Here is a 112,097-nt window from a genome sequence, read left to right as displayed (position 1 = left end):
TGACCCCCTTCAGCGAGGATGAGACGATCAAATCCATTCGCGGCAAAGGGTACCACCTGGTTCTAAAATGATCGGTTTTTGGTCCCGCCTACGCGATCGGCTGATGCCTAAGTCGATCATTGCACGCATGTCTCTGGTGTTGATCATCGGTGTCTTAGTGGCACAGGCGGTCAGTTCTTATGTCTGGACACGCCAGATTCAACAGGCAGAACGCGAACGTCTCGTTGAGATCTCGGAAGTGATGGGCGCGCGCATAGGTCAGACGATTCAGTTCTTCTCTAAACTACCGCGTGAATATCGTCACATCGTGCTCGATCAGCTGCGCGATATGGGCGGTACGCGCTACTTTGTCTCGATTAACAGTCAAAAAATTCATCTAGAGACCTTGCCCAACACTGAGCTACAGCAGCTTGTTGGCGAGCGTGTTAAACAGAATGCAGCCCGCCAGTTAGCCTATAAATCCGAAGACTTTGCGGTTGAGTTCGTTGCGTTTTCGAATCTTCGCATTCTCTCTGATGACAACCTGATGGTGCAGCTGCCACCCAAATGGCAGCGGTTTGCCCTGTTAGATCCCGGTGATGACAGCCCCGTCGTCGTTGTGCAGCTTAAATTAAACCCGGACGAGTGGGTCTATCTGGCCACGGTATTCCCTGGTGGGGATTTCATGGGCAGTACTCTGTTTGAGTCTGAGCGGTTGGTCTCTTTATTAGCAGTGACACTGACCGTGGTTGTTTTGGTGACCCTGCTGGTGGCCGGTATTGTTCGACCCTTGCGAAGGTTAGCTCGTGAGGCGGATGCCCTAGGGCGCGGTAAAACGCCCTCCCTGATTCCGGCCGAGGGTACCCGGGAGATGCAGACAACCATTCGTGCCTTTAACCAGATGGCGCAACGGCTTGAGAAGTTTATCTCCGATCGCGAGAAGCTGTTTGCCGCAATCTCCCATGACCTGAAAACCCCGCTGACACGCGCCCGTTTGCGGGTTGAGATGATTGATGACGATAAACTGCGCGATAACCTGATTGGTGACATCGAGAACGTCGATCTGCTGGTCAAAGCGTCCTTGCAGATGATTAAAGATGGCGCCATTCACGAGAACAGCGAACAGATCGATCTGAAACAGGTGATTGAGTCAGCCCTTGCCAGTGCAGAGATCGAAGGGCTGCCCAGCTCTGCGACACTGCCCGATGAGTTTGTCTTAGAGGGTCGCCGTCTCTCGCTTGAACGCCTGTTTACTAACCTGATCGATAACGCGTTGCACTACGGGCGTGGAGTCGAGATCTTTGGCCATAAAGAGCCGGAAGACAATGAGTTGGTGGTGCAGGTGTGTGACCGAGGCCCGGGTCTCAGTGATGAGTTAAAGCAGCGAGTCTTTGAGCCCTTCTATCGCATCGATAAAGCGCCCTCATCGATTCATGTCGGTCTGGGTATGGGCATTGTTAAGTCGATTGCGCAGCTGCACGGTGCCAGTATTGAGCTGCTTGATCGTGAAGGGGGCGGTTTGATCGTTGAGCTTCGTTTTCCATTGTCACACTTTGTAACAGAACGAAACTCTGCGTAAGACTCAAGTTGTTATATTGATTGAAGAACTGAAGATCTTGATCGCCAGTTCCCAAGGTATTCTTACCTATAAACAACAATAAAGAGGTTTACTCAATGATCAAACGTACTTTAGCTGCATGCGTAGCTGCAGCAACACTATCAACTGCAGCACAAGCTGCTGACGTAGAAGTTCTTCACTACTGGACAAGTGGCGGTGAAGCGAAATCGGTTGCATACCTAAAAGAGAAACTGACTGAAGCGGGTGTGGGCTGGAAAGATTTCGCAGTTGCTGGTGGTGGCGGTGAGAACGCAATGACCGTTCTTAAGTCACGTGCAGTATCGGGTAACCCACCGACTGCAGCACAGATCAAAGGCCCATCGATCCAAGAGTGGGGTGAGCTAGGTTTCCTATCAGACATCGATAGCGTCGCTAAAGCGAACAACTGGGATGCACTTCTACCTGGTGTGGTTTCTGATGTAATGAAACACGACGGCAAATACGTTGCCGCTCCAGTTAACGTACACCGTGTAAACTGGTTGTGGGCTAACCCAGAGATCTTCCAAAAAGCGGGCGCTACCATCCCAACAACTTGGGACGATTTCCTAGTTCAAGCTAAAAAGATCCAAGACGCTGGCTACATTGCCCTAGCGCACGGTGGCCAAGCTTGGCAGGACGCGACTGTATTTGAAGCTGTTGTGCTTGGTGTGGGCGGTCCTGAGTACTACCAGAAAGCATTCGTTGAGCTAGATGCAGACGCTCTTAACAGCGCAACGACTGAAGAGGTGTTCCGCGTATTCGGTGAGATCCGTGGTCTAATCGATGAAAACTCTCCAGGTCGTGACTGGAACGTTGCGACATCAATGGTCATCAACGGTGAAGCTGCAATGCAGATTATGGGTGACTGGGCGAAAGGTGAATTCACTGTTGCTGGTAAGACACCAGGCGTTGATTACGCATGTGTTGCAGCACCAGGCACGTCAGGTTCATTCACGTTCAACGTCGACTCTTTTGCCTTCTTCGCGCAGTCTGATGCTGACGCACAGAAAGCTCAACAAGAGATGGCTAAGCAGATCCTAGGTCAGGACTTCCAGAAAGTCTTCAACCTTAACAAAGGTTCTATCCCAGCACGTCTAGGCATGGCTCGTGACGAGTTCGATAGCTGTGCACACGCGTCAATGGATGCCTTTGTATCTTCTGCACAAACTGGCGGTCTAGTACCAAGCTTCGCGCACGGTATGGCTGTCCCTGAAGCAGTTTCTGGCGCTATCTACGATACCGCTACTAACTTCTTCAACTCAGATCAGTCGGCTGCTGAGGGTAAAGCTCAGCTAATCGCTTCTATCCAAGCAGCGATGTAATCCGACCAAGAGCCCTCAACCCTGAGGGCTCTTATTTACTTTTTTAGGAGATTCACGATGAGTGTGTCAAAGGCTAAAAAGCCAATGACGCTAGAGTCCTTATTGCCAAAAATCGTGCTAGCCCCCACCACTGCGGTGATGTTGGTCTGTATGTATGGCTTTATGATTTGGACCGGAGCGCTATCTTTTACCAAGAGTCGAATGTTGCCTCAGTGGGACTTTGTCGGCTTTGATCAATACGCCAAGCTGTTTGCCAACCCTCGTTGGGATGTGGCTCTGAATAACCTGGTAGTGTTTGGCGTTCTGTTTATCGCGGTCTCGTTACTGCTAGGTCTGTTCCTAGCGATCCTACTGGATCAAAAAATTCGTTTAGAGGGTACGCTGCGTACCATCTATCTCTACCCCATGGCGGTCTCGTTTGTGGTCACGGGTACGGCCTGGAAGTGGATCCTCAACCCAGGTCTAGGTCTTGAGAAACTGGTCCGTGATTTAGGCTTCGAGAACTTCGAGTTCCGCTGGCTGGTTGAGCAGGACATGGCGATCTACACCATCGTGATTGCAGCGGTATGGCAGTCGAGTGGTTTTGTTATGGCGATGTTCCTTGCGGGCCTTCGTGGTGTTGACGACAGCTTGATTAAAGCAGCTGAGATTGACGGCGCGAGCAAGATGAAAGCCTATTGGTATGTGATTCTGCCTATTCTGCGTCCGGTCTTCTTCAGTGCGATTGTCATTCTCTCTCACATTGCGATTAAGAGCTTTGACCTGGTGCAAGCGTTGACTGGCGGTGGTCCGGGTTACGCGTCTGACCTACCGGCTAACTTTATGTACACCTACGCCTTTAACCGAGCGCAGATGGGTGTGGGTGCCTCCAGTGCGATGATTATGTTGATGGGTGTGTTGGCGATTATTGTGCCGTACCTCTACTCAGAACTACGAGGTGGAAAAAATGGTCGCTAATCGTTCATTTAACTTAGGTCGTCTATTTATTTATGGCTGTCTGCTTGCGTTTGCGCTGTTCTACCTAGCGCCACTCTATGTGATGCTGACAACCTCGTTTAAAGACATCGAAGAGATTCGTAGCGGTAACCTACTGGCACTGCCACAGGATCCAACCCTTTACGCTTGGATCAAAGCGTGGAGCAGTGCGTGTACCGGTTCCGAGTGTCAGGGTCTAGCACCCTTCTTTATGAACAGTGTGAAGATCGTTGTTCCGGCCGTCATTCTGTCGACCGTGATCGGTGCGCTGAACGGCTACGTGCTCTCTAAATGGCGTTTCCGCGGCAGCGACCTAATGTTTGGTATGTTGCTGTTTGGCTGCTTCATTCCGTTTCAGGTGATTTTGCTACCGATGGCGCGTCTACTGGCTGAATTGGGCTTGGCCAACACAGTAACCGGTCTGGTTCTGGTGCATGTGATCTACGGGGTTGCGTTTACGACGCTCTTCTTCCGTAACTTCTATGTCTCTGTACCGACGGAGTTGGTGAAAGCGGCGCAACTGGATGGCGCAAGCTTCTTCCAGATTTTCCGCCACATCTTCTTGCCGGTATCTCTACCTATCTTCACGGTAACGATCATTTGGCAGTTTACCCAGATCTGGAACGACTTCCTATTTGGCGTGGTCTACTCAGGTCCGGGTACGCAGCCGATCACAGTGGCACTGAACAACCTAGTTAATACATCGATGGGCGGTAAAGAGTACAACGTCGATATGGCGGCTGCCGTGATTGCAGCGCTTCCCACTCTACTGGTCTACATCTTTGCAGGTAAATATTTTGTACGCGGCCTGACAGCTGGCGCGGTAAAAGGATAACTATTATGGGCTCTCTATTAATCGATAACGTCACTAAATCCTTTGGTGAAACAGACATCCTAAAAGGGATCAACATCGACATTCAGGATGGTGAATTCCTCATCCTGGTGGGTCCATCAGGCTGTGGTAAGTCGACGCTGATGAATATCATTGCGGGTCTTGAAGATGCGACCAGTGGTACGCTTGAGTTGGCGGGTAAGGATGTGACTTTGGCCTCGCCAAAAGATCGCGACATTGCGATGGTTTTCCAAAGCTACGCGCTCTACCCAACAATGAACGTTGCGCGCAACATCTCCTTTGGCCTTGAGATGCGTAAAGTCCCTAAAGAGGAGCGTGATCGCATCGTCAACGAGGTGGCTAAGCTGCTTCAGATCGATCACCTACTGGATCGTAAGCCGAGCCAGCTTTCGGGTGGTCAGCGTCAACGTGTTGCCATGGGCCGTGCCCTAGCGCGTTCGCCGCGGGTTTTCCTATTCGACGAGCCTCTATCGAACTTGGATGCTAAGTTGCGTGTAGAGATGCGTACTGAAATCAAGAAGCTGCACAAGCGTCTTGGCACGACCATTGTTTACGTGACGCACGATCAGATCGAAGCGATGACTCTGGCTGATCGTATTGCCGTTATGAAAGATGGCATCGTGCAGCAGTTGGGTACTCCGGACGAGATCTACAACAACCCAGCCAATATGTTTGTCGCAGGATTCATGGGCTCGCCGCCGATGAACTTTATTGAGGTCGACATCAAAGAGGGGCAAGCGGTTGTTGAATCTGCGGGTGAAACTCATCACCTAAAACTACCATGTGCCGAGGCCATTGCTGCAAAAGGCCTTGATCGTGTGGTGTTGGGTATTCGTCCAGAGATGATTACCGAGCCTAAGCCGGCACCTGAAGATCAGGATTGGTTGCACAGCATGAAGCTGGACTTTGATGTTGTGGAGCCTATGGGGGCTGACACCATGGCAATTGGTCAATGGAACGGCATTGATGTTCACTCACGCCTTTCTCCTAAAGCGGGCATGACGGCAGGCGCTGGTACAGAGGTGCAGGTTAATACGGCGAAAGCGGTCGCGTTTGATATCCAAACCGGTGAGCGTATCTGCTAAACCTTGCCCTATATCTGTTGGAGCTTTCTCGAAGAGGAGGCGATGAGCGTTAAAGTATCGCGACCTTTGCAAGATCGCTCCAACGGTTCGTACAGTCTCTCGTTAACGCTTTTTGTTGGAGCCTTATCGTAGATGAGGCGATGAACGGTAAAGCATCGCGACCTTTGCAAGATCGCTCCAACGGTTCGTGCAGTCTCTCGTTAATGCTTTTTGTTGGAGCCTTATCGTAGATGAGGCGATGAACGGTAAAGCATCGCGACCTTTGCAAGATCGCTCCAACGGGGTAGTTAATTCGCCTCTATCTCTTTAAGCGCAGTCTCTAATTGGTCGAGATTCAAAGGCTTCGGCATCACTCGATCGGCCCCTTTCGCCAGCAGGTTGTCTGCCTCATTACCCACCGTGGCACCGGTAACCCCAATAATCGGAAGCGTTGCACCCCAGGATCTCAGCGTTTCGGTCAGTTCATAGCCATCCATTATCGGCATCATGATGTCAGTAATGATTAGGTCAAAGCTCTGCTTAGAGTAGGCGTCTAGGGCTAATTGACCGTTCTCTACATCAACCACCTCGGCACCCTCGCGTGTCAGTATGGTTTTGCCCAGCATTCTTAATGTGGCGGTATCTTCGACCAGTAGTATCTTTTTGCCTTTGATTGCATGCTCTTTTGCTGCTGCTGCTGCTGCTGCTGCTGCTGCTGCTGCTGCTTCTTCGTGTTTGGCCTGTTTGAGTGTGAAACTCAGGGTAAAGATGGCACCCCCTTCAGGGTTAGGGCTGAAGACCAAATCTCCATTAGATAAACTGCGTGCAAGTTCGCGACTGATATGCAGACCGAGACCGGTTCCGGACGCTTTAGTGTCGCCTCGTTCAAAGGCTTCGAACAGACGCTCAACGTCTTTGTCGGGAATGCCTTTGCCATTATCAATAATCTGCAATTGATAGTTGGTTTGATCTTCGGCCGAGGTATAACTCAGATCCAGAATGACCTGGGTACCTTGACTGTGCACGATGGCGTTTTTAGTCATATTAATAATGATCTGGCGAATCTGTTTTTTATAGCCAACATGCAGATCATCACTCATGCCGCGAACTTGAATATCTATCCCAAACCGATCGGCAGTGTAAAAGAGCGTGTGGCTTGCCTCTTTAATTAATCGATAGACTGACAGTTGAGTTTCGACGCGACTCTCCATAATTAATGATGTGTCGGTGCCAACTCGCATATCATCCAGTACTTCGAGCAGATGCTGTGATGTGGCATGCGCCTCTTTAACTTGTTGGTTTTGCTGCTCTTTAAGTTGCAATTCATTCAGTTGCATATTGAGTGCAGCCGCTGGGGTTCTGAGTTCATGCCCAATAATGGCGAACATCTTATCTTGCTGTTTAAGCGTTTTAGATAGGGATGCTGACGCTTTAGTCGCTTGTTCAGAGGTCTCTTCAATCTGGTGAATGGCTCGTAACATAAATCGGAACATCAGTATTAAAAGTAACTGAGCAATTACAAATAAGAGAGAAGAGGAGATGGCGTATTGATGAGTTTTGTTTTGTTCTACTGCCAACAGACCCGCATAGGTTGCTTCTGTGTCATCGTATAGAGTCTGTATCTGATCAATAATCTCAGTCGCTTTTAAAAAGAGATCGAGATCGTAGTCTTTGGTTGGATCCCTCAACTCCATGAAACGGTATCGATCTAATCGCTCAAAATGCTCAACGATATGCTGTTCGATGATTTCAAAATCGAGTAATAATTCTGACGGGGAGCTACTTGCATTGGCCTGTTCGAAGGCTTCTAAGGTGTTTCGGGTGTTGATAAGGATCTCCGTAACTCGACCTTCTGCAATGTAAAGATTATTGCGTGAGACCAGGCCAGAATTGGATAATCCCGTTATGCCGCGAACGACACCCAATTTTTCAATCAGATCGGGTAGGTGTATAAAGATAGTTCGCCCTGATGTGTAAGAGAGGATATTTTCCTCCAACTGAACGCCTGAGTCTCGGTAGATTTGAAAAAGCTGTGTTAACAGTTGCTCAGAATAGGCTGTTTTCTTTAAAAAGACCTCGAAATACTGGCCTTCGACTGAGAGGATTTGCTCTATCTCATAAGCCGGGTAATCCAGCGACTCTAATGCTTCGACTAGTTGCAATTCAGCGCTCTCACAGAGCTGAGTCAGCTCTTTCGATGGGTCGGTTTTAATTCGCTTAAGTGTACATACCCCTCGAAAATCACCCAGTTTGGTAATTGCTTCGCGATAGAGCTTCTGCTGTTGCGTCGCTTGATCATACGCTTGATGACGAGTCTTGTCAGAGTAGAACCCGTATAAAGTGACCACAACCGCAAACAAGAATAGACCTTGCGTAGCGAGCATAATTAATTTCAGCCAAAGGGGTATCTGTTTTAAACGTTCGAGCATAAAAATCCAGCTTTAAATTTGTTTTTGTTACTGGCCTGTAAATAGAAAAGCGCATTCGCAACAAGTTAGAGTCAGCATAGACCACTTTGTAGTAAAATCCAGTTAAGTCGTAACTTTTTTATCTGTCACTAATGACAGCGTGTTTTTAGGGGACAGAAATGGCGCAAAATTCCACCGTTTTTAAAATCTTTCTGCAAATTGCTGATATGGATCGTAACTACTACGCGGATCATTCGCTGACGTTGGCAAGACACCCTTCAGAGACCGACGAGCGCATGATGATGCGTTTGCTAGCGTTTGTTATGAACGCGCAAGAGCGTCTAGAGTTTACTCGCGGTCTCTGCGAAGAGGACGAACCTGATCTATGGTTAAAGAGTTACGCTGATGAGATCGAACTCTGGTTAGAGGTGGGCTTGCCGAGTGAAAAGCGTTTAAAGAGAGCCTGCAACCGTTCACAAGAGACTGTTTTGATTACCTATGGATCTGATCAGGCTTTCGATCCTTGGTGGCAGAGTGTGAAAAAATTGGTCGCCAGTCAAAAGGATTTGACGATCTATCGCATCAGTGTGGATCAAAGAGAAGCGTTAACAGCGCTTGCTCAGCGCGGTGCACAAATCAGTGCTTCGATTACTGATGGGCAGATCTGGCTCAGTTCCGAGGCCGGTTCGGCGACCATTGATCCGCAACAGATCTACCCAGCTGTTTAACAGAATTTAGGGTGTTTATTGCAGCTGCTGTACCAGATCGTTACAGGTCTGCAGCTCCTGCACAAAGGGTGAGTACTCAGTTGAGTTAACCACCGCTTTAATCGGTTTGTCGTCATCGAAGGTGATGATTAGCTCGCACTTCCCTTGGTTTGGACTCTTATTGGGCATCATGTCAGAGTGGTACGTCCAGACCCAAGTGTGTGGTCCCTCTTGTGCGATCGAACGAGGTTGTCCGAGCTGTTTCTCGATCGCGGCCTTGTCCTTCTCAATTAGACGGTCGCTGATCTCTTCGGTGCTATTAAAGCGAAGATCGGGTGCCGTGGCGCAAGCGGTGATACTCAGTGATGCTAGAACAAGTGCAGTTTTTCTATACATGATGATCTCCTTAAGCAGATATTTTAATCGCTCTTAGCGGTTTGCGGCAGAACGAAGGGTATGGGTTCTTTCGGTGTGCGATTCACTCGAACGGGCCATTGATAAGCTCGTGAAAGCGTCTCATCGGTTAAAACGGTATTCGGTGTATCTTGAATCAGCAGGCGCCCCTTCTCAAATAGAGCAATGCTGTCTGAGAACATCGCAGCCAAGTTCAAATCGTGCATGACACAGATGACGCCACCACCGGCATTGGCATACTCTCTGGCAATCTGCATGACTTCGATTTGGTGACCGATATCCAAAGAGGAGACTGGCTCATCGAGCAGCAGCCAGTTGGCTTTACCATCGATCACAGGCTGCCAGACTTGTACCAGAATACGTGCCAGTTGAACGCGCTGTTTCTCACCGCCAGAGAGCTCTTGATAAAAACGTGATTCAAAGCCTTCTAAACCGACACGCTGGAGAGCCTGAAATGGACGTTCTGATCGGCGATCTAGGTCCGCCATCTGTACCACTTCCAACACAGTAAAGGGGAAAGCCAACTGGGTCGCTTGCGGTAGAATCGCGCGGCGTTTGGCGAGTGTTTGGTGTGAAAGATCAGCTAGGTTTTCGCCATCAAAATGAATCTCGCCTCGGTAATCAATTTCACCTGAGAGTGCCCTTAATAGGGTGGTTTTCCCCGATCCATTCGGTCCTGCAATCGAGACCAACTGCCCCGGTTCGGCGCGAAAATCGACCTTCGACAGTACCTCGGTTTGGTGGAATCCTACGCTGAGATCCTTGGTGATAATCATGATTAGAGATCCAGCAGATTACGATTACGCAGCAGCAGGTAGAGGAAGAATGGCCCACCCAATATCGCCATGACAATGCCGATGGGTAGCTCCGCCGGTGCAATCAGTGTACGACTGAGAATGTCGGCTAACATAAGAGCAATAGCGCCTAACAGTGCCGCGGCAGGCAGTAGATAGCGATGGTTTGGTCCTATGACCAGGCGCAGCAGGTGGGGCACGATGATGCCGACAAATCCGATCGCACCTGAAACGGCTACGGCGACCCCAACGGATAATCCAACCAGTAGGATAGCGGCTCGTTTAAGACGCTGCACCGAAACGCCTAAATGCATGGCAGCGGCTTCACCCAGCGCTAAACGGTTTAAGCCAGAAGCGAGTAACGGAGCTAACAGTAGCGAGATTAGCATCAACGGCCCAGCGACTTTCAGTGAGCTCCAACTAGCACCGGCAATGGAGCCAAGATTCCAGAAGGTTAGGTTACGCAACTGACTGTCGTTGGAGTAGTAGATCAACAATCCCGACAGTGCCGCAGCAAAGGCGCTGAGTGCTAAGCCAGCTAACAGCATCACGGCGACCGAGGTTCTGCCTTGACGCGTCGCGATCTTGTAGAGAATCAGCATACAGCCCCAGCCACCTAAGAAGGCCGCGATTGGGACCAGAAATCCACCGATACTATTTAAGAGTGAGATGGGTAACAGCCCACCTATGACAATGGCTGTCACGGCACCCAAACCTGCACCGGAGCTGACACCAATAAGACCTGGATCAGCCAAAGGGTTGCGGAACAGCCCCTGCATAATGGCACCCGAGACAGCTAAGCTAGCGCCGACCAATAGGCCCATGACTGTTCTGGGGGCGCGAATATCAAACAGGATGACCTGCTCTTGAATGCCGATGGCTTCGCCCTGCATTAACGCCCAAAGTGAGCTGGCGAGAGAAGTGTTTGATGAGCCAATGGTCAGGCTGAATAGGGCAACCAGGCACAGAGCCAACATCAATAGAGAGATGGTGAACTTTGCCTGTAAAGAGCGATCGCCCGTAGCCTGCATTAGCTCTTCTTAAGGCCGTAGATGTGAAGAGTTCGACCGGTCATCTCATAGCCGTGCTCTTTCGCGATCTCTTCGATGCGAGCGTTGATGATGGGGTCGTTAAACTCTTTAACTTCACCGGTTTTAACACAGACGATGTGATCGTGGTTGTCATCCGACGCCAGCTCAAAGACTGAGTGGCCGTTCTCAAAACGGTGACGCATAACAAGACCGGCCGCTTCAAACTGAGTCAGAACACGGTAGATCGTGGCTAAACCTATCTCTTCGCCCTGAAGCATGAGGTGCTTGTAGATGTCTTCAGCACTCCAATGGTCATTCTCATTGGCATCTTCGAGTAGCTGGTAAATCTTGATGCGCGGAAGAGTCGCTTTGAGTCCCGCTTTTTTAAGTTCTTGGTTGCTTGAAGACATAGTTGTTCTCGTCAATGTTTACTGTTCAGACGCTAAGAGACATCTTAGCGGGCCTCGTTTTTAGGTTCAATTTTACCTAGGTCATCCGTGACTAAAAATCGGTGTTGTTTCAATGCTAGATAGACCGTATCACCCACGCTGGGGGCTTGAACTGCATGACAGGTCACCGCAAGTGACTGGCCATCCTCCAAGAGCACACTCAATAGAGATTGCCCACCACGAAAACGCTTGGATTCTACCTGTGCGCTAACCTCGCTCTGTTCAACAATCTCGACATCATCCGGTCGTATAAATAGCTCTTTATTGTAGGGTGCCTCACTCACCTCGGTGGTTGAGCGGCTCTGGCCAAACAGAGAGTTCACATGCTGGGTATCGACGTACTCTGCTTTTATGAACTCACCTTCGCCGATGAATTCAGCTACAAACCGGCTTTTCGGCTCGTAATAGATCGCTTCAGGCAGGCTGATCTGTTCCAGCTTGCCTTGATTCATAACCGCAACGCGATCTGCAAAAGCAAAGGCCTCTGCCTGATCGTGTGACACCATCAGCGTGGTAATTTGCTCTTGCTTTAGTAGCTCGGCAATTTCCGGAATGAGCTCATCTCGCAGTGCGGCGTCCAAGCCAGAAAAGGGCTCATCGAGTAGCAGTAGATCGGGTTTGGGTGCCAGTGCTCTCGCTAAGGCGACACGTTGCTGTTGTCCACCTGATAGCTCATGTGGGTAACGACCGCCCATGCCTTGTAGGCCGATCATTGTAAGTAACTGCTCACTTCGGGCTTTAGCCTGTTGGCTTGACCACTCAAACAGTCCGAACTCAATGTTTTCCCTGACGCTAAGATGGGGAAACAGAGCGATGTCCTGAAACACCATACCGATGTTGCGCTGTTCCGGCGGGAGTTGAGACTTTCCATCATCCAGACGTTTTGTGCCCAGCATGATGCTGCCGCTAGAGAGCGCGTGAAATCCTGCAATGCAACGCAGTAGCGAAGATTTGCCACAGCCACTGGGCCCCAACAGGCAGATGAGTTCGCCCTGTTGAATGTTCAGTGTGACCCCATTCACAACCGACAGATCAGCATACCCGGCATAAGCATTCTCAATACTTAGGTGTGTAGATGTCGGTATGTTTGACTCAATACTCATAGAGTTCCTTAGTGCTTGTGGCGGCTTATGGCACGATTCAACAACAAAACTGGGACTAGCCCAACGGCAACGATCATTAATGAGGGTGGTGCCGCCTCGATAAGCTGTTCATCCGAAGCCAGCTCAAAGGCGCGAACGGCCAGGGTGTTAAAGTCGAACGGGCGCAGCATTAACGTAGCCGGCAGCTCTTTGAGGACGTCAACAAAGACCACCAGTAGTGCAGTTAGAAGACTGCTCTTCATTAAGGGCGCATGGATTTGTCGCAACACTTGAAAGGGGGATCGTCCCATCCCTTTGGCCGCTTCATCCAGGCTAGGGCTAATTTGCCCCAAGCCAGACTGCACACTGCCAAGCGCGACGGCTAAAAAGCGCACGGTGTAGGCGATCAACAGGGCAAACAGAGTGCCACTGAAGATCAACCCGCTCATACCTAAGCCGAAGCGTTCGGAGAGAGCAAGCAGACTCTGATCCACAAACACTAAAGGTGCTAAGACCCCAATGGCAATAATGGTACCCGGCAGTGCGTAGCCCAGTGCGGCGAACTGTGTGGCCTGTTTCACCAATGAGCCACTGTTAAAGCGTTGGGTGTACGCCAGCAGCGTGGCCAGAACAAGGGCGATTAGCGCTGCAAGACCTGCCAAATAGAAAGAGTTCCAAGAGAGGCTGAGGAAGTCACTCCAGGGCATTTGCGCATCAAACACCGACCAAGAGAGCAGTTGACCGGCCGGCAACAAGAAGCCAAAGAAAAACGGAATGAAACAAGCCAGAGCCGCCAGCCAAGCGCGTCCACCCTTAAGCTGAATTCGGCTAGCCATCGCTCGAGATCCTGCTCGGACGTTGTAGCTCAGTTTGCGTCGTGAATAGCGCTCGACAAAGATCAATGTCGCCACGAACACTAGCAACAGACTGGCTAACTGTGCCGCACCATTGGCATCACCAAAGCCATAGAAGGTTCTAAAGATACCTGTTGAGAAGGTCGGAATGCCAAAGTATTGCACCGTACCGTAATCGGCCAATGTCTCCATTAGGGCTAGGCTGACACCGGCAATGATGGCGGGTCTTGCCATAGGAATGGCGACTTTTAGAAAGGCCCTGAAGGGTGAGTAACCAAGATTGCGAGAGGCTTCAAAGCTAACGGCTGACTGCTCAAGGAAGGTCGCGCGAGCCATCAGGTAGACGTAGGGATAGAGCACCAGCACCAACATAGCAATGGCACCGCTATGCGATCGAATCTCCCAGAACCAGTAGTCACCATAGCCCCAACCGGTCAGTTCGCGCAGCAGGGTTTGTACTGGGCCGGCAAAGTCGAGCATACCGGTATAGGTATAGGCGATGACATAGGCGGGCATGGCTAAAGGCAGTAGCATTCCCCAATCGAGCCAACGACGACCGGGGAAGTCACACATCGCTGCCAACCAGGCAGCCGGTGCTCCCATAATGACGGTGCCGATACCGACACCGGCCATCAGGATTAATGAGTTGAGAACGTAGTCGGCGAGGACGGTATCAAGAAGGTGAGAGAAAGCCTCAGATCCAGCAAATAGGGACTGACTAACAACGGTTAGAATGGGAAGGGCAACCAGACCGGCGATCGATAAGGCTACCCAATTTGCACGGATACTATTGATAGTTAACTCTCATCTGTTTTACTTCCAGCCAGCACGATCCATAAGGCGAAGCGCTTCTTGGTTCAGTTCGCCAAGCTTAGACAGTGCAACGTCATCGCTCTTAGCTGTGCCAAAGGCTTTTAGTACATTGGATGGCTCAACGCCGGCTACGACAGGGTACTCATTGTTGACTTCAGCGTACCACTCTTGTGCTTCCTGGCTCACCATGTACTCAAGTAGGGCAACTGTTTCGTCACGATTCTTAGATGACGCCGTCAATGCAGCACCACTGATGTTGAAATGGGTACCGCGATCGTTCTGATTGGGCCAGAACACCGCTAGCTGATCAGCAACCGCTTTGTCACTCGCTTTATCAGAGCGAACCAAACGCGCTAAGTAGTAGGTGTTGGCAATAGCGATGTCACAGACACCCGCGGCTGCCGCTTTTAGTTGGTCAGTATCACCGCCAGCCGGTGGGCGAGCAAAATTAGCCACTAGACCTTCAACCCAAGCTTCTGTTGCTTCGACACCGTTAGCAGCAATCGCAGAGGCAATCAGTGACTGGTTGTAGACATTGCTTGAGGAGCGAATACAGATACGACCTTTCCACTGCTCATCGGTTAGTGCTTCGTAGGTACTGAGTTGTTCTGGATTAACTCGATCTTTGGCATAGATGATTGGGCGAGCACGACTGGTCATACCAAACCAGTGGTTGTCACTGTCGCGCAGGTTGGCAGGAATCGCCTCGTTCAATGCAGTGGATTCAACCGGCTGAGTTAGACCCATCTCTTTCGCGCGGTGAAGACGTGCAACGTCTGCAGTGATAAGAAGATCCGCAGGGGAGGCGCCACCTTCCATCTTCAAACGGCTTAACAGTGCATCATCTTTACCGGTGAGCAGGCGTACTTCGATACCTGTCTTCTCGGTAAACTGATTCAGTAATGGTTGAATCAGGGCCTCTTTACGTGATGAATAGAGGTTAATGTCAGCGACAGCAGTGGTAGTAAAGCAGAGTGCTGCTACAGCGCTAATACGACGAATCCACATGTTTGTTTCTCCTTGAAGGTACGAATTATAAACCGGCCTTACTCATCCTTTAAATAAGAGCCTTAGAACATTTAAGAATCATTACTACTTATTTATTGAAGTAATGATGCGATTCTACATGAGAATCATTTGCATTCGCAATAAGTTTTTATTATTGTCTGCTCGCTCTTATTCACTAATAGACGGAACTAATTTATGAAAACCCTCTACAAACCTCTCGCTTTTTCAATGTTATCTACCTGCATAGCGTCATCGTCATTCGCAGGGACTCAAGCTAAGAACTTCCTTAATACCTATGCAGATCTTGCCGGTAGTTCTTACCAAGCAGCACTCAGTGATGCTAAATCCCTTCAGTCTGCTTTGCAGGAGTTTGCGGCCGCACCCAATGCAATGACACTGGAGTATGCGAAACAAGCTTGGTTGCAGTCTCGTGAAACCTACGGTGTGACAGAGATCTTCCGTCTATCAGAAGGCCCAATCGATGCTGAAGAGGGTTGGGTGGCTGACACTTACGGTGCACTTGAAGGTCAGCTAAACGCTTGGCCTCTAGATGAGAACATGATCGACTACACTACCGCAGCAGATGGTTCGGTGACGTCTGGCAACATTGTTGATACTGCAGGTGTTTTTAACCCAGGCGGTGAAGATGCTGAAGCAGTCGATGTATCTTCAATTACAGCTGATGCCATCTCTGCACTGAATGAAAACGGTGGTGACGCGAACGTTGCAACCGGTTACCACGCGATCGAATTCCTTCTATGGGGACAGGATCAGGACTACAGCAACTTCACAGCTGACGCTGTAACCCCGGGTGCACTGGCTGCAGGTGCACGTCCACTGACTGACTTTACAACAGATGCTAATGCCACTCGTCGTTTAGAGTACCTCAATGCTGCGGCTGATCTTCTGGTATCGGATCTAGAAACAGTCAACAGTGCTTGGGTTAAGTGTGAAATGAAGCATGGCTGTAAGAGTGATACTAAAGGTGCTTACCGTAACGCGCTCCTTGGTCAACACCACGATTCGGCTAAAAACCTAGCCGCTGAAGAGGCTGCACGTACGATTATTGCGGGTATGGGTGTATTCATCAAATCTGAACTGGCGAACGAGCGTATTGCAGTTGCTGTGCTTACACCAAGTGAAGAAGATGAGCACTCATGTTTCTCTGATAACACGCACCGTGATATTGCGCTCAACTACCAAGGCTTTGTCAACGTTCTGAAAGGCGAGCTTAACGGTGAGAAATTGGGTGCAAGTCTTTACGACAGTGCTTCAGCTGAAACACAGGCTAAGCTGGATAGTCTAATTGCCGCGATTGATACACGCGTCAATACAATGAACGAGCTCGCTGAGTCTAAAATGCACTTCGATTACCAGATCGTTGATGCCACTCAAGCGAACGAAATTCGCCGTATGAAAAATGATATGCGTAAGCTAGGTGACGCGATGGTCGCAGTTGCTGCAGACCTCTCTATTAGTCTGACAGAGGATGACGTGACTGACGCTGAAGAGACTCAAATCTAATTCTATGTTGATAGCGTTTCTTCGCGCAGTTTGCACACTGGCCCAAGCAGCTCTTTTGAGTCTGCTCTGGGCCGGTTCTGTTTTAGCGCAAACCCAAGTCTATACTGCTGACCGAAGTAAGCATGCGCTTACTCAGGTTCGTGACGATCTCCCTGAACAGCTAGAAGAGCTAGCACTGCTTGGGCGAAGCTTCTTTAAGATCCCTTGGGTTGAGGCCCCGGCAGCCACCACTGCACGTGATGGGTTAGGCCCACTATTTAACGCCAATACCTGTCTCTCTTGTCATGAGCATAATGGGGCAGGTGGCGGTTTTATCGACTCTGAATCGGGACTGTTGAAAGTACCCCGATCTACGATTGTGCGTCTGAACCGCTTTAACGAAGGAGAGTGGCAAGCAGATCCTATTTACGGTGCTCAACTTGCCATCAATGGTGTCAGAGAGGTCCCTTATGAAGCGAGTTATCAGGTTGAGCTTCTTCGGGTTGAGGGCAGCCAGCAACTGAAAAAACCTAAATTAACACTCCAAGAGTTAAATTACGGTCCTCTTTCATCTAATACGCAATGGCATCTCCTTCGCGCACCCGCCTTGGCCGGTATGGCACTGATAGAGAGTATTCCAGCTGATCAAATCCGTGAACGTGCCGACCCCGATGATGTCGATCAAGATGGTCTATCGGGACGAGCCGTAGACGTTTGGTCACGTGCTAATCAACGCTATGAGTTGGGTCGGTATAACTGGAAAAACACTCAAAGCAGTCTGATCGATCAAATTGCTAATGCTGCCCATGGTGATATGGGACTGCGCAGTTCACTCTATCCAGAGGTCAATTGCACGTCTGTTCAAATCGAATGTTTGAACGCCTATAAAAGCGATGTTTTAGATTTGCCGGACCTGCGTTTGCAGGCTATGGCACTTTATTTAACCCATCTTAAAGCGCCTAAAGTGAATAGGCTCAATTCAGAGCAAGAGGCCGGTATGAGGCTCTTTTCTGCGATAGGGTGCCAGCAGTGTCATACGAATGAATACACCACCTCAGCCGGTGAGCCAGCCCCGATCTACTCCGATCTGCTGTTGCATGATATGGGGGAGGGGCTTGCGGGTTCCGGGCCAGATGCAGATGAGTGGCGAACAGCACCTTTGCTGGGGCTTGGGCTAAGGAAACATTTAAAATATCCTGCCTATCTTCATGATGGTCGGGCCTCAACGTTGACTGAAGCGATTTTTTGGCATGGCGGTGAGGCTATACTGTCGAAACGTAAGTTCACTGATCTCTCTGTCGAACATCAACGACAACTTATTCAATTTCTGGAGATGCTCTAGTGTTTAGATCAATCTTTACAGCAATGTCTTTCTGTTTAGCTCTTTTCTCTTTCACTTCGGTTCAAGCTGAACAGGAGTCGTTGAAATTTGACTCGAACTTATTGCCTTATTTAAAAGCTGAGTTGCTGGTTAAGGATAGTCGAGCTGCTGTAACTGAGTTGCAGAACCTTAAAATATTGATTGCTAAACAGCAGAGCAGTGCATCGCCAGATTGGACAGAATTGCAGCAATCCTTTAATCGTATTGCGCTCGATTGGAAAGCCGTTGAAGCGATGTATGTTGCGGGTGATTTGGATGAAAACTTAGTTGATCACCCTCGATTTATCGACTTTTATCATCAGGGTAACGAGTCCATTAAAGATCAGGTTGAGATCGCTTTAACCTCTGAACAACCTCTAAAGCAGGCGCTGTTTAAAAACTCGAATAGAGGGATAAATGGCCTTGAGATCATGCTCTACCCTGATACGCCTGTGACCGGTGCGGCTGCTACCCGACGTTTACAAGCGGCTGAAATTGCTCGCGCCAATATCGAAGGTTGGATGTATGAAATTGCCGATTTTTATGAATCTGATACGAGTTTTGTAAAGGGTGGTAAAGCGAGCTTAAGTCTTCTCGTTAATCGCTTAATTGATAGCAGTTACAAACTGGCCAATTGGCGTGTGGGTGAGGCGGCAGGTTTGACTCCCAAAACCAAAGGGACTTTAAACCCTTCCAGCCTAGAGTTCCCCTATGCACAGCTGAGCCACGCTTCGGTCGAACGAATTTTGCGTACGCACGAGTTGGTGATTAAAAATGACCGCGGGTTAGATCTAGTATCGGTGGGCAAAATTGCAGGTGTTGGTAGTGATATGGAGTTTTTGGTAACGCGCATCCAAACTGCCCAAAAAGCACTTGATGCTGTGCCAGCCCCTTTGGTTGATCAGGTCGAGACACCCGAATATAAAGCGCTGTTTAACGAATTGGCAATGTTACAAAACGCCTACTACTTCATGCTGATCAATAGCCTCAACCTAGAAGCTCGCATATTAGATGCTGATGGGGACTGATCTTTTGCACTGGCTCGGTTTCGATTATCTGGCAACACCTGGTAATCGAATCTATTGGCCGTTTTTGATCTCTGCGCTGTTGATTGGCATTGCTTACCAACGCTGGCGTAAACTGCCCAGTTTTTTAAGCTCGACTATCTGGTGGCACCAAAGTGCACGGCAGGACTACTTACTATTTATGCTGCTCAGTCTCAGTAAGTTGACGCTGTTGGCTGCTGTATTGCCAGAGATACAACAGTTTATTTGGTGGGGTTTGCAGTTGTGGCAGACGCTATTCGGCTTTCGTGGGCTTCAGCCAGCCGCTTGGTGGGTGAATGTATTGTTTACTCTGACACTGTTTATCTTCAGTGATCTGAGTCGCTATTGGCTACATCGTTGGATGCATACTTCGCGTTGGTTGTGGCCTATCCATCGGTTACATCACAGTGCGGAGGTGTTAACGCCTTTCACCTTCTATCGGATCCACCCCCTTGAGAGTCTGCTGTTTGGTTTACGATATGCTTTGGTAACGGGTTTAGTGACCAGTCTGTTTATCTACTGGTTTGGATTTGGCCTTCAGGCTCACCAGTGGCTAGGGTCTCTAGTCATCGTGGCGATTATGAATATCGCAGGCAGTAATCTACGCCACTCTCAGTTACCACTGAGTTACTGGCCTTGGTTGCAAAAAATTTTGATCAGCCCGGCTCAGCATCAGTGGCACCACAATCGCACTGGAACAGATCAAAATTACGGCAGTATTTTGGCAATTTGGGATTGGTGGTTTGGATCGCTGCGGATCACACGTTATGACGATCCATTTGATTTTGGGGTTGGCAAAAAAGGTATGCGTACCAGTCTATTCAGATTGCTGTTGCTAAGGAGTTAAGTGCGTGATGTTTTCTAGTCGAATATTTACTGTTTGCCTGAGCTTAGTGGTGCTTATTGGCACTCCTTTACAGGCCCAGACCTTGAGCATGGAAGCGCTTGGTCGAATTCTGTTTGTGGACACGAACCTGTCACAAAACCGGACTCAGTCCTGTGCATCCTGCCACTCCCCCTCTACAGGGTTTGCTGATCCACGTGATAATGGCGTTGCTGCTATGTCCTCAATGGGCGACGACCAGGTATCCCTCGGTGATCGACAAGCACCCACTGCCAGTTATGCAATGCTTACGCCTGAGTTTCATTTTTCAGAAGAGCAGGGAGAGTTTGTTGGTGGGCAGTTTTGGGATGGTCGTGCGAAAGATCTGGCTGCACAAGCCGGTGGACCACCGTTGAATCCCATTGAGATGGGAATGCCATCCAAGCAAGCGGTTGTTGATCGTCTACAAGAGAATCCCTTTTATGTAGAAGGATTTAAACAGCTGTTTGGTGACTCTATTTGGCAGGATACTGATGCCAGTTACCGAGCTATGACGCTTGCTATTGCTGAATACGAAAGCAGTAACGAGTTTGCCCCTTTCGACTCCAAATATGATCGTTATTTGCGTGGCGAATACGAAATGAGCTTTGATGAAGAGCTCGGTATGGCGCTGTTCTTCTCGAATAACAATACGAACTGTAACAGTTGCCATATGCTGAAGCGCCCCGAGCAGAAGGGTGAGACATTCAGTAACTACCAGTTTCACAACATAGGTGTGCCAGCTAACCAACAACTAAGAGCGGTTAATGGGCTCGGAGATAACGAAGTTGACGAGGGATTGCTCGCCAATCCTGCGGTTACGGAAGCCATTCATCGGGGTAAATTCAAAGTCCCCACCCTAAGAAATGTGGCCGTTACAGCACCCTATATGCACAACGGTGTGTTTGCGGAGTTAAGAACGGTACTGGCATTTTATGATCAGTTTAATAACCCAGAGCGCAAGTTGAATCCTGAAACGGATCAGCCTTGGCGCACCCCGGAAGTGCCAGAGACGGTGAGCCATGAACTGTTAAAGATGAAAATATTAACTGATCGAAAAATTAACGCACTAGAGGCGTTTCTTAAAACGCTGACGGATAAGAAATTTGAATCGTTAGTCGAGTAATTATCTGACGCAACCCAGCAATGATTTTCTTAGATGAGTCCTGCTCTCTTGCGTCAAACAGCGGATGTCTGTAGCCACTAGGTTTTTATCGTTTAATAGCCTTGTTAACACTTCGATGGGTATCTCTATTTGAAGTTTACACTCATCTTCTAATACTCGTTTACGATACACTGCCCTAACTCCTTTAATGCAGTTGATAATCATTCTCATTATAATGCCTGTTTGTATCATTGCAACGGATAAATCAGCCAATGATTGAAACGCATAATTATTGATGTAGGCTGTTAGCTTTCTCGCATCCAAAGAGTCATGACAATGAGCGTTGTTCAGTTTCACGAATACCCCACCCAAGATGGTTATAAGCTGTTAGAGATCTCCCTTAATGCTGAGAAATCACTCAATGCTTTGACGTTGGAGATGATTCAGCTGATCGAGCCTCGTCTAAATCAGGCGGCAAAGGATGACAGAATCAAAGCGGTGTTGTTAACTAGTGTCGGCGAAAAGGCCTTTTGTGCCGGCGGGGATGTGGTTAGCCTCTACCGCTCGATTACCTCAGGCGATAACCCCAGCTTCCCGACAGAATACTTCACACACGAGTACCGTCTGGACTACCGCATTCACACCTTTCCTAAACCGATTATCTGTTGGGGCAGTGGCATAGTGATGGGCGGTGGTATGGGGCTGATGAACGGCTGTAGCCACCGCATCGTGACAGAGACGTCACACATGGCGATGCCAGAGGTGACGATTGGGCTCTTCCCCGATGTGGGTGGTTCATTCTTTTTGAACAGGATGCCGGGTCGCACAGGACTCTTCTTGGGTTTAACGGGTAACCCTATCTTTGCGGCGGATGCGTTGTTCTTAGGGTTAGCGGATCGCTTTATTGAATCGACGCGATACACTGAGATGGTGACTGGCCTGCAATCAGCCGATTGGAACAGTGATAGTATTCAGACAGTCAACCAGACACTTCGTCAGTTAGAGCAGCAGTCGCAAGCGGCGTTTCGACAAGAGTCACCGATTCAAGATCATTATGACTTCATTCAATCGGTGACTGATCAGGATGACTTAACTCAGTTGATGCACGCAATGGCCAACATTGAGAGTGACGATCCATGGATTCAACGATCACATAAGGCGATCACTCACGGGTCGCCTCTTTCGGTTCATTTAATTGCTGAGCAGTTGAAACGTACTCGTCATCTCTCCCTAAAAGAGGTGTTTATGTCTGAGCTAGTGTTGGCCGTGCAGTGTTGCCAGCATCCGGAATTTCCCGAGGGTGTTCGCGCTCTTTTAGTGGATAAAGATCGTAAACCGAATTGGATGTTTAAGTCGGTTGATACTGTGGAGTCAGCCGTTGTTGAAGCGTTCTTTGAATCGCCATGGCCGGTGAATCCGCTGGCTGATCTTTAAGACTCACAGACGATAGGGTATCAATGCAGGATAAGATGCTGGTTATCCTGCATTGAACTCGGCCATTATTGGTTGGCTTTGCGCTGAGCTTCGCGTTTGGCTTTTTTCTCTTGGCGACGCTGCTCGAAATCGTGCACTGCGTCTTTACCCAAGTGATGTTCGCCACGCGCTTTTGCCAATTCGAGCTGGTGCTGGCGCTCTTGAAAGCGTTTACGCTGTTTATCGGTCACTTTGTCGTAGCAGTGGTGACAGCTTAACCCCTCTTGGAAGTGCTCACTCTGACGATCTTCAGCGGATAGCGGCATACGACAGGCGTGGCAGAGCTGGTAGTCACCGGGCTCTAAACCGTGTCCAACCGATACACGGTTGTCGAAGACGAAACATTCACCATCCCACATCGAGTTATCGGCAGGTACTTCTTCAAGGTATTTAAGAATGCCGCCCTCTAGGTGGTAGACCTCATCAAAGCCCTGTTCACGGAGAAACGCGGTCGACTTCTCACAACGGATACCACCCGTACAGAACATGGCGACTTTTTTATGCTTACTTGGATCTAGCTGCTCTTTAACGTAGCTAGGGAAGTCACGGAAGGTGTCGGTATGAGGGTTGATCGCCCCTTTAAATGTACCGATATCCACTTCGTAGTCATTACGTGTGTCGACCAACAGAACTTCTGGATCGGAAATCAGGTCATTCCACTCGTTAGGTTTGACATAGGTGCCGACGGTTTTCAGTGGATCGATGCCTTCAACACCCATGGTAACGATTTCACGTTTCAGTTTTACCTTGGTGCGGTAGAACGGTTGCTCATCAAAGAACGACTCTTTGGAGCTGACTTGATCCAGCGGTGGGTGCTCTTTAAACCATGCGTAGAGCGCATCGATCGCTTCACGGCTACCAGAGACCGTGCCGTTGATACCCTCTTTAGCCAGGATTAATGTGCCGCGAATATCTTGCTCGTTCAGGAACTCTAACAGAGGCTGACGCAGTGCTTCACACTCCTCAAAGCGAACAAATTGGTAGAGTGCGGATACAACGATATTGGCCATAATCTCCCCGGCGTAATCTGGATGGTTGAAAACCGCGCAATTTTACCAGATAAGGCATTGAGGTTTATAGAGTAGAGTTTTCAAGCTTGAAAAACGTTAGAATAACGAGGGTCAGATAAACAACTTTTTTGGGGCTTAGGTAGTGGCAGATAGAGAGATGATCGGTTTTATTGGGCTTGGCGTTATGGGTAAAAACTTGGTGCTCAACCTCGTTGATAATGGTTACCAAATCGCAGCCTTTGACCTGGATGCCAATAAAGTAGATGACGCGATCGCTCAAGCGGCTGCTGAAGTTCCGGATCGTCCTCAACCGATTCAAGCCTGTTCATCGCTCGGTGAACTGTTAGCGGCTTTGCCTTCACCAAGAACCATTTTTGTCTCTGTGCCAGCAGGTGATCCTGTCGATGCAGTCTGCCGTCAGCTGATTGAGGCAGGCGTTGAAGGCGATGATATCGTTGTGGATACCGGAAACTCACTCTGGACCGACACTCGTGATCGTGAAGTGAACTATAAAGAGCACTTTACCTTCTTCTCTACTGCGGTATCGGGTGGTGAAGTCGGTGCACGCTTCGGCCCTTCTTTGATGCCATCTGGCGATCAAAAAGCTTGGTCACGTTTACGCCCTATTATGGAGGCGATCGCAGCGAAAGTGGATGCAACCACAGGACTCCCCATTGAGCGTCGTGAGCCCGGTAATCCAGTCACTGAGGGTGAGCCTTGTGCGACGTACATTGGCGATTCAGGTGCAGGCCACTACGTAAAAATGGTTCATAACGGCATCGAGTATGCCGACATGCAGTTGATCTGTGAGGTCTACCACTTCATGCGGTACGCCATGCAGATGGCTCCCTCCGAGATCGCTTGTGTATTCCGAGAATGGAGTCGTGGCCCACTGCACTCCTACTTGATCGAAATCAGTGCAGAAGTTCTGGATCAAGAGGATCAGTTTACCGGCCTGCCGTTGGTCGATGTCATTCTTGATAAAGCGGGTCAAAAGGGTACCGGTTTATGGACCGCGGTTAGTGCCCTTCAGCTAGGTACACCTGCGCCAACGCTGACCAATGCAGTCTTTGCTCGCTCACTATCCACCCTTAAATTGATTCGCGTTGAAGCGTCTAAAGTTCTGTCTGGCCCAACAGATGTTACTTTAGATACTCCCAAAGAGCAGTTAATTGAACAGCTGCATGATGCACTCTACTGTGCAAAAATTTGTGCCTACGCGCAGGGTTATCATCTGATGCAGATGGCAGCAAAAGAACAGGGTTGGGCGCTCGATTTATCCGCCATCTCAAGAATTTGGCGTGCCGGGTGTATTATTCGTGCAGCGTTTCTTCAGCCGATCTCAGCAGCGTTTCAGCGTAATCAGGATCTGCCAAGCCTGCTAATGGATCCGTTTTTCTCTGAAAAGTTGGCTAAACATCAACATAATTGGCGCGCGATTGTGGCGCAATCAGCTCTAGCGGGTATCCCTGCTGGGGCGATTAGTTCCGCCCTAGGTTACTACGACTCATTCCGAACCGAGGTGCTGCCTGCCAACCTACTGCAAGGTCAGCGAGACTATTTTGGTGCGCATACATTCGAGCGAACAGATCGTGATGATGGCAAATACCACGTGCGTTGGAGTGAGCCGGGTAGGCCGATGGAGAAGGTGTAAATACCTACTCCCCAGGTTGAGGGCCTTCGTAGCCCTCGACAACCACTAGATCAGCAATGCCTGCATGTTCACGTAGCGCTTTAGCATTTTGGTAGCCAGAGGAGTGGTAGCAATTCAACGCCTGTTGGTAACTCGGGAACTCAATGATCACATGGCGTGATCGTACGCTCCCCTCAACCTGTTGGTTATCGCCTGCACGGACTAAAAATTTAGCCCCATACTGTTTAAATGGCTCAGTATTAGCGGCCTGATAGAGTTTGTAACCCTCTGGGTCTGAGATATCGACATGAGCCATCCAGTAACCTTTAGCCATCGTGTTTTACCCTTTTGATTCTAATGGCACCTAGCCTAACCTCAGAACAGTCACTGCTCAAGATACTGCTTTTACACTGGTTTAATATCGTTCTTAAAACGTCTAGTGTTGATAAGGGTTAGGATTAGGATAACCGTTGCAACGCCTAGCATTGGCCATTCAGCATTCAACAGATGAGTGGCCATGGCACCTATCATCACGCAGTTGAGCCCTACTGATGTGATGAATCGAAGCCGCTTAACCCAAATAACTAAGCCTCCGATCACTTCGACGACACCGGTGAAATACATAAACCAGAGCGGGTAACCCCAGCGATCAAAAGCTTCTAATTCAAACTCCAGACCCAGCAGCTTAGCACTGCCTGATGCAACGAAGATGAGGGTGATTAACGGGGTGATTATCTTATCCATCTGTTTCCCTTTAGGTGGGTGAGTATGGATTAAGTGTAGTTGAGGATTTTGGGTGTGGGGCGGGAGTGATTCTGGGTGGTCTTTTAAAAAGATCGAATTGTGGCGGGATTGATTCAGACCATCCTGGCCTTCACCCCTTTGGGGCAACACTTTGTGTTGTCCAAAACTACATCCTTGTAGTTTTGTCGAACCCGCTCCGCGGGTTCTCAAGCCGCGCCGAATACAAATAAAAAGGCCACTCCCTTCGGGGTGGCCTTTTTATTTGTATATGGTGGAGGAAGGGTAACCCTGCACCAAACCGCGTTATATCAGAGCTTTATAAGTTTAGTAAATCGCTGATTATTATGAATAAATAAATTGAAAGTATGTTTGTTTATACAGTTGTTTGAGTGTTGCTGAGGGCTCTGTTTGGTGATCTGAATTCGAATTCAAAAACAGGATTCGAACCTGCGTCCGTTTGCCATTAATCTCCTTGCTATTCCCACTGCGTTGAGCGTCTATAGACGGGGGCAAAATGCTAAACAGGAGTAGCTAGTGAATATAGATATCGATGACGATTTGATGGATGGGCTTGTCCTCGCAGCACTCAAACGAGACTACGTCATCAATTTAGAGGAGCCTTATTTTGAGCAACCGGTCGAACAAACACCAGGCTGGGTCATCGATGATCGAATCGCCTTGATAGAAGCTCTGTACCTGTTACTCAGGTATCGAATGAGTCTCAGAGATTTCACTGATTTTATGACGGAAACGCGGAATGCTTACTACAAGTGGGCGGATACCGTGAAGACTCCTCGCCAGAAAAGTTTAAACGCCGTGTATGAGCCAGATCGTCAGGCTCAAGAGTCAGGGGATGAGAATCCCGAATAGATTCGCTGTGATGCTCAAATCGTCCTGCTCTTTTCAGATAGCAGGCAAGCCTATCCAGCGAAGACTCGCTTTGTAATTGAGGTGGACCTGCGCAAGCAATGAAGCCTACCCGCTGGACGCGGCGGTTGATAATGAGGATAAGCACTAGGACGTCCTGGTGGAGCGCCTCTCCTATATGACTGGTAATTAATTGTGACACTAATCGCGCCAAAAAATGTCACAATTATTTTGAATCGCGCCACTCATTAATCTCGCGCTCAAGATTCTTAATGGCAGCAATTAATTCAGCAAAGCTGAGGGGGTCGCGGTACATCATCCCGGACGACACCATAGTTTTATAATCTGTAGCGAGCTGATCAAGAGAGGCTTGGTCGGGAACCAGTTTTAATGACCCTGTTAGGCAGGCGTCGTAGTCAGAATAGCCAGAGTTATAGAAGACTTTTTTCAGCTTAACTACGTCCTCAAGTAACTCTTTGTTGGCGATCGCTCCCTGGCTGGAGGGATGTTTGGATAGCATCACTAAATCGTACCAGTGTCTAGAGAGACGCTCTGCGTTTTGTTTGAAATCACTTCGGTTGCACTCAACGTGAATCAGCGTCGCTTTCTCCCAAAAGGTTCGCGCAGGCGATAGAACCACCACTTTTCCTGTGGGGTAGCTCACTCCTTTTGTGATTGAGGCGATGTAAGGCGTTACTGAGTGAGTCTCATTTGGATCAATGACATTTCTGCCGCCAAGCTCAATCAATACATTGGCTTTTAAATACTCGTCAGATTGCTCTGTGACGGACGGATAACTCAGCCAGATTTTTTCGCCGCTGTCGTCGATAGTTATGGAGTGCGCCTCTTTAGTTGGAAGCTCATTAAGCTTGGACTGTATATGCGGAACGACAACATTGATGGCGTATGACTTTACATAACTCTTCAGACGATCACTGTATTTGGAAATTTGTGTCTTACTGACGCCATCAGTAAAGGGGTCGAATTTCTCTGGATACTTGCCGTAATCTGTATCGTTGAACTGTTGAAAGTCCAACGTGATGTCCACATCCTCAGAGAATCTGTCGATAATTTCGTAAACCTTTGAGAGTGATGTACCTCCTTTAAAGGCCATAGGATGGGCGCCAGGTATTGAGAACATAGTTTCCAATACCCAGCAGACCCAGACATCCTTCTCAAGAACGTTCTCTTTTCGCCCCAGTTGAATTGCAGCCGATTGAAGAATCTCTTTTTGGTCTTTGGGCGAGAGCGATAGATACGATTCAGGCATACAACTTACCATCGCAGTAGTCATGGAGTGCTTCAGTCATCCATGCAGGTTTAGATGCAGCGATTAACTGATCAAACTCATGCTCGTTCAGTCCCTCGCGGATTAACTGAATTGTACGAGCGCTCATTTGCTCCTTGCCAAGGTACCACAGAGCTGAAAGTGCCAAACCGGCTTTCTTGCCTGCAAGCTGAAGCTTGCGATGACTTGATGTATGCATCAGCTTAACTTTTAGGTTCCCGATTTGAATTTCCCGAGAAGGACCGCTGGTGTAATACACGGGGCGGGTAGGCACCTGTGTTGAGATTTTAAATCGTCTAGCCGCCTCTGCACCATGTACTTGTATCGTTTCGCCATGCCCCTTTGCGATCACTTCAACAACGCGAGAAACATCTGGCATTACCTTTCCAACAAACCGACTTTCCTTCGGACGAACGAATACACCACGAGCGACACGCTCGATGACGCCTTCCTCAACTAATCTCGAAATGGCTTTATCAACCGCTGAGCGTGAGCCAAATGACAAAAAACTGCCGGTCGAAAAGGGTTCGCCCTTCTTCAGCTTCGAGATTCTGCTTTTGATGTGTTCTGAGACGGACATAATAATTACCAGCTAAGTTATGTCAGAAAAACTATCAGTTTTTCGGACTTTTTACAAGTTGTTTGGTTTTGTCTCTACCCTAAAATACTTCCAGTGGGTACGCTTAAAAACCATTAATACACCCAATTACACCCATTTCTCCGCAGGCACCTTCAGCTTGCTTTCCATGCCCTTCAGAGCGTTCATGGGTCTTGCCAAAACAACCAAGAAGGAGAAAGACATGGCCATTCAACACATCAACCAACGGGCCCTGGCTGAGCGGTGGCAGATGAGCGAAACGACTTTGGAGCGCTGGCGATCGCAGGGAATTGGACCTGTTTTCCTGAAGCTGCATGGACGGATAGTGTATCGGGAGCAAGACCTCGAGGCTTATGAGAAGCAGTGCCTCCACACGAGCACCTCTCAGAGAGTATCCATTGGTTCCGGTCGCAGCCACCCAAATCAAACTTCATCGTATACATGATGCAATTATTCCACTGATGATGTCAGGTACAGGAAATACGAACTCCATTAAGCACAAGGAGGTGCGACAGTGGGATCGTAGCGCGACTAGGAAATCGAATTCGTGTAGACGAACTCGTATGCGGCTGAGGGTAATCAATACCGCGCTGTTGATAATAGCCATACACAAAACTACTATCAGAATTTTGATTCTAGCCATAAGAGAGGCTTTATATGCGTGCTGCTGTCATAAACCTACGTGCTTTACCTGAGCAGCGCGATCTTATAGATCAGGCTGCTTGCGTGCTGGGCAAAAGTCGGTCTGACTTTATGTTAGAAGCTGCGTGTGAGCGTGCCCAGTCTGTTTTGCTTGATCGGGTCCACTTCTCGCTGGACGCTGAAAAATTCCAACAATTTACTGACTTACTCGATGCTCCTCCTAAACCGAAGGAAGGTTTGCGACGCCTGTTAGCTATTGATCCGGTCTGGAGCAAAACATAGGCGCTCGGCGCCTCTTTCACCAAAGCACGGCTGTGCATATTAGAACTTAAATAGGGGGTACGTATGAGGACAGAAAGAGAAATGGCCTCGCTGTTGAACCCTGAAGACGCCGCTAACATCCTCAACGTATCGATACCTTATGTAATCAGATTGTTAGAGGAGGGAGAGATTGCTCACCATATGGTGAATAACCAATGCTGTATTCGCCTCGATGATCTTATGGCCTATAAGAGGCAGCAGGATTTGCGAAGCTCACAGGCTTTGGATGACCTGGCTCAACAGGCACAAGAGCTAGGTATTGCTTGAGCCTGCGACGTAAATCTCGGAGCCAAGCACCGTAAATTTCGGAATCACTCTGCGTAAATCTCGGAATGGTTGGCGAATTCTCAGCCGGTGAAGTCCTCTCAAGAATCGTCATCCAGAATCTTGTTCAAATCATCCAGCGCCTCAGGTGCGAAGACGACCTTTCGCTTCTTCTGTAGCTTGACCACTTTGGGATCGAAGTTTTCCATAATCTCTTTATGGTTTTCCGTCAGCCAGTTGATCGCTTGATCAATCTCCCGTTTCAGCTCTGGCTCAAAGGTTTTAGGAGCAGTCCTAAACGGAGCGCAGTCTGATAGAAAATGTCGCCAACGAATGCTTTTGAGTACGTCGACATTACTGAAGATGAAGTGCTTGTGCGGATCTTTATCCCAATCGTTGTCCTGAATGTAAACTGCCGCTGGGTAGTGGCTAAAAATCTCTCCAAGTTCGGCCGAGCGCGTTCTCTGATACGCCCACCAGCGGCTTTTAAGCTCATCAAGCTGGCCTTCAAGCCCGCCAGCGTCAATCTGTATATCCCATAAAAAACCACCGTCGACTTCTTTGTCGTTATCCGGGCCTTCAACATAGTTGTGTGGGATTAGTGCAGAGATATGATCATTCCCAGCAGACTCGATTTCGTGCATGACATACTGGGCTAATGAGATAAGAGTTCCGTAGTGGAACTTATCATCCATCAACAGCCTGATCCAGGTGGGGTAGCTCCAGCCGTGATAGGCAGTCCCCGCGTAGTCTGGGGAATCCTTTTGCTTTACCTCCTCCTGATACAGATGGTTTTTATAGTCATATTCGTAGAGCGTTTCGAAATCTAGCAGGCTGAAATCTTTGGCCATCGGCTCATTTAAATAGATGTAGTCCTCACCGATACCGTGGGCGAGAAGTGACGCCCAGTTCATTTGATAGAGTTGATCCGGCGGAATTGCATTCCAGGCTTCATCGACCTGGTCGAGCGTACATTGGATGCCAAGCACACTATCGAGTAAGACTTTGCTGACTCGGTCTCGAGCATCATGATCGAGCGTGGCGCGAAAGCGCTCCTGTTGCTCCGTCGACCAGGAGAAGTATTCGGCATCTGCAGCGATCAATGCTCGCTTAGCGGCGACTAAAATTTTCGCCGTATCAATTTGTTCCTGTTTTCGATTCATGCTCTCGATCCTGCTTTATCTGGTTTCCCCTATGTGGCCATTAATCTCGGCGCAGGTAAACAGTTAATCGCAGGCTGTTAATCCAGTTCGATTTTCCTTTAAACCCATTCCCGAAAAGCGGTTGCTATCGCGTCTTATTCGAGCGTCTATTACTACCCATAGAACTACTTTTGCTTAAAGATTTTGGGCGATTCCTCGTAAGAACCATCAAGAGCAGTCAATCGTGCGTTATCTCCTGGTGGACTCTGAGAGTGACGGCAATATACTGGCTGTATGAACAGTGTTTATATTTTTGTGAGGTAGCAAATGACAAAGACCGGCGGAAACTCAGCAACCACGTACCTTTCACAGAAAGAGTTGGCGGCGAGATGGGGAATAAGTGAGCGCACACTTCAGGATTGGCGCTATAAAGGCATCGGGCCAGAGTATATCCGGGCAGGGTATAAATTGGTCCGGTATTCGGAGGATGCAGTTCTTCGATTTGAGCAGAAAGCGGGTTAATGCGGGGTGTTGCATGTTAATGATGGTGTCACTGAAGAGGCGCAGTATGTTCAGACATGCTGTACCTCTGGCTTGGAAGGGCTTCGCTTTAGCTGTTATCAGCCCGAAGCTCCAGCAGGCTGCTTGGCATTTTTGACAGTTGATATCAGGGGTTATCAGTCAGAGCCCGTCATGCTCCGTAGAATACCGGGTGGAGGTGTAACCCTGCACCAAACCACGTTATATCAGGGCTTTATAAGTTTAGTAAATCGCTGATTATTCTGGATAAATAAATTATAAATATGTATGCATATACAACTGTTTGGGTGTTGCTGAGGGCTCTGTTTGGTGATCTGAATTCGAACTCGAAAACAGGATTCGAACCCGCGTCCGTTTGGCATTAATCTCCTTGCTATTCCCACAGCGTTGAGCGTCTATAGATGGGGTCAAAATGCTAAACAGGTGTAGCTAGTGAATATAGATATCGATGACGATTTGATGGATGGGCTTGTCCTCGCAGCACTCAAAAGAGACTACGCCATTAATTTAGAGGAGCCCTATTTTGAGCAACCGGTCGAGCAAACACCTGGCTGGGTCATCGATGATCGAATCGCCTTGATTGAAGCTCTGTATCTTCTGCTCCGGTATCGCATGAGTCTCAGAGATTTTACTGATTTTATGACGGAAACGCGGATTGCTTACTACCGGTGGACAGATACCGTGAAGACTCCTCGTCAGAAAAGTTTGAATACGTTGGATGAGCCAGATCGTCAGGCGCAAGAGTCAGGGGATGAGAATCCCAAATAGATTCGCTGTGATGCTCAAATCGTCCTGCTCTTTTCAGATAGCAGGCAAGCCTATCCAGCGAAGATCCGCTTTGTAATTGAGGTGAATTTGCGCAAGCAATGAAGCCTCCCCGCTGGACGCGGCGGTTGATAATGAGGATAAGCACTAGGACGTCCTGGTGGAGCGCCTTCTAATCTATTTCTGAATAGCAATCAAATTGAATTTTGCATGAAATTTTACTAAAATAATTTTCATTGAAGCTACGTTGTAACGTTTTGAAACTGGAGCTAATCGTATGTCTCGCCTAGATCAGCTTAAAAAGCATCTTCGCCCTGGTCGTGTATACCGCCGCGAGGATTTAGCACAATGGTCAAAAAGTGTTGATCGACATGCGCGTGAGTTGTTGGAGCAGGGCGTTCTAACCAAGCTACGTAATGGGCTCTATTACTATCCGGAAACCTCCGTGTTCGGGCAGGTGCCGCCTGATGATGCTGAACTAGTGAAGTCTTTTCTCAGAGAAGATGATTTCCTTTTAACATCCTTTAACGCCTATAACTCATTAGGGGTCGGTACAACTCAGCTCTACAATCAAAGCATCGTGTATAACCACAAACGTCATGGTGTATTCACGTTAGGCGGAAGAACCTTTGAGTTTCGTCGCAAACCACGGTTTCCAAAAAAGCTGACTCAGGAGTTTTTGGTCGTTGATCTGCTAAACAATCTTCAAGAGTTGGCTGAAGATGAGGATTCGGTTCGTGCTCGCGCTTTAGCTAAGTTGCAACAACTCAGCGCTGCCGCTGTGCGCAGGGCTGCGCGACAATTCGGAAAGGTGTCTACTCAGAAGCTAGTTGAGCAGGCTTTGTCTCATGCAGCCTGAAGTTTATCTGCACGAGCATCCACAATTTCAAAGTTTGATCCGAATATTGGCGGTTGAGAAGAATTTACCGCCAGCACTTGTCGAGAAAGACTATTGGATTATGCATTGTCTTTATGGTCTCGAGAAGTTAGGGCTGACCTTTGAGCTTAAAGGGGGCACATCACTATCCAAAGGTTACAATTTATTGGATAGATTCTCGGAAGACATCGATATTCATATCGATCCTGTGTGCGCGCCGTTTAAGGTTGCCTCCAACCCGAATCAAGTGAAGAAAGACGTCCATATTCAGTCGCGAAAAGCATTTTATGATTGGCTGGCAACGGAGCTGATTATTGATGGCATTACAGAGATTGCTCGCGATACAGAGTTCGACGATGATAAATATCGCAGCGGAGGCATCCGGCTTCTTTATCAGAGCTATTTCGAACAGATTCCAGATATGAAAGAAGGGATCTTATTGGAGGTAGGCTTTGATGATACGGCACCAAATCATCGGTTGCCGATTACCTCATGGGCATTTGAAAGAGCGCAAGAATCTGATGTGCAGATAACAGATAATCGAGCAGTATCAGTGCCTTGTTATCATCCAGGCTACACCTTTGTTGAAAAGCTACAGACGGTGTCTACCAAGTTCCGGGCTGAACAGGCTGAAGGTTCAATGCCAAAGAACTTTATGCGCCATTACTATGATCTTAGCCAGTTGCTTGCGCACCCTGATGTACAGAGCTTTATCGGGACTGACGGTTATCAGGAGAGGAAAGAAAAGCGCTTCAGAGCTGGGGATAATCTGGTAATTTCTGAAAATGAGGCATTTCTTTTACACGATCCAGCAACACGCGAAAGATACCGAAAAGCATACAACGCGACCAGTCGTCTGTATTTCGGCGTTCAGCCAAGTTTTGATGAGATTCTCAACAAGATACAGGCAGTTATCGATCGGCTATGAGCGTGCTTTTGCTCTGCGGGAAGACGCAAATATAGGGTTTAAAAAAGAAAAAGCCCAATCAAGGGCTTCTCGGGTACTCTTTGTAATTTCAGCCCGGCTGAAACCGAGTTTCCTCGGCGGTAGATGAACACCGCTTTTCGCAGCCCCGTACATATTCAACTGCTTGCTAATATGGCGAACATAAGGAAGTAAGTCAAACCATAGTGGTAAGCATTTCAAAATTCGGTAAGCCGGGTGAGGCAATCGCTCAACGCTCTGTAAAATTAAGCAGCGCTCCCAGCTCGAGATGACCATAGGGTATATCCGCTAACCGGTCAACAATTCAAAACCATTAATACACCCAATTACACCCATTTCTCCGCAGGTACCTTCAGCTTGCTTTCCATGCCCTTCAGAGCGTTCATGTGTCTTGCCAAAACAACCAAGAAGGAGAAAGACATGGCCATTCAACACATCAACCAACGGGCCCTAGCTGAGCGGTGGCAGGTGAGTGAAACGACTTTGGAGCGCTGGCGATCCCAGGGGGTTGGACCTGTTTTTCTCAAGCTGCATGGGCGGATAGTGTATCGGGAGCAGGATCTCGAGGCATACGAGGAGCAATGCCTCCGTCAAAGCACGGCTCAAAAAACCATCGCTAGGGCAACTCAACAATCTTCAAATCAAGCATCCTCATTCGCTTGACTCAACTCCCCCACTGAAGCCGTGATGTACAGGAAGTACGAATGCCGCGAAGCACAGGGACGTGCGAGAGCGGCCCATGTGCAACCAGCTTGGAGCGTTTATGGAAACCGCATCACCGCCACCTAAAGATCCCAACGCAGACCGACTGACGGCGAGTCAGGCGGCGGCGCGAATGGGGATCTCAACCCGACAACTGCAAGCACTTAGACTCAGAGGTATCGGGCCACCGATCGTCCAGAAAGGGTTAAATCTCCATTACACCCACGAAGATATCATGCACATCGAAGAGCACGAGGGGAAGGAGGTTCTGCGACAGGTTATGCAACTGCCATCGCCGCTGACAGCGCTGAAGCTACTCTGTGAACACTACCACTTAAAGCAATCGCCGATTATGCAGGAGGTACAGTTGGCGGGGACTCGCCAGAGTGAGGCTGTTGAATTACAGAAACACGAAGCGCAGTTATCACCAGAGGTCAGGTCTGCAGAGCCGAAAAGCAAGAAGGAGTCCTCACCTAGTTCAAATCCAGACAATGCTCAAAAGCCATCACCTAACTCAACCAGTCTCCAATCCTGGTATCTAATCCAAACCAAGTACCGCCAAGAAACCACCGCGCTTACTAATCTGGAACGGCAGGGTTACACCTGCTACCTCCCCAAAATCACCAAATCAGCGAAAGGCGTTGGGCGACCACCCAAGGGTGAAGTGATGTTTCCTCGGTATTTGTTTATCCAGCTTAGCGCGGGTGAGAACGGACAAAACTGGATGCCGATTCGCTCCACTCGGGGCGTAGATAAGCTAATCCAGTTCGGCCACACCTATCCACGCGTCGATGACTGTCTGATTCGCTCGCTGAAAGAACGCGAAAAAGACACACCGCTGCAGCCGCTGCTCAAACAGGGTGATGCGGTGCAAATCTTGGATGGTCCTTTTAAAGACCTAGATGCCATCTTCTTCACGGAGGACTCGGAGCATCGGGTCCTCATTCTGATTAATTTTTTGCTTCGGCAACTGCCTGTGAAGGTCGATCGCGACAAGGTACGAAAACGTGCCTAGGCCGCCCCTTATTAACTTGCTAGTCGCCCGGCTTCGAAGCAAACATGGCTAAAACATTGAAAGTGCTTATTTATCATGACTATAGATAAGGAAACAGAAAACCAAGCCCCTACCTTCAGAGCTGCCCAGTACGTTCGAATGTCGACTGAGCATCAGCAATACTCCACCCACAACCAGGCTGACAAAATCAAAGAGTACGCCGAGCGGCGCAATATCGAGATTGTTCGCACCTACGCCGACGAGGGGAAAAGTGGTTTATCCATCGGTGGGCGCGCCTCACTACAACAGCTGATTAACGACGTCGAAAACGACAACACCGATTTTAATCTGATCTTGGTTTACGACGTCAGCCGTTGGGGTCGCTTTCAAGATGCCGACGAATCTGCCTATTACGAATACATCTGCAAACGCAAAGGCATTGCCGTGGCCTACGTGGCGGAGCAGTTCGAGAATGACGGCTCTCCCGTGTCCACCATCGTGAAGGGCGTTAAACGCGCCATGGCGGGCGAGTATAGCCGCGAGCTCTCTGCCAAGGTGTTTGCTGGCCAATGTCGGCTAATCGAACTGGGCTTTCGCCAAGGTGGTCCTGCTGGATATGGATTACGGCGAGTGCTGGTGGATCAGTCGGGTGAGACCAAAGGTGTGCTCAAAGCCGGTGAACATAAAAGCCTGCAAACCGACCGGGTTGTGCTGATGCCAGGACCGGACGAGGAGGTTCAAACGGTCAATACTCTGTACCGTTGGCTAGTTGAAGATGATCTATCGATTGCGGATATCGCAAAACGACTCAATGGTCTGAGGATCCTAACCGATAAAGACCGAGAATGGACCTCGGCCACCGTAAAGCAGGTTCTCACAAACGAAAAATATATCGGCAATAACGTTTACAACCGCCGCTCCTTCAAGCTGAAGCGCAAGCATGTGAATAACCCGCCGGATATGTGGATCCGCAAAGAGGGGGCGTTTGACGGTATTGTCCCGCTCGATCTCTTTATGAAAGCGCAAGAGGTGCTAGCCGAGCGCAGTCGCAAATTTAGCGATGACGAGCTGCTCGAGCACCTAAAAGCCCTATACGCCGAAGTGGGTTACCTCAACAGCATGGTTATCAACCAGGCAGCCCACCTTCCCAACAGTTCAACCTATGCCTCGCGTTTTGGCGGTTTATCGCGTGCCTACGAGCTGGTTGGGTATCACTCCAATAGAAGTTCAGAGCACATCGAGACAAACCGGCGATTACGTCAGCTTCATCCAGAGATCGTTCAGCGCACAGAGTTAACCATCGCCGAGTTGGGTGGCGAGCTGGTGCGTGACCCTGATACCGACTTACTGCACTTGAATGATGAGCTAATCATCAGCTTGGTGCTGGCGCGCTGCCAAACTACCAATGCAGGTATGCATCGCTGGCGCATCAGATTCGATAGTGCCGAGCATAACCCGGACCTTACCGTAGCAGTCCGTCTAGACCCCAATAATACCAACGAACTCGATTATTACTTGCTCCCGCGCTTAGATCTGCCGGGCCATGAGATTCGGATGAGTCACAGAAACATCAACGATTTTGAATGCTTCCGTTTTGATGACCTCAGTTTCTTCTACGGGATGTCTGAGCGACAGAGGCTGCAACGCATGCAGAGATAAAGCCAACTACTGAAAAAGTACAAAGTAATAGGAGAATCACATGAAGACGCACATGACCAACCAAACCAGCAGGGTGACCCAAGAAGCACCCAAGGAGGCACTATGATGACCGGCACACCGGATTCGGTAACGATGGTGCCCATCGATCGAATCGAAATTCTCAACTCCCGCGATCGCAACATGAAAGTGTTTGAAGAGATCGTCGAAAATATCCGCACTATAGGCCTTAAAAAGCCAATCACAGTAACAGAACGCCACACTGACAACGAAGATGAACCCAGCTATCTTCTGGTCTGCGGAGAGGGGCGGTTGAATGCCTTTCGCCTACTGGGTGAAACCCACATACCGGCACTAGTGATTGATGTGAATGATGAAGACGCCTTCATCATGAGCTTGGCAGAGAACATAGCTCGCCGCGGCTATCGACCGCTGGAAATACTGGCCGATATCGAAGTATTGCGTGATCGCGGATACAGCGCCGATACCATTATCGAAAAAACAGGCCTCTCGGCAAAATACGTGAAAGACATCATTTTTCTGCTAGAGAAAGGCGAAGAGCGGCTGATCGAGGGAGTACAGCGAGGCTCGATACCGCTCACAACGGCGCTGGAGATCGCGCGAGCCAACGAAAACTCAGAAGCTGAAGAGTCCAATCTAGGTGATCTATTACGAGAGGCCTATGAGAACGGGCAGCTCAAAGGTCGACAGATCATCGAGGCAAAACGGCTAATCGAAAAGCGAATGGAACATGGTCCGGGCTCACCGAACGCGGATCAAATGCGACCTCCCAAGTCGAGCTACAGCCTGGTACGCACCTATCAACGCGAAGTAGAGCGTCAACGCAAAATGGTGCTCAAGGCTGAACATGCGCATCAACGGCTGTTACTGGTGGTACAAGGGCTGAAGAAGCTCTTTGCCGACGAGCACTTCGTGAATCTGCTGCGTGCTGAAGGGCTAGACACCTTGCCCAAATACCTGGCTGATCGGATTGAAACCTACACCCCACCGTCCGGTGCAAGCGATCCGGCCGCCTCCCCCGAATCAGCGCCTGACCTCAACCAAGGAGTGATCTCATGAGTACTCAAGCACAACACCAATCCAATACGCACAGCGGTAAGCAGAACCTTTCAGAGATGTACCCTGGTATTTATCAAAGAGGATCAGACGAGCATCACAACTTGCCCACCGCACCACTAAACACTTTGCTGGGGTTTGAGATGGAGACCTACCAAATCCCGCTCGATAGTCTACTGCCTAGTAAGAAACTGCCTGATGGGCTGATGAGTACCCGCAAGTACAAACAGGTTGTTTCATCCATCAACGAGATAGGGCTTATCGAACCCCTCTCGGTGATTCGGCCTGACAAGCAGAAGAGTGAATACCTCCTGCTAGACGGGCACCTGCGAGTGCTGGCGCTGAAGGAGCTTGGGCTGAGTGAAGCGCCCTGTTTGTTTGCACGGGATGACGAAACCTACACCTACAACCACCGCATCAATCGCCTCTCAACTGTTCAGGAGCATTACATGTTGCGACGGGCGATTGATCGAGGCGTCAGTAAAGAGCGCCTTGCTCGCGCCTTCAACGTGAATCTAAGCTCAATCAACCGGCGAGTGAATCTACTGCAAGGGATTTGCCCTGACGCCGTCAACCTGTTGCAAGATCACCAATTTACGCCGGATGTCACACGAATTCTAAGGAGTATGAAGGCCGCACGACAGGTTGAAGCGGTAGAGCTAATGCTCGCCAGTCAATCCATCACTGTGGCTCACGCTGAAGCTCTGCTCAAGGCAACACCGCCTGAGCAAAGGGCTGACGTCAAAGAGCAGGTGAAAGAGAAGAAAGCTGCGCCCATAGAGCAGTTGGTGAAATTGGAAAAAGAGATGAGCCAGGTGCAAGACCAATACAAGGAGGCAGAGTCAAACTATGGATCGGACCTCTTGAACCTGATGGTGGCCAAAGGCTATCTAACAAAGCTCCTACACAACCCAGCCGTCAAATCCTACGTCAATAAGAATGAGCCAGAGATCCTGAGTCATTTTGAGCTAGTCGTGAATACGACCAGTATGGAAGAGGCTATGAGTGAACAGGACAGCAAGGAGCATTGACGGCGGGATACAGCAGATGCTTCAAAGAGAATAACGCGCAAAGCGTGGAAGATAGGGCAGGATAAAGAAATAACTCCACTAGAGTCGACAAAGTGGGTGAGCTTTAAAGATTTATCAGGTATTATGTTCAGAACATGAACATGAACATGAACATGAACATGAACATGAACATGAACATGAATACATATTCTACGGTTGTCAGAACCGTGCGGTAGCATGCCTGAACGAAAAATGCCTCCTACAAAAAACTCACAAGCGAACGCCTCTCAAGAAGAGCTCAAGCTACGCGTAATGCGCGTCATTGAAGAGAATCCGACGGCAACTCAGCGCGAGATCGCCCAAGAGCTCAACGTCAGTCTGGGTGGTGTGAATTATTGCCTGAAGGCTCTTGTTGATAGGGGGCTGGTAAAGCTAAGCAACTTCGCCAAGTCAGAGCGCAAGATGGGTTACGCCTACATCCTCACGCCCGAGGGCGTATCTGAAAAAGCCAAAATTACAGTTCGATTTCTAAAGCGAAAGATGGCGGAGTATGAGTTGCTTCAGCAAGAGATAGAGCAGCTTAAATTTGAAGTCGGCGAAATAAATAACGCTACGGATTGACGTAAGGAAATATGATGAAAATAGCGGTCGCCGGTACTGGATACGTTGGCTTGTCAAATGCTGTACTGCTTGCGCAGTATAATGAGGTGGTTGCCGTTGATATTGTTCAAGAAAAGGTCGACCTCATAAATGCAAAGAGATCACCGATTGAAGATCCGGAAATCCAGGACTTTTTGCAAAATAGAGATCTAAATCTTGTCGCTACAACAGACAAAGTTAAGGCGTACACCGGAGCCAGCTTTGTAATTATTTCAACACCAACTGATTACGACCCTCAAACAAACTACTTCAATACGGGCAGTGTTGAGGCCGTGATTCAGGATGTGACTTCGATTAATCCTGATGCCGTAATGGTTATCAAGTCGACGATCCCAGTTGGGTTTACCAGAGAAGCCCGTCAGCGCTTCAAAACTGATAATTTGATTTTTTCACCGGAATTTCTGCGTGAGGGTCGCGCACTTTACGACAATTTGCACCCTTCTCGGATTGTAGTTGGTGAGTGCAGTGAGCGTGCAGAGGTGTTTGCAAACCTCCTTGCTCAGGGCGCAATAAAAGACAATATTGATACTCTGTTTACTGATGCGACTGAGGCGGAAGCGATAAAGCTGTTTGCTAATACCTATTTAGCGATGCGAGTGGCGTATTTCAATGAACTCGATACTTATGCGGCCACACATGGTTTAGATACGCGCCAGATCATAGAAGGCGTATCACTAGATCCACGTATCGGTTCTCACTACAACAACCCAAGCTTTGGCTACGGTGGTTACTGTCTTCCTAAAGATACTAAACAGCTTCTGGCTAATTACGCTGATGTGCCAAGCAATTTGATACGAGCAATCGTGGATTCAAATACTACGCGTAAAGACTTCATCGCAGATTCAATCATAGCGAAGCAACCGAAGGTGGTTGGCATCTATCGCTTGGTAATGAAGTCCGGATCTGACAACTTCAGGGCATCGGCAATTCAAGGAGTGATGAAGCGTATCAAAGCCAAGGGGATAGAGGTCATTATCTTTGAGCCTTCACTAGATGACGAGTCATTCTTCAACTCTGAGGTCGAAAAAGATCTCGAGCTATTCAAGTCCAAGGCTGATGTTATTGTGGCGAATCGACAGTCAGAAAATTTGTTAGATGTTGCTGATAAAGTGTTTACCCGCGATCTATTTGGGAATGACTAACTGATGAAAGTACTAGTAACAGGCGCTGCAGGCTTTATCGGTTTCCATGTAAGCCAGTATCTATGTAATCGCGGTGATGAAGTTGTCGGTATCGATAATTTAAATGATTACTACGAAGTCTCTCTGAAAGAGGCACGCTTAGAGCAGTTGGAACAGCTCAGCAATGGACCAAGTTGTTCACCAAGCAGCGCAGGGGGGTCTGCGTTACTCCAGAGCATCCGGTGTAACTTACTCAAAGCCGAGGGGTCGACACGTGCTTGATGCGGCGTTCGTGTGCCAAAAAGGTACGAATTGACCTTGAACATCGACGATAAACGGGAAATTTAGGGCTTTTTGCACGTCAAATAATGCTTTCTACTAAAGATTGGCTGTTATTGGCGAGTTACTGAAGTTGTAAAAGAGCTTTGAAGTATGAAAGATTACCAGTTTCATAAAATTAAATTTATTAAAAAGTAGTTTAACTATGAAAAAACGTAGAATACTTATTACCGGATCTGCTGGTTTTATTGGTTATCATTTGGCGAATGTATTGTTGGCGGATGGGTATCGCGTACAGGGTTTTGATGGGATGACAGACTATTATGATGTTGCTCTAAAGCGGCGGCGTCATGCTATGTTGCTTGAAAGCCCAAATTTTTCTGCCAAGGAAGGTTTACTCGAAGATCAACGTGAGTTTGATAATCTCTGTGACGAATTTCGGCCTGAGATCATAGTGCATTTAGCTGCACAGGCCGGTGTCCGATACAGCCTCGAAAATCCAAGGGCTTATATCGACTCAAACATTGTTGGCACTTTTAATGTTATGGAAGCGGCTCGACGTCTTGAAGTTGACCATTTGCTTATGGCGTCAACGTCATCTGTATACGGTGCGAATGTCGACATGCCTTTCAAGGAAACCACAAAAGCAGACAGTCAATTGACGATCTACGCAGCAACTAAGAAAGCTAACGAAAGTATGGCTCATTCATATGCGCATCTTTGGAATATTCCGACTACGATGTTTCGCTTCTTCACGGTCTATGGTCCTTGGGGACGACCAGATTTGGCGCTTTTTAAGTTTGTGTCGGCTATTTTGGAAGACCGCCCAATTGATATTTATAATCATGGCGACATGTATCGTGATTTTACTTATGTTGGAGATCTAGTGCGTGGAATCCGGCTGCTGATTGATACAGTGCCGAAGCCTCCCGAGAACCGATTGGTTTTAGAAGGAGATAGCATTTCGCCGGTTGCGCCATACCGTATTGTGAATATAGGGAACAGCAATAAGATAAAATTGTTAGATTTTGTGGAGGCAATTGAAGAGGCGTTGGGTAAAAAGGCGATCTATAACTACATGCCTATGCAGATGGGCGACGTGCCAGCGACTTGGGCTGATGCATCCTTGTTGCAGAGTTTGACTGGATATAGGCCTGAAACGGATATTCGTCAAGGTATTGCTAGCTTTGTGGAGTGGTACCGAGATTACTATAATATACAAGGAATAAAATGACTAAATTATCGTTCGAAAATATAAAGTTAGCTGTTATTGGTCTTGGGTATGTAGGTCTCCCTCTTGCCGTTGAATTTGGTAAAAGGCTGAACGTTATTGGTTTCGATATCAGTAGCAAACGAATCGAAGGATTAAAAGGGGGGATTGATACAACTCTCGAGGTTGAACCAGAAGAGTTAAGAGCTGCCGATAAAATAGTGTTTTCTAATTCGCTGGATGATCTCGCTGACTGCGATGTTTATATAGTTACTGTACCAACTCCGATAGATGTTCATAAAAGGCCAGATTTGTCTCCGCTGATCGCAGCCTCTGAAAGCATCGGCAAAGTATTAAACCCCGGGAATATAGTTATTTACGAGTCTACGGTCTACCCAGGGGCTACTGAGGAGGAATGTGTGCCAGTACTGGAGAGGGTTTCTGGTCTGCGTTTTAATCACGACTTTTTTGTTGGGTATAGCCCAGAGCGAATCAACCCAGGAGACAAAATGCACAGGTTGACGACAATCAAAAAGGTTACGTCTGGTTCAAATGTTGAAGTAGCCGATTTTGTCGATGCTCTCTATGGCTCCATTATCGAAGCAGGTACACACAAAGCCTCTTCGATCAAAGTTGCGGAGGCAGCAAAGGTGATTGAGAACACTCAGCGAGATTTGAATATAGCTTTGATAAACGAGTTGGCATTAATTTTTAACCGGATGGAAATTGATACAGAGGATGTTCTAAAAGCAGCAGGTACGAAATGGAATTTTCTGCCCTTTCGCCCTGGCCTTGTGGGAGGGCACTGCATAGGTGTAGATCCCTATTACTTGACTCATAAGGCTGAGTCGATAGGCTATCATCCTGAAGTTATTTTGGCCGGGCGGCGCTTGAATGATGGCATGGGTGCTTACGTCGGAAGTCAGCTTGTGAAGGCCATGTTGCAAAGGAGAATACATGTGCAGGGAGCTCGAGTCCTCCTAATGGGGCTTGCTTTCAAAGAAAATTGTCCTGATTTGCGAAATACTCGCGTAATCGATGTAATTAATGAATTGGAAGATTTTGGAATTAAGGTAGATGTATACGACCCGTGGGTTGATAGTGCTGAAGCAGAACGCGAGTATGGGATCAATCTAGTTAGCGTACTTCATTCTAATCGCTATGATGGAATAGTATTAGCTGTTGCTCATACAGAGTTTGTAGAAATGGGCAGTGAAGCACTCCGTAGACTGGGGCGGAAAAATCATGTCCTTTATGATCTAAAATATCTATTTTCACCGGATCAAAGTGACTTACGACTTTAAAAGGGGGAAAGGAATGAAACGATTCGCTTTGATTGGTGCTGCTGGGTATATTGCCCCCCGGCATATGACCGCTATACGGGATACGGGGAATGAGCTAGTAGCTGCATTAGATCCGAATGACTCAGTCGGTGTTATGGATAGCTTTTTCCCAAATGCAGATTTTTTTACTGAATACGAACGCTTCGATCGACATATAGATAAGAAGCGCCGCCTAGGCACAGGGGTTGATTATGTAGCAATTGTCTCTCCAAATTATCTCCACGATAGTCATATGCGCTTTGCTTTACGATCCGGTGCCGATGCCATCTGTGAAAAGCCGCTGGTTCTCAACCCCTGGAATATTGATGGTTTGCAGGAAATTGAAAAAGATACCGGTAACAAGATCAACACAATTCTGCAGCTGCGTCTGCACCCAGCGATCGTTGAACTGCGTGACAAGGTGAAAAACGGCCCCAAAAACCGTAAGTACGAAGTTGATCTGACCTACATCACTTCGCGTGGTCATTGGTATCTGCAGTCCTGGAAGGGTGATCCCAAAAAATCCGGCGGTATCGCTACCAACATAGGTGTGCACTTCTACGACATGCTGCACTTCATCTTTGGTGACCTTCAGCAGAACGTCGTTCATTATAGCAGTGACACCAAGGCCGCCGGCTATCTAGAATATGCACAGGCACGGGTACGTTGGTTCCTGTCAATTGACATCAACGACGTTCCGGCAAATGTCCGCGCTACCGGTCAGCGCACCTACCGCTCCATAACCTGCGAAGGTGAGGAAATTGAATTCTCCGGTGGTTTCACCGATCTGCACACCCGCAGCTATGAAGAGATCCTCAAGGGCAACGGCTTTGGTTTGGACGATAACCGCGTCGCTATTGAGACCGTGTCAACGATCCGTGATACTAAACCACTGGGCTTGAGTGGTGATTATCACCCCTTCCTGAAACAGGTAATCGCATGAGTGTGATGATCCACTCCAGCGCAATCGTCGACGATGGCGCCCAGATTGGTGAAAGCTCCCGTGTCTGGCACTTCGTCCACGTCTGCGCGGGCGCTAAAATCGGCAAGGGCGTATCCCTTGGTCAAAACGTCTTTGTCGGCAACAAAGTCACTATTGGCGATCATTGCAAGATCCAGAATAACGTATCCGTCTATGACAATGTGCATCTGGAAGACGGCGTATTCTGCGGCCCGAGCATGGTGTTTACCAATGTGTATAACCCCCGTTCACTGATCGAACGCAAAAGCGAATACCGGGATACCTTGGTCAAAAAAGGTGCCACTTTGGGGGCAAACTGCACTATCGTTTGTGGTGTTACTATCGGTCAATACGCCTTTATTGGCGCGGGTGCTGTTATCAACAAGGATGTACCTGCCTACGCGCTGATGGTCGGTGTTCCCGCCAAGCAGATCGGTTGGATGAGTGAGTTTGGCGAACAGCTGGACCTGCCGCTCTGTGGAGAGGAAACGGCCATATGCCAACATACTGGCACAATCTACACGCTCAATGGCACAAAGCTGACTAAGCATTAATCCGTACAACTTTTGTGGGAGCGCACTCTGTGCGCGATTGATTGACTATGCAATTCATCGACCTGGCTGCACAACAAGCCCGTATCAAAGATAAAATTGACGCCGGTATCCAAAAGGTTCTCGCCCACGGCCAATACATCCTTGGTCCTGAAGTGACCGAACTGGAAGAAAAACTGGTCGCCTTTACCGGTGCAAAATACTGTATCACCTGCGCCAACGGCACCGATGCACTGCAGATCGCACAAATGGCACTGAATATAGGCCCTGGAGATGAAGTGATTACCCCAGGGTTCACCTACATTGCCACTGCAGAAACTGTTGCTCTATTGGGTGCCAAACCGGTGTATGTGGATATTGATCCCAGAACCTACAACCTAGATCCCAGTAAGCTGGAAGCGGCCATTACACCGCGGACTAAGGCTATAATCCCCGTTAGTCTGTACGGTCAGTGTGCCGACTTTGATGCCATTAACGCCATTGCCGCCAGATACGGAATACCGGTTATTGAAGATGCCGCACAAAGCTTTGGTGCTAGCTACAAAGGCACAAAGTCCTGCAACCTGACCACCATCGCCTGTACTAGCTTCTTCCCAAGCAAACCGCTGGGTTGCTACGGTGACGGTGGAGCCGTCTTCACAAACGACGATGAACTAGCCAAGATAATCCGGCAGATTGCCCGCCATGGCCAGGACAAGCGTTACCACCATGTCCGTGTCGGTGTGAATAGCCGACTTGATACTCTGCAAGCGGTCATTCTGCTTGCAAAGCTGGAAATCTTTACTGAAGAGATTGATCTGCGTAACCAGGTCGCCACCAATTACACCAGGTTGCTGAAGGAGGCCGGTATCCATAGCACGCCGTATGTTGAAGCGCACAACATTTCTGCTTGGGCGCAATACACAATCCGCGTGCCAAACCGAGAACAGCTACAGCAAAAGTTGAAAGATGCAGAAATTCCTACTGCCGTGCATTATCCCATACCGTTAAATAAACAGCCGGCTGTGGGCGATGAAACTATAAGCCTGCCTTTCGGGGACAAAATAGCCACGAGAGTTATTAGTTTACCAATGCATCCCTACGTAACAGTTATAGAGCAGCAACGAGTCGTAGGCGAAATCTTGTCATCTCAAAAATTGGTGAAAGTTATAAATGAATAATGCTTAGATGCAAGTCGCATTTTAAGATGAAAATCAAAACCTTTTGATCGAGTGACGATAGATTGTCAGTTTTAGGTAATAAGTTTGCTAAAAATGTAGGTGTACTGGTAGGGGGGGCATCCGCCTCTCAGCTGCTTCTTATATTAGCATCTCCCGTACTTACAAGGCTCTACACACCAGAAGATTTTGGTGTGTTATCCGTATACATGGCTATTATCTCCATATTTGTTGTTATTGCAGGTCTGCGATATGAATTAGCAATAGCACTACCGGAGAATGAAGAACAAGCGATAAACTTAGTGGTGCTGGCTCAGATTATGGTAGTGGTTGTATCAGTTGCAACTGCGATATCATTAGCTATTTACGGCCAGCGACTCGTGGGATTTTTAAAAGTCCCGGAAATTCATAGTTACATTTGGCTAATTCCTATAGGTATTCTTTTTATTGGTACTTATCAGGTTTTTAATTATTGGGCGATAAGAAAAAAAGAATTTAGGAGAATCACAAAAACGAGAATAATGCAGTCAATTATAACTGTGATTGTCCAGTTTTCGGCATTTAAACTATCAGGGTTTGGGCTCGTAATTGGCCAAGCTTGTGGGCAGTCTGTAGGGGTCTGGAGTCTTTCCAAAGAATTCATTAAAAATAGAGTCTATCTCAGAGCAACGAAAGATGGAATATTGAAATGTGCAAGTAGGTATCGTGACTTTCCTCTATTTTCTACATGGGGCGGATTAGCTAACGTTGCGGGTGCCCAGCTGCCACCGATATTGTTTGCTGCGTACTATACTCCTGGGATTGTAGGTTTGTATGCTTTAGCCTACAGGGTAATGGGCGCGCCAATGACTTTTGTTGGTCAAGCCATTGGAAGCGTTTTTCTTTCCGATGCTCCAGACCGATACCGAAAAAATACATTGGTCCCCTTTTTATTGGGTGTTCACAAGAGGCTCGTATATCTAATACTCGTTCCAGTTTTAATTTTGGTTGGCCTTGGGCCTGATATATTTTCATTAGTTTTTGGTGAAGCTTGGAGGGTCGCCGGGGAAGCAGCGCGATGGCTTTCCCTATGGATGATGATGGCCTTTACTACTTCACCTTTCAGTTCGATCTATGAAGTTGCCGAGTGTCAGCGCCTAGGAATGTTTATGCAATTTCAACTGTTGATTGCAAGGTGCATTGGGGTGGTGATTGGTGCTACTTTTGGTGACTTCATGTTTGCAATCGTATGTTTTTCAATAAGCAATGTTATTTCATATGCAATATATTTATGCGTCCTGTTTAGAGTGATTGGTGGTGATCCTTTGAAAATAGCGGCAAATTATATTTTTCCATTTCTTGCCATATCGTTGTTGTTCTGGGTGGTTTATTTTGAGAGCTTTAATTAAAAAACTATATTTCATTTTTTTGAAGATTGTTGCGCCCGTTGTCTTTGAAACAGCTGGAACCTCGGCCCCAGTTACCTTTCGCGGCTTGTTTGTCCAAAAAGTTCTCAGGATAAATGGATCGGCATATTGGCCTGTACATTACACGAGCAAAATTAATGGGGTAAGCAGGATAAAGATTGGAGTCGGTACTGCTCCTGGGTTGTCCCCAGGATGCTACATTCAAGGAATTGGACATATTCTCATTGGCGACTATACATTGGTAGGTCCAAATGTTGGAATAATTAGTGCTAATCATGATCCCATGGATCCCAGTAAACATATTAAATCTCAAGTAAAGATTGGTAGCTATTGTTGGCTGGGTATGGGTTCTATAGTTCTTCCAGGTGTTGAACTTGGCAATCATACTGTTGTTGCAGCGGGTTCAGTGGTAACAAAATCGTTTGATCACGGTTATTGTGTTATTGGTGGAAATCCAGCGTTTGTTATTAAGTATTTAGTTAAAGAGGATTGTGTTCGTTACGAAAATAAATACAAGTATTATGGTTTTGTGCCGGCTAAAAAATTTGAATCATATTGTAAGAAGAAGTTGATGGTAGAACTGTGAAAAAGCTCATCCATAAATCCTATAGTTTTTCAAAGGTAAGATTGTTTACAGTCGAAGAAATCAGTCTTTACCTCAATACTCAACCTGTTGTAACTGATTGTAAATTGAAGGATATCGGCCACATCGGGCAAAAAAACCCTTGATGTCCTGAATCTTCAAGCGTCGCGTTATGTTCAGGTGTTTCGGCGGTTTTTGGCGTTAGGAGATAAGAGGTATTATGCCTATCTGGATGGCAAATGCGTGCATCGTTCTTGGCTTAATTCGAATGAGCAGTTGGTGTTTCAGCATGGGGCGTACCCCGTGAAACTAAAACAAAGGCAGCATTTTATTCATTATTTTGAAACCGCCCCACAGGCCTGATAAAAAAGTATTTATCCGTCTGTGTTATCCAAAATTGTGGACGATTTTTAAGGCAATACTGAAATCTTAATGAGTATTGATGCAAAAAACGTCGATGCAATCAAAGGCGCACAAAAAAAGCGAGATTTAAAGAAGTGGAGTGGGTAAAAAACACTAGTGATTTACGGAATGAAATTCATCCGAAAACAGGGCTTAGAGTCTTGATGATAACCCAAGGTGTATCGCGAATAGTTGAACCGCTGTTTAGTAGTCGCCATCAAATTGTCGGTGTTTTGGAATCCGCATCGCGCAACTACAAAAAACAACCAGGCCTGCATAGATTGATGGGCGCGACGCGTTTTTTTTATTCAAAAATTAAACGCCAACCATTGAGCTTGAAAAAAAAAGCCGAACAACATGGTTTGCCATATCGTTTAATGATCTCCAGCGATGATCCAGGTCTAGTGGAATGGGTTACGGATTTAAAACCCGATATTATTGTAGTGTTCAGCATGTCACAATTGCTTAAAGAGAAAATTTTTAGCATACCAAAATATGGCGCGGTTAATTTGCATCCCGCCATTTTACCGGACTACCGAGGCCCTAACCCCGACTTTTGGCAATACTATTATATGGAAATGCATCCAGGTGTGACTGTTCATTATATTGACGCGGGGGAAGATACCGGTGACATCATCTATCAAGAACGGACCGAGATTCCACTTGGCACAAAATCGCCATCACGGTTAGATAAATTAGTCGGAGAAGTTGGCGTCAAGTTGCTTTTAAAAGCGCTTGATTCGATTCAAAGAAACAATGCACCTAGGATAGTTCAACCCCAGCAAAGCCCAACACCGCGTGCACGAAACTTGTTGACTGAAGAGCACCGATCTATTGTTGATTGGGGCAGTTGGCCAGTCGAACGCGTTTGGCACGTTTTATGCGGTACAGAACTCTGGTTGAATGCGTTGCCTCAACCAAGCGGGATATGGAAAGGTCAGCGTTGGATCGTCGGGGAATTCGATCATGAATCAACTAAGTGTACCAGTCCAGGTCAAATCGTTAAGGAAAATGGACGGTTTTGTGTGGTATGTAAAGACGGTCGAATTTATTTAACCCGCAATTTAGATGTTAAAAAGTTAATCATGAATTTACTTAGAAGATGACAAATAAAGAAAAATACCGTTTACTTTGTGAGCAGGAAACATCGATTCCTATTTTTAGCCAAGCTTGGTGGTTAGATGCCGTTGCTGGCGATGGGTGGGACGTGGTTATGGCAAAGAAGGGCGATCAGGTAATTGGCGCCTTGCCATATGTAGTAAAGAGAAAATTCGGGTTCACGCTTCTCACTCAGCCAAGTCTAACCCAGACACTTGGTCCGTGGATAAAACCAACCCAGAAATCTTATCCAAAGAAGTTATCCCATGAGAAAGATGTGCTTGGGGAGCTGGCCGACCGACTTCCAAAGTGTGATCATTACCGACATAACTGGCACTGTGATCTTCAAAACTGGTTGCCGTTCTATTGGCGGGGCTTTGAGCAAACTACACGATATACTTATCGTTTACTCCTTTCATCAGACGAAGATCGGTTATGGAAAGATCTGCAACAAAACATTCGCGGCGATATTCGTAAAGCCAGAGAACGGGAAAACGTGAGTGTTCGGGAGGGTTCGCTGGAGGAGTTTCTTGGACTAAACAAGATGGTTTTTCAGCGCCAAAATCGCTCATTGCCATATACTAGTGAATCCGTAGCCCGGATACATGAAGCCGCTTCCGCTCGTAACGCCAAGGACTGCTTGGTAGCTGAAGGGCCGGACGGTAAATTGCATGCCGGTGCTTATATCGTTCGCAGTGGCGATACCGCCTATTACCTTATGGGCGGTGGCGACCCCGAACTACGCAACAGCGGAGCGACCAGTCTGGTGTTGTGGGAAGCCATTCTTCGGCAGCCTGAAACGGTTGATGTGTTTGACTTTGAAGGCTCTATGATCGAACCCATCGAACGCTTTTTTCGTGGCTTTGGCGCGGTCCAAACGCCATATTTCTGTGTTTCCCGAAGCAACTCGAAACTCTTCAAATTACTGAATATCTTCCGCTCCCTGCGCAACTGATTTTAACAATGTTATTTACTACTAATGTGCTTCGCTGGCTAGAAGTCGTCCTTCAAGAGCGTTTCGGTCACAGGTTTACTTTAATGCAGAGTAATGTGGCTCTGACGGTAACCTTGCCGGTAAGCGAGGTCAAAATTACCTTTGACTACCTGCAGAATATTTTTCATCAATCCCGATCTGACTTTCCCTGCGAATATTGGAAACCGTCAATCGAGGGTTTTAACGCGCCAATTAAAGACAGCCTGGCGGCACCTTCAGAACATAAACTTCAAACCCCTTTAATCGAGCTACACGAACTGGGTGCAACAGTACATTATGATATTTTGGGGTTGACCTACTGGATGCTAACCCGCGTGGAAGAGATCGGCCGTACAGACCTAGACAACCACCAGCGCTTTCCTGCGACTTCTTGCCACGCTTTCAAGCATGGCTACCTGGAAAGGCCCATCGTTGATGAGTGGCTGCACATTTTGGGCCAGATTATTCAGAGAGTCTGGCCCGGTATCGAGCTGAAGCAACATCAGTTCACTATGAAAGTATCTCACGATGTGGACGCCCCAGCCCACTATGCGTTTCAGAATTTAAAAGGCCTTGTCAGAACCATGGGTGGTGACGTATTAGTCCGAAAAGACGTTGTCGCTGCGCTAAAAGCTCCCTGGATATGGCTAAACAGCAAGCAGACAATCCACCCTAAAGACCCGGCCAACACCTTTGACTGGCTGATGAGGCAGTCGGAGGAAAGCGGACTCACTAGTGCATTTTACTTTATCTGTGGCCGAACCGATGTCAGCAAAGATGCCAAATACGACCCGGAGATGCCGCAAATACGAAAGCTTATGTACGACATTCACCAGCGAGGCCATGAAATAGGGCTACATCCAAGTTACAACACCTACAACCGGCCGGGAGAGATTGTTAAAGAGGCAAATAGGTTGCGAAAGATATGCAGGGAAGAAGGGATAAAACAGAGTGACTGGGGTGGGCGTATGCACTTTCTGCGTTGGAACCAGACAATTACCCAGAAAGCCTTGGCGCTTGCGGGTATGAGCTATGACAGTACATTGGGTTACGCGGACAGGCCTGGCTTTCGATGTGGAACTTGCTTTGAGTATCCTGCATTTGACGTAGCGACTGATAAACCGCTTTCTCTGCGAGTAAGACCTCTAGTTGCTATGGATTGTACAATAATTGCTGAACGCTACCTTGGACTGGGATCAACCGAAGCCGCTTATGAAAAGTTCAATGAACTCAAGGAAAACTGCAGGAAGGTTGGAGGTGGCTTTACGTTGCTTTGGCACAACTCTTTTTTCAATTCACCAAAAGATTTCTTCATATATCGACGCCTTGTCAGCGAGCGGTAATAAGGATTGACTACTATATGAAAGTACTCACTATCATCGGTGCACGTCCGCAATTCATCAAAGCGGCGGTTGTCTCTCGCGCCTTCAAAGAACACCGCCCGGATGTACAGGAAATCCTTGTACATACAGGCCAGCACTACGATGCCAATATGTCTGATGTGTTTTTCGATGAGCTCGAAATTCCGAAACCGGACTACAACCTCGGTATAGGCGGTGGGACCCACGGTCAGAACACAGGCCGCATGCTCGAAAAACTTGAAAGCCTTATGTTGGAAGTACAGCCCCAGTGGGTTTTGGTCTACGGAGATACCGACAGCACCCTGGCCGGAGCGCTGGCCGCGGCTAAGTTGCATATCCCTGTGGCACACATAGAGGCAGGACTACGAAGTTTTAATCGCAAAATGCCGGAAGAAATTAACCGCGTGATGACGGACCACATCGCCGAAATCCTATTTGCCCCTACCGAAACTGCCCGCCAGAACCTTTTCACCGAGGGAATTTCGGAAGCGAAGATAAAACTCGTAGGCGATGTAATGTACGATGCCACCCTATTTTACAAAGAAAAAGCCCGTAAGCCTCAGTTGCCCCCCCAGCTGGATATAAGGGTAGGTGACTTCGCACTCTGCACCATCCATCGTGCAGAAAATACGGATGACCCTCAACGGCTGAAGAATATCTTTCAGGGACTCGCTGATAGCAACGCATCGATAGTGTTTCCGATGCACCCGAGAACAAAGGGGAAAGTCGCGAATTTTGGTATAGCCATTCCTGAAAATGTATGGGCGATTGATCCGGTTGGCTATCTGGAGATGGTGTGGATGGAAGCGAATTGCCGGCTAGTAGCTACGGATTCGGGTGGGGTGCAGAAGGAGGCGTATTTCTTTGGCAAGCCCTGTGTGACGATGCGTGATGAGACGGAGTGGGTTGAGTTGGTCGAGGCGGGCTGGAACACACTAGTCGGTTCGAATGCGAAGAAAATTTCGGATGCGCTATCCGGGCTGTCTTATCCGGAGAGTACTGAATTCCACTACGGTAAAGGTAATGCTGCTGAACTGATTGTAGACATACTTTGTAGCTTGAAAAGTAAAGCGAATTAGAGAAGGCGATGTACGTAATATTGTTGTATGGATAATTTAAAGCCTCGTGCTTCTACTAGGTAATAATAATATTATGGCATTCGAAATTATTAATTTATAAATAATAAAGCGCCTTAAATTAATTTTATTTTGAGTAAGAAGGGTTTTTATTGTGAAGTGTTTGTTAATAACTAGATCTGTGCCACCTAGTAATAAAATTGCAGCGAGACGATGGGGTAACTTAATAGAAAACTCACATGACGTTGATTTTGATATTATCTGTGAAGAGGGGGATGGTTTTCATATATTCAAGTCGGCCAAGGAACGAATAGATCTATCAGAGAAAAAAAATTCTCGACGTAAAAAAGAAAGTAAATTCGCCTCGCCTATTTTTGATAAGTCGTCAATAAAATGGATTGTAGCACTTGTATTCAATCTGCGTTTTTACATAAAGATAGCGAAGAACAGTGATATTCTAATACTTTCATATGGTCCTGCAGGACCTCTGTGGTTTGGGTGGTTTCTATCGTTTCTATCTGGCACTGATTTTATTATAGACTTCAGAGACTGCTTTGAATCACGGCGAAATAAAAAAGCCTATGGATTGGTGAATTTAATTAGCGTATGCCTGGAGAGGAAAATCACTCGCAGTGCATCTGCAGTTATAACGATAAGCGATAAGTTAGCGGATTACATTCAAAAGCAAACAGATATAAAGCCTTTTTCTATCTACAATGGATGGGTCGCCGACGACAAAATATCGAGATGTTCTAAAATTTCGAACTATCTCTACTACGCTGGTACAGTTTACGAGCACCGTCTTGAAAGTTTAGTGCTCGTATTAGAGGTTATGCAAGACTTGACATCTATAAACCTGAAAATTAGATGTTTAAATCCACTTCCAGAGGAGTTTATCGCTTTGATCCATGAAAAGGGATTAACGGGCCGGGTGGAGATTCTAGGGAGTGCCCCTGAGAACATAGTTAAGGCAGAGATGGGGTGTGCGCTCGGGGTACTGGTGCTTGAAGATGTCAAATGTGAAAGTGAATATGCACTAGGTACTGTTACGGGAAAACTACTCGGACTTTTAGTAAGTGGAGTTCCGGGGATTGCTTTTAGCGCAAGAGGTAGCGAGATCGAAAGACTTACCGCTTTGACAGAGGATTGGGACTTTGCCTACGATCTAAAGAGCACATTTGAAGCAGTCAAAAATAGGTTAAGTTACTCTGGGCAAGATAGTCATTTTGCGAGCGGTATGGAAGCCTACAGTGCAGCCGAAATGGCTGAAAAATTAAGGTGTGTGATTCAAAAATGAACATCCCAGTTAATGGTGCGATGCCGGTAACTAAGATGATATACGTACTAGTTATTCTAGCAGGATTTTTTAGCTATGTAACTGTTAGTTACCGCATGTACATAATGATTATTAGCGTCTTGGCTCTCTTGGCAGCATTGATTGCAAGCAATGGAAAGGTAAATATTACCCGAAATTACTTATCTCTGGTATATATCTGGATGATAGCCATCACGTTTTCACGAGTTGTTGGTAATCAAAGCAGTTTAGTCAGTGTTATTCTTGATGTGATCTATCCAATAACTTTTATATTAGTTTTATCATTTGCAGGTACTCTATACGAAAAATCAAAATTTACTGATATGTCGAGGTTTCCTTTAGCTATTGCAATACTCCACCTTATTTTTGGGATTCTCTCAGTTACTGGTTTCACACCCGAAAATTTTGCATACACTAGTCGTAAAGTTCCGTTTATCGATATTAATACAACTCAGGGGCTGATGTTTAATGTGAACTATTTTTTTCCTGTACAGTTCATGTTGGTAATTCTTAGTATGGCGATGAGGATGCGATTTTTCGGATTCATAAGTAAGAGGTTTTTTTATGCCTGCGTTCTGGTCTTAATCTTGAGTTTAATCGGGTTTAGTCGAGGAGGTGTCATTGCTTTAGTTGCAACGATATTGGTTGGATTTATATTGTATAATGGTGCGAATCGATTTAGGGTAAGATTTTATTTGCTACTATTTTTAATAATAGCAGCTTCATTGCTTGTGTTTTATATTGATTTTAATGAAGCTATTTATAAGCTAAAATTTGCGTTTAGATTGGTAGAGGAAAGAGGCGATTTCTTAAACAGTCGAGGTTTACTTTGGGATAACGCGCTAAATCTTTTATACTATCATCCTTTGGGGTTTGGAGATTACGCTTCCACCGAATATGCAGTGGGTATTTTAAGTGGTTACGACGATTCGAAATCTCTGGAGAATACCTTTCTCCTGCAATTGGTATCCTCGGGTTATGCTGGTCTTATTAGTTATTTAATGTTGATTCTTTATCCTTTATATATTGGCTTGGTGAAGTTAAGAGATAAAGGCAATATAAACCGAGACTTTTACTTTATATGCTATCTTGGCTATGTGTTCTATATTGTGGCTTCTATACCTCGAGTTCTAACTATCGGCGGTCTCGGGCTTATCACAGTCTTGGCAGGAATCTTAATTGGCTTTTTGGTTGTTAAGAATGAAAAGTAAAACTCATACAAGATTTGTTGCTTTCGTTGACAAAGATTACGGAGCGCATCATCCATTCGTTGATTCGGTTTTATTGGAGATCTTAGGGGGAAAAGTTAGTGTAGACTGCTATTTTAGTCGGCCAGTAACTCCTGTGTCAGGGGGGCTTAGGACTGGAGTAAAAGTTTACCAATCCATGCCACGGCGTAGGGGGCTGGGCAGGATATTAATATTCTTCCATGTTCTTCGGAGGCTTATGTCGTATAACCGCAGCTCAAGGATTATCTTGTTTGTCAGAAACGATCCGCTTATGTTGCTTGCTTGCATAATTTATAAATCCCTTCTTAAGTCTGATGCAGAGCTGATTTTTCAGTCATCATTCCCACATGAATCACATAGCGGTAATATATTTTTAAGGGGTGCTTCGAAGATTATTTTTAGAGCTGTTTTTCCTGTAGTAGATAAATTTGTAGCCGTGTCCGAGATTGGTCTGTCTAGGCTGAGAGGAATATATTTTAAGAACAACAAAGATGATTATTATGCTGTACCACTCCTTTCTGAGATTACCGCTCCGCTAAGTCTTCAAAATATTAGTCGGCCGAGAAAATTTGTTTATATCGGAGATACTAGTCCGTCACGCGGCCTCAATTTGATTTTAGAGGCATTTCGTTCGCTTTTTCTGAGCGGAGCCGAGTTTTCGCTCCATATTTATGGGGATGCTCCCGCTTCTCTTCGAGATTTAGCTCAAGAGTTTAATGGTACTATTTTGCTTAGGGGTAAAGTACCGCGGTTGGAATTACAGTCTGATCTCTCATATTATGACTTCGGTTTGTGTTTAATACCACCTGTTGATAAATATCTTGAAAGTTCGCCGACTAAGCTTGGTGAGTACATGTCGCACTACGTAGTGCCTATTGTAAATTTAGAGATTAGTTCGTTGAAGGAGGTTGGTGAATCAGAGGAAGCGGTTTTGGTGTGTAGCTCATTCTCGGTTTCCGATATAAAAGAAACGCTGTGGAGTGCTATAAATATGCATGATGATCAACTCTTGGCTGCAAAGAATTCTGTCTATCATTTTTCTCAGGCCTCTTATTCTTATCATGCAAGATCTGAGAGGATTGTTAGATTTTTTTTGGGTGACGAATCGTAATTCTGCTTTAAAATTTTAAAACCTATTATAAACCATAATAAATCCGAGACTTACGTATTTTTTAGTTTTGACTAATAATGCGAAACTGCATTGTACAACAAGTCCAGTAATGACTTATGCTGCCCAATCTTAAAAGTTGCGACAAAAATTTTTAATTGTTAGCTAAAATTTTCCCCAATATTTACACTAGTCTAAACAAAAAAATCGTAGATGAGAAATATGAGAAAAAAAAAATTATTAGTCATCACTGCAAACACTAGTTGGTATCTGTACAATTTTCGGAAAAATACCATATTAGCTTTGGTTTTGTCAGGCTATAAAGTTATCGCTATCGCACCTCGAGATGAATATTCACAAAAATTAACAGCCTTAGGCGCCGAATTCCAGGATATAAAGATTGATCAAGGAGGAACAAACCCGTGGAGAGACTTTATAACCTTCCTTGCATTTGTGAAGTGCTATAGCAGGATCCAGCCTGAAACAGTGCTAAATTTTACTCCAAAAAACAATATATACAGCACATTAGCTGCAAGTATGTTTAAAGCACAAATAATTAATAATATAGCGGGATTAGGCACTGCTTTTATTGAAGATAATTTATTTGCGAGAATAGTAAGAACTCTGTATCGAATTAGCCAACCTAAAGCAGACATTATTTTTTTTCAAAACGATGAAGATCAAACACTTTTTGAGAAATACAAGATTTCTGCCCAAAACAAATTTAGGCGAATACCAGGATCGGGCGTGGACTTGACAAGATTTAAAGTTCAGGAAGCGATAGATGACGGTTGTGTTCGGTTCTTACTTATAGCGCGTATGCTCCACAATAAAGGGATAGGATACTACGTTGAAGCGGCTAGAGAACTAAAAAAAATTTATGGGGAAAGGGTCGAGTTTCGTCTACTGGGTCCTTTAGGCATTAATAACCCATCCGCCGTTACAGAAGATGAAATAAGGTTGTGGACCAGAGATGAAGTAGTAACCTACTTGGGCTCATCAGATCACGTCGAACGAGAAATAGCACCAATTGACTGTATTGTACTTCCATCCTTCTATCGAGAAGGCGTGCCAAAAAGCCTTTTGGAGGCTTGCGCTATGGGCAAGCCCATTATCACTACTAACAATATCGGCTGCAGGGAAACAGTGGATGATGGAGTGAACGGATATTTATGTGATGTTAAGTCAACCCCTAGTCTAATCGGTAAGCTTCACAAAATGATTAATCAAACACATGAACAACGAATAGAGATGGGACGTAATAGCAGAATAAAAGTGGAAAAAGAGTTTGATGAAAAAATTGTAATTAATGAATATTTGAATGCAGTTAAAAGATAAAAAAGATCGAAAAATGCTGGGTTCGTTATAGGTAAGCCCGTAGTTTTACTGTACAGAGCTCAAAAGTTGCAAGGTCATTCACTGAATATACCTAACCCGCATTTTGCATGAAGATATAAACAAGAACGGCTGAAAGCGTTATGGTTAGTGGTATCTAAGCATTAATCACAACACCCCAGCCGTGAGCAAAATGTTACTGTAATCCCCCCATTTTTAACGGGAGGTTTTCGTAGAGCTTAGGCTGCCTTCAACATCCATCTCGGTGGTATGCCGCCGATCGCTGTATTGGGTCTTTAATTGTTGTACTTCCAAAGCCACTGCGTGGCAAGTAACTGAGCATGTTCAACTGACTCAAATTGATGAAGATCGAGCCATTCATGTCTCGCTGTTCGGTTGAATCGTTCTATATAAGCATTCTGGGTTGGCTTACCAGGTTGGATGTAAAGCATCGTTATTTTGTGCTTATTTGTCCAGTTAATGAGCAATCCCGAAAGCAGCTCTGGTCCGTTGTCGCACCGTATAGCATCGGGTCTACCTCGCCACTCAATGATCTTGCTCCAGTGATCTGATGACTCTGGCGCTTGGCATTGAAAGATCGACATCAATCGCCAGCCCCTCTCGGTTGTAATCATCGAGCACGTTGAACGTTCGCAGTTTTCGCCCGTCAGCCAGTGCGTCACTCATAAAATCGATGGACCAGACCTGATTTGGTGCTGTAGGCACACTCAAAGGATCAGGCCTGTCTCGTTTGAGACGGCGTCTTGGCTTGATACGCAGGTTAAGCTCCAATTCAAATGACATCGGCATTCTATTTCAAAACGGGCATCAAAAAACCCTATGAGATCGCACTGCGTCGTGATGGTGATCTGCCTGAGTTTTGGGCAGATCCATCGAAGGCGAATAAGCTTTTAGGTTGGTCTGCAAAACGATCGCTCAATAAGATGATGGCGGATAGCTGGCGATGGCAGTCACAGAACCCAAATGGCTACCAGGATTAATCTTTATGAATTTAGAACTTCAATTTATCGAAGACTCTGCCTAAAAACCAGAAGTTCAGTACCCCTGCCCAAAGAGCTTGATCTGAGTCGGTCCATGAGTTTGCGATGCTGGTACTGATTTCTTGTCCGTTATTCAGAGCGATCGTGAGGAGTGACAGCTTAGTGGCACAGTAGAGTGCCATAAACCAATAGGTGATAACTGGTCTTACGCTGCTCGAGAGAGCATCAACCCAACCCACTTGGGTCTGTTGCCCCTGGGCAGTGATAGCGCTTTGAAACGTTTTTAATCCTTCAGTTTCGATATCGCGGTTTGCTGTTAATTGTTCGGTTGCTTGCTTGTTTTTAAGTCGCAAGGTCTCAAGTTGAAGGGTTCGGTCTTGTATGGCCAGGTCATGCTGACGCTCCCCCTTGCGGTCAATCCATTTTAGGATCTCGGGCGTTAGTCGGAAAGCGCCACCCAGCAGGCCTCCAAGTAGTGTTTCTATCATTGTGATCCTCCCATTAGTTTTAGTTTTACCGCAACCCCGATAATGATTGCTGCCAATATGCCGGTGGTTACCGCTTTGATGATGGTTTGCCAAGCCGTACGGCGGGTATCACGCCAGGCATCCAAAAGGTCACGTAGCTCTCGAATATCGCGCGCGGCGTGTCCGTTTTCTAGACCAAGATGCGCGAGGCATCGCTCAGCGCCTTTTTCGGCGGCTTTCGTTAACAATTGATCTAAATCCTCGGGACGTAAGGCCAGCGCTTTGTTGTCTGCAGTCTTGGCTTCCGGTGTATTGTGTAGGGCTGAGGACATGACGGCTCCTTATTTGTAGTTCGAAAGACTTAAAGCTGAGGATATTCAGAGATCGGCGCTGTGCACGAGAGGATTTTCAACAACGCAGGTGATCTCTACATGCTCCCCTCGGGGACGTGCAGCCATTACTCTTGCCAAGTATTCGACAGGAGTTTCTTCGCTATTTCTTTGCTCAACTGCCATATCGTGGCTGATGGAGATCAAGTCGCTAAAGGTTGGAATCATGCCCTCCATCTCCGTTTGAAACGTAATAAGTCTTCTTCGGTACCGATTTGCGGCGGCGATATATTTACCTTCTCGCTCTGCTTGCGATTGGCTTGTGCATCCAAAAAGGTTGATGGTTGCGGGGTTGGTTTGAATTGAGTCGGGTAATGAAACCGTTACTTCGTCGGGTTTCCATGTATTCGGGTTAAAGTATTCTACCGTCACAGAATCAGCTGTCTCCTCTCCGGGCATGACGTACTGGAGTTTGAAACTGCCCTGTACAATATTTTCGGTCGTGAACCGCACGACAGGTAGTGTCTTGGTTTCATCACGTACAATGCGTACTACGCCGCTTTGCAGGTAAGGTACTGCTCTTCCGCAGCGCGCTATTCGTGTAAGAGATTCCCAGACAGAAAGTTTCTGATCAAAAACTGCATCAAAGTGGTCTCCCCTTGCCTCCCAATTTTGGTGGGTTTGGTAGAGGGCATTTAAATCAATTCGCTTGTCAGCCAAGTTGGCACCATAGGTCGCACGTGCGGCATCTGCAAATGCCCAGGCAATTGATCGTGTTGGCTGTGGTGGCGTCCAACCATCAGTCGGATTCCAAGTGGGTAACTTGCGAGTGACAATACAGTTGACCAATCTAGATGACCGCATCGATAAATTATCAGTTGCCCGCATCTTGACTGCCAGGTAGGTAATACCAGCAGGTAAACTGGGACTTGTTAAGTAACCTCGCAACTCGCCCCAACGAAGTTCATGGCCCGCTCTTGCACGGGTGTCCTTGTTGTCTGTCCTTAGAACTCGAACTTCATATCGCCCTGCAGTGACAGAGTAGTTGTAGGATCGACGGATAGCATCTGGGCTGGCTGCGTTTAATGATTCAATCCCCAAGACCTGCCACGCGCCTGAGGGACTGCCCGTATCGTCCACTTGTCTGGCTTCTACACTCCAAGAGGTACTTTTCGTATCCTGCCCACCGCTATCATTTGCATAGAACAACCCTCTGGGTAATAAAATATCTATCCCAATAGCATCAATATGAGTCTCGGGTGGATTTGTGATAAACGGGCCTACTATCTCAGATCTCGTATTTTCTGGATCTGTTTCAGCCAGCAGTTCCTGTCCGGCTACTTCCGGGGCGGTAACCACATCATGGTTAAAGAGTGCGTTTTGGTTGCCCGGCTGAATGACAAGTGCTTGTACTTCTGAAAATGATTGAATGGGCGTATCTTCGATACGAATCGCTTCTACCTCATATTCCCCCTGTCCAATAACCAGTAGTTGGTGAAGATACTGCTCATTGTCGACATATTCGGTGTATGGGGTTGCGCCTAAGTCTGGGTAAACCAGATGTCTGCCATAAATGACGGGAATGGGCTGTAGTAAGCGTGCGAAGTTACCTTGTGATTGCAGTGAATAAGTTGGGCTCGGAGCTATACCGTTTTGTGCTGATGGCACGCTTGGGTTTGGTAGTGGAACTAATGCATTGACCAGATAGGCGCCAATAACGCTTACACCTGCAGCCATTAAACCAAAACCTACTGTACCCATAGCAGCTTGAGCTGCAGCTATTCCCGCTGCTGTGGTTCCATATCCCATTATGCCAGCTGCCGCATACGGCGCCAGAACCATGACTGCTATTGATAGAACTACTCTGAGTGGATTACTTCCACCCCCGCCCCCTCCACCCGGTAGCCCTACAAAAACAACTACATCCTGATTCGCTAGATTATAGGTTGGCCAATCTGCTCGCATGAGGGGTTTGCCGTTGATCATGCAGACTGTTGGCAGGGGAAACTCTTCGATCTTTTGCCCATGCATCCAGTCAGCAATGGTACTGCCGGATGCTACTTTGAATATATCTTTGGTTGCAGGTTGAAACGGGTTTTTCGGCCAGACGATTATGGGGCCAGCGTTTTTTGAGTAGAGCTCATCGGTCATTCACGTTCTGCTCTGAGATGGTTGGCTTCTCTGTAAATTGGTAGATCCCTTCGATCCGCCAGCCGTGACTATATAGGCCGCTGGTGGTCTGGTAGACGACACCTGAATGCTGCACTGAATGTAGGATTCCACCCCCATCGATATCTAGCCAAACACCTATGTGTGCGGGATATCTCGACTGGCGCATTAAAACTGCATCACCTGTACGCGTTTGACTAACACGTTGCCAGCGCTGTCGTTCAGGGTGGTGTGTGAACGCATTTATAACTTCTCTCAGGTTCAACGCATCCAGTGGGATCTCAGGTAAATCGCGGTTGAAGAATTGCTTTTGTACCGCCAGAAAGAGTCCCCAACAGTCATAGTGATTAGGTCCGCGAGCACCCGCTACCCAAGGCTTGCCAATAAATGGACTCAGGCTATTAGCATCCGGGGCAGGCATCATCGAGTCAGTCCCGGAAATTCACGTGCTGTGTAGGTGCGGCTAGGAAAGGCTTTGTTCCCAATATCCATCATGCGAGCGCGCGCCGTGACTCGCTGAACGTCTACTTCCACCTCAGATAGAACCAGAGTGATAGGCGGATCCATCTGAGGGCCATCTAAATCATTAGAGAGGTAAGGCCGGTAAGTGATCTCGATAACTGATTGGGATTCCGCTGCTACATCCAGATAGCGCACTATCTCTCGACTTACATTATCGAGTGTCACCACGATTTCTGGCACGGGCGTGGTATCAACTGCAGGTAGGTCTAGCTCAAACCCCATGGCAACAAATTTTACCCATTCACCGCCATCCATAGGGGCATCTACTTCTAGTCTGGCCTCTAGGTCTTTCTGGTCGCGGACGACGCGAATAGCCGTTGGGTTGCCAGCATCATCCCTAAAGTCTGGATGGCGAAGCTCTAAGGTGTGAAGAATGATCGCATCGGTGGGTGCATGCGCATAAGCTTCTTGAATTGCTTCTGAAAGTGCAGGATCTGGCATTCTATCTACCTCGCTTTAGAGTGATACCCGAATGGCAGAACGTCGTGCCCGGACAGTATCGGGCATGAGTTTCCCTGTTTCCTGTTCCCGGATCACATACCAGTCGGTATCGGCTAGATAGAGCAGCTTTTCAGCAATGGTGTCCTCAAAGCAGAGTTCCAGTTCGACCTCTTGGCCCTCATCGATTTCCACTGGGTCCTCAGGATCTGAATCATCAATGACCCTATCTAACCAGCGTGTCCCGCTGCCGAAAAAGGCTTTGGCCTGAGCAGCCGAGCCACGGAATAGCTCTTCACCTGTGTCTTTGCGAATGACGTACATACAGTTCTCCAAAAGTAAGATATAAATGGGTTGGTACAGCTGGCTTAGCGGGTAACCGGGGTCATATAGGCTAGTCCCCAGCCTTCCACGATGAGCCCTGTAAAGCCCCAGTTATAGACGCGCCAACGGACGTTACTGAATGTGGCGAGATCTCCGACGGGAATAGCCCAGACGGCTTGGTAGTTGTTGGTTGGTGTGTCGGTGTAAGGTGCTGGAATAATCGTAGGGTCAGCGATTAACTCTTCTGTTGTGGCGTTTGAAAAGTTGCGATGGCCTGCTGTCGTGTTGTAATGCTGACCTTGAACAGCTATGAGCCCGGTAGATGAGGGAGAATCACCTGCATCGGGGTTGCCGCAATATGTGTCGGCACTGGAGTGTCTGGCCATGCGTGGGCGTGCCCAATTGCGTACTGTTGATTCAACGATTCCGTCGCCATTCAGGTCTTGCCTTTGGTAACTATGTGTACTGCTATAAGAACCATTGGAGGTTTTACCCACGTTCACAAATGTTCTTGCAGCTCGGTCGGGATGACCTACCACTGAGCCAGACATCACCAGATAAGCTTTGCGGCCACTGATTGAGTGCAGGTCATCGAAGGGCTGAAGTCGCCGATATGCTGAAACAGGAATTCCGTCCGTACTGAAGTCTGCGTAGCAGCGGTAGTAATCGGTTTGTCCAGAGCTGTTGGTAAAGGTCAGCGGTTGTCCATTGGTGGGATCCATCAGGACGGGTGCATAGGCTGAGCCATAGCCAGTGCCTTGGTTGCCCTCTGTTTGTGCATTCCACTCATCAATGGCGCCCCATTCAATAAATGGATTTCGGTTGATACTGTCAGCGGGACGATAGCCACCGGCATCATTATCCCAGGCGATTGGGTTTTTACCGTCGTCCGATGCATTAACTCTTGAGCCATCGGCCCAGGGGTGCCCGATCGTCATGGCTGGAAAAATACGAATACGATCGCTGGGAGCTAAGGTATTCCAGAAAACATAGTTGCTGCTATACGGGCGAATATTGGCTAATTCCGCATTAACGGAGTCAGTCATGCCATTAATTGCATTGGTTGTGCGGCTGTCGTTGTTTGCAATGGCTGAATCAATGGTGCTATTGATTGAATCTATCTTGCCTTGCACTGTTTGGTTCAAGGCCGAGGCTGCCGCAACGGCATTTTGTAGATCGGTTTCTACGGTCATGTTTTGTTCCTCTTTGGGGTATACGGATAAACGGGGCGGGAATTAGAGCAACTTGTCGATCTCACCATCGGTCGCGGTGCCTGCAACTACATCTTTTAACACCTCTTTCAGGGTGTTCTTGAAGTTGTTCAGTTGGATATTGGCGTATGTGAACTCATGCCATGCGGGGGCAATGGCGTAACGGAATCGAAATGTATTTGAAAGCAAAGTGTTATTCGCATCGCGATAGTCAGCTGCATTGCCACGGGTAATTGTTATCCCCGAATTATCGGCCGGGTAAGCGTTACCGTCCTGGGCTTTAATCCAAACTCCGCCGGATGTGGTATCTGCAGGATCTGAAACACCAGCTGAGAAGAACTTCGGTGGCATGAGGTTCCACCACAACCGAGTATAAGCTGCGTTCCATGGGCTCGCTTGTGTACCCGCTCCAGTGCCTTGGCTGCCGTTACCATCAATTGTGATGAGATTCCACGGATTCCAAATCTCTAAGGGCGATCGTACGATCAGCTCTAATGGAATCATGTAGCTGTAACCTTCAACTACATTGGCTTTTGTGGTGCGTGCGACATAGAGGGTTGGGTCATTAAAGCCTCGCCGCGCCACTGTGCGGCCTGCTGCGTCGCTGCTACCGATTTTGTAGGTGCGGTTGTATTTCGCGAGGTTTGCCTGAGCACTGCCGACGACGTTGTAGGTTGTGAAAGTAGTGCCGTAGGAGTTAATCGCTTCCGGAATATAAGCGCCTTCCCCATCCAGCCCCCATACTTGTGAGCACAGTGCATCCATGCTGTCTTGATCAAGAGTAAAGCGAGCCAGACCAGATAGGGCTAAATCGACCCAGCTAGCATTTGAATTGTTCCGCTCTCGTAGCCGGTTAAGTGCCTCATGATCTTTGATCAGTTTGAACCGGTTGGTGTCATCGATAACATGATGCACAGCTTTATCGAGATCAAATGGGAAACGGTCCTGAATGGTTTGAACATCCATTGGATGTTGATGGGGTGATGTTCCTGTAATCCAGTTGATTGCGCCACCATAGCTACCATCGGATTTTCGGTAACTTGTAATGGTTGGTGGTGTGCTAGAAACTGCAAAGAATGTGTCTGCTTCAGCTCCTACCGCTCGCGCCCCAAGAGAACTGCCGACTAAACTGGTGCCATTCCAGCGGATCTCGCGAAGATGAGAGTGCGATTCAGCGTCTGGTGAAGCAGGGGACTTCCCATAACTGGTCTCTACATACAGTGTATCGCCGCTGAGTAAGATATTCATTTCATCGGCGGTAAGCGGCACATCAAGTGCATGACCATGGGTACCTCCAAAGCTTGAAGCGACAACTCCGAACGAGATGGCTGGTGTCTGGTCGCCTACCGTGTAACTGGTTTTAGTGACTCGATCAGCAAGTTTACCCACTGAGCGGGCTCGCAGCCGGTAGTTCACGTAGGCGTACTCAGGAACGCCGTTGTCGTCCACTAACGTGATGACCCCACTTCTGAAAGAGCCGTTTTCGGGTAGATCCTTAGCGCCTGAGAAGTTTAGCTTCTCGGCGAAGTTGAGTAGGTCGCGCAGCTTATTGGCGTTCTCCTGATGGCGGAACGATTGAATTGTCGTGTTAAGTTCGCCCGACACAGGCAACTTCTCTAGCCAAACTTCAAGGTATAGAAGATCCAGCCTTGTATCTTCAAGCGAATCAGTAAACAGGTTGCGCATGTACCTAGCTTGAGTATCGCCAGCGGTATCGATACTGACGGACCCATCACTATTGAGTGAGATACCTGTTGGCTTTGCCAGGACAGATGGCGGTACGTCCGGGGCGCTGAGAATAGCTCCATCTTGGTCAATTAATGTTGGATCGTTATGTGTAGTGCGCACATAGTAGCCATTGACGATGGCACATAGCTCGCCCAATCCCACCATACGGTAGTAGTTGGGGTGGTTATGCTGAAACTGAGCGGTTGAGGTCACGGTGAAGGGGCGATGTAGCGCCTGAAAACCATCGTCTATTGAGTAGTTTCGGGTGCTGTATAGGCCTGACCCACCCATGCCGCGCAAAATCTCGGCGGTGTAGGCTGATTCAAATCCGTCGACCAGAAAATCTTGCTCGATTAGCCCTTTATAAACAGGGGGAATGCCTGGCTCAATTGAGTCTATTGATTGATTCAGGCGATTCACTTCACTGTCGACATGAGCCGTCAGTTCTGAGAGTTGGTTGCTGTTTTGGGTAAGCTGAGTGCTGACTTCTCGATCTTCGAAAAAGTCCTGAAGATTTTCATGGGTCGCGTTTATAAGCGCTTCAGCTACTTTGGCGTTGTGCTCCAGCAGTGGCAGGTAGTCATAATCAATTTTGCCATCCAGCCCGGCTACCGGAACTTTACCAGGCGCAGATTCAAATGAACCATCATTGCTGGTGACCACGGCCACGGCTTCATCACGATAGGTGAGGGTTGTGTCGCGCGCCAGTTCAGTCTCTTCCAATGCCGTCGCAGCAAGCTGAGCACTGTCGTTTGAGGCGGTAGCACTTTGCGCAGATGCTTGTGCGCTGGCAGCTGCGTCATCGACTTTCTCATCTAAGGTGGCTTTGCGCACATTAACGTTAGTCAGTAACTCGGTCGTTGCTTCTGTGAGTGCTGCCACTTCAGCCATTAATGGGCTATTACTGGTATCAGCCATATTGGCTCCTTTGGAATTAAGTAAAGGCGTGGTGATCAACCACGACTGCTTGGGTACGAATCAGTTGAGAAGCCATACGGGCATAGGGTGAGATGACAAGGGTGTCGGCGAGCTCCACATAGTCAGCGCAGGCGTTTTCTGCCTGAGCTGAAGCGCTTTCACTTGCAAGAGCTGCGCTTGCTGCTTCCCTTGCTATTTCCGCTTGTTGGCTTGCCGTCAGCGCGGATGACGCTGCCTTCTCGGCCGAGGTTTGAGCGCCTGCTGCGCTTTCATTGGCTTGTGTTTCTGAGGTTTGAGCAGCTTTAGCGGAAACATCTGCATCGTTAGAAAAACGCTCGGCTGCTGTTGCACTGTTTTGTGCAGCTGTCGCTGCACTTGAAGCTTCTGTGGCGCTAGTACTGGCTGCAACTGCCGAGTTGGACGCTTCGGTTGCCAACGTACTTGCGTTGGCTTCAGAAGTAGAGGCACTGTTTGCACTCGTGGCCGCTGCTTTGGCTGAGCTGCTTGCTGTTGTTGCTGACTTGTCTGCACTCGTGGCGCTGGTGGCTGCAGCACTTGCAGAGTCGGCAGCTTTATCTTCAGATGTTTTGGCCTCATTGGCGGATGTGCTAGCTTCAGATGCCTTTTCGGTTGCTGTTTCGGCCGATGTTGAGGCGTTGGTTGCTGCCGTTGTTGCTTGCGATAGCAAGCTTTGTGCACCGGTATTAATTTCAGCATCTTTATCCGCAATAAGCTTAGCGGGTGAGCGGACGTTGCCACCCTCGGTATCTATTACCTTTTGGCTGTCACCATGCGCCCAGTCGTGTACCAGGTTTGAGTCTGTTTCTAACTGGGAAACAGAGCTGTCTAAGCGGTCTTTAAGCGACATAAGTGTTCCCTAAAATTTAAGTTCAGGCATCTGTTCGTGAAGCCACTTGTGAAGTCGATCGGCTAACTGCATCGCCGAGTCGCCATAGACGGAGGCCACGGCGAGCTCTTCTGCGGTCAGTCTTTGTAGGTCACGAATCTCCATGCGAGCGCTTACTCGCCATCGTTTCGCGGGGAGTAGTTCTGCCTGCCAGGGGCCAAGAAAGCGAGCTTCAACCGCTTGGATATCCAATGGCACTGCCAGTGGCATCACAAACCACTGCTCCCCCATACGGGTGTTCTGCGCCCACCAGGCATCAAAGATGGTGAGCCCATCTTGGGTAAATCGCCACTCCGCGGTCACTTGATAGTTAACGCTGAGCGAGCGCAATCGATGACGCGCGGCGCCGGTTTCCATCTCAGTGCGCAGTAAACTGGGGCGAGGTGAAAGGCTGTACCCCTCAACGAGTGGGGGCGGTAGCGTTTCAGGCCAGAGTGATAGATTGTTCACGGTGGTCATCGCACCGCTCCATATGCTGGGTTTAGTCCATAGCGACGTTCCAGCGTCGGAGCAATGCCGGTTCCTTGGCTAATGGCTCGCGCCATACGTCCTTCAATTTGTTCAATAAATACATCGAGGCGCAGGCCTCCATCGGGTTGCTGATGTTGCTGAACACGGGCATCCACCCCGCTGGCTTTGTTGATAACGTTCACTTCAACGTTGACGGGAGCGGAGTTGCGTTGATCCTTAAGGGCGCGGATTTGGCCAGGCGTAAAAACGGTCTCACCACGTTTGGCGATGATTGGAATTTCTTCCCCTATGACTCCACCGCTGTGAAATTTAGGTGCCCCGGCGAATACGGATGGGCTTACCTGTCGCGACTGCAGGCTGTCAACGCCAATCACTCCACCGGTATGTGCCGCACCAAAAAACGCCCCGAAATTGATACTACCTAGCGCATTTGCTAAGGGTTGAGTAATGCTTTGTCGAATCTGGATACGGAGCAGGTCGGCGATAATAGAGTCCGCAAAGGACTTAAAATCAAACTTGCCGGTAGTTACAAATGAGACCAGCGCATCTTCCATTCCTTTGAAGGCATTGCTCACCAGACGCTCGGTTTGGGAAGCCATGTCTTCGGCTTCCTCCAGAACGGCTTTAAATCCGCGGGTTAAGCCATCCTCCCAAAGACGTGAGCTTTCGAGATCTTTGGCGCGCGCCTCTGAAAGCATGTTCTGATAGATAGCTTCGACTTGCGCTGCAAAGCTGGCATAGCCTTCGCGCGTTGCATCCAGTCCTGCCAGCGCTTCGTCGCGCCATTGATTGGCTTTGATACGGGCTTGGTCGGTTTCAGAACCGAGACCTAGGTAAGCTCGTGTGATTTCATCGATCGCTTCTCGATGGTTTTTATCCCGATCAATAGCTGATTGATCCTGTTGTTCGAGTATCGTTTTTGAGGCGATAAGATCGCGGATCTGCTGTGCTAGTGCTGCCTCTGCCGTGGTAAGGTTTTGTGTCTGATCCAGACCCAAGCGGCGGAGCGCTTGCTCCTGTTCAGTTTTCAACATGGCCTGATTAACGGCCGTTTCACTCTCGGAGCGGGCAGCGATGAGCCGTCGCAATGCACTCTCTTCGGCTTGCAGGTCAGCAATGGCCGCTTGAATACGTTCAGAGCGCTTAGTATCGATAGGCGCCAAGGGTGGCGAAGCAGGTGCTAACGGATCTTCAGGTTGCCCATTCTCATTCGAATAGGTGATTGTGCCGTTTCTGATTCGGTCGATCTGTTCTCGTGCTCTTGATGCAGCTAATTCGGCTGCTTTTAGGGCGTCAAGTTGATCTGAAATCGCTCGCGCAGTCGCGGTAAATTCGGGGTGATCTTGTGCCAATTTCCAGATGGAAGCACGGTACTCATCGACTGAGGTGACGCCCATCTGAAACCAGCGGCGTGTCCACTCAAGCTTCTCTTGAAGATCAGAGCCCACGCGTCCCAAACGATCCCAAATCGATCCGGTCCACCATTCGGTTTTGAGCTGCTCCATTACATCCGCGACATTGTGCTCGGCGGTGATCAGCTTCTCCGTCCAACGAGCCAGTGCTTCATCGCGAGTTGCGGCGGTGAGATCCTCAATGCTCTCTGCAGCGCGTTTGGCTTGTGCCCGGATTTCATCCAGCTCAGCCGCGTGATCTGAAGCGGCTTGGCGTGCTGCATCCTGGCTACGTGCCAGCTCCCAAAGGGCAAAGCCCGCTAATACTGCGATACCGGCAGGGCCACCGACCAGTGCCATGGCACTGCGAAGTCCTACCATAGCAACAGATGCTAAACGCGTCGCACCTTCGACCACGGCCAGACGAGTGGCGGCAATCAGAGAGACTTGTGCCATCATACGAAGGCCAATGATCGCACCGGCATTGCCAATGATCGTGGCGTTCATCAGGGTTAGTGCCCCGGCTACAGTGCGGGCAATCAGCAGAGCTCCTAGACCTTTAATGGCAACATCAGCATGACGAGCCATAAAGCCCAATGCATCGGCGCTAGTACGAACGACATCGCCAAGCGACTCACCTAGAGCACGCGCGGCTTCATTGCCACGCACGGTGGTTTCGCGCAGATCGACAGCAATATCCTTGAGCGCATCATTCAGACCGCCGGTACCCACTTCTCGGGCGAGGCGTGAAAGGTTGTCCTGGATGTTGCTGACAATTCCGTTGAGCGTGGCCATCTGTTCCGACATCGCGCCGGAAAACTGCACCTGACCGATACGTCGCAAGTAAGACTCGATTGCTTGGCTCTCTTTGGCCACGGTGGTACTGACATCCTGAAAGGTGAAAGTGACCTGCTCGCCTTGCGTTCGCGCTTTGATGCCAAACTCTTTTAAGCGTTCAAACTCACCGGTGGTGGCATCGGCGATCGCTTCGACAAACTGCATCAGGTTTTTACCCATCGCCGATGCCGTATTGCCATACGAGCGCAGGGCCTGTGCCGAAGGTTCAAGCCCGAGTGATTGAAGACGGATAAATGCCTCGGTGATGCGCTCAACATTGAACGGTGTCTCCGACGCGAAGTCTTCGATCATGGCAAACGCCTGATCAGCCGCTTGAGCAGATCCCGTGACGGTTTTCAGACTGGCGTGCAGTCGTTCGAACTCTCGGTTGCTCGATACGATAAAACCCAGCGCACGACTCGCACCTTGAATACCGGCATAGGCACCGACTAATCCAGCTGCCTGTTTGAGTACACCATTCAGTGCCCTAGCAGAGGCATCAACGGCTTTAAGCCCAACTGATACGGGTTGGGTTGACCGGGTAATCCGATCAAAGGCTTGAGAACCTTCTTTACCTAATTGCCCAAACTCGCGTTTGAGTTTGTCGCCTCCGGTTGCCTGAAGGCGAATGGAGAGCTTTTTCTCTTGTGCCATAACGCCTCGCGGTTAATGGGGTTCGGCATCACGCTTGGCCAGCGCAACACCGAGGGCTACTTCAGGTATGAGTTCGGCCATTGCTTGGGGTTCGTAACCCAATGCGTCACCCAGAGACAGAGCCAGAGCTATTGGATAAGGATCGGTGGATTGGGTGACCAGTTTGTTGGCGAGATCCCATGCTTGCCAGCCAACATCAGTCGTTAGCTGGTTTTCGATGTAGGGGCAGCGCTCGCCTTGTGCGTTGATTTCGCCTCGGGAACAGGGAGTGTTTTGCTCTCTACATCGACCGCAGTAGTCAGGCCCGTCTCCGAAGTGCCATTGGATTCGGGCCCGGATGCGTTTTTTTCCGCGTCCAGCAATTCGCGCATGCCGGTGTACTGTTGGCGAAAGCGTTCTGCAATCATCCAGTAGGCATCAAATAGATCGCGGATTCCCTGAGCTTCAACCTTGGCAGTTGTTTCGCCCTCGGCATCTAAAACGCCTTCCCATTCGAGGATGGCGGCTTCTGCAAGGCCTTGGGTTAGGTACTGTTCGGCAAGCGCCTCGCGGGTCGGCTCATCGTCCAGATTGGGCAAGTTATCTGTGGCGAGGCCTGCTTCTTTGCAGTTACGCCACTGTTCGCCTAGCGCTTGCAAGCGCTGATTCATTCGCGCCCGCGCTTGATAAAAAATGGCACTGGTACAGGGGCGAACCTTAATTCGAACATCCAGGCCCAGGTCTAGCCAGTAGGGCTCTTTGGGGAGTGTGAGTTTAATCATCAGGCCCAACCCTCCAGATCATTAACCAGTGTGATGGTGAGCATGCGTTCCAGAGTCTGGTCGCGAGCCCCCTGAAAATCATATGAGGCCTCAATACCGCCCGGGCCGCTGATACTGCGTTTCGGTTTAGGCAGATAAACTTCATGCGCAGTGATGCGCAGCTGTTTATCGGCATCAATGGTGTAAGCAAGCTCCAGGTCAATCGGTGTGCCGCTGCGAGCCAACTCCATCAGTTCTGAGTTGCCGTAGCGCACAGAGATAGAGCCCGTCAGGGAGCCCATGCCCGGATCAATAGCTTCGATCTTGCCATCATCACGAATAGTCTCGATGCGCTCTAGGTTGTTTGAGTAGGTTATCGATGCAGAGGTGACATCGGCTAGTGGTTGACCACCGCGTGTAACGGAGCCTTGGAACTGAGAAAAACGTGAGTAGATCAGTTCAGCCGGTGCGCTATCGATAGAGGTGGCAGCGACGGTTTCGCTTTGGCCCATCAACCCAAGTGTGGCTTGCGCTTCACCGGAGCGCTGAAAGTTAAGTGCCAGGGTATTGGCTCGCACACCACTGAAGCGCAGGTACTCGGGTACTTCTGGTAGCCCCATCTCCAGCGTCATGCTTGGGAGAGTTGTTTTTCCAGAGGTAAATTCATGGGTGTAGGGCCCTGTTCCTGAAGTGGTTGAGTCTCCCAGTAGCGCCTGTAGCCAGAGGCCGATATTACGCAGATCCATAGGTACCAAGATATCGCCATCGACATTAATTACGTCCTGAAAAGGTGCCGAAGGGTCTCGACCCTGTCCCAGCACACTGGATTCGATCAACCCTTGCTCGGAGTCGAGTGACGAGGAGACAAAGGGGATCTGATAGTAATCACCACTGGCGGGTGATTGGCCGTATTGCGACTCAAAGCCGAGCAACAGACGGCTGTTCCATCCATAGGCACGTGCCATGGCGTTCTCCTTTAAGGTTAATTACGCCAGTGGATGGCGTGTGTTGAATTCAAGAAAAATAGGGATGGTTGCGACCTTGACGGTTGCACCGCCCTCAAACGATTCGGTTGAAAACTCGGGGCTGCCGGTATGCAGTAGATCTACTGCATCGTTCAAGTTGCCGGCACTATCTAGTGCGACACCGAGTCTTTGCAGCAGTTGATCAAATTGTTGATCACGTTCGCTTGATTGGGCCTGTTGTACCCAAACTTCCAGCTCTATGCGGTGTTGGTACAGGTAACGCAACGGAGACAGCAATACCTCAGGCTCACCGGCATCTCCATCACGAAGGATGAGCAGACCTTCATTCGGAATTGCAGTGCTCAGTACTTCGTTACGTTTGACTAGAATCGGCATGAGCTTTTCAGCCAGAAGACTGTGTAAGGCCGAAATGGCTTGTTCTCGCCGGGTCAAGTTTTTCTCCATAATCTATATGGCTAATTACCCATACTTTATCTATACTTGTACAATGAGTGATTCAAATTTCGAGTGGGATGAAACAAAGGACCGAGAAAATCAGTCCAAGCACGGAGTGTCTTTTCATGCCGCTCAATATGCATTTCTGGATCCTCAGCGCGTAATTGCTGAGGACTTGGAACACAGTCAGAATGAGCCACGCTACTATTGCTTTGGTCTCAATGCTGAAAATAACGGTGTACTCACTGTTCGATTTACATATCGCTCAGGCCGAATCCGAATTTTTGGAGCAGGTTACTGGCGAAAGGGGAAAAAGATTTATGAGCAAGCAAATTCACTATAGTGATGAACCTATTGGTGACATCAGACTGGTTGCCGATTTCTTACCATCACCAAAAGAGTTAGCGCTACGAGACGATCAAACTAAGATTACGATCTCTTTAAGTACCGAGAGTGTTGTGTTTTTTAAACAGGCAGCTAAGAAGCACCATACTCAGTATCAAAAGATGATTCGTGAGCTATTGGACGACTACGTTGCGCGTCACAAAGCTTAATTTTTATTGCTCCAATACTTCAAAACGAGTCGAGGAAGTTTTCGGTGCCAGTTAGCTGCCTCAGAGTCAAAACGAATGAGTTTCGGCATTTTGACCTGGGGTACCAGCCAGAACATCACTACAGAGGTGAGTCCGCGGCCGGTGTCTCGCGAGCGTTGGCTGGCCTTTCGAAAACCGCGTAACTCTCCTGTTTTGCGCGAGTAAGAGGCGCGCATTTGGTTGGCTACCAGCAGGGAAGGGCCATGCTTGCGGTAGACAAACTGCAGCCGTATTCCGCGCGCACGCTCGAAATTCCCGGGCGTTACTTTCTGGCCCATGACCCGTTTGGGGGCATTGGGTGTTGGTATGGCGAGCCAGAACCCGTCTTTCGAGCGAATCACCGTACCCTCGTCAAAACCGGATTGGATCTTTTCGGCTTTGGTGTAGACCTCGCCGGCTGCATGCAGGCTTCGGCCACGCTGCGGATAGACATCACCGCGCCAGGTTCTGGCGAGACGTGTCCCCAAACCTGCGGCTGTGACTTGAGCACTCATCCGGTTTTTTAGCCCAGTAGTTGCCTCTTTCACTGCAGCGGTGACGGCGATTTCGGCGCGATCGATCTCTGTTTCCAGAAACTGTTTTAAGTTGCCTTCAAACGCGGCGGTCAGTCGCAAGGGATCGCCTCTACGGTAAAGACCATGCGGTGCAGATCCAGTGAAGGTTCGCCCTGTAAGCGGTAGCAACGATCGTTCAAAACAATCTCATCTCCAGATTTGGGGCCGGGTACCTGAAATTTTTGGATTTGAAGCTCGAGTGTTTCGCTTTGGATGCGGGTATCTCGGTAATCGAGGATTACATCCGGTGCTTTGGGGATGACCAGGATCACTTGTTCTTCAGAGCCCAACGGCCGAAAGAGGGCAGATTGTCCCAATCCCTGGAACATCTGCCCGATCGCCTTTTCAAACGCCTGTATCACGGCAGTGCCTGATAGCTTTTCCAAGCGGTATCACGCTCGGCTTGAGTGATATCCCGATCAAGCACCTCTTCCAGCGCTTTGATCAGCGGCTTACCGTCTTTACCAAAACCATCCTCGCTCAATACCGCGATGGCATCGTGCAATTCTGATTCGGTTGTTGGGGCATCTTCAGTGCTTGAAGCATCTGTTGCCAGTGCAAAGCCCTTCGCAATCAGTGCTTTTGCCTCGGCATCCGGCAAGGCCACCACCGATTGCGGTGGCACCTTCCCTTTGTCGGTATGCAACGTGATGAGTGTGCGTATCTGCATTATTTCACCCCTCAGGCAACGGTTGCGCAGAACGACGCGTTCGGACGGTAAGGCACCAGCAGCGGTGCGGACTGCATCAACAACCAGCGTAGCGCTGGATCTTCCTCCAACCAGGATTTGGTAAAGTATCGGCTCGCTCGGTAGCCGGCTTTCTCGTCTTGAATCACGCCGTAACAGCGGGTGCCTTCGAGCAGGCCCTGGCTTGAAAGAATGACGGTGTAGTCCGGCAACATATTGCGTGAGATACCGGCATCATCCACATAGGCATCGTTGTAGACCCAGAAGTCGAAGTCACCGACGGAACCTACATAACGCGCTTTATCGTTGCCCTGGCCGCGGATCATCGGATCAATATTGAGGGTGTTGCCGGTGCCGCGACGCAGCTCCAACAAGCGCTCTACCTTGGCGTCATTCTTAAAGACACGCCAAGCGAGTGGATCCATCACCACCGTGCGGGCGGCCGCACCTGATTTGATCTGTACCAGACCCGCCCAGTCCTCGATATCATCCAGAACGTTAACACCGGTTTCGCCCCAGCGTTGGCCACCAGTTAGGGCAACGGTCAATTCTGTGTCGCGCTGAAAGTCGATCACTTGTGCTGGGTAGTCTTCACCTGCGACAGTGATCTTACCGGTGCGCAATGCCTCGGCTGCCATCACCTCTTCACGACGAGTGAGGTTCTCGACCTGATTGGTTAGCGCGCGATTGAGCGCGGCCTCACGACGGTTCATCGGTGCGAGCGACCCACCAATGGTCTCACCGATTAGGCGCTTCAGTGGCGCGTTGGGGTCGAAACGGCGTTTATCTTTGACGTAAGCCGGTTTGAAACTGCGAGTCTCAAACCCTTCTGCTGATACAACTTTGCCTTCTACCAGTGGCGAGACGAACGGCACCAGGCGTGGTTTTGATTTATCGATATCAAAGTGAATCTCTTCACTCTCCTCGGTTTGGATCGAGGGGAAAAAGGTGTCCAGCAAAAACGAGGCTGGACGTTCCAGATGCTCCACCACCCGGTTGAGCACGTGCGTTGAAAAAATATCCATGGTGGGGACTCCGGATTAAGGTTGATTGGTTCGAATGAAAAGAGAACGGGTGCGGAAGCTTTCAGTGACGCTCGCCAGCGTATGGCCGCTGCCAAGGGTCAGAGCATGAGCATTGAACTCACCGGTCAGAAACAGATGTCCTTCAACATCCGATGTGGCATCGATCGGTTGCGCGAGAATCGCCACTGGTACTTCCGAACCATCGGTTGCGGTGGTGGTGCTGAGCACATAGGCTCCGGTTGCTGTGATTTGACCCAGCACTGCCCCCTGAGGGAGCGCCTGCCCACCGGTGATGGTCGCAATACGCATGATGCGCGGAAATTCACCGGCAATTAGATTTTCGGGTGTGAATACCCCTTGGGTGGTCACGCCACTGGCAATGCCCTGCAAACTCATAGTGTACCTCCGCGAGAGTAACGCGCGATGCGCTGAGCGATGTTGTCCGCATCATCCGATGCACTCTCATCTGCCGGTTCTATCGCTGGGTTGTGCATCTGCGCCATGGCAGATTCAAAGCCGCTGGTATGACTGACGGGTGAGGTTGATTGTTTAGGAGCCGCGGACATTGCAGCGGTTGCCATATCCACACTCATATCGGTAGCAAAGGCCAGATGACGGGCCAAGGATTCACGACCCTCGGCTGTGTCAGAGTCCAGAATGGCAGCAATGCGCTTACGTTCTTGCTGACGACCCGCTTCAATCGATGGGGTATGGACGGCACCTGCATTGGCCTGCGTCCACTCTTCGTGAAGCGCCTGAATCAGTTGCGGGTGATCGGCTTTTAATGAGCTCAGTGAAAGCGAGGTCTTCGGATCGACTGAACCGCTCGCCTCCAGGGTTGTGCCCGATTGGGACTGTCGGTTGTGTTGGTCAGGCATGTCGGCCTCCTTGTTTGATGACAAAAAGCCCTGCGCAGAGGCAGGGCTGGATTCATAAGTTTGCTGGTTGTTAAGTGCTTGCAGGGTTTGATCGAGCGTACTGATGCTGTCGGCTAAGCCCTGTGCAACGGCTTGTGCCCCGATCAGCAGGTCACCCTGCCCGAATTGTATTTTGACGGTTGGAGGATCCAGTCCCCGGTTTTTGGCAACTGCTCCGATAAATATCTCTGCCAGCGCATCGATGCGAGATTGCAGTCGAGCGCGGTCTCCTTCGTCTTGAGGATCGAGTCGTTTATACGGGCTTTGGGATGAGACGATCTCGAACTGCTCGGCATCGTTTGAACGTTTGTAAATACCGACCACACCGATAGAGCCAAGGGAGGCAGTTTCGGAAATCACGATCCGTTCGCAACTAGAAGCGATCCAGTAAGCACCGGAAGCGGCATCCCCAGAGCAGTAGGCGATGATCGGTTTACGCTTACGGGCTTGGTAAATCAGGTTCGCCAACTCGGCGCAGCCATTAACCTCACCACCGGGTGAATCGATGTCCAGTATGATCGATTGAATCGCTTGGTTATCCAGCGCTTGGCCTAGTTCGCGGGCAAGCACCTCATAGCTTGTGGCACCACTGATGGCGGTGAACAGATTGGCGTAACGAAATAACGGGCCGGTAACCGGAAGGACAGCCGTTTGCCCATACATCGTAATTTGATGACTGTGCTCTAAGGGGCGGCCCAGTCGCTCGGTGATGGCTTCGATCGAGTCCTGCTCGCGCTTGGCAATAGTGAGCACCGTATCGAGTGAGGGCTCTGTCATCGCCCAGGGTGTGCCGGTAGCGTAGTTCCAAAATCGCATCAGTGAATCTCGGTTAAGTTAAACAGGGGTGTTGGTTTGTGTATTAGCTTCATCGGGTGAGTGATCTGGTTCGGTATCTGGCTGGCTATTGCTAGGGTCAGCTACTGGCTCAGGCATGATCGGTTGGATAGCGAGCCCTAACTCACGCATCTTGGTCTGTTCGCGAGCGCGCTGCTCAAGCACCTCTTCCCAGTCCAATCCCTGAATTGCACACTCATCTTCCAGCGTGGAGAGCCCCGTCTCCAGCCGAAGCTGCGAGGCTTTGGCCTCTTTGACTGGGTCGATCCAACCACGCCCTGGTCCGATCCATTTACAACGGGTCCAGAGCGCTTTGTTTTCGTAGAAATTGGGTGCTTCAATCAGCCCTTTATTGATCGCTTCCTCTAACCAGAGCTCATACACCGGGCGCGCCCAATAGGTGGCTAACCACTGACGACGGCCCATGAAGTAACGCCAGGCCTCCATAAGTGCAGCGCGGGCTGAGGAGTAGTTGGTTTTCGAGAAGTCCTTCATCAATAGTTCGAACGGGATGTTCAAACCGGTACCAATATGGCGTAGCACGTTCTCTACAAACTGTCCGTAGCCACTGTTGGGGCGGCTCGGTGTAAATGCAGAGACCTTGTCGCCTGGGAATACCGGAATAATCGCACCGCCTTGCAGGCGAACTTTCCAGTCGCTACGAGCGGCAATGTAATCCTCGACGCTACCACCAAACATTTCGCTGATGGACTCGCTGTCGAGTGGCGTTTCAACGAAGGCGGCGATCATGGCATTCACAACAGCAGCCTGAAGCTCACTGTGTTCGTAGTGATCGAGCATCTTGAACAGCGGCATGACACTGGCCAGCAATGGCTTACCGCGACTTTGTCCGGTGCGCTCTTTATCGTGGACATGAATCACACGGCGCCGGCCAAATCGAGTCTGTGCCGGGATACGCTCGTAGGTTAGGTTGAGTCGATCAACACCCCACCGCATATCGCCCGGATGCTGTTTCGAGATCCAGTAAGCGAGTGGGGCGCCGTAACGGTCGACTTCGACACCGCCGCGCAGGCGCTTATCGTTGAGCTTGCCAGGCGGGGTATCCAGCCTGTCGCTCTCAATCAACTGCAAGGTGGTTGCAAATACGCCACCGCGATCAGGCAGCCAGAGTGGCAGTGCTAGGGCTTCTCCGTTAAGTAGCCCAGCTCTAAATACCTGTGTGGTTAGCCCATGAAAGTTGAGACTTTTGGCTGCGTCACAGTCCGTTGTTTCCGCCCAACTGCGCCACAGGGCTTCGGTTTTTCGGGTCCACTCGTCGGCCCAGGTTTTATCAAAGCCCAGTGCTCGATAATCAGGCGTTGCTGCTAATCGAAGACCGGTACCGACAACGTTATCCGTGATGGTTTGAATAGCGCCTGAAGCCACACCATGGTTACGCGCCAGATCCCTTGAACGTGAAACGAGTGTTCCAAGTTCGTCGACCAGATCACTATCAGCGGAGCCCGTTTGAGGCTGCCAGCTGGCTAACTCGCGGGCCGTTAATGAGGCAGCTCTGTGGGCTGTGTCTCGCGTATCACGTTGTGCCACGGTTAAAACTCCACAAACAGAGCGCGTCGGCCAATGCCTCGCTCTTGGCGGCGAATATCGAGCTTTAACTGCGCGATATAGCGCACTAACTCTGCCTGATTGGCTGCTGAGTAGGTGATGCTGCCAAATCCACCGACGTTAACGCTCGCCTCTTTCTGGCCTGTCAGTAACAGATGAAGGGCCTCTTCGGCTTCGCTCAGGCGTTGTTTTAAAACAGTCAGTTCGGTCATGCGCTCCTCGCGGTTTATAGATAGGGGTCATCGGCCACCGCGGTAGCGCGTTGTTTAAAAATGGTTTTTGTTTTACTTGGTTGTGGCGCCTCAACGGCAGGATGCGTGGTAGTCACTGCAATCTGCTCGTCCTGTTCGACAGGGAGTGACTTGATAGCTTCACGCATCTTTTGCCACTGGCGATCGGTAAAGCGATCGAGGCCATATATGCTGGCTGCAGCACGGGCATAAACTCGGCAGTCCAACGCTTCGTTGTTTCGTGTTGGGTCCTTTTCCCAGGTCGCGCGCGGAAAACCCTTGTGGATGCGAATAACACGTCGCTCGGCAGTGAGCTGTTTAAAATACTGCTCGCCATACTCTGGGAAGTGGCAACTGCCCGGTGCTTCAATCTCGCCTCGTTCGCGCTCTTCATCGGTCAGTCTGGGCAGTTTAAGCCAGCGATAGAGTTCGGTTTTGGCCACCGGGCCACTGACATTCCAAACCCTGAGTCCGCGGCGTTTGCCACCGGTATCGGCTTTGGACACACTTAAAATCAGGGATGTATCGGTATCACGTCCTTTAATGGCCACCACAGTGCGCGGTTGCGATGCACGCGCTCCGGCTCCACCCCATACCGCTTGGGGATGATTCCTGACCCAGCTGTACACCTCTTGAGTGGCGTAGCCTGAGTCGATACAGAGCACTCGAATCGGCAAAGAGCCACCGCGTTGATGCGGCCAATCCTCGGCTAGAAGCCGGTCGAGCTTTTGCCACACCTCCGGTTGAGCGGTATCGCCGTCCAATACGCGGTAATCCACCGACCAAGAACGTTTATCTTCGCCCCAAGCAACAATCTCGATTTCAATACGATCGCGTTGCACGTCGGCACCGGCAGTAAGGAACAGACCTTCGGCTGGTACTCGCCCAATCGGATAGGATTCGCGTCGTTCGTATAGGCGCTCCCATTCAGGCGCTTCGAACTCCTCTTCAAAGGGCTCGCCCAGTACGGTATTCACAAAGCCCTTCATCAAATCCGGACTGTTTTGGGCTGCTTCAAACATCTCGGCGGCATCTGCCCAAGCAAACCAGCCGACTGGGCTGTAAAGCGATGAGAGGTGATAGCCTTGAGTTCGGCCATCACCCTCATTGGTGGCGATCCATTCGCCTTGCGCCAGCATCTGGGTTTTATAGTGCTCCTCTATGAGGTGCTCACAGGATTCACAGCAGTATTTGGCGGAACGTTGTTGGCCCTCGGGCCAACGCAATTGAGTGAATTTGAGTGCCTGTTTATGGCCGCACTCTGGGCAGGGTACTTGAAAGTAGCGCCTGTCAGAGGCATCAAACTCGCGTTGAATACGTGAGAGTCCTTTAATTGTGGGTGTGCTCACGAGCAGTATCTTGCGACGGCGCTGAAAGGTGGCGCTGCGTCGCTCAGCCAACAGGATAGGGTCACCTTCACCCTCAACATCGCCGGGATAGCCATCAATTTCATCCATAAAGAGGTAGCGGGCAGGCATGGATCGAAGGCCGACCGCGCTGTTCGCACCGGTCATGACCAACACCCCTCCGGGAAACTCTTTTGAGAGTACTGTGTTACCTGAATCACGACTGCGTGCTGGCGCGACACGTTCGCGCAGCTCTGCGACTTCTTGGATTTGCGGATCGATACGCTGTCGTGAGTTACGTTTGGCCATCTCAACCGTGGGGGAGACTGCCATCATGGGGCCAGGTGCCACATGAATTACATAGCCAATAAAGTTATTACCTGCTTCCGTTCCGCCCACCTGTGCGCCCTTCATAAAGACCACGCGCTGCACCGGCGAGGCGACGGATAAGCAATCCATAATTTCGCGCAAATAAGGTGTGCGTTCGGTACGCCAGCGACCAGGTTCGGCTGCAGATTTAGCAGAAAGTACCCGGTAACGATCCGACCACTCTGCGACACCCAGAAAGGGGTCCGGCATTAACCCATCGCGCCAAGCCTTCTCGATATCCAGCGCACCTTCGTAGTATTCAGTCGACACGGGGCTGGATCTCGGCAAGTTCTTTAAGGTGTTGGCGCACTTGTTCCTCAAGCGCCACGTGAAGCGCATGCGCATCGATGTCTAGATCGGCGGCCATCTGACTCGATATGCGCGATGGCCAGCTCATCCAGGCATCGCGTTCGGCGCGCGCCAGTTTGAATACATGGGCGATCGCCTGCGAGCGATCGACTAACTCACCCTTAAGTTGGGCGAGGCGAACCTTATTCGTCTGCGCTTTGACCACTTCGTTGGCGGTTCTGGCCTGTAGCAGCGATGTATTGCTGCTCTGAGGCGGAGCGCTGAAGGTCTCTGCGGATTCCTGTGAAGGTTTGAGGGTGTTTGCTTTCGGTGTGTCGGGTGTTTTCTTGCGGCTGATCAGGGTGTTCTGGGCCCACTCTTGGTCGGCTTTCTCCGGATCCAAAGTACCATCGGCCAAGGGTGTGATGCGTCCGGTATCAATCGCTTTTTTAACGGCGACGTGAGATACGCCTCGGTGGCGCGCATACGCGCGGATAGATAGCCCCATGGATGTTTAACTCGTGCGTTGGTTGACCTCCCCGAGATCAATTGAGAGCAGAATTGACTTGGCTTCTCGTTGGAACAGAGCAATGAATGACACCGTCACCAAGACAATGTAAATGCTCGAAACCTAAGGAGAATGAGCCATGCCAATCCAAAAAGTACCTACCCTGTCACCTGATGAAATCGACCTGCTACTGGAATTTATCGCTCGCGACCACTTGATGATCGACACCCTTGAAGTACGCCATCGTGATGGACTCGATTTTCATGAAGTCGGTGTCGCCAGTCTTAAATCTGCATTGCTAGCCGCGTTTGATGCGGGCCGCCGCGCCGACCGCCGTCAAGCAAGCCGACGCCGAACCAACTTTGGTCCGGTTACGCCAGCAGCGCGAGCGGTGTTTGTTCCTTCGGTCATGATGTGAGGTGTTCGATGTCTGATCTTCTTACCGATAACCAAAAACGTATCGTTCTGCACGCGGTTAATGAGACCAACGGTGAGATCCGTTGGTTTCCAGAGCATATCCACGGCGGAGCGCAACAGAAGATTTTGCAAAGCCTCGCCTCAAGGAAGTTGATTGCTCAGATGGGTGATACTTGGCGCTTAACCGATCTCTGTTACCAAGTGCTAAGACTACCGGATCCGGCTTTCTTTGATGCCGAGATTGCGGATATTCCCGTCTTTGTGAAATCCATCAAATCAGAGTCTGGTAAAAAGCCGGCACGACAAACGAAACAGCAGATCATGATCGATCTTCTCTCACGAGCCGAAGGTGCGAGTATTCCAGAACTGATGGACGCCACCGGTTGGCAGCAACATACGGTTCGTGGTGCGTTGTCGGGCACCCTGAAAAAACGTCTGGGTCTTGAGATCGAATCGATTAAAACGTCTGGATCTGACCGAACCTACCGGATACATAAAATCTCGGATGAATCCTCATGAATGCGTTAAGCAAGCCTGTCGTTGTGGATCCGCTGATCTGTGCAGCTTTGGCTGCGTTGACTGATCTCGTCCCCAGTTATGCTAGTGCAGATCTCAAGTTAAAACAGCGAGTCTGCAATGCGATGCAAGCCGAGTTGGATTTTGTTCAATGTTCGTTGGATCAAGATCGCCGGATAGGTGAATGTGTCTATCAGGCCGGTTGGCACAATGCGGTTCTTAGGTTGGCATTGGCCGGGATGCGAGAGTTGTTGAATTAATCCACTGTCTCGTTTATTTCACTCTCAGCGTCTACTGAAGCGGGTTCGAGATCATTGAACGGTAACCCGTCGCTTTCGCGAATTGCTTGATCCCCTGTGTAGCTCTGCCAGCGCCGAACGATGACGTCGACATATTTGGGATCGAGCTCGATCAGTCGCGCTCTGCGGCCTGTTTTCTCGGCGGCGATCAGCGTTGTTCCGGAACCACCGAATGGGTCTAGAACGATATCGCCTGGGCGACTTGAATTGCGCAGTGCTCGCTCAACCAACTCCACCGGTTTCATGGTGGGATGGAGGTCATTCTTCGCAGGCTTTTTGATGTTCCAAACATCGCCTTGATCTCGCGCTCCACACCAATGGCGGTTCTGACCTTCTGGCCAGCCATACAAGATCGGCTCGTACTGGCGCTGGTAATCTGCTCGTCCCAGGGTAAAGGTGTTCTTCGCCCAGATAATGAAGGTTGACCATTTGCCACCCGCTTCTCTGAATGCGCCCTGGAGTGTATCCAGTTCGCTGGATGACATAGCGATGTAGACAGCGCCTTTACAGTGGTGAAGCATCGGCTGAAAGGCGGCTAGCAAGAAGGCATAGAAACCTTCACCGAGATTGTCGTTTAGAATTGGACGGTGCGTACCGCGCTGTTTATCTTTGGCGGTGTTGGCGTAGTCGACATTGTAGGGCGGGTCGGTGAAGACCATATCTGCGGTGTCGCTTGCCATGACGGTCGCAAAACTGTCGTCCTCGGTTGAGTCACCACAGAGCAGTCGGTGATTACCCATAATCCACACATCGCCAGAGCGAGAGATAAGCTCATCACCCAGCTCCGGTGTTTCATCTTCATCGGTGATTCCCTCAACAGTGGACTCTTCAGCCACAAAGATTTCATCCAGTTCATCCGGATCAAAACCAGTCAGATCTAGGTTAAAGCCTTCATCGATCAGTGCCTGAAGTTCGGTGCGCAGTAGCTCGTCATCCCAGCCAGCATTCTCAGCGATTTTGTTGTCAGCGATGATCAGCGCTTTGTGCTGAGCGGGTGTGAGATGATCAAGCACAACCACGGGTACTTCAGTGAGCCCGAGTTTCTGTGCGGCGAGCAATCGACCATGGCCTGCAACGATGATCTTGTCAGAGCCTGCTAGGATCGGATTGGTGAAACCAAACTCAACAATCGAAGCGGCAATTTGACTGATCTGCTCAGGTGAATGGGTGCGAGCGTTACGTACGTAGGGCAGTAATGACTCTGTCGGCCAGGACTCAATTTTTGTGGAGATCCAAGGTTCAGACATTGATTAATCCCGCTTCGTAAATCGTTTGGTGGTTGTTGCGGTAGGCAGTGAAGGTTTGCTTTGGCTTGCCGCTTGTTTCGAGGCTGATGTGCGTCCAGCGACCGAACTCATTGATCAACTGGCCGTAGGGCAAATTCATCGATTCGATCAGTGTACAAAGATCAAATGGAGTGATCCCCGGCACGATGATGTCTGCTGCCTTGCCAGTCATATGCTGGCTGGTGTTACTGCCGCCGATGGCCTGGTTAAGTTCAACGGAGCGATAGCCAGAGGTGATAATCACAGGGCGAGCCAAATGAACACGTAGCGGCTCAAGGAGCTTTTCGCAAAGACCGCTCAGGTTCGCAATCACCTGGTCGCTCGGTTGATTATCAATTCCCTGACGAGCCGCCGTTTCAGACACGACAAACTCTGCCAGCTCAAAATGTTTGGAAAGCAGCATGAATATTCTCAGTAGGTTGAAGTGGTAACCACCGCTGGTAACTTGCTGGGGTGGTAACCTAATTTTTTAGGCTGTCGCTAGCGAAATGCCGGGGTCTTGCCCCCCGCATAGCACACAGGCCCAGGAAGGACCCATTAAGTTTTCGCATGAGCCCGCAGGCGGTTTTGGCGCGAGCCCGCAGGAGCCCTAAACAACAAAGGCCGCGGTGTTAGCGCAGCCTTCAAATAGATTTTTCTCGAGGTTAGATCAAATCATACACCAGATCGGCGAAAGTGTTGCAGGGTCAGAGGGGCAAGGCTTTTGGCGTTAGCCCGCAGTAATCTGCAAGCCAAGCCATTTACCTGTAAATACCTCTACATTCATTTTGATTAGATGAAATTGCCTCTGCTAGTGAGGCGATTGCCATCTTCCACCTACGCCAAGCCGTTGTCCGATCACACCCCATTCGCGCACAGATCTCCCGCCACGGATAGCGCTCAGCTCGCATCCAGAGGAGATGACGTTGCTCTTCCTCGAGCCACACCATCCAGGACATCACCTCAAGCATACGTTCAACCGCTTCGGGTGAGGGTGGGATACGAATGGGCTCAGGCTCCGCTCCAAGATTCTCCCAGGGCATGCGTTTGATGGCCGGCCATGCGTTGAAGTATCCCTGGACTTTCACGGGTGGAAGTCGGTGTGCGGTGCGTGCTGCCTCATGCAGTCGCTCTGCAATTTGCTCTTCAGTCAGCCTAGCCACGTTGACCTCCTTCCTCACCGTAGAGGCGATCGCCGATGTTACGAAGCAGCTGTTGCTCATACCAATCGAGCCGCTCATCCTCGGGTGAGATGACCAGAATGTGCTGCTCTTTCCAGCCCTGTTTTTTGACGTCCTCTGGATCTGGTTTCTGGTTGACTTGTAACCGTCCCAATGGGCAGCGGTAGCGAGGTTGGGGTGTTTTCATGCTGATACCTCCTGTGTATCCAAAGCCCAGTAGAGCAGGGCGATTGCATCTGCTTCGTTGTCGTCGACAGGCTGGTGGCCTCGCTGTTGAACTGCCTTGATCATCAGTTCCTTGCTAGCGTTACCTTTTCCGGCGGCGTGTTTTTTGATGGTGCCCACAGGCACGCCTTGGTATGGAATACCGTGATGCTCACACCAAGCGGTGAGGTGAGCCATGAAGCCACCGTAGGCATGTGCCGCATCCACACCTGCGTGCCGGCGAACCTCTTCGAAGTAGACGGCATCAATGCCATCGGTATGGCTCTTCAATTCAGTGAGCCAGCGTTTGAATCTTAGGTAACGCATACCACCGCCCTCAAAGCGTGAGGGCTTGAATGATTCACTGCCGCTGATGATGTCTCTGTCACCGGATGAGAGTGCCCAACCGGTTTGAGTGCCAAGGTCGAGTGCCAGTAGAGTGAACCGCTTGACCGAGTGCAGATCCCTACCGTTGGGATGGAGAGCACCCCTCTGGGGCTCTCCTCTCCCGTAGGGAGAGGGGGTCTGCGTGCAATCTGGAATTGGTGTGTAACTTATTGATTTATATGGGATTTTAAGCAGATTGCAGACGCTCCCCGCAATCTGGTCTCTGCAATCTGCAAACTGGAATAAGTTACTGATTTTATTGAGGTTAAGTTTGCAGGCAGATTGCAGATTGCAGCAAACTGCTCCAGATTGCAAAACTCCAGCGACTGGTTTTTCGGGGTAAATTGGTAGGCAATTCATCATAAATTATCCTCTTGATAGATCCATATGTTCGGGTTTTCGACGGGCAGTGCCGCGCCGGTTTGGGGGCATTTGTAGTGAGTGGGAAGCACGGGAATTTGAGATGGGATCAACTCACCGGTTTCGTGATTGAGCGCGTTACTGCCAGGAATGGTCATCTTTTCCACGCAGAGATAGCCGTACTTGCTGCGCACCAGTGGTGGCAGGTTGTAGTGGTCGGTATCGCGAAAGAACTTGAGATAGCCCTTGGTTGCCAAGACAGCGAGTCGTTCATTGATGGTGCGGTTAGCACCAAGCCCGGCTTTACCCTCGAACGCTTCTGCAAACTGGTTAGCGGTGTAGACACGGCCTTGGGCCGCCTCTTCAAAGATCAGTTGCAGGATGATGTCTTGCTTGCGACGTCGTTCGGCATCGAGCTTTTCGCCATGGCTCTGGTTTACTAGCCGATCGCTGGTTTCGACCGGGCGCCACTCGCCATCGACTTTATCCAGATTGAACTGCGGCAGGCCTGGACCGTTACGTAGTTCAAAGATCAGCTGGCGCGCGCTGCGTGTCTCGTCGGGACGAAACAGCAACATCCCAGTGGTGTAGTAACCTCGCAGACTGCCCGCACCGGCGAGCGCTTGAAACGGGTCCTCCTCAAACTGTTTCTTGCCCAGCTTGCGAGTGTGGTGGGCGAGAATGATGCCGGCCTCTGGATTGATCGCATGACGCAGCTGTTCGACTCTTTGCGATAGGAAGAACAGCATGGCACCGTTATCGTTCTCACCGCCACCGTCTCCGCCATCAAAGACGTTACGAATCGGATCGATTGCAATGATGTCGGGTAGACCATCATTAAACGCTCGGTTGATTGCGGGTATTACTTGGTTGATGCCATCCTCATCTAGAATCAGACGAAGCTGTGGCGTTGCGATAAAGTTCTCACGGGCAACCAAAAGTCGGGAGGCGGGTAGCTGGATCTCCTTCACACGTTCTCGCAGGTAGTGGTACTGCACCTCGGCCTGAAGATAGAACACTCGCAAAGGGCGTGGCGGTGCCATGCCCAAGAACTCAGCACCAGCGGCCATGTGCGTTAGCCACGAGAGCAGAAAATCACTTTTTCCGACCTTGGGCGCACCACCAAATACCAACATGCCCGAGGGCGTCAGGACGCGCGGTGCGATCAAGTCGGCAGGGATGGGTGAGTCATCGTCTAGGAGCTCGCCCAACTTAAAGGTTGGGATGGTGCCTGCTTCGGCCTTAATGATCTGTTTGTCTGCTTGAGCAATAAACTCACCGCTGTCCAAACCTTGTGCAACAGCATCAGCGGCATCCCATTTGGCTGGTTGTCCCGCTGGAATTTGGAGAATGGCCACACTGGCGGCTTTCGCCGCGACACAGGCTTGAGCTGCAGCCTGCGCATAATCAATGCCCGAGGGATCATTATCGGGCCAAATCAGCACGTCCTTTCCTGAGAGGGGAGACCAGTCGGTTTTGTCGGTCGGGGCGCTGGCGCCATTCATCGCTGTGGTGGCGGTAATGCCGACAGAGTTCAGGGCATCGGCCGCTTTCTCGCCTTCTACTAATACAACTGAATCAGCAGTTGCGAGTCCTTCCTGGTTGTAGAGTGGGCGGGGATTGGGCGCTGCCATCTTTCGAGCCCGGACATCCCAGGGTCGAAACTCCTTACCCTCCGGCGTGTCGTAGCGGTAAACGCAGGCGATCAGTTTGCCGTTGGCATCGGTGTAGTCCCACTTATGGCTGTACTGCCCCAGCTCGTCGGTTGGTACTTTGGGCTGCGTGGGCACTGTATAAGAAGCAATCGCAGGGTCTCCTAACCACTGAGTAATATCAGCGATCAAATCTGGAAATTGGGAGTGGCGGTTGAAACCGCGCACCTGGCCCCATAGATCTAGAACATCACCGCGATCGTTAGTGGCAAAATCGATCCACATGCCTGCCTTTGTGCCGGTTAGTTCAATAACCAGGCTCTTGCCTCTGTTGCCGTCCAGATCGCCCACGAGGAACTGGGTGCCGCGCGTCACGCCTCGCGGGAGCAGAGAGCCGAGCACATCAGGTAGTCGTTCAAGCAGACGCTGTTTGATCTCCTGTGTGGTCGGCTTGGATGGCTGGTCCTCAGATGGCTGATCGGCCGCATCGTTGAAATCGAGCCAAACGATATTGCTCATGCCCGGCCTCCCCAGCAACGCTCCTGCCATGCGCAGAATTTGCAGGTGAAGTGACAGGGATCGGCGGCAGCTCTGGGCAACAGCTCATGCGCTTCGCAGGCATTCAAGATGCGCACTGCGCGATCGGATGCTTGTTGGGCCAGCTCCGCGTTGAAAGGCACCAACTCAAAGTAGAGTTCGGCGGTGTCTTTGTTGATGGCGGTGAAGAGTGCAGGATGCTCCGAGATACCGGGGATTGCCGTCTCCATGTATGCCTGATAGATCGCCATTTGGGTGGCGTAGACAGGCTTGGAAATCGTGACTCCTTTCTTGACGGTATCGTTCCAGGATTTGTTGTTGAGGCTTTTGCACTCCCACAGCATCGGAAAAGTCAGACTCAGCTCTGCTGGCGCTTCGGAAATAACGCCATCGATATGGCCCCTCAGCCGACCGGCGGCTGCCGTGAAGCCGAATTGGCCTCCCGTCGCAGTCTCTGTGAGAAGTGTAAAGTCCGCATCCCGCAGCCATTTAATCGCCAGTTCCTCAAAGACATGGCCGGCCTCAAAGATGCGCAGGGTTTTACCTGAGAACTCACGTCCGGTATCGACGGGTGCATTAAGGTATTCGTACTGCAGCGCCCGATCACACGCGACGCCCAAGCGCGAAGCACCAAGGTAGTCTCGCGGGGTTTGAGCATTTCGATCCTTCGCCAACCCCTCATCGATGAAAGCGCTGATGCGCTCGCTCAGGTTGTTTGATGAATTAAAGTCCAACATCGCAACTTCCTAGAACGGCACATCGTCAGGCGTGTTGGCACGCAGGTGGGCAAAGTAGCCATCGAGGACGGTTTCGATCAGTTGCAGTATCTGTTCGCGACTGTAGTCAGCGAGAGGTTTGTCCATACCAATCTTGGCGACGTAGTCACCCAGCACCGGAAGTACAGCGACTACGGCCGCGTTTTCGTTATGAGTAGGGTCAATCACATGACCTCCTTTAAATCGTTGTTGATGAATCTCTTGGCAGGCCATTGAGCAGAAGCGTTTGAATGTCCTTTGCAAGTCAGAGCGTTTTAGTGACACCCAACAAAACCCGCGCCCTTCACGCCCGCAGATTGCGCACAACATCAGGCGGCCTCCTGTGCTTTGGCTGCAGCGAAGATGCGCGTTTGAATGGCTCTTTTGTTAAAGCGGAAGGTGATCAGACACGAAGCCTGATAGCGTGTCAGTCCGAAGTCTTGTTGGTATCCTGCAGGTAGGTATTTGAGTTGTTGTTGAGTGACACTTTGGCTCAGCCAAGTACGGGACTTCCGAGCAGCCTCCTCGTTTTCGTGCTGGTTAAGCCAATCGTCGGCTGCAGCGATGCCAAGTGTGCGCTCACCGATCGAGAGCAGATGCGTTCCCAGCCCTTTACCACCGCCAACGGCGAACCATTGACCGTTTAGATAAAACACACCCGCCCATGCCGAAAAGCCTGTCGCCATAAGGGCGGTGTCATCGTCAAAGAGATCACTCCAGCGGAATGACGAGCGCTTGAGTAGATCGACTTCGGACATGACAAACTCGGTGAGTTCGGGTTTCTCACCATCGGTTGTGCGCTCCCAAACATGGCCGCACAGCGCGCACTCCATAGAAGAGAGTGGGACTTCGGCATCGCAGTCTGGACAGGTTTTGGTTGGAGCTTTGCCAGAGACCTGATGGCCGTCGAGCAGAGCCTCTTGTTCGAGCGATCCGTGCATGAGGGTGCTGGTGCCGAAGTCCAACACAATGCAGTCGGTCTTGCTGACTCCGTGATACTCTTCAGGATCGACAGTGCGAAGCCCTCGGCCGATCATCTGAATCAGTGTCGACTTGTATGAACTCGGGCGAAGCAACACCACACAATCTACCGGTGGGTGATCCCACCCCTCGGTGAGCACTGCAACGTTAACGATGACCTGTGCTTGGCCAGCCGAAAACTGAGCAATTGCAGACTCTCGCTCAGCCCTGTTCAGTGCGCCGTGAACAACCACGCTGTTCACATCGACTTGTCGAAAGGCGTTCGCAACGTTATTGGCGTGATCAACCGTTGAGCAGAACACCACCGTTTTTCGTTTGCCAGCATGTGTCTGCCAGTGCTTTACGACCGCTTCGGTAATGACCTTGCGGTTCATAATGGCGTCGACCTCATGCATGTCGAAATCATCGGCCGAGCGCTTCACTTCCGAGAGAGCGGCTTGGGTACCAACATCCACCACAAAGGTGCGGGGAGGTACCAAGTGACCAGATTGAATGAGCTCAGCAAGACTGATTTGATCAGCGACGTTGCTGAAAACCGGACGCAGTCCTTTGCCGTCTCCCCGATTGGGCGTTGCCGTTACCCCGAAGAGCTTTAGGCTTGGATTGAGCTTTGTGGCGTGCTCAATGATGGCGCGGTAACTGGGTGCTGCCGCGTGGTGAGCTTCATCAATGACGAGCAGATCCAAAGCGGGCATCTGTGCCAGATTCGATTGGCGAGAGAGTGTCTGCACCATCGCAAAGGTGGTTTGTCCCTCCCAGGACTTCTCTTTCGCATCGAAGAGAGAGGTCTCGATATCCGGATTAACTCGGTTGAACTTGGAGGCATTCTGCTCGGTGAGTTCGTCACGGTGGGCGAGGACACACACTTTGGCCTGAGTACCCTGGATCCAACGCCCCGCAACACCTGAGAGCATGATGGTTTTGCCAGCACCGGTTGGCGCTACGCCCAGAGTGTTGTTATGTTTATCGAGCGCCGATAGACAGCGCTCAACAAACACTTTTTGACGGGGACGAAGAATCATTAGCGTACTCCCTTACTGAGCCCAGGCTGGGCGACCGCTGGGTACAGCCGGTTGCTCTTGAGTAGGTGCGGTTTGAGGCGCTGGTGCTGAGTAAACAGCCGGTGCGGGGGCAGCAGGAACAGAACCCATCGCTTCGGCATATCCCTTTTGATCAGGTGTGACCGCTGACTTGATGATGTTTTTCAGCTCACCATTCTGGTCCTTGTCGACATCGATTTTGGCAACAAACTCGACCCCTTCAAGATCGGAAAAGCCAGAGATGCGGCGCATCTGTTGAGCCTTGGGTGATTGATCTCCGGGGTGCAGGCCACGCGATGAATTCAGGATGCCTTTGATAAAGCTGCGACCCATGTTGGCCCACTCAGGTCCTTTCGGACTTTCCAGTCCGATAAGGCTCCAGATTTTTCGTTTGGCAAAGGGACCTTCTGTAACCACAAACTCACAGTTGAGGTAGACCGATCCGGTCATCGTGCTTTGCGTGGCAAAGCCTCCTGTCCAACCTTGGCTTGGGTCATCAAGTCCACCGGGTTTAATCGTCATGCGAACACGAGCGACCGTTCCTTTGGGGATGACGTCGTAAGATTGCTGATCATCAGCGTTGTTAAAGTCGTTCCAGAGGCTCATAGGGCATCTCCTGTGTCTGGGGTAATTGGCTCTTGAAGTGGTTTAGGGCTGTCAAAACGGAGTCGCTCCGGCGCTGGTGCTGCGGGGCTTTTTATCTTGGCCATCAGTCGGCCCAGGTGCGGCTCCTCGATGGTATCCAGGCGGCCGCTGCGATCCTTGGCGGGGTAGCCCCACTGGTTCAGCGTGTGGTTGATGAAGGCACGGAATGGGTTGCCGTCTTCGTCTTTGAGTTCAGCCATAGCGATGACTTGATCGACGATGCCCGGCAGTTCAAGACCCGTTTTAGAACCGTCGATCTGCGGGGTGAACAGCTTGCGGTTGTAGTCGTCGATACGCTCATCGAGGATGCCAACGAACCAGATATTCTTCATGCGGGTGTGCTGAAGGTGCGTGAGCCAGGCAATCATCTCCTGGCCGTGCAGACCATAGGCGCCGCGCATATCTGGTTTACCGCTGCGCTCGCTGAATGCCTGAGGCTGACCTTTACACCACTGAAAACAGAGGCGACCGGCAACCGTGATTGAGTCGATGAATATGGTCTCGTAGCGTTCTAGCTCTGCCGGATTACCGAAGCGCTCACAGACAGCGTCATAGTGACTCTGGCTGTAGACCTGATCATCACGAAGGGCAGGGTTAGGACCACCAATAAAGACGGCAAAGTCGCGACACTCGGGCCAAGTCTTGGGACGAATGCTGTCACCGCTCCAGCCTTCGATAGCCAGATCACCGGCCTCGAGATCGAAGAAGAGGGTGCTTGGTGCATCCAGCGTCCAGAGCAGTGATGTTTTACCGATGCCACTTTTGCCGAAGATGCAGCCTTTGATGCCACGCTTTTCGGCGAGGCGTTGATCCGCTGAGATAATTGGGAGGCTCATGACTGGACCTCCGAAATCAGTGCCAAACGGAAGCTCGGCTTGCCGGTTTTCAGGGTGCGAGCGCCAGCAAATGAGGACTTGAGATTATCGGGCCAAGCTTCGTATTTACGCTCGGAAACTTTGTAGCTGATGTCGATGTACTGACCCGGATCTTCGCCGCTGGCGGCGATGCGCTTGGCGATCTCATCAAGCTTCTTCTGATCCCAAGTGACACGCTTGGGTAGGTCAGCCGAGATACGGACTTCGCCATCGTCGAAATGCACGACGCCCGTGTCTTTGCCTACAGAAAGACGCTGCTGTTGAGCCTGGGTGTTGTAACGTTGCTCTAGCACACGATCCACTTGCTCGCACAACGCTTTAGCCATAGCGAGTTGATCGGCTGCATCATTTTTGAGGCGAAACAGCGAATCACTCGATAGCTCGGCAAGTGTGCTGACTGGGGTGCAGATAATCTCGTTGATCTGTTGAAGGTTCATGCCACACCTCCTGCATGCACGCTTTGCGAGGTGCTTTTGCGAAGACACTCCTCCTCATAAGCCTGGATATCCTCTTCGCGATAAACGATGCGGCCATGTAGTTTGAGAAAGACCGGGCCAATGCCCTGCGAGCGCCACCGTTCGAGGGTGGTCTCGCTGACACACCAGCGCTCGGCTAGTAGTGTCTGGTTGATGTGTTTGATACTCACGTTGCACTCCTGTTGGTTATTGCGAAAACGTGAGGTCAGTTTGGTGGGGAGGATGTAGGGGCGTCAGCCAACGTGATGGGGGGATGAATGGGGGGAGTAAACCGATCAAAAGTTAATCGGCCAGAAACAAAAATACCGCCCGGAGGCGGTTATCTGATGTCAGTGCACAGCTGACTTAGTTATGGGCTGCTTCGTGACTTACTGCTTTAAGATCTATATTGAGTGCACGCAAAACAAGCAGAATGGTTTCAAAGCGTGGCTTGGCTCCGGCAGACAAAGCTTTGTAGAGACTTTCACGCCCAAGCCCGGTTTCCTTGGCGATCTGTGTCATTCCGCGTGCTTTGGCTATATGGCCAATTGCTCGTATCAGTTCATCGCTGTCACCATCTTCTAAGACAATAGACAGATATTCCGCAATATCATTTTCATCGCGGAGTTGGGACGCCATATCAAACTCAGGTAGATTGGCGACATTAAGTGGTCTGCTCATGTTCTACTCCTCCGACGACTTTGCCATAGGTTTTGATGGTAAACATAAATCAAGTGTATCCGAGTAGATACATTCCTAGCAACTTTAGGTCACAAATCCCCAAATACCTTTCTCGTGATTTGTAATGTAATCGCGCCATTGGGAATTACTTTTAAAAAGGTCCTGCATTCGCCTACTGCGGCCCAGATTTTGTGTGCCGTAAACGCTACCGAGAATTTCAGCGGCGGAAAGCTTCCATCTCCCCTTGTTCGCCTGCTCGGCCATATATTTGACGGCTGCCGCCTGCTTAAGACCGGTGATCACCCAAGGTACTGGGTTGGTGCGAATGGTCAGCTTATTGCTGTATTCATCAAAATGAACTGGCGACCTTTGGTGGTCGTCTGGGAAGTTCGCTCCAGTCACCAATTGGCTGAGCCTCTCCATATCGATTCTCGCTACGTTCTGCGTCGAATCGATTACCTCTTTGATAGGTATGACTCGATAGTGACGTGGCACTGTAATGATGGCGGGTAGAGAATTACCCGTCGTGAGAATTATCCCAAGATCGGACAAGTCAGTTTGCTGTAGACGTTGAAAAACGGCATCAACAGACAATGCCAAACCGCGGGCTACCCAGATGTCCGTGAGTGTAGGCCCCACGCGGACTTTACCGATTCGCCAGAGTGTTCCCTGAATGTCGGCTTGTGATATTCCGCTACGAAGAGCCACTGGGATATCTAAGAGGTCAGCCATAGCGTTTAGAAACAGTTCTTTCCGAGGGTGGTATATGCCTATCTCTGTAGGCTCTATCGCTCGGAGCCTAAAGGTTTCTGGGCAACGGTATAGATATCGGTCAGACCCATCATCCGGAAAAACATCAACGTCACAGTGATCATTACCATAGGGCGCCTGGTAGTAGCCGGCATAGCCAATACAATCACACCATTCAGAGATGCGTTCTGAATCCAGTGCTTCGTATTGGCGAAGCCTCCACCCAGGAATGCCGGTCAGTATTTGCCCGTCCTCACCAACCACCCTTTGAACGGACTGTTCGAAGAGCTTTATTAGATCAAGCAGCGAGTGGGTCGATAGGGCGCGCATCCTTCGAGACCTCCTTGACGAGATTCCATTTGTGAAGCAGGTGGTCACATAAGGCGCGATCCTTCTCACGTTTGGTTTTGATATTGCAGCGGTTTTCGCCACGCAGTTCAATGGTGATCGTTCTGGCGCGACCGCGACCCTCTTTGCGTAGTTTGATGGAGATCTTGGCGTAATTCAGTGTGTAGTCACGGAATTCGAATGCGGGATTGTTGTATAGGCTCTTTGCTGCGCTGTAGATATCTTGAGGGTCTCGGATGGAGACCTTGGCAATCGAGGATCCGCAAATCGGTCCAGCATACCCAAGCTCAAGGACTTTAACGCTGGTGACTGGTTCGTTTGAAATATCAAAGTTTCGCGGTGCCGCCAGACTTTGGTAATCGTATTGCTTGATAGGGACCGACTCGCCTGTGATGGGTGAAGCAAGCAGTGTGCCGGCAACGATGGCTGCCAGAGCGTCACGCCCCTGCGTATCCTTAGATAGTACCTCAACGTAACCTTTATCGGGTTCGTAGGTGATATGGGACGAAATAGCCCGAACCACTTCGTTGGCTACAAGTTCGCTATGCTGAACGCGTTCTACGATTTCGGGTGGGCGGTTGTAGTGAATGCTGACCTGATACAACGCGATGGTTGGCTCTGCTGTTGTGTCAGTCCGTAAACGACGGAAAACTTGAATTGCGATCTCATCTTTTGGGCAACCGAAATGTGCCGCGGCCGCTTCATGAAACCGCTCCTGTGATTGCTCATCTTCATGGAGGATCAAGTCTACATCGGCTAAGAAGCCTGAGTAGCAAGATTGGCTCTGACGAAAGAGATCGGCCTGACGTGAGTTCAGAGCCTCATCAAATAAACGGGGCTCATTCTCGAAGAACCAGAGTGATCTATGATAAGGGTTTCGCAGAGCAGAAAAAGCCTCTAACCCCTTATCTGTCTTGATCTCTTGCTTGATTCCTTCAATTACATCTTGCCCTGCTCCATCGGAAAGCAGCGCGATGCTTTCGCAGAGCTCCTCCAATTTTTGAAGTGTGTGAACACTCAGCTCTGACATATGGGTGGTGAGTACAGCACGTTGGGCGGTTAGCGTGTCTTTGGTATTGAGTTCAGGGATTTCCACAGATGTTTGTTGGGCCAGAAACGTGCGGCACACATCAGGTGGTAGATGCCGAATCAATTTTGAAATGTATTCATGATCGGTCATGTAAAGCTCCTTCATCGGGCGGTGAGTTGTTATCAGCTACCACCCGAGTAAGGAGCGACGCTGGTTTAAAAAGTTCGCTATACCGAACAAAACTGATTCTGATAATCGATGCTAGGTTTGTCAAGCCAATACAAAAGTGTTCTTTCTGGTGGTATCCTGTGAGTAAGTCTACAAGTCATTAATACTCGGAGAAAAAAGTGCCTTCGCCACTGGGAAATAAAATTAAAGCCCTGAGAAAAGAGAAGAAGTTGAGCCTCGATAAGCTGGCGGAGATGACCGATTCGAGTAAAGGCTACCTGTGGGAGCTGGAGAATAAGGATGATCCGAACCCATCTGCCGACAAACTGGCAAAATTAGCGAAGGCTTTGGAAGTGACCAGCGAGTTCCTAATGACGGCGACGGATATGACGCCCGATCAAGAGGTAAAGGACATGGCATTTTTCCGGAAATACCAGTCGCTGTCCGATCCCGATAAGGTCAAACTCCAGAAAATCCTGGACGCCTTTGATTGATGAGCCAGTTCAAGCGCCCAGTGCGCACTGCTAACCAAATATCTGCAATGCTTAATCAAGTGTTGGGGCCTGATCGTTTCCCAGTTGATGTGGTACGACTGGCGCAAGATTATTCTCAGGCTACGAGTGCCGACCCCATCACTAAGGTCGTTGGAGAGTCATTTGACGATTTTGATGGGATGTTGAAGGCATCATCTGATCAATCGAAATGGATGATTATTTACAACACTAACTGGACGGAGGGGAGGCAGCGATTCACCATCGCACATGAGTTTGGGCATTACATCTTGCATAGAAAGGACCAGCTTCAGTTCAAATGCACTAACTCTCGTGCTTCGGAGAAGGTAGGTGTAGATCGTGACCTCGAGAAAGAGGCTGATGAATTTGCTGCGGAACTACTGATGCCAGTCGATGATTTTCGCCAGCAGATTTACAACGAAGAGCCGGGATTTGAGCTGTTCAGCGAACTTGCAGAACGTTATGGCGTATCGCTAACCGCTGCGGCTCTCCGTTGGATTAAAGTCACACCTAAACGAGCAGTTCTTGTGGCCAGTCGCGACGGTTTTATGTTGTGGGCCTCCTCCAATCAGGCTGCATACAAATCTGGCGCGGTATTCGCGACGCGTAAAAATACCATTGAGTTACCTGAATCAGCGTTGGCCGTGCGCGAGGAATCTCCAGCCTATGGTTCCAAACAAACCATTCCTGCTCACCACTGGTTTGAGAATGAGCACCCTGAGCTTGAGCTGATCGAAACCATGGTTGCGACAGAGCAATACGATTACACACTCACCTTGCTGCTACTGCCAGATATTGACGATGGATACGATGACGATCGAGAGGATGAGTTGCTCGAAGATACCGTCAGCCATTTCATCTAAAACAGTGTAACCGCCTACCTCTAATCGAAAATATTTCGATCACTTTTTGCATTAGCCCTCACGAGCACATATCGGCTCGAAACTACGTGATGGCCAGATAGACCATCCACCCTGAAAATTATCGTCAACGGTCGTTAGTTATTCAGGAGTGCGTACCAATGTATCAAATCAAACAGATTCCACCCGACAAGATGGATCCGAGCCAGCGACTCAACGAAGTCGCGCAACTCCTGGCGAATGGCTTGGTTCGTCTACGCGAGAGTGGATGCGCTAGTCCGCAGACACCTTCAGAGTATAGCGAAGTTGAGCTTGGCTTCTGCCAGGAGAAGAGCGTTCATACAAACGACACCCTACACAACCATACGGAGTCGGAATGAACAGAAAACATAAACTAGTCGAGATACCTGATTCGGTTATCGCACAGATAGCGGATCTCATACAGCTGCCATTTGAGGATCTTAAATTACTCTGGTGGGAAACGTATCAAACTAAACCGCCGACCAATCGTCGTCCTTATCTTGAGCGCCGGTTGGCCTTCAAACTCCAGGAGGATGCATACCGCAAACATAACCCCGAACTGCTTGAGAAAAATAAAAAGAGAGTTGACCAACTGCTCAAAGATACAGGGAGCCCACGAAAAGCTGGCAAACAGATTCCTGAACCAGGGACTGTACTCATTCGTGAGTACCAAGGTGTGCAACATCAAGTGATCGTGACACTTGATGAGGAGTTCGAATATAGAGGGATGATTTATAGCAGTCTCTCTGAAATCGCACGGATCATTACAGGGACTCGTTGGTCAGGTCCGGTGTTTTTTGGTCTGAGGTCGGCGACTCGGCCAAAGAAAAATAAAGTGGCAGGGGGTGCTAAGTGAGTACAGAGATAAAACAGAGAAAACGTTGTGCGGTTTACTCCCGAAAATCCAACGATGAGGGTTTAGATCAAGAGTACAACTCGATTCATGCCCAGACTGACGCCGGGCACAATTTCATCACTAGCCAGCGACACGAGGGCTGGATACCAGTGGCTGATGATTATGCAGATCCAGCCTACTCCGGTGGCAATATGGATCGACCAGCACTGCAGCGTCTAATGCGAGACATTGAAGCCGGTAAAATTGATATTGTTGTTGTCTACAAAATCGACAGACTAACTCGTAGTTTGGCGGACTTCTCGCAGATGGTTGAGATATTTGATCGCCACAAGGTCTCCTTTGTCTCCGTGACTCAGCAGTTCAACACCACCTCATCGATGGGGCGACTGACGCTGAATATTCTGCTTTCATTTGCCCAATTTGAGCGTGAGGTAACAGGAGAGCGTATTCGCGACAAAATCGCCGCTAGCAAGAAAAAGGGCATGTGGATGGGTGGTATTCCACCGCTAGGATATGACGTTAAAGACCGTCATCTAGTACCGAACCCGAAAGAAGCCAAATTGGTGAAGCAAATATTTACACGTTTCGTAGAACTGGGATCAGCGACGCTGTTGGTACGAGAGCTTCAGCTTGAAAGCGCAACAAGCAAGTCGTGGACGACACAGGATGGAAACTACCGGGCCGGTAAGCCCATCGATAAAGGCATGATCTACAAGTACCTCCACAACCAGACTTACATCGGCAAAATCCATCACAAAGATAAGTGGTATGACGGACGGCATATGCCAATCATCACTCAAGAGGAGTGGGATGCAGTCCACGCGATATTGGCGACAAACGGGAAAGTTCGAGCGAATCGTACTCGAGCCAAAGTTCCATTTCTGCTGAAAGGTATCGTCTTCGGATCCGACGGCCATACTTTGACGCCTTGGCAAACGACGAAAAAGAATGGAAAGCGTTACCGCTACTACATACCGCAGCGAGATGTCAAAGAATATGCTGGCGCATCAGGTTTGGCGCGCTATCCAGCAGTGCAGTTGGAAACCACGGTAGTATCCCAGCTGCGTGAAATTCTTCGCTCGCCCCCGATGCTAGAGCGAATAATTCCGCAAGGTGTAGTACTCGATAATGATCTTGATGAAGCCAAGGTCACCGTTGCGATGGTTCAGCTCGATGGTATATGGGACCACTTATTACCTGCGGAACATGAACGCATCACCAAGTTATTGGTAGAGAAAGTTGTAGTCTCGCCCGATGATATTGAAGTGCGGATGCGTCTAAATGGTCTTGAAACTGTGACCAGGGAATTGATGTCTGCCCAGCGAAACTATGATTCTGGAGCGTCAATATGAACGAGATTGAACTAAATACATCAGGCAATCGAGAGACATATCAATCCAGTGACGGCCAGCTGAGCATCCGAATTCCGATCAAAATTAGCCGGCGTAGCGGTCGTAAGCTATTAAAAAGGCCTGATGGTGAAATCATAGGCCGGCCCTGGGATCAAAAGCCGACCATACTTCAATCAGCACTGGCACGCGGTCATCGATGGGTGAGGATGTTTGAGTCAGGCGAGGTGTCCAGTCTAAAAGAAATAGCAAAGCGAGAGGGTATCGATAGCAGTTACGTCAGTCGTATGATCAACCTGACCACGCTGGCTCCGGAGATCGTCGAGGCGATACTGGATGATGAGGTGCCGGACCACGTGACACTATTTGATTTAGCAGTGGACCCTGCTGTTATTTGGAAGGAGCAAATGGACAGTACATATTCTGTAAGCCTTGGCCGGTGAACAGAGTAGTAGACGAGGTCTACTAGAGTCCTAAGACCTGACAAGACGACTATAGAGGCTGCGTCCGCTGGAATCCACCCCTCGTAAGCTCGACGAGGTTTGGCATGAAATTCTATATTGAGACCCAATGCGTTTAATCAACTAATCGATTAGTCCGTAAGTAACTTATTGAAAATATTTAGATTATAAAAACTCGGTTCGTTGACTTCGACTTTTCGAAGAGTAGAGAGTTGCAGAGAATATCCGGTATTGAGAGACAATATTGGGAATATGTCTGAAAAATTGAGCGCGACCAACCTCTTCAGGAACACTCATTAACCCCAAAGAATACAAATAGATACGCAATAAAAAAGGCCAACCGCTTCCGGTTGACCTTAGTGTATTGGTGGAGGTGGCGGGTTTCGAACCCGCGTCCGTCAATCCTCTGCCTCAAGCTCTACATGCATAGACATCTCTATTGAGTTAACCCGTCACGAGCCGAGAGTCAGGCTGTTATGGGCGAGCCTTTTTGAGTTTTAACCCTTTGCCTTAAGGCGAAGTCTCCGGGCGATTCTATCTCATATGACACTGCCGAAACTCTGAGTTATAGACACCTTAGAGGGCAGCGCTAGCAGGCTTAGGCTGCTAGAGCGTAGTTATCGTCGTTTGCAACTATAACTGTGTGATGAGGGATTTACGAGAATCATCACATTCTCGACATGCACCTAAGGGTTCGCAATCGGCGTCGAATCCAAGTCACCCCCAGAACTGGCCAGTATAGCGTTTGCTATCTGGGTTACAAGAACTCTATTGGTTCTTGCTGAGAACACGCTGCTTTTCACGGTTCCAATCGCGCTCTTTTTCAGTCGCACGTTTGTCGTGAAGTTTCTTACCTTTTGCTAAACCAATCTCACACTTAATTTTGCTCTCTTTCCAGTAGAGGCTCAGTGCGACACAGGTGAAACCTTTGGCTTCGACTGCACCGGCTAGGCGGTTCAGTTCTGTGCGGTTCAGCAACAGTTTGCGTGGTCTAACCGGATCTGCAACAACGTGTGTGCAGGCGGTTTTTAATGGCGAGAAGTGGGCACCCAATAGCCAAGCTTCACCGTTTTTAAAATCGATGTAAGACTCAACCAGTTGTGCGCGGCCTTCGCGTAGGCTTTTGACTTCCCACCCGGTCAGCACAAGGCCAGCTTCGAATTTATTTTCGATGCTGTACTCGAATCGTGCACGTTTATTTTGGCAGATGGTGTTTCCGCCAGGAGCTTTCTTCTTTTTTGCCATGCGGCGGATTATATAGAGCTGTTGTAAGCAAAGGAAGGAATCCTCTTGTTCAAAGCGTATATAAACTGGACAATAAGCAGCTTGTAACTGTTATTTGAGATTTGCCTACCGCTATGACGGTCGTAAATAGAACCGCTCTTGTATTACACACCGCTGAGCAGATGTTTGATCTGATCAACGATGTGCGTCGCTACCCAGAGTTCCTGCCTTGGTGCTCTGGCACGGAGGTGATCGCAGAGAGTGATGAGATGCTCGAAGCGACACTGAAGCTCGCTAAAGGGGGGCTTAGTTATGATTTTACGACGCGTAATCATCTGGTCCGTCCCGTTTCAATGACCATTGGTTTGGTTAATGGCCCCTTTAAAAGTCTTGAGGGGGTTTGGACGTTCACTGAGTTGTCAGATGAAGCTTCTAAGGTGGAACTCAATCTCAGTTTCGAGTTTGAGGGCAAGCTAACTGGAATGGCGATGTCTAAAGTGTTTAATAGTGTCGCGACAACTTTGGTGGATGCCTTTGTGTCGCGCGCTGATCAAATTTACGGATGAGGTGATCAGTGATTAACGTTGAAGTGGCCTATGCTCTGCCGACTGAACAGAAGATCATTGCTCTGCAAGTAGAAGAGGGTACAACGGCATATGATGCGGTTGTTCGCTCGCGCATTGCTGAGCTGTATAAACAGATCGATATCAACAGTGACCCAATGGGTATCTTCAGTCGTGCGATCAAGGACCCTAAAGCAGAGGTCTTGCGTGACGGTGATAGAGTAGAGATCTACCGCCCGTTAATTGCTGACCCTAAAGAGGTTCGCGCTCGTCGAGCAGCCGAAGCTAAAGCCAAAAAAGCCAACTCGTAAGTTGGCTTTTTTGTATTCGTTGAGCTCTGCGTTACTGAGGTTTCAGATCGCCTTCCAAACGCACCAGCTTGTCGTTTTCAAAGTAGACGCGAAACTGACGTAGCTCTACCACTTCATCCTCTTGTACCAACTGGAAGACATAGTCCCATCGGTTCTGGTTGAAGGTATCCGTTAACAGGGGTGTTCCTAGCACATAGCGAACTTGGCTCGGCGTCATTCCAGGGCGAAGCTGATCTACCATCTCTTGTGTCACCTGGTTGCCTTGCGGAACATCCATTTTGTACACGCCTGGAAAGGTTGTACAGCCGGTCACGAGAGTAGCAAGAAAGGCAGAGATGATGAGCTTGCGCATGTTCAGGTTGTTCCTGTTACTGTTCAAAGTGGCATTAGTTTACACGCCACTGTTTGAATCGACCAGTCTATAGCGCGCTGGTCAGCATCTCTTTAGCGTGCTCAAGGGTGGTATCAGTCATCTCAAGTCCACCCAGCATTCGAGCGATCTCATTAATGCGCTGATTTTCGGTGAGTGGTGTGATTTTGGTCTCAACCGAACCGGTGTCTGCGCCTTTGCTGACAAACAGGTGTTGGGTTCCTTGTGAAGCCACCTGAGGTTGGTGTGTGACACAGAGAATCTGTGCTCGTTCACTCAAATGACGTAACAGTCGGCCAACGACTTCGGCAATGCCTCCGCCAATACCGACATCGACTTCGTCAAAAATGAGTGTCGGGGTGTCAGTCGTCTTAGCCGTTACAACTTGAATCGCAAGGCTAATTCGTGACAGTTCACCACCCGAGGCAATTTTGGCCAGCGGTTTTGCGGTTTGGCCCTGATTGGTATTGATCAGGAACTCAATCTCTTCCAAGCCTTGGGCCGTAATGTATTTAGGATCGATATCACTCAGGCTGGCTGTGAAACGTGCACTGTTCATGCCCAGCATGGCAAGTTGTTCATTCACCTCTTTATCAAGCTGTTTGGCTGCTTTGCTGCGTAGTTTGCTGAGTTGGCGAGCTTTCTCAATCAATGCGGCATTAGCCGTAGCAACCTCGGATTCGAGTTGCTCTAAGTTCTCATCGACATGAGCCAAAGAGTCGAGTTCAGTATTTAGTTGGTCTTTTAATTCCGGTAACTGCTCTGGCGCAATGCGGTGTTTCCTGGCTAGATCGTAGATGCTGGTTAAGCGATCTTCCACCTCTTGTAAGCGCTCAGGGTCCAACTCAACTCGTTGAACAAAATGGCTCAACTCGCGTTCGGCCTCTTCCACTTGAATCAGAGCAGCGTTTAGCATCTCGGCGGTCTGCTGTAGTGCAGGTGAGTCCGCTTCGATGTCGCCCAATAGGTGCAGTGCTTGGTTGAGTACCGCTGTGGCGTTGCTCTCTTCACCCTCGCTAAGAAGCATCTGGATCTGTTGGCCACTGTTAAGGATTGACCCTGCGTTGGAGAGTATCTTCTGCTCCTCTTCTAAGGCTTGCAGTTCACCTGTTTGAGGGTCTAAACGGTTGAGCTCTTCCGTTTGATAGCTCAGCAGTTGCAGTTGCGCATTCGCCTCTTCACTCATGTCTTGAAGGCGTTTCAACTCACTCTGCTTCGATTGCCACTGGGTAAAGAGTTTGCGTACTTCCAGTGCTGTCTCATTGGCTTTGGCGTAGTTGTCTAGCAGGGTGCGGTGAAAATCACGCTTTAATAGGCGTTGGTGTTCGTGCTGGCCGTGTATATCGACAAGCAGCTCACCCAGCTCTTTGACGCGGTTCAGTGGGCAGGGGTGGCCATTGATATAGCTACGGCTGCGACCGTCGGCACTCAGTGTACGGCGTAAAATACACTCGTTAATCTCTTCCGACTCTAGCTCATTCGCCTCTAACCAGCGTTTCGCTTCGGGTAGTGCTTGTATATCGAACGCAGCGCTAATCTCAGCTCGTTTCGCCCCTTCTCGAACCGAGTCGGCTTCTGCACGTTTGCCTAAGGCTAATCCCAGTGCATCAAGCATGATCGATTTGCCGGCACCGGTCTCACCGCTGACGACGGTCATGCCCGATTTTAGTTCTAGGTCGAGTGTCGAGACGATCGCAAAGTTTCGAATGCTGAGTAGCGTTAACATGGCTCAATACCTGTTTAGATATACAGTTACTGTGTTTTTAACCAATATTTGTGGATTAGGCAATAGAAAAGTGCAGCCTTAGGTCAAAAAAGCGCGCGGAAGGGTTGAATTTCAGTTGGCCGATACCACATAGGAGACAAGATTGAATGATTCTGGAGATAACACCATGGCGAATGAAGATCAGACACACCAAGATCAGGTTGAAGAGAGTCAAGTCGACGCGACGGCTGAAGAGAATCTTGTGGAGCCTGAACTGGTTGAGACGGAAGAGCTGACCGTTGAATCCCTTCAAGAAGAGCTAGCCGCTGCGAATGCGACGATTGCTGAGCTGCAAAAACAGCTGGCAGAGCTTGAACCTCGTGCCCAAGCGGAGATCGCTAACCAGCGCCGTCGTGCTGAGGTTGAGGTGGATAAAGCGCGTAAGTTTGCTGTTGAGAAATTTGCCGAAGAGCTACTGCCGGTCATCGACAGTCTAGAGCGCGCTATTGAGGCGAGCCAGGTCGAAGATGAGGTAGTTAAACCGCTTCGTGAAGGCGTTGAGATGACGCACAAAATGTTCATCGATGGCGTTGCTAAATTCAATCTAGAAGTGATCAACCCAGAGGGTGAGGCGTTCAACCCAGAGCACCATCAAGCGATGTCGATGGTTGAAGCGGAAGGTGCAGCACCAAACTCTGTTATTGCGGTGATGCAGAAGGGCTACCTACTTAATGGTCGCTTAGTTCGTCCTGCGATGGTGATGGTCGCTAAAGGTTAAGACCTTTTTATAAACCAGACTTGATATTTGAAAGACCACACCCATATAGGGGTTAAGGTAAAACAGTTTTAAACACCCAGCGCGGTGTCATTAGGAGATTTAAACATGGGTAAAATCATCGGTATTGACCTAGGTACTACCAACTCGTGTGTAGCAGTACTTGAAGGCGATAAAACTAAAGTTATTGAGAACGCTGAAGGCGATCGTACCACTCCGTCGATTATTGCTTACTCAGCAGAAGGCGAAACTCTGGTTGGTCAGTCGGCGAAACGTCAGGCAGTTACTAACCCAGACAACACGCTATTCGCGATCAAGCGTCTAATCGGTCGTCGTTTTGAAGACGATGTTGTACAGAAAGACATCAAGATGGTGCCTTACAACATCGCTAAAGCGGACAACGGTGATGCGTGGGTTGAGGTGAAAGGCGAGAAGCTAGCACCACCACAGATCTCTGCAGAAGTTCTTAAGAAGATGAAGAAGACTGCTGAAGATTACCTAGGCGAGTCTGTGACAGAAGCGGTTATCACGGTTCCGGCATACTTTAACGACTCTCAGCGTCAAGCAACTAAAGATGCGGGTCGTATCGCAGGTCTAGAAGTTAAACGTATCATCAACGAGCCTACTGCTGCTGCACTTGCTTACGGTATGGACAAAGCGGCGGGTGATCGCACGATCGCAGTGTACGACCTAGGCGGTGGTACTTTCGATATCTCGATCATCGAAATTGCAGACGTTGATGGCGAGCACCAGTTTGAAGTACTCGCAACCAACGGTGATACATTCCTAGGTGGTGAAGACTTCGACCTTGCGGTTATCAACTACCTAGCAGACGAGTTTAAGAAAGAGTCTGGCATCGATCTACACAACGATCCGCTAGCGCTACAGCGTCTAAAAGAGGCGGGTGAGAAAGCGAAAGTTGAGCTTTCATCGGCACAGTCTACTGACGTTAACCTGCCTTACATCACTGCGGATGCAACAGGTCCTAAACACTTGAACGTTAAACTGTCTCGTTCGAAGCTAGAGTCACTGGTTGAAGATCTTGTACAACGTTCACTTGAGCCATGTCGCATTGCACTGCAAGATGCTGGCCTATCCGCTTCTGAAATCGACGACGTTATCCTCGTCGGTGGTCAGACTCGTATGCCAATGGTGCAGGCGAAAGTGGCTGAGTTCTTTGGTAAAGAGCCACGTAAAGACGTTAACCCAGACGAAGCGGTAGCGATGGGTGCTGCCCTTCAGGGTGCGGTACTTTCAGGCGATGTTAAAGACGTTCTTCTACTGGACGTAACACCACTGACTCTAGGTATCGAAACCATGGGTGGCGTTGCAACACCACTGATCGACAAGAACACGACGATCCCTACGCGTAAGTCTCAGACCTTCTCGACAGCGGAAGACAACCAGACAGCGGTAACCATTCACGTTGTTCAGGGTGAGCGTAAGCAAGCGACTCAGAACAAGTCGCTGGGCCGTTTCGACCTTGCGGATATCCCACCAGCACCACGTGGCATGCCACAGATCGAAGTAACCTTCGATATCGATGCTAACGGTATCCTAAACGTCTCTGCTAAAGACCAGGCGACTGGTAAAGAGCAGTCGATCGTTATTAAAGCCTCTTCTGGTCTAAGCGATGACGAAGTCGAGAAGATGGTTCAGGATGCCGAAGCGCACGCTGAAGAAGATAAGAAATTTGAAGAGCTAACGGCTGCTCGTAACCAGGGTGATGCCATGGTTCACACAGCACGTAAGACGCTAGAAGATGCGGGTGACAAGGCTTCTGATGAAGAGAAATCGAACATCGAAGCAGCCATCACTGCACTTGAAGAGGTGTTGAAAGGCTCTGACACTGCAGAGATCACAGCAAAAACTGAAGCGCTAACGGAAGCGGTTTCGGGTGTTGCTCAGAAGATGTATGCAGACGCTGCACAACAAGCAGAAGCTGGCCAAGGCGCTGAAGCTGAAGCGGCTCGCGATGCAGGCGATGATGTTGTTGATGCTGAGTTTGAAGAAGTCAAAGACGACAAGAAGTAAGCTTAGCAAGCAATAACGAGAGTTAAGACTCTCACAAAATCGTGTGTCAGCGCGGGGGTCTTTACTCCCGCGTTGTCATATTCACGATAGCGTAATTACAGGTTTACACGCAGTATGAGCAAGCAAGATTATTATGAACTCTTAGGTGTCTCTCGTGATGCATCTGACCGTGACATCAAAAAGGCTTACCGTCGCCTAGCGATGAAGTATCACCCTGACCGCAACCCGGATGACGAGGCGGCTGAACTCAAGTTTAAAGAGATCAGTGAAGCGTACGAAGTGTTGTCTGATGCGCAGAAGAAAGCGGCCTACGATCAGTATGGTCATGCTGGCTTGGGTGGCCAAGGTGGTATGGGCGGTGGCTTTGAAGGTGGCTTCTCAGATATCTTTGGCGATGTCTTTGGCGACATGTTCGGTGGCGGCGGTGGTCGTGGTCGCGGTCGTTCCAGCGTGCGTCGCGGTGCCGATCTGCGTTACAACCTTGATTTGAGTCTTGAAGAGGCCGTTCGCGGTTGTGAAAAGACGCTAAAAGTTCCTACCTACGTTTCTTGTGAAACCTGTGATGGTAGCGGCGCTAAGAAGGGTACTACGGCTAAGACCTGTGGTACCTGTGGTGGTGCCGGTCAGGTCCGTATGCAGCAAGGTTTCTTTGCGGTTCAGCAGACCTGTCCAACCTGTCATGGCGAAGGCAAAGTCATCTCTGATCCTTGTAATGTCTGTCACGGCCAGGGCCGTACGCAGAAGACCAAGACATTGGAAGTTAAGATCCCAGCGGGTGTTGATACAGGTGATCGTATTCGTCTATCTGGCGAGGGCGAAGCAGGAGCACACGGCGGCCCTTCAGGCGATCTCTATGTTCAAGTGAGTGTTAAAGATCACCCAATTTTTGAACGAGACGGTGCCAATCTCTACTGTGAAGTGCCGATCAGCTTTGTCGATGCAGCGTTGGGCGGTGAACTAAACGTGCCAACACTGGATGGTCAGGTTAAACTGAAGATCCCGGCAGAGACACAGACGGGCAAGATGTTCCGTCTGAGAGGCAAGGGTGTGAAGCCAGTACGCGGTGGCGCCTTGGGTGATTTGATGGTTCGCGCGGTTGTTGAAACCCCAGTCAGCCTCACTTCACGTCAGAAAGAGCTGCTAGAAGAGTTCCGTGACTCTACGGAAGAGCACCAGAAACATGGACCGAAGAAGCACGGCTTCTTTGATTCAGTGAAAAAATTCTTTGAGGATATGACCTAAGTTATGGGTGATCAGGCGGTTGCAGAGGTATGGCAAGCACTTCAGAGTGAGGCGAGTACATTAAGTGCTAACGAGCCGCTTCTGACGAGCTTCTACCATACAACGATAAACAGTCATCCAACTCTGCGTTCGGCACTCTCATATCTGTTAGCTGAAAAGCTATCGGATGATGTGGTGCCGGCCGTGGCGATGCGTGAGATCTTTGAGGTCGCTTATGAAGCGGACCCTACACTGATCGAAGCTGCCTGTGCCGATCTCCTTGCCGTCTACACGCGTGACCCTGCAATCCGTGACTACAGCACGGTGCTGTTGTACTTAAAAGGGTATCACGCGCTTCAGTCATATCGAGTGGCTAACTACATGTGGCGTCAAGGGCGTCAATCCTTGGCAAACTATCTACAGAGTCGCATGAGTTCGACCCTTCAGGTAGATATTCATCCCGCTGCTAACATTGGTCAGGGTGTGATGTTTGACCACGCAACAGGCATTGTTATCGGTGAAACTTGTGTCATTGAGAATGACGTCTCGATACTGCAATCCGTGACCCTAGGGGGTACCGGTAAGGAGTCGGGCGATCGACATCCGAAAATTCGCGCTGGGGTTTTGATTGGCGCCGGTGCTAAGATTCTTGGCAACATCGAAGTCGGCCAGGGTGCCAAAGTAGGTGCAGGCAGTGTGGTTTTGGAGCCTGTAGAGGCACATACGACGGTAGCGGGTGTTCCAGCCAAAGTGGTGGGTTGCCTAATGAGTGATATGCCAGCCTTGGATATGGACCAAGGGCTGAGTGTCACTGACGAATAGATTTTCAGTTAAGGAAAAAGAGATGACACGAATTGCCATCACGGGTGCCGCAGGGCGCATGGGTAAAACATTGATCGAAGCTGTCGACGCGGCAGAGGGTGTGACCCTTGGCGCAGCCATTGTGCTTCCTGATAGTTCGTTGATTGGTGCCGATGCAGGTGAGTTGGCAGGCGTGGGTCGTCTGGGTGTCGCAATTACTGGCTCGTTGGAGACTGTGACAGACGATTTTGATGTGTTGATCGACTTTACTAGCCCAGAGTCGACTCTTGCTAATCTTGAGATCTGTAAAGCGGCTGGTAAGTCGATGGTGATTGGTACGACGGGGTTAAACGAGTCGCAGAAGGCGAAGTTGGCAGAGGGCGGTGAGTCTATCTCCATTGTCTTTGCACCGAACATGTCTGTTGGCGTAAACCTCTGTTTCAAACTGCTTGAAGTGGCTGCCAAGGCTTTGGGTGATGATGGTGGATACGACATCGAAGTGATCGAAGCACACCACCGTCATAAGGTGGATGCGCCATCAGGCACAGCATTGCGTATGGGTGAAGTGGTTGCCGATGCGCTGGGACGTGATCTGAAAGAGTGTGCGGTCTACGGTCGTGAAGGTCAGACCGGTGCGCGCCCTGAAAAAGAGATCGGTTTCGAGACCATTCGTGCCGGTGATGTGGTTGGTGATCACACTGTACTCTTTGCCACAGAGGGTGAGCGAATCGAAATTACCCACAAAGCGTCTAGCCGTATGACCTTTGCAAAAGGCGCTGTACGAGCAGCAGGTTGGTTGTCAGGCAAGGGTGCAGGTTTGTTCGATATGCAGGATGTTTTAGAGCTTCGTTAAGCCCGCTCCAGAGAGTTGAGGACTGTACTTTTCCTACCGCTCTCTGATAATATTTATCTGTTGTTGTTCCTTTTATGGGCCCGTGTCGAGTTACTCGCACGGGCCCTGTTTTATTCAGGGCGAAAAAAAGCCAGCTACATTGAACTGACCCCATAAAGTTGGACTCATTTCTAAGCGGCGCTCAAGGCCTGATTTCGATATGCTATCGGACTCAGGCCTTTTAGTTTAAGCTTAATTCGCTCGTTGTTGTAATAATCAATGTATTCT

At 49.4% G+C, this 112,097-nt stretch carries 122 protein-coding genes, 1 other RNA gene and 1 pseudogene (1 of these 124 running past the window's edge); 64 read left to right on the top strand and 60 right to left on the bottom strand.

Annotated features, from left to right (window positions below; translation table 11 throughout):
* From XMA152_RS03655 to XMA152_RS03630, 6 genes are all read left to right on the top strand, one after another.
* Positions 1-71, top strand: the 3' portion of a protein-coding gene (locus XMA152_RS03655) for a response regulator transcription factor (protein ID WP_173482756.1). 592 nt of this gene lie to the left of the window's left edge; the window shows 71 of its 663 coding nt (coding positions 593-663); the start codon falls outside the window, past its left edge; the stop codon is at positions 69-71.
* Positions 68-1,558, top strand: a complete 1,491-nt coding sequence (locus XMA152_RS03650) for an ATP-binding protein (protein ID WP_217363795.1) — start codon at positions 68-70, stop codon at positions 1,556-1,558. Before XMA152_RS03655 ends, XMA152_RS03650 begins: the two co-directional genes overlap by 4 nt.
* Positions 1,559-1,653: 95 nt before the next feature.
* A complete protein-coding gene (locus tag XMA152_RS03645) occupies positions 1,654-2,898 on the top strand; it encodes an ABC transporter substrate-binding protein (protein WP_173480157.1) in 1,245 nt (414 codons plus the stop codon).
* 57 nt (positions 2,899-2,955) lie between these two features.
* A complete protein-coding gene (locus XMA152_RS03640) occupies positions 2,956-3,855 on the top strand; it encodes a carbohydrate ABC transporter permease (RefSeq protein ID WP_173480158.1) in 900 nt (299 codons plus the stop codon).
* The gene (locus XMA152_RS03635) at positions 3,845-4,708 is read left to right on the top strand and encodes a carbohydrate ABC transporter permease (protein ID WP_173480159.1); all 864 of its coding nucleotides are present in this window, start codon (positions 3,845-3,847) and stop codon (positions 4,706-4,708) included. The genes XMA152_RS03640 and XMA152_RS03635 overlap by 11 nt, the downstream gene beginning before the upstream one ends.
* 5 nt (positions 4,709-4,713) lie before the next feature.
* The gene (locus XMA152_RS03630; RefSeq protein WP_173480160.1) at positions 4,714-5,811 is read left to right on the top strand and encodes an ABC transporter ATP-binding protein; all 1,098 of its coding nucleotides are present in this window, start codon (positions 4,714-4,716) and stop codon (positions 5,809-5,811) included.
* A 287-nt stretch (positions 5,812-6,098) separates the two neighbouring features.
* Here XMA152_RS03630 and XMA152_RS03625 read toward each other — a convergent pair whose 3' ends face one another.
* Complete coding sequence (locus XMA152_RS03625) at positions 6,099-8,219, bottom strand: hybrid sensor histidine kinase/response regulator (protein ID WP_173482755.1); 2,121 nt, start codon at positions 8,217-8,219, stop codon at positions 6,099-6,101.
* 158 nt (positions 8,220-8,377) lie between these two features.
* Here XMA152_RS03625 and XMA152_RS03620 point away from each other — a divergent pair, with 158 nt between their 5' ends.
* Positions 8,378-8,926 (top strand): YaeQ family protein, encoded by a 549-nt coding sequence (locus tag XMA152_RS03620; RefSeq protein ID WP_173480163.1) that lies wholly within the window; start codon positions 8,378-8,380, stop codon positions 8,924-8,926.
* A 15-nt stretch (positions 8,927-8,941) separates the two neighbouring features.
* Here the strand turns inward: XMA152_RS03620 and XMA152_RS03615 are convergent, their stop codons facing one another.
* From XMA152_RS03615 to XMA152_RS03585, 7 genes are all read right to left on the bottom strand, one after another.
* Positions 8,942-9,301, bottom strand: a complete 360-nt coding sequence (locus tag XMA152_RS03615; RefSeq protein ID WP_173480164.1) for a hypothetical protein — start codon at positions 9,299-9,301, stop codon at positions 8,942-8,944.
* Between the two features lie 23 nt (positions 9,302-9,324).
* Positions 9,325-10,095, bottom strand: coding sequence for a heme ABC transporter ATP-binding protein (locus XMA152_RS03610; protein ID WP_173480165.1), 771 nt, complete (start codon positions 10,093-10,095; stop codon positions 9,325-9,327).
* A gap of 2 nt (positions 10,096-10,097) precedes the next feature.
* Positions 10,098-11,144: an iron ABC transporter permease gene (locus XMA152_RS03605; RefSeq protein ID WP_173480166.1), complete on the bottom strand. Its 1,047-nt coding sequence runs from the start codon at positions 11,142-11,144 to the stop codon at positions 10,098-10,100.
* Positions 11,144-11,554, bottom strand: coding sequence for a ferric iron uptake transcriptional regulator (gene fur / locus XMA152_RS03600; RefSeq protein ID WP_173480167.1), 411 nt, complete (start codon positions 11,552-11,554; stop codon positions 11,144-11,146). Before fur ends, XMA152_RS03605 begins: the two co-directional genes overlap by 1 nt.
* A gap of 44 nt (positions 11,555-11,598) precedes the next feature.
* Complete coding sequence (locus XMA152_RS03595; RefSeq protein WP_173480168.1) at positions 11,599-12,696, bottom strand: ABC transporter ATP-binding protein; 1,098 nt, start codon at positions 12,694-12,696, stop codon at positions 11,599-11,601.
* Positions 12,697-12,704: 8 nt separating this feature from the next.
* Positions 12,705-14,162 carry an ABC transporter permease gene (locus XMA152_RS03590; RefSeq protein WP_371731490.1) on the bottom strand — a complete coding sequence of 486 codons (1,458 nt, stop codon included), beginning with the start codon at positions 14,160-14,162 and terminating at the stop codon, positions 12,705-12,707.
* Positions 14,163-14,342: 180 nt separating this feature from the next.
* Positions 14,343-15,350 (bottom strand): Fe(3+) ABC transporter substrate-binding protein, encoded by a 1,008-nt coding sequence (locus XMA152_RS03585; RefSeq protein WP_173480169.1) that lies wholly within the window; start codon positions 15,348-15,350, stop codon positions 14,343-14,345.
* Between the two features lie 195 nt (positions 15,351-15,545).
* Here XMA152_RS03585 and XMA152_RS03580 point away from each other — a divergent pair, with 195 nt between their 5' ends.
* The 6 genes from XMA152_RS03580 to XMA152_RS03555 all read left to right on the top strand — a co-directional run bounded on the left by XMA152_RS03580 (position 15,546) and on the right by XMA152_RS03555 (position 22,660).
* Positions 15,546-16,874, top strand: coding sequence for an imelysin family protein (locus XMA152_RS03580; RefSeq protein ID WP_173482754.1), 1,329 nt, complete (start codon positions 15,546-15,548; stop codon positions 16,872-16,874).
* Positions 16,875-16,929: 55 nt separating this feature from the next.
* Complete coding sequence (locus XMA152_RS03575; protein ID WP_173482753.1) at positions 16,930-18,195, top strand: di-heme oxidoredictase family protein; 1,266 nt, start codon at positions 16,930-16,932, stop codon at positions 18,193-18,195.
* Positions 18,195-19,241 (top strand): imelysin family protein, encoded by a 1,047-nt coding sequence (locus tag XMA152_RS03570; protein ID WP_173482752.1) that lies wholly within the window; start codon positions 18,195-18,197, stop codon positions 19,239-19,241. The genes XMA152_RS03575 and XMA152_RS03570 overlap by 1 nt, the downstream gene beginning before the upstream one ends.
* The gene (locus XMA152_RS03565; protein ID WP_173482751.1) at positions 19,231-20,106 is read left to right on the top strand and encodes a sterol desaturase family protein; all 876 of its coding nucleotides are present in this window, start codon (positions 19,231-19,233) and stop codon (positions 20,104-20,106) included. Before XMA152_RS03570 ends, XMA152_RS03565 begins: the two co-directional genes overlap by 11 nt.
* A 7-nt stretch (positions 20,107-20,113) precedes the next feature.
* The gene (locus tag XMA152_RS03560; protein ID WP_173482750.1) at positions 20,114-21,247 is read left to right on the top strand and encodes a cytochrome-c peroxidase; all 1,134 of its coding nucleotides are present in this window, start codon (positions 20,114-20,116) and stop codon (positions 21,245-21,247) included.
* A 315-nt stretch (positions 21,248-21,562) separates the two neighbouring features.
* Positions 21,563-22,660, top strand: coding sequence for an enoyl-CoA hydratase/isomerase family protein (locus tag XMA152_RS03555; protein ID WP_173482749.1), 1,098 nt, complete (start codon positions 21,563-21,565; stop codon positions 22,658-22,660).
* A gap of 65 nt (positions 22,661-22,725) precedes the next feature.
* Here the strand turns inward: XMA152_RS03555 and XMA152_RS03550 are convergent, their stop codons facing one another.
* Entirely contained in the window at positions 22,726-23,709 is a 984-nt protein-coding gene (locus tag XMA152_RS03550) for a rhodanese-related sulfurtransferase (RefSeq protein WP_173482748.1), read from the bottom strand.
* A gap of 142 nt (positions 23,710-23,851) precedes the next feature.
* Here XMA152_RS03550 and gndA point away from each other — a divergent pair, with 142 nt between their 5' ends.
* Entirely contained in the window at positions 23,852-25,363 is a 1,512-nt protein-coding gene (gene gndA / locus XMA152_RS03545; RefSeq protein WP_371740258.1) for an NADP-dependent phosphogluconate dehydrogenase, read from the top strand.
* A 4-nt stretch (positions 25,364-25,367) separates the two neighbouring features.
* Here gndA and XMA152_RS03540 read toward each other — a convergent pair whose 3' ends face one another.
* Positions 25,368-25,676 (bottom strand): DUF1330 domain-containing protein, encoded by a 309-nt coding sequence (locus tag XMA152_RS03540; RefSeq protein ID WP_173482747.1) that lies wholly within the window; start codon positions 25,674-25,676, stop codon positions 25,368-25,370.
* Positions 25,677-25,747: 71 nt separating this feature from the next.
* Positions 25,748-26,086: a DoxX family protein gene (locus XMA152_RS03535; protein ID WP_173482746.1), complete on the bottom strand. Its 339-nt coding sequence runs from the start codon at positions 26,084-26,086 to the stop codon at positions 25,748-25,750.
* Between the two features lie 534 nt (positions 26,087-26,620).
* Between XMA152_RS03535 and XMA152_RS03530 the strand changes: the two genes are divergently transcribed.
* On the top strand, positions 26,621-26,956 hold the full coding sequence (locus XMA152_RS03530) for a hypothetical protein (protein WP_173482745.1): 336 nt from the start codon (positions 26,621-26,623) through the stop codon (positions 26,954-26,956).
* 223 nt (positions 26,957-27,179) lie between these two features.
* Here XMA152_RS03530 and XMA152_RS03525 read toward each other — a convergent pair whose 3' ends face one another.
* Positions 27,180-28,223: a nucleotidyl transferase AbiEii/AbiGii toxin family protein gene (locus XMA152_RS03525; RefSeq protein ID WP_173482744.1), complete on the bottom strand. Its 1,044-nt coding sequence runs from the start codon at positions 28,221-28,223 to the stop codon at positions 27,180-27,182.
* Positions 28,216-28,821, bottom strand: coding sequence for a DUF6088 family protein (locus XMA152_RS03520; RefSeq protein ID WP_173482743.1), 606 nt, complete (start codon positions 28,819-28,821; stop codon positions 28,216-28,218). The genes XMA152_RS03525 and XMA152_RS03520 overlap by 8 nt, the downstream gene beginning before the upstream one ends.
* Positions 28,822-28,840: 19 nt before the next feature.
* Here XMA152_RS03520 and XMA152_RS12580 point away from each other — a divergent pair, with 19 nt between their 5' ends.
* The 3 genes from XMA152_RS12580 (at position 28,841) to XMA152_RS03505 (ending at position 30,069) form a co-directional block, all read left to right on the top strand.
* Positions 28,841-29,284: an AlpA family transcriptional regulator gene (locus XMA152_RS12580; protein WP_254448268.1), complete on the top strand. Its 444-nt coding sequence runs from the start codon at positions 28,841-28,843 to the stop codon at positions 29,282-29,284.
* 212 nt (positions 29,285-29,496) lie between these two features.
* Positions 29,497-29,763, top strand: coding sequence for a DUF1778 domain-containing protein (locus tag XMA152_RS03510; RefSeq protein WP_173482742.1), 267 nt, complete (start codon positions 29,497-29,499; stop codon positions 29,761-29,763).
* Between the two features lie 63 nt (positions 29,764-29,826).
* On the top strand, positions 29,827-30,069 hold the full coding sequence (locus XMA152_RS03505; protein WP_173482741.1) for an excisionase family DNA-binding protein: 243 nt from the start codon (positions 29,827-29,829) through the stop codon (positions 30,067-30,069).
* Between the two features lie 98 nt (positions 30,070-30,167).
* Here the strand turns inward: XMA152_RS03505 and XMA152_RS03500 are convergent, their stop codons facing one another.
* A complete protein-coding gene (locus tag XMA152_RS03500; protein WP_173482740.1) occupies positions 30,168-31,229 on the bottom strand; it encodes a hypothetical protein in 1,062 nt (353 codons plus the stop codon).
* A 306-nt stretch (positions 31,230-31,535) separates the two neighbouring features.
* Between XMA152_RS03500 and XMA152_RS12815 the strand changes: the two genes are divergently transcribed.
* The 27 genes from XMA152_RS12815 to XMA152_RS03370 all read left to right on the top strand — a co-directional run bounded on the left by XMA152_RS12815 (position 31,536) and on the right by XMA152_RS03370 (position 58,925).
* Positions 31,536-31,730 (top strand): helix-turn-helix domain-containing protein, encoded by a 195-nt coding sequence (locus tag XMA152_RS12815; RefSeq protein ID WP_173482739.1) that lies wholly within the window; start codon positions 31,536-31,538, stop codon positions 31,728-31,730.
* Positions 31,731-32,180: 450 nt separating this feature from the next.
* A complete protein-coding gene (locus XMA152_RS03490) occupies positions 32,181-32,516 on the top strand; it encodes a hypothetical protein (protein WP_173482738.1) in 336 nt (111 codons plus the stop codon).
* A gap of 274 nt (positions 32,517-32,790) precedes the next feature.
* A complete protein-coding gene (locus XMA152_RS03485; protein ID WP_173482737.1) occupies positions 32,791-33,372 on the top strand; it encodes a hypothetical protein in 582 nt (193 codons plus the stop codon).
* Positions 33,362-34,318, top strand: a complete 957-nt coding sequence (locus XMA152_RS03480) for a nucleotidyl transferase AbiEii/AbiGii toxin family protein (protein ID WP_173482736.1) — start codon at positions 33,362-33,364, stop codon at positions 34,316-34,318. The genes XMA152_RS03485 and XMA152_RS03480 overlap by 11 nt, the downstream gene beginning before the upstream one ends.
* A gap of 384 nt (positions 34,319-34,702) precedes the next feature.
* Entirely contained in the window at positions 34,703-34,999 is a 297-nt protein-coding gene (locus tag XMA152_RS12810) for a helix-turn-helix transcriptional regulator (protein WP_371813279.1), read from the top strand.
* Positions 35,000-35,099: 100 nt separating this feature from the next.
* Positions 35,100-36,053, top strand: coding sequence for a transcription termination/antitermination NusG family protein (locus tag XMA152_RS03475; RefSeq protein ID WP_173482735.1), 954 nt, complete (start codon positions 35,100-35,102; stop codon positions 36,051-36,053).
* Between the two features lie 75 nt (positions 36,054-36,128).
* The gene (locus XMA152_RS03470) at positions 36,129-37,691 is read left to right on the top strand and encodes a recombinase family protein (RefSeq protein WP_217363992.1); all 1,563 of its coding nucleotides are present in this window, start codon (positions 36,129-36,131) and stop codon (positions 37,689-37,691) included.
* A 135-nt stretch (positions 37,692-37,826) separates the two neighbouring features.
* The gene (locus XMA152_RS03465; RefSeq protein WP_217363991.1) at positions 37,827-38,768 is read left to right on the top strand and encodes a ParB N-terminal domain-containing protein; all 942 of its coding nucleotides are present in this window, start codon (positions 37,827-37,829) and stop codon (positions 38,766-38,768) included.
* Complete coding sequence (locus tag XMA152_RS03460) at positions 38,765-39,796, top strand: plasmid partitioning protein RepB C-terminal domain-containing protein (RefSeq protein ID WP_217363990.1); 1,032 nt, start codon at positions 38,765-38,767, stop codon at positions 39,794-39,796. Before XMA152_RS03465 ends, XMA152_RS03460 begins: the two co-directional genes overlap by 4 nt.
* Before the next feature lie 216 nt (positions 39,797-40,012).
* On the top strand, positions 40,013-40,396 hold the full coding sequence (locus XMA152_RS03455) for a MarR family EPS-associated transcriptional regulator (protein ID WP_217363989.1): 384 nt from the start codon (positions 40,013-40,015) through the stop codon (positions 40,394-40,396).
* A gap of 14 nt (positions 40,397-40,410) precedes the next feature.
* Entirely contained in the window at positions 40,411-41,577 is a 1,167-nt protein-coding gene (locus tag XMA152_RS03450; RefSeq protein ID WP_173482733.1) for a nucleotide sugar dehydrogenase, read from the top strand.
* Positions 41,578-41,580: 3 nt separating this feature from the next.
* Positions 41,581-41,838, top strand: a complete 258-nt coding sequence (locus XMA152_RS12455) for an NAD-dependent epimerase/dehydratase family protein (protein ID WP_371813278.1) — start codon at positions 41,581-41,583, stop codon at positions 41,836-41,838.
* A 202-nt stretch (positions 41,839-42,040) separates the two neighbouring features.
* The gene (locus XMA152_RS03440) at positions 42,041-43,069 is read left to right on the top strand and encodes an NAD-dependent epimerase/dehydratase family protein (protein WP_173482732.1); all 1,029 of its coding nucleotides are present in this window, start codon (positions 42,041-42,043) and stop codon (positions 43,067-43,069) included.
* Entirely contained in the window at positions 43,066-44,349 is a 1,284-nt protein-coding gene (gene tviB, locus XMA152_RS03435; RefSeq protein WP_173482731.1) for a Vi polysaccharide biosynthesis UDP-N-acetylglucosamine C-6 dehydrogenase TviB, read from the top strand. The genes XMA152_RS03440 and tviB overlap by 4 nt, the downstream gene beginning before the upstream one ends.
* Before the next feature lie 13 nt (positions 44,350-44,362).
* Positions 44,363-45,310 (top strand): Gfo/Idh/MocA family protein, encoded by a 948-nt coding sequence (locus XMA152_RS03430; RefSeq protein WP_173482730.1) that lies wholly within the window; start codon positions 44,363-44,365, stop codon positions 45,308-45,310.
* Positions 45,307-45,882: a UDP-2-acetamido-3-amino-2,3-dideoxy-D-glucuronate N-acetyltransferase gene (gene wbpD / locus XMA152_RS03425; RefSeq protein WP_173482729.1), complete on the top strand. Its 576-nt coding sequence runs from the start codon at positions 45,307-45,309 to the stop codon at positions 45,880-45,882. The genes XMA152_RS03430 and wbpD overlap by 4 nt, the downstream gene beginning before the upstream one ends.
* A 47-nt stretch (positions 45,883-45,929) precedes the next feature.
* Positions 45,930-47,039 carry a DegT/DnrJ/EryC1/StrS aminotransferase family protein gene (locus XMA152_RS03420; protein WP_173482728.1) on the top strand — a complete coding sequence of 370 codons (1,110 nt, stop codon included), beginning with the start codon at positions 45,930-45,932 and terminating at the stop codon, positions 47,037-47,039.
* Positions 47,040-47,101: 62 nt separating this feature from the next.
* A complete protein-coding gene (locus XMA152_RS03415; RefSeq protein ID WP_173482727.1) occupies positions 47,102-48,424 on the top strand; it encodes a lipopolysaccharide biosynthesis protein in 1,323 nt (440 codons plus the stop codon).
* Entirely contained in the window at positions 48,408-49,028 is a 621-nt protein-coding gene (locus XMA152_RS12450) for a DapH/DapD/GlmU-related protein (RefSeq protein WP_217363988.1), read from the top strand. The genes XMA152_RS03415 and XMA152_RS12450 overlap by 17 nt, the downstream gene beginning before the upstream one ends.
* Positions 49,029-49,591: 563 nt before the next feature.
* The gene (locus XMA152_RS03405) at positions 49,592-50,533 is read left to right on the top strand and encodes a methionyl-tRNA formyltransferase (RefSeq protein WP_173482726.1); all 942 of its coding nucleotides are present in this window, start codon (positions 49,592-49,594) and stop codon (positions 50,531-50,533) included.
* Positions 50,530-51,480 carry a GNAT family N-acetyltransferase gene (locus XMA152_RS03400; RefSeq protein ID WP_173482725.1) on the top strand — a complete coding sequence of 317 codons (951 nt, stop codon included), beginning with the start codon at positions 50,530-50,532 and terminating at the stop codon, positions 51,478-51,480. Before XMA152_RS03405 ends, XMA152_RS03400 begins: the two co-directional genes overlap by 4 nt.
* An 83-nt stretch (positions 51,481-51,563) precedes the next feature.
* Positions 51,564-52,841: a polysaccharide deacetylase family protein gene (locus tag XMA152_RS03395; protein ID WP_217363987.1), complete on the top strand. Its 1,278-nt coding sequence runs from the start codon at positions 51,564-51,566 to the stop codon at positions 52,839-52,841.
* A gap of 17 nt (positions 52,842-52,858) precedes the next feature.
* Positions 52,859-53,938 (top strand): non-hydrolyzing UDP-N-acetylglucosamine 2-epimerase, encoded by a 1,080-nt coding sequence (gene wecB, locus XMA152_RS03390; protein WP_173482723.1) that lies wholly within the window; start codon positions 52,859-52,861, stop codon positions 53,936-53,938.
* Positions 53,939-54,089: 151 nt separating this feature from the next.
* A complete protein-coding gene (locus tag XMA152_RS03385; RefSeq protein ID WP_173482722.1) occupies positions 54,090-55,232 on the top strand; it encodes a hypothetical protein in 1,143 nt (380 codons plus the stop codon).
* Entirely contained in the window at positions 55,229-56,461 is a 1,233-nt protein-coding gene (locus tag XMA152_RS03380; RefSeq protein ID WP_173482721.1) for an O-antigen ligase, read from the top strand. Before XMA152_RS03385 ends, XMA152_RS03380 begins: the two co-directional genes overlap by 4 nt.
* Positions 56,451-57,590, top strand: a complete 1,140-nt coding sequence (locus XMA152_RS03375; protein WP_173482720.1) for a glycosyltransferase — start codon at positions 56,451-56,453, stop codon at positions 57,588-57,590. Before XMA152_RS03380 ends, XMA152_RS03375 begins: the two co-directional genes overlap by 11 nt.
* A gap of 219 nt (positions 57,591-57,809) precedes the next feature.
* A complete protein-coding gene (locus XMA152_RS03370; RefSeq protein ID WP_217363986.1) occupies positions 57,810-58,925 on the top strand; it encodes a glycosyltransferase family 4 protein in 1,116 nt (371 codons plus the stop codon).
* Between the two features lie 293 nt (positions 58,926-59,218).
* Here the strand turns inward: XMA152_RS03370 and XMA152_RS03365 are convergent.
* Positions 59,219-59,717, bottom strand: a pseudogene (locus XMA152_RS03365) (DDE-type integrase/transposase/recombinase); the annotation flags it as partial.
* A 2-nt stretch (positions 59,718-59,719) separates the two neighbouring features.
* On the opposite strand from XMA152_RS03365, the gene XMA152_RS03360 reads away from it, so the two are divergent.
* The gene (locus tag XMA152_RS03360) at positions 59,720-59,923 is read left to right on the top strand and encodes a hypothetical protein (protein WP_173482718.1); all 204 of its coding nucleotides are present in this window, start codon (positions 59,720-59,722) and stop codon (positions 59,921-59,923) included.
* A gap of 11 nt (positions 59,924-59,934) precedes the next feature.
* Here the strand turns inward: XMA152_RS03360 and XMA152_RS03355 are convergent, their stop codons facing one another.
* The 14 genes from XMA152_RS03355 to XMA152_RS03290 all read right to left on the bottom strand — a co-directional run bounded on the left by XMA152_RS03355 (position 59,935) and on the right by XMA152_RS03290 (position 74,447).
* Complete coding sequence (locus XMA152_RS03355) at positions 59,935-60,411, bottom strand: hypothetical protein (RefSeq protein WP_173482717.1); 477 nt, start codon at positions 60,409-60,411, stop codon at positions 59,935-59,937.
* On the bottom strand, positions 60,408-60,722 hold the full coding sequence (locus XMA152_RS03350) for a DUF6127 family protein (RefSeq protein ID WP_173482716.1): 315 nt from the start codon (positions 60,720-60,722) through the stop codon (positions 60,408-60,410). The genes XMA152_RS03355 and XMA152_RS03350 overlap by 4 nt, the downstream gene beginning before the upstream one ends.
* Before the next feature lie 45 nt (positions 60,723-60,767).
* Positions 60,768-62,870, bottom strand: coding sequence for a phage tail protein (locus XMA152_RS03345; protein WP_173482715.1), 2,103 nt, complete (start codon positions 62,868-62,870; stop codon positions 60,768-60,770).
* A complete protein-coding gene (locus XMA152_RS03340; protein ID WP_217363985.1) occupies positions 62,860-63,312 on the bottom strand; it encodes an NlpC/P60 family protein in 453 nt (150 codons plus the stop codon). Before XMA152_RS03340 ends, XMA152_RS03345 begins: the two co-directional genes overlap by 11 nt.
* A complete protein-coding gene (locus tag XMA152_RS03335; RefSeq protein WP_173482714.1) occupies positions 63,309-63,851 on the bottom strand; it encodes a DUF1833 family protein in 543 nt (180 codons plus the stop codon). The genes XMA152_RS03340 and XMA152_RS03335 overlap by 4 nt, the downstream gene beginning before the upstream one ends.
* A 15-nt stretch (positions 63,852-63,866) precedes the next feature.
* Positions 63,867-64,172 carry a hypothetical protein gene (locus XMA152_RS03330; protein WP_173482713.1) on the bottom strand — a complete coding sequence of 102 codons (306 nt, stop codon included), beginning with the start codon at positions 64,170-64,172 and terminating at the stop codon, positions 63,867-63,869.
* A 44-nt stretch (positions 64,173-64,216) separates the two neighbouring features.
* A complete protein-coding gene (locus XMA152_RS03325) occupies positions 64,217-65,365 on the bottom strand; it encodes a hypothetical protein (RefSeq protein WP_173482712.1) in 1,149 nt (382 codons plus the stop codon).
* Between the two features lie 42 nt (positions 65,366-65,407).
* Complete coding sequence (locus XMA152_RS03320) at positions 65,408-68,029, bottom strand: hypothetical protein (RefSeq protein WP_173482711.1); 2,622 nt, start codon at positions 68,027-68,029, stop codon at positions 65,408-65,410.
* Positions 68,030-68,045: 16 nt separating this feature from the next.
* Positions 68,046-68,897, bottom strand: a complete 852-nt coding sequence (locus XMA152_RS03315) for a hypothetical protein (protein ID WP_173482710.1) — start codon at positions 68,895-68,897, stop codon at positions 68,046-68,048.
* A gap of 9 nt (positions 68,898-68,906) precedes the next feature.
* Positions 68,907-69,395: a hypothetical protein gene (locus XMA152_RS03310; RefSeq protein WP_173482709.1), complete on the bottom strand. Its 489-nt coding sequence runs from the start codon at positions 69,393-69,395 to the stop codon at positions 68,907-68,909.
* Positions 69,392-72,289 (bottom strand): phage tail tape measure C-terminal domain-containing protein, encoded by a 2,898-nt coding sequence (locus XMA152_RS03305; RefSeq protein ID WP_173482708.1) that lies wholly within the window; start codon positions 72,287-72,289, stop codon positions 69,392-69,394. Before XMA152_RS03305 ends, XMA152_RS03310 begins: the two co-directional genes overlap by 4 nt.
* 203 nt (positions 72,290-72,492) lie before the next feature.
* Positions 72,493-73,050, bottom strand: a complete 558-nt coding sequence (locus XMA152_RS03300) for a hypothetical protein (RefSeq protein WP_173482707.1) — start codon at positions 73,048-73,050, stop codon at positions 72,493-72,495.
* Complete coding sequence (locus XMA152_RS03295; protein ID WP_173482706.1) at positions 73,050-73,994, bottom strand: phage tail tube protein; 945 nt, start codon at positions 73,992-73,994, stop codon at positions 73,050-73,052. Before XMA152_RS03295 ends, XMA152_RS03300 begins: the two co-directional genes overlap by 1 nt.
* Before the next feature lie 21 nt (positions 73,995-74,015).
* The gene (locus tag XMA152_RS03290; protein WP_173482705.1) at positions 74,016-74,447 is read right to left on the bottom strand and encodes an acyl-CoA transferase; all 432 of its coding nucleotides are present in this window, start codon (positions 74,445-74,447) and stop codon (positions 74,016-74,018) included.
* Between XMA152_RS03290 and XMA152_RS12805 the strand changes: the two genes are divergently transcribed.
* Positions 74,389-74,793: a BrnT family toxin gene (locus XMA152_RS12805; protein ID WP_371813277.1), complete on the top strand. Its 405-nt coding sequence runs from the start codon at positions 74,389-74,391 to the stop codon at positions 74,791-74,793. The genes XMA152_RS03290 and XMA152_RS12805 overlap by 59 nt on opposite strands.
* On the top strand, positions 74,771-75,004 hold the full coding sequence (locus XMA152_RS03280; RefSeq protein ID WP_173482703.1) for a CopG family transcriptional regulator: 234 nt from the start codon (positions 74,771-74,773) through the stop codon (positions 75,002-75,004). The genes XMA152_RS12805 and XMA152_RS03280 overlap by 23 nt, the downstream gene beginning before the upstream one ends.
* Here the strand turns inward: XMA152_RS03280 and XMA152_RS03275 are convergent.
* From XMA152_RS03275 to XMA152_RS03230, 10 genes are read right to left on the bottom strand one after another with little or no spacing between them, the layout of a single operon-like run.
* Complete coding sequence (locus tag XMA152_RS03275) at positions 75,001-75,657, bottom strand: DUF6441 family protein (RefSeq protein ID WP_173482702.1); 657 nt, start codon at positions 75,655-75,657, stop codon at positions 75,001-75,003. The two genes, XMA152_RS03280 and XMA152_RS03275, sit on opposite strands and share 4 nt — an antisense overlap.
* Positions 75,648-75,983 carry a hypothetical protein gene (locus XMA152_RS03270; RefSeq protein WP_173482701.1) on the bottom strand — a complete coding sequence of 112 codons (336 nt, stop codon included), beginning with the start codon at positions 75,981-75,983 and terminating at the stop codon, positions 75,648-75,650. The genes XMA152_RS03275 and XMA152_RS03270 overlap by 10 nt, the downstream gene beginning before the upstream one ends.
* The gene (locus XMA152_RS03265; protein WP_173482700.1) at positions 75,956-76,267 is read right to left on the bottom strand and encodes a hypothetical protein; all 312 of its coding nucleotides are present in this window, start codon (positions 76,265-76,267) and stop codon (positions 75,956-75,958) included. Before XMA152_RS03265 ends, XMA152_RS03270 begins: the two co-directional genes overlap by 28 nt.
* Before the next feature lie 11 nt (positions 76,268-76,278).
* Complete coding sequence (locus tag XMA152_RS03260; protein WP_173482699.1) at positions 76,279-77,310, bottom strand: major capsid protein; 1,032 nt, start codon at positions 77,308-77,310, stop codon at positions 76,279-76,281.
* A gap of 15 nt (positions 77,311-77,325) precedes the next feature.
* On the bottom strand, positions 77,326-77,706 hold the full coding sequence (locus XMA152_RS03255; RefSeq protein ID WP_173482698.1) for a head decoration protein: 381 nt from the start codon (positions 77,704-77,706) through the stop codon (positions 77,326-77,328).
* Entirely contained in the window at positions 77,703-79,043 is a 1,341-nt protein-coding gene (locus XMA152_RS03250) for a S49 family peptidase (protein ID WP_173482697.1), read from the bottom strand. The genes XMA152_RS03255 and XMA152_RS03250 overlap by 4 nt, the downstream gene beginning before the upstream one ends.
* Before the next feature lie 18 nt (positions 79,044-79,061).
* Positions 79,062-80,609, bottom strand: coding sequence for a phage portal protein (locus XMA152_RS03245; protein ID WP_173482696.1), 1,548 nt, complete (start codon positions 80,607-80,609; stop codon positions 79,062-79,064).
* Between the two features lie 2 nt (positions 80,610-80,611).
* Positions 80,612-80,839 (bottom strand): gpW family head-tail joining protein, encoded by a 228-nt coding sequence (gene gpW / locus XMA152_RS03240; protein WP_173482695.1) that lies wholly within the window; start codon positions 80,837-80,839, stop codon positions 80,612-80,614.
* Positions 80,840-80,853: 14 nt separating this feature from the next.
* Positions 80,854-82,842, bottom strand: coding sequence for a phage terminase large subunit family protein (locus tag XMA152_RS03235; protein WP_217363984.1), 1,989 nt, complete (start codon positions 82,840-82,842; stop codon positions 80,854-80,856).
* Positions 82,832-83,368 carry an elements of external origin gene (locus XMA152_RS03230; protein ID WP_173482694.1) on the bottom strand — a complete coding sequence of 179 codons (537 nt, stop codon included), beginning with the start codon at positions 83,366-83,368 and terminating at the stop codon, positions 82,832-82,834. Before XMA152_RS03230 ends, XMA152_RS03235 begins: the two co-directional genes overlap by 11 nt.
* 139 nt (positions 83,369-83,507) lie before the next feature.
* Between XMA152_RS03230 and XMA152_RS12575 the strand changes: the two genes are divergently transcribed.
* From XMA152_RS12575 to XMA152_RS03215, 3 genes are read left to right on the top strand one after another with little or no spacing between them, the layout of a single operon-like run.
* On the top strand, positions 83,508-83,786 hold the full coding sequence (locus XMA152_RS12575) for a hypothetical protein (protein WP_173482664.1): 279 nt from the start codon (positions 83,508-83,510) through the stop codon (positions 83,784-83,786).
* An 8-nt stretch (positions 83,787-83,794) separates the two neighbouring features.
* A complete protein-coding gene (locus tag XMA152_RS03220) occupies positions 83,795-84,304 on the top strand; it encodes a DUF3489 domain-containing protein (protein ID WP_173482693.1) in 510 nt (169 codons plus the stop codon).
* Entirely contained in the window at positions 84,301-84,561 is a 261-nt protein-coding gene (locus tag XMA152_RS03215; protein WP_173482692.1) for a hypothetical protein, read from the top strand. Before XMA152_RS03220 ends, XMA152_RS03215 begins: the two co-directional genes overlap by 4 nt.
* Here XMA152_RS03215 and XMA152_RS03210 read toward each other — a convergent pair.
* From XMA152_RS03210 to XMA152_RS03135, 16 genes are all read right to left on the bottom strand, one after another.
* Entirely contained in the window at positions 84,558-85,847 is a 1,290-nt protein-coding gene (locus XMA152_RS03210) for a site-specific DNA-methyltransferase (protein ID WP_173482691.1), read from the bottom strand. The genes XMA152_RS03215 and XMA152_RS03210 overlap by 4 nt on opposite strands.
* Positions 85,840-86,289 (bottom strand): D-Ala-D-Ala carboxypeptidase family metallohydrolase, encoded by a 450-nt coding sequence (locus XMA152_RS03205; protein ID WP_173482690.1) that lies wholly within the window; start codon positions 86,287-86,289, stop codon positions 85,840-85,842. Before XMA152_RS03205 ends, XMA152_RS03210 begins: the two co-directional genes overlap by 8 nt.
* Before the next feature lie 337 nt (positions 86,290-86,626).
* The gene (locus XMA152_RS03200) at positions 86,627-87,028 is read right to left on the bottom strand and encodes a DUF6362 family protein (RefSeq protein WP_173482689.1); all 402 of its coding nucleotides are present in this window, start codon (positions 87,026-87,028) and stop codon (positions 86,627-86,629) included.
* Positions 87,021-87,233 (bottom strand): hypothetical protein, encoded by a 213-nt coding sequence (locus XMA152_RS03195; protein ID WP_173482688.1) that lies wholly within the window; start codon positions 87,231-87,233, stop codon positions 87,021-87,023. The genes XMA152_RS03200 and XMA152_RS03195 overlap by 8 nt, the downstream gene beginning before the upstream one ends.
* The gene (locus tag XMA152_RS03190) at positions 87,230-87,577 is read right to left on the bottom strand and encodes a crossover junction endodeoxyribonuclease RuvC (protein ID WP_254448267.1); all 348 of its coding nucleotides are present in this window, start codon (positions 87,575-87,577) and stop codon (positions 87,230-87,232) included. Before XMA152_RS03190 ends, XMA152_RS03195 begins: the two co-directional genes overlap by 4 nt.
* Before the next feature lie 419 nt (positions 87,578-87,996).
* Complete coding sequence (locus XMA152_RS03185; protein WP_173482687.1) at positions 87,997-90,168, bottom strand: AAA family ATPase; 2,172 nt, start codon at positions 90,166-90,168, stop codon at positions 87,997-87,999.
* A complete protein-coding gene (locus XMA152_RS03180; RefSeq protein ID WP_173482686.1) occupies positions 90,165-90,923 on the bottom strand; it encodes a hypothetical protein in 759 nt (252 codons plus the stop codon). The genes XMA152_RS03185 and XMA152_RS03180 overlap by 4 nt, the downstream gene beginning before the upstream one ends.
* A gap of 9 nt (positions 90,924-90,932) precedes the next feature.
* Positions 90,933-91,130, bottom strand: a complete 198-nt coding sequence (locus XMA152_RS03175; RefSeq protein WP_173482685.1) for a DUF6511 domain-containing protein — start codon at positions 91,128-91,130, stop codon at positions 90,933-90,935.
* A 140-nt stretch (positions 91,131-91,270) separates the two neighbouring features.
* Positions 91,271-92,944, bottom strand: coding sequence for a DEAD/DEAH box helicase (locus tag XMA152_RS03170; protein WP_173482684.1), 1,674 nt, complete (start codon positions 92,942-92,944; stop codon positions 91,271-91,273).
* Between the two features lie 12 nt (positions 92,945-92,956).
* Positions 92,957-93,568: a hypothetical protein gene (locus XMA152_RS03165; protein WP_173482683.1), complete on the bottom strand. Its 612-nt coding sequence runs from the start codon at positions 93,566-93,568 to the stop codon at positions 92,957-92,959.
* Positions 93,565-94,443, bottom strand: coding sequence for an ATP-binding protein (locus XMA152_RS03160; protein WP_173482682.1), 879 nt, complete (start codon positions 94,441-94,443; stop codon positions 93,565-93,567). The genes XMA152_RS03165 and XMA152_RS03160 overlap by 4 nt, the downstream gene beginning before the upstream one ends.
* A complete protein-coding gene (locus tag XMA152_RS03155) occupies positions 94,440-94,919 on the bottom strand; it encodes a hypothetical protein (protein ID WP_173482681.1) in 480 nt (159 codons plus the stop codon). The genes XMA152_RS03160 and XMA152_RS03155 overlap by 4 nt, the downstream gene beginning before the upstream one ends.
* The gene (locus tag XMA152_RS03150) at positions 94,916-95,128 is read right to left on the bottom strand and encodes an AlpA family transcriptional regulator (protein WP_153714097.1); all 213 of its coding nucleotides are present in this window, start codon (positions 95,126-95,128) and stop codon (positions 94,916-94,918) included. Before XMA152_RS03150 ends, XMA152_RS03155 begins: the two co-directional genes overlap by 4 nt.
* A gap of 175 nt (positions 95,129-95,303) precedes the next feature.
* A complete protein-coding gene (locus XMA152_RS03145; protein ID WP_173482680.1) occupies positions 95,304-95,618 on the bottom strand; it encodes an addiction module antidote protein in 315 nt (104 codons plus the stop codon).
* A gap of 84 nt (positions 95,619-95,702) precedes the next feature.
* Entirely contained in the window at positions 95,703-96,698 is a 996-nt protein-coding gene (locus XMA152_RS03140; protein WP_173482679.1) for a hypothetical protein, read from the bottom strand.
* Positions 96,667-97,896, bottom strand: coding sequence for a hypothetical protein (locus tag XMA152_RS03135; RefSeq protein ID WP_173482678.1), 1,230 nt, complete (start codon positions 97,894-97,896; stop codon positions 96,667-96,669). The genes XMA152_RS03140 and XMA152_RS03135 overlap by 32 nt, the downstream gene beginning before the upstream one ends.
* A gap of 197 nt (positions 97,897-98,093) precedes the next feature.
* Between XMA152_RS03135 and XMA152_RS03130 the strand changes: the two genes are divergently transcribed.
* The 6 genes from XMA152_RS03130 (at position 98,094) to XMA152_RS03105 (ending at position 101,955) form a co-directional block, all read left to right on the top strand.
* A complete protein-coding gene (locus XMA152_RS03130) occupies positions 98,094-98,408 on the top strand; it encodes a helix-turn-helix transcriptional regulator (RefSeq protein ID WP_173482677.1) in 315 nt (104 codons plus the stop codon).
* Positions 98,408-99,289, top strand: coding sequence for an ImmA/IrrE family metallo-endopeptidase (locus XMA152_RS03125; protein WP_173482676.1), 882 nt, complete (start codon positions 98,408-98,410; stop codon positions 99,287-99,289). The genes XMA152_RS03130 and XMA152_RS03125 overlap by 1 nt, the downstream gene beginning before the upstream one ends.
* Before the next feature lie 158 nt (positions 99,290-99,447).
* Entirely contained in the window at positions 99,448-99,666 is a 219-nt protein-coding gene (locus tag XMA152_RS03120; protein WP_173482675.1) for a hypothetical protein, read from the top strand.
* Complete coding sequence (locus tag XMA152_RS03115; RefSeq protein ID WP_173482674.1) at positions 99,663-100,163, top strand: DUF2924 domain-containing protein; 501 nt, start codon at positions 99,663-99,665, stop codon at positions 100,161-100,163. Before XMA152_RS03120 ends, XMA152_RS03115 begins: the two co-directional genes overlap by 4 nt.
* Complete coding sequence (locus tag XMA152_RS12800) at positions 100,160-101,515, top strand: recombinase family protein (RefSeq protein ID WP_173482673.1); 1,356 nt, start codon at positions 100,160-100,162, stop codon at positions 101,513-101,515. Before XMA152_RS03115 ends, XMA152_RS12800 begins: the two co-directional genes overlap by 4 nt.
* Positions 101,512-101,955 (top strand): LacI family transcriptional regulator, encoded by a 444-nt coding sequence (locus XMA152_RS03105; RefSeq protein WP_173482672.1) that lies wholly within the window; start codon positions 101,512-101,514, stop codon positions 101,953-101,955. Before XMA152_RS12800 ends, XMA152_RS03105 begins: the two co-directional genes overlap by 4 nt.
* Positions 101,956-102,338: 383 nt before the next feature.
* Here XMA152_RS03105 and ssrA read toward each other — a convergent pair.
* Both ssrA and smpB read right to left on the bottom strand, forming a co-directional pair.
* Positions 102,339-102,698, bottom strand: a transfer-messenger RNA (tmRNA) gene (gene ssrA / locus XMA152_RS03100).
* A 43-nt stretch (positions 102,699-102,741) separates the two neighbouring features.
* Positions 102,742-103,218 (bottom strand): SsrA-binding protein SmpB, encoded by a 477-nt coding sequence (gene smpB, locus XMA152_RS03095; protein WP_173480194.1) that lies wholly within the window; start codon positions 103,216-103,218, stop codon positions 102,742-102,744.
* Between the two features lie 113 nt (positions 103,219-103,331).
* Here smpB and XMA152_RS03090 point away from each other — a divergent pair, with 113 nt between their 5' ends.
* Both XMA152_RS03090 and XMA152_RS03085 read left to right on the top strand, forming a co-directional pair.
* The gene (locus tag XMA152_RS03090; RefSeq protein WP_173482671.1) at positions 103,332-103,763 is read left to right on the top strand and encodes a type II toxin-antitoxin system RatA family toxin; all 432 of its coding nucleotides are present in this window, start codon (positions 103,332-103,334) and stop codon (positions 103,761-103,763) included.
* Positions 103,764-103,771: 8 nt separating this feature from the next.
* Entirely contained in the window at positions 103,772-104,071 is a 300-nt protein-coding gene (locus XMA152_RS03085; RefSeq protein WP_173482670.1) for an RnfH family protein, read from the top strand.
* A 31-nt stretch (positions 104,072-104,102) separates the two neighbouring features.
* Here XMA152_RS03085 and XMA152_RS03080 read toward each other — a convergent pair whose 3' ends face one another.
* Both XMA152_RS03080 and recN read right to left on the bottom strand, forming a co-directional pair.
* Positions 104,103-104,423, bottom strand: a complete 321-nt coding sequence (locus tag XMA152_RS03080; RefSeq protein ID WP_173480197.1) for an outer membrane protein assembly factor BamE — start codon at positions 104,421-104,423, stop codon at positions 104,103-104,105.
* 67 nt (positions 104,424-104,490) lie between these two features.
* Complete coding sequence (recN, locus tag XMA152_RS03075) at positions 104,491-106,167, bottom strand: DNA repair protein RecN (protein WP_173482669.1); 1,677 nt, start codon at positions 106,165-106,167, stop codon at positions 104,491-104,493.
* Between the two features lie 166 nt (positions 106,168-106,333).
* On the opposite strand from recN, the gene grpE reads away from it, so the two are divergent.
* From grpE to dapB, 5 genes are all read left to right on the top strand, one after another.
* Positions 106,334-106,924, top strand: a complete 591-nt coding sequence (gene grpE / locus XMA152_RS03070; RefSeq protein ID WP_173480738.1) for a nucleotide exchange factor GrpE — start codon at positions 106,334-106,336, stop codon at positions 106,922-106,924.
* 105 nt (positions 106,925-107,029) lie between these two features.
* Positions 107,030-108,955 carry a molecular chaperone DnaK gene (gene dnaK / locus XMA152_RS03065; protein WP_173482668.1) on the top strand — a complete coding sequence of 642 codons (1,926 nt, stop codon included), beginning with the start codon at positions 107,030-107,032 and terminating at the stop codon, positions 108,953-108,955.
* Positions 108,956-109,069: 114 nt separating this feature from the next.
* Positions 109,070-110,197: a molecular chaperone DnaJ gene (gene dnaJ, locus XMA152_RS03060; protein ID WP_173480200.1), complete on the top strand. Its 1,128-nt coding sequence runs from the start codon at positions 109,070-109,072 to the stop codon at positions 110,195-110,197.
* A gap of 3 nt (positions 110,198-110,200) precedes the next feature.
* Complete coding sequence (gene cysE, locus XMA152_RS03055) at positions 110,201-110,998, top strand: serine O-acetyltransferase (protein WP_173482667.1); 798 nt, start codon at positions 110,201-110,203, stop codon at positions 110,996-110,998.
* A gap of 22 nt (positions 110,999-111,020) precedes the next feature.
* On the top strand, positions 111,021-111,830 hold the full coding sequence (gene dapB, locus XMA152_RS03050; protein WP_173482666.1) for a 4-hydroxy-tetrahydrodipicolinate reductase: 810 nt from the start codon (positions 111,021-111,023) through the stop codon (positions 111,828-111,830).
* A 170-nt stretch (positions 111,831-112,000) separates the two neighbouring features.
* Here dapB and XMA152_RS03045 read toward each other — a convergent pair.
* A partial coding sequence (locus XMA152_RS03045; protein WP_173482665.1) for an IS3 family transposase occupies positions 112,001-112,097 on the bottom strand: 97 nt, incomplete at its 5' end.

Source organism: Marinobacterium sp. xm-a-152 (genome assembly GCF_013282965.1).
GTDB lineage: Bacteria > Pseudomonadota > Gammaproteobacteria > Pseudomonadales > Balneatricaceae > Marinobacterium_E.
The sequence above is the reverse complement of the archived record's forward strand: the minus strand, read 5'-3'. Positions and strand labels throughout refer to the sequence as shown.

What these genes read in the sequence shown, in the direction of transcription:
- XMA152_RS03650 (WP_217363795.1), top strand. Translation starts at nt 68, where the DNA reads ATGATCGGTTTTTGGTCCCGCCTACGCGATCGGCTGATGCCTAAGTCG.
- XMA152_RS03645 (WP_173480157.1), top strand. Translation starts at nt 1,654, where the DNA reads ATGATCAAACGTACTTTAGCTGCATGCGTAGCTGCAGCAACACTATCA.
- XMA152_RS03640 (WP_173480158.1), top strand. Translation starts at nt 2,956, where the DNA reads ATGAGTGTGTCAAAGGCTAAAAAGCCAATGACGCTAGAGTCCTTATTG.
- XMA152_RS03635 (WP_173480159.1), top strand. Translation starts at nt 3,845, where the DNA reads ATGGTCGCTAATCGTTCATTTAACTTAGGTCGTCTATTTATTTATGGC.
- XMA152_RS03630 (WP_173480160.1), top strand. Translation starts at nt 4,714, where the DNA reads ATGGGCTCTCTATTAATCGATAACGTCACTAAATCCTTTGGTGAAACA.
- XMA152_RS03625 (WP_173482755.1), bottom strand. Translation starts at nt 8,219, where the DNA reads ATGCTCGAACGTTTAAAACAGATACCCCTTTGGCTGAAATTAATTATG.
- XMA152_RS03620 (WP_173480163.1), top strand. Translation starts at nt 8,378, where the DNA reads ATGGCGCAAAATTCCACCGTTTTTAAAATCTTTCTGCAAATTGCTGAT.
- XMA152_RS03615 (WP_173480164.1), bottom strand. Translation starts at nt 9,301, where the DNA reads ATGTATAGAAAAACTGCACTTGTTCTAGCATCACTGAGTATCACCGCT.
- XMA152_RS03610 (WP_173480165.1), bottom strand. Translation starts at nt 10,095, where the DNA reads ATGATTATCACCAAGGATCTCAGCGTAGGATTCCACCAAACCGAGGTA.
- XMA152_RS03605 (WP_173480166.1), bottom strand. Translation starts at nt 11,144, where the DNA reads ATGCAGGCTACGGGCGATCGCTCTTTACAGGCAAAGTTCACCATCTCT.
- fur (WP_173480167.1), bottom strand. Translation starts at nt 11,554, where the DNA reads ATGTCTTCAAGCAACCAAGAACTTAAAAAAGCGGGACTCAAAGCGACT.
- XMA152_RS03595 (WP_173480168.1), bottom strand. Translation starts at nt 12,696, where the DNA reads ATGAGTATTGAGTCAAACATACCGACATCTACACACCTAAGTATTGAG.
- XMA152_RS03590 (WP_371731490.1), bottom strand. Translation starts at nt 14,162, where the DNA reads ATGGCCGGTGTCGGTATCGGCACCGTCATTATGGGAGCACCGGCTGCC.
- XMA152_RS03585 (WP_173480169.1), bottom strand. Translation starts at nt 15,350, where the DNA reads ATGTGGATTCGTCGTATTAGCGCTGTAGCAGCACTCTGCTTTACTACC.
- XMA152_RS03580 (WP_173482754.1), top strand. Translation starts at nt 15,546, where the DNA reads ATGAAAACCCTCTACAAACCTCTCGCTTTTTCAATGTTATCTACCTGC.
- XMA152_RS03565 (WP_173482751.1), top strand. Translation starts at nt 19,231, where the DNA reads ATGGGGACTGATCTTTTGCACTGGCTCGGTTTCGATTATCTGGCAACA.
- XMA152_RS03560 (WP_173482750.1), top strand. Translation starts at nt 20,114, where the DNA reads ATGTTTTCTAGTCGAATATTTACTGTTTGCCTGAGCTTAGTGGTGCTT.
- XMA152_RS03555 (WP_173482749.1), top strand. Translation starts at nt 21,563, where the DNA reads ATGAGCGTTGTTCAGTTTCACGAATACCCCACCCAAGATGGTTATAAG.
- XMA152_RS03550 (WP_173482748.1), bottom strand. Translation starts at nt 23,709, where the DNA reads ATGGCCAATATCGTTGTATCCGCACTCTACCAATTTGTTCGCTTTGAG.
- XMA152_RS03540 (WP_173482747.1), bottom strand. Translation starts at nt 25,676, where the DNA reads ATGGCTAAAGGTTACTGGATGGCTCATGTCGATATCTCAGACCCAGAG.
- XMA152_RS03535 (WP_173482746.1), bottom strand. Translation starts at nt 26,086, where the DNA reads ATGGATAAGATAATCACCCCGTTAATCACCCTCATCTTCGTTGCATCA.
- XMA152_RS03525 (WP_173482744.1), bottom strand. Translation starts at nt 28,223, where the DNA reads ATGCCTGAATCGTATCTATCGCTCTCGCCCAAAGACCAAAAAGAGATT.
- XMA152_RS03520 (WP_173482743.1), bottom strand. Translation starts at nt 28,821, where the DNA reads ATGTCCGTCTCAGAACACATCAAAAGCAGAATCTCGAAGCTGAAGAAG.
- XMA152_RS12580 (WP_254448268.1), top strand. Translation starts at nt 28,841, where the DNA reads ATGTCAGAAAAACTATCAGTTTTTCGGACTTTTTACAAGTTGTTTGGT.
- XMA152_RS03510 (WP_173482742.1), top strand. Translation starts at nt 29,497, where the DNA reads ATGCGTGCTGCTGTCATAAACCTACGTGCTTTACCTGAGCAGCGCGAT.
- XMA152_RS03505 (WP_173482741.1), top strand. Translation starts at nt 29,827, where the DNA reads ATGAGGACAGAAAGAGAAATGGCCTCGCTGTTGAACCCTGAAGACGCC.
- XMA152_RS03500 (WP_173482740.1), bottom strand. Translation starts at nt 31,229, where the DNA reads ATGAATCGAAAACAGGAACAAATTGATACGGCGAAAATTTTAGTCGCC.
- XMA152_RS12815 (WP_173482739.1), top strand. Translation starts at nt 31,536, where the DNA reads ATGACAAAGACCGGCGGAAACTCAGCAACCACGTACCTTTCACAGAAA.
- XMA152_RS03485 (WP_173482737.1), top strand. Translation starts at nt 32,791, where the DNA reads ATGTCTCGCCTAGATCAGCTTAAAAAGCATCTTCGCCCTGGTCGTGTA.
- XMA152_RS03480 (WP_173482736.1), top strand. Translation starts at nt 33,362, where the DNA reads ATGCAGCCTGAAGTTTATCTGCACGAGCATCCACAATTTCAAAGTTTG.
- XMA152_RS12810 (WP_371813279.1), top strand. Translation starts at nt 34,703, where the DNA reads ATGCCCTTCAGAGCGTTCATGTGTCTTGCCAAAACAACCAAGAAGGAG.
- XMA152_RS03475 (WP_173482735.1), top strand. Translation starts at nt 35,100, where the DNA reads ATGGAAACCGCATCACCGCCACCTAAAGATCCCAACGCAGACCGACTG.
- XMA152_RS03470 (WP_217363992.1), top strand. Translation starts at nt 36,129, where the DNA reads ATGACTATAGATAAGGAAACAGAAAACCAAGCCCCTACCTTCAGAGCT.
- XMA152_RS03460 (WP_217363990.1), top strand. Translation starts at nt 38,765, where the DNA reads ATGAGTACTCAAGCACAACACCAATCCAATACGCACAGCGGTAAGCAG.
- XMA152_RS03455 (WP_217363989.1), top strand. Translation starts at nt 40,013, where the DNA reads ATGCCTGAACGAAAAATGCCTCCTACAAAAAACTCACAAGCGAACGCC.
- XMA152_RS03450 (WP_173482733.1), top strand. Translation starts at nt 40,411, where the DNA reads ATGAAAATAGCGGTCGCCGGTACTGGATACGTTGGCTTGTCAAATGCT.
- XMA152_RS12455 (WP_371813278.1), top strand. Translation starts at nt 41,581, where the DNA reads ATGAAAGTACTAGTAACAGGCGCTGCAGGCTTTATCGGTTTCCATGTA.
- XMA152_RS03440 (WP_173482732.1), top strand. Translation starts at nt 42,041, where the DNA reads ATGAAAAAACGTAGAATACTTATTACCGGATCTGCTGGTTTTATTGGT.
- tviB (WP_173482731.1), top strand. Translation starts at nt 43,066, where the DNA reads ATGACTAAATTATCGTTCGAAAATATAAAGTTAGCTGTTATTGGTCTT.
- XMA152_RS03430 (WP_173482730.1), top strand. Translation starts at nt 44,363, where the DNA reads ATGAAACGATTCGCTTTGATTGGTGCTGCTGGGTATATTGCCCCCCGG.
- wbpD (WP_173482729.1), top strand. Translation starts at nt 45,307, where the DNA reads ATGAGTGTGATGATCCACTCCAGCGCAATCGTCGACGATGGCGCCCAG.
- XMA152_RS03420 (WP_173482728.1), top strand. Translation starts at nt 45,930, where the DNA reads ATGCAATTCATCGACCTGGCTGCACAACAAGCCCGTATCAAAGATAAA.
- XMA152_RS03405 (WP_173482726.1), top strand. Translation starts at nt 49,592, where the DNA reads ATGATAACCCAAGGTGTATCGCGAATAGTTGAACCGCTGTTTAGTAGT.
- XMA152_RS03400 (WP_173482725.1), top strand. Translation starts at nt 50,530, where the DNA reads ATGACAAATAAAGAAAAATACCGTTTACTTTGTGAGCAGGAAACATCG.
- XMA152_RS03395 (WP_217363987.1), top strand. Translation starts at nt 51,564, where the DNA reads ATGCAGAGTAATGTGGCTCTGACGGTAACCTTGCCGGTAAGCGAGGTC.
- wecB (WP_173482723.1), top strand. Translation starts at nt 52,859, where the DNA reads ATGAAAGTACTCACTATCATCGGTGCACGTCCGCAATTCATCAAAGCG.
- XMA152_RS03380 (WP_173482721.1), top strand. Translation starts at nt 55,229, where the DNA reads ATGAACATCCCAGTTAATGGTGCGATGCCGGTAACTAAGATGATATAC.
- XMA152_RS03375 (WP_173482720.1), top strand. Translation starts at nt 56,451, where the DNA reads ATGAAAAGTAAAACTCATACAAGATTTGTTGCTTTCGTTGACAAAGAT.
- XMA152_RS03370 (WP_217363986.1), top strand. Translation starts at nt 57,810, where the DNA reads ATGAGAAAAAAAAAATTATTAGTCATCACTGCAAACACTAGTTGGTAT.
- XMA152_RS03360 (WP_173482718.1), top strand. Translation starts at nt 59,720, where the DNA reads ATGACATCGGCATTCTATTTCAAAACGGGCATCAAAAAACCCTATGAG.
- XMA152_RS03355 (WP_173482717.1), bottom strand. Translation starts at nt 60,411, where the DNA reads ATGATAGAAACACTACTTGGAGGCCTGCTGGGTGGCGCTTTCCGACTA.
- XMA152_RS03350 (WP_173482716.1), bottom strand. Translation starts at nt 60,722, where the DNA reads ATGTCCTCAGCCCTACACAATACACCGGAAGCCAAGACTGCAGACAAC.
- XMA152_RS03345 (WP_173482715.1), bottom strand. Translation starts at nt 62,870, where the DNA reads ATGACCGATGAGCTCTACTCAAAAAACGCTGGCCCCATAATCGTCTGG.
- XMA152_RS03340 (WP_217363985.1), bottom strand. Translation starts at nt 63,312, where the DNA reads ATGATGCCTGCCCCGGATGCTAATAGCCTGAGTCCATTTATTGGCAAG.
- XMA152_RS03335 (WP_173482714.1), bottom strand. Translation starts at nt 63,851, where the DNA reads ATGCCAGATCCTGCACTTTCAGAAGCAATTCAAGAAGCTTATGCGCAT.
- XMA152_RS03330 (WP_173482713.1), bottom strand. Translation starts at nt 64,172, where the DNA reads ATGTACGTCATTCGCAAAGACACAGGTGAAGAGCTATTCCGTGGCTCG.
- XMA152_RS03325 (WP_173482712.1), bottom strand. Translation starts at nt 65,365, where the DNA reads ATGACCGTAGAAACCGATCTACAAAATGCCGTTGCGGCAGCCTCGGCC.
- XMA152_RS03320 (WP_173482711.1), bottom strand. Translation starts at nt 68,029, where the DNA reads ATGGCTGATACCAGTAATAGCCCATTAATGGCTGAAGTGGCAGCACTC.
- XMA152_RS03315 (WP_173482710.1), bottom strand. Translation starts at nt 68,897, where the DNA reads ATGTCGCTTAAAGACCGCTTAGACAGCTCTGTTTCCCAGTTAGAAACA.
- XMA152_RS03310 (WP_173482709.1), bottom strand. Translation starts at nt 69,395, where the DNA reads ATGACCACCGTGAACAATCTATCACTCTGGCCTGAAACGCTACCGCCC.
- XMA152_RS03305 (WP_173482708.1), bottom strand. Translation starts at nt 72,289, where the DNA reads ATGGCACAAGAGAAAAAGCTCTCCATTCGCCTTCAGGCAACCGGAGGC.
- XMA152_RS03300 (WP_173482707.1), bottom strand. Translation starts at nt 73,050, where the DNA reads ATGATTAAACTCACACTCCCCAAAGAGCCCTACTGGCTAGACCTGGGC.
- XMA152_RS03295 (WP_173482706.1), bottom strand. Translation starts at nt 73,994, where the DNA reads ATGGCACGTGCCTATGGATGGAACAGCCGTCTGTTGCTCGGCTTTGAG.
- XMA152_RS12805 (WP_371813277.1), top strand. Translation starts at nt 74,389, where the DNA reads ATGAGCTTTTCAGCCAGAAGACTGTGTAAGGCCGAAATGGCTTGTTCT.
- XMA152_RS03280 (WP_173482703.1), top strand. Translation starts at nt 74,771, where the DNA reads ATGAGCAAGCAAATTCACTATAGTGATGAACCTATTGGTGACATCAGA.
- XMA152_RS03265 (WP_173482700.1), bottom strand. Translation starts at nt 76,267, where the DNA reads ATGCAGATACGCACACTCATCACGTTGCATACCGACAAAGGGAAGGTG.
- XMA152_RS03260 (WP_173482699.1), bottom strand. Translation starts at nt 77,310, where the DNA reads ATGGATATTTTTTCAACGCACGTGCTCAACCGGGTGGTGGAGCATCTG.
- XMA152_RS03255 (WP_173482698.1), bottom strand. Translation starts at nt 77,706, where the DNA reads ATGAGTTTGCAGGGCATTGCCAGTGGCGTGACCACCCAAGGGGTATTC.
- XMA152_RS03250 (WP_173482697.1), bottom strand. Translation starts at nt 79,043, where the DNA reads ATGCGATTTTGGAACTACGCTACCGGCACACCCTGGGCGATGACAGAG.
- gpW (WP_173482695.1), bottom strand. Translation starts at nt 80,839, where the DNA reads ATGACCGAACTGACTGTTTTAAAACAACGCCTGAGCGAAGCCGAAGAG.
- XMA152_RS03230 (WP_173482694.1), bottom strand. Translation starts at nt 83,368, where the DNA reads ATGGGGCTATCTATCCGCGCGTATGCGCGCCACCGAGGCGTATCTCAC.
- XMA152_RS12575 (WP_173482664.1), top strand. Translation starts at nt 83,508, where the DNA reads ATGCCAATCCAAAAAGTACCTACCCTGTCACCTGATGAAATCGACCTG.
- XMA152_RS03220 (WP_173482693.1), top strand. Translation starts at nt 83,795, where the DNA reads ATGTCTGATCTTCTTACCGATAACCAAAAACGTATCGTTCTGCACGCG.
- XMA152_RS03215 (WP_173482692.1), top strand. Translation starts at nt 84,301, where the DNA reads ATGAATGCGTTAAGCAAGCCTGTCGTTGTGGATCCGCTGATCTGTGCA.
- XMA152_RS03210 (WP_173482691.1), bottom strand. Translation starts at nt 85,847, where the DNA reads ATGTCTGAACCTTGGATCTCCACAAAAATTGAGTCCTGGCCGACAGAG.
- XMA152_RS03205 (WP_173482690.1), bottom strand. Translation starts at nt 86,289, where the DNA reads ATGCTGCTTTCCAAACATTTTGAGCTGGCAGAGTTTGTCGTGTCTGAA.
- XMA152_RS03195 (WP_173482688.1), bottom strand. Translation starts at nt 87,233, where the DNA reads ATGAAAACACCCCAACCTCGCTACCGCTGCCCATTGGGACGGTTACAA.
- XMA152_RS03190 (WP_254448267.1), bottom strand. Translation starts at nt 87,577, where the DNA reads ATGCGTTACCTAAGATTCAAACGCTGGCTCACTGAATTGAAGAGCCAT.
- XMA152_RS03185 (WP_173482687.1), bottom strand. Translation starts at nt 90,168, where the DNA reads ATGAGCAATATCGTTTGGCTCGATTTCAACGATGCGGCCGATCAGCCA.
- XMA152_RS03180 (WP_173482686.1), bottom strand. Translation starts at nt 90,923, where the DNA reads ATGTTGGACTTTAATTCATCAAACAACCTGAGCGAGCGCATCAGCGCT.
- XMA152_RS03170 (WP_173482684.1), bottom strand. Translation starts at nt 92,944, where the DNA reads ATGATTCTTCGTCCCCGTCAAAAAGTGTTTGTTGAGCGCTGTCTATCG.
- XMA152_RS03165 (WP_173482683.1), bottom strand. Translation starts at nt 93,568, where the DNA reads ATGAGCCTCTGGAACGACTTTAACAACGCTGATGATCAGCAATCTTAC.
- XMA152_RS03160 (WP_173482682.1), bottom strand. Translation starts at nt 94,443, where the DNA reads ATGAGCCTCCCAATTATCTCAGCGGATCAACGCCTCGCCGAAAAGCGT.
- XMA152_RS03155 (WP_173482681.1), bottom strand. Translation starts at nt 94,919, where the DNA reads ATGAACCTTCAACAGATCAACGAGATTATCTGCACCCCAGTCAGCACA.
- XMA152_RS03145 (WP_173482680.1), bottom strand. Translation starts at nt 95,618, where the DNA reads ATGAGCAGACCACTTAATGTCGCCAATCTACCTGAGTTTGATATGGCG.
- XMA152_RS03140 (WP_173482679.1), bottom strand. Translation starts at nt 96,698, where the DNA reads ATGCGCGCCCTATCGACCCACTCGCTGCTTGATCTAATAAAGCTCTTC.
- XMA152_RS03135 (WP_173482678.1), bottom strand. Translation starts at nt 97,896, where the DNA reads ATGACCGATCATGAATACATTTCAAAATTGATTCGGCATCTACCACCT.
- XMA152_RS03125 (WP_173482676.1), top strand. Translation starts at nt 98,408, where the DNA reads ATGAGCCAGTTCAAGCGCCCAGTGCGCACTGCTAACCAAATATCTGCA.
- XMA152_RS03120 (WP_173482675.1), top strand. Translation starts at nt 99,448, where the DNA reads ATGTATCAAATCAAACAGATTCCACCCGACAAGATGGATCCGAGCCAG.
- XMA152_RS03115 (WP_173482674.1), top strand. Translation starts at nt 99,663, where the DNA reads ATGAACAGAAAACATAAACTAGTCGAGATACCTGATTCGGTTATCGCA.
- XMA152_RS03105 (WP_173482672.1), top strand. Translation starts at nt 101,512, where the DNA reads ATGAACGAGATTGAACTAAATACATCAGGCAATCGAGAGACATATCAA.
- smpB (WP_173480194.1), bottom strand. Translation starts at nt 103,218, where the DNA reads ATGGCAAAAAAGAAGAAAGCTCCTGGCGGAAACACCATCTGCCAAAAT.
- XMA152_RS03090 (WP_173482671.1), top strand. Translation starts at nt 103,332, where the DNA reads ATGACGGTCGTAAATAGAACCGCTCTTGTATTACACACCGCTGAGCAG.
- XMA152_RS03080 (WP_173480197.1), bottom strand. Translation starts at nt 104,423, where the DNA reads ATGCGCAAGCTCATCATCTCTGCCTTTCTTGCTACTCTCGTGACCGGC.
- recN (WP_173482669.1), bottom strand. Translation starts at nt 106,167, where the DNA reads ATGTTAACGCTACTCAGCATTCGAAACTTTGCGATCGTCTCGACACTC.
- grpE (WP_173480738.1), top strand. Translation starts at nt 106,334, where the DNA reads ATGGCGAATGAAGATCAGACACACCAAGATCAGGTTGAAGAGAGTCAA.
- dnaK (WP_173482668.1), top strand. Translation starts at nt 107,030, where the DNA reads ATGGGTAAAATCATCGGTATTGACCTAGGTACTACCAACTCGTGTGTA.
- dnaJ (WP_173480200.1), top strand. Translation starts at nt 109,070, where the DNA reads ATGAGCAAGCAAGATTATTATGAACTCTTAGGTGTCTCTCGTGATGCA.
- cysE (WP_173482667.1), top strand. Translation starts at nt 110,201, where the DNA reads ATGGGTGATCAGGCGGTTGCAGAGGTATGGCAAGCACTTCAGAGTGAG.
- dapB (WP_173482666.1), top strand. Translation starts at nt 111,021, where the DNA reads ATGACACGAATTGCCATCACGGGTGCCGCAGGGCGCATGGGTAAAACA.